A 97,986-nucleotide genomic window follows, 5' to 3' on the forward strand; every position below is an offset into this window, starting at 1 on the left:
TTAAAATTTGTTTTTTCATAATAATCAATTTTTTTTAAAGGTTATAAAATTTAAAGGTTATAAAGCTGAAAAATAAAGATACACATTTTAAAATGATTGCGCGCTTTGTAAGATTATTTTCCTTTTGACAGCAAGACAATTCTCGTGCCAATTTTTTAGATTTTAAAAGTTTACTGCTAAAGTTTTTTCAGAAGTAAAAGGTTTCCATAAATACTTAGTAACTTTGCGGCATGCAAATCGAGAAAAAAGACATAAGAGCCTTATCAAAAGATCAGTTACGAGATTTTTTTGTCGCAAATAATGACAAAGCTTTTCGTGGAAATCAAGTCTATGAATGGTTGTGGAGCAAAGGAGCGCACAGTTTTGAGGATATGACGAATGTTGCCAAAACAACACGTTCTATGCTTGAAGAAAATTTTGTTATCAATCATATTAAGGTTGATACGATGCAGCGAAGCAGTGACGGAACAGTAAAAAATGCCGTTCGTCTTCATGATGGTTTGGTTGTAGAATCTGTTTTGATTCCGACCGACACTCGAACAACTGCTTGTGTTTCAAGCCAAGTAGGCTGTAGTTTAGATTGTAATTTTTGCGCTACTTCACGCTTAAAAAGAATGCGAAATCTAGAGCCAGGCGAAATTTATGACCAGATTTTGGCAATAGATAAAGAAAGCCGTTTATATCATAATCATCCGCTTTCGAATATTGTTTTTATGGGAATGGGCGAACCTTTAATGAATTACAATAATGTCATCAAAGCGATAGATATGGTAACGTCATCTGAAGGCTTAGGAATGTCGCCAAAACGTATTATGGTATCGACTTCTGGAATCCCAAAAATGATCAAAAAAATGGCTGATGATGAGGTGAAATTCAAATTAGCTGTTTCACTGCATTCAGCAATCGACGATATCAGAGCTCGAATTATGCCTTTCAGCAAGAATTTTCCCTTAGCAGATTTACGTGAGGCATTAGAATATTGGTATAAAAAAACCAAAAGTAAAATTTCTTATGAATATGTAGTTTGGAAAGGAATTAATGACGATAAAGCTTCGATTGATGCATTAGTGAAATTTTGTAAATATGTGCCTTGCAAAGTCAATTTAATCGAATACAACCCAATTGATGATGGAGAGTTTCAGCAAGCTTCAGAAGAATCAATAATGGCTTACATTAAAGCGCTGGAAAATATTGGAATAGTGGTGAAAGTACGCCGAAGCCGAGGAAAAGATATTGATGCAGCCTGTGGTCAATTAGCCAATAAAGAAGCAGAAATGTAATATAATATTTCGTAGAAATATGTTATCATGAGAAAAAAAATATTCAAAATGAGGATAATGTTCCATCGCAAAATTGATAGCATTATGATAAACAAAAAAGCATTAAAAACGAGAGCCTTCTTGTTTTTAATGCTTTTTTTTTGGGCAAAAAGGATGATTCTATTTTTTCAAATCGATTTCTTCCGTTACTCCATCTTTTGTAATCTTAGCAAGCGTATCACAATCTCCGTTGCCATAATCAATAACTGCTGTTGCTCCATTTTTAGTAATTGAAACAACTCCTTTAACAGCAAATGACTTTTTGCAGGAAGCTTTAAATTCTAAAGGTGTTGTGATTTCAGCTGAAAAAGTATCTCCATTCGGGAAAGTTGTTGTACCGCTTCCTGTTACCACAAAAATATTGTCTTCCCAGTTAAACCACGTGTCATAACCAGCAGTCATTTCTTTAACTAAAGAACCTTTTCTGCTGTATACTTTTCCATCATCAAAAGTAATAGTCAAATCAATAGCTGCAGTCAAAACGGGATGCGCTGTCGCTAATAAATCTGTTGTTTTTACAGTTCGCACTATGCTTTTGCTTCCTTGAAGTTTTTTGCCATTGTGATAAAATCCGTCAAAGGTATAGCTAATAGTCTGGGTCGAAGCTGAAAAATCATTAGAGAAAGAAATCACCATTTTTCCTTTTACTGAATTTCCGTTTTCTAATGTACATCCTTCAACGCCAAAATCGACTGTTCTTGTCCAGGTATTATTCGTTAAAACTGTTGTAATAGTAGCACAGCTCGGAAGAAAGTTTTTTACAGGTCCGCTTGGTTTTGCAGCTATGTTTTGCTGTGCGTTAAATTGATCTTCGGCAATGTTTGTTACATCATCTATCGAGGCATCTATAGTAGAATTTGTAATAATTTCATCGTTTGAAATTTTTGCTGATGAACCGTCATTTGTTTTTTCATCAGAATTACAGCTGATAAAAAAAGATAAAGCGACTAATGTTCCAATAAATAAAAATTTTGTTTTCATAATAAATTAAGTTTTACGTGATTTTAATTAATGAATTCAAATTAGGCTTTAACTAGATTGTGTTTTCGGTGTGGTTTTTTAGATTAGTGTATAAAATATTCATATACTAACATAAAATACACAACGTATTTTTATTTAAAATAGTATATTTGAAATCGAAATGAATATTACTTCTCAAATAAAACAGCCCATCTTTAACGAGATGGAACTTTTTGAAACAAAGTTCCATGAATCGATGACTTCAAAGGTTGCATTGCTGAACCGTATAACCTATTACATCGTAAATCGTAAAGGAAAACAAATGCGTCCGATGTTTGTTTTTCTGACTGCAAAAATGGTTTCTGGCGGTATTGTAAACGAGAGAACCTATCGTGGCGCTTCAGTTATTGAATTAATTCATACTGCAACTTTAGTACACGATGATGTAGTAGATGACAGTAATCGCCGTCGTGGCTTTTTCTCCATAAATGCACTTTGGAAAAATAAGATTGCCGTTTTAGTTGGTGATTATTTGCTTTCAAAAGGATTATTGCTTTCTATTGATAATGGCGATTTCGATTTATTAAGAATTATTTCAGTTGCCGTTCGTGAAATGAGCGAAGGAGAATTACTTCAAATAGAAAAAGCCCGCAGACTTGATATTACAGAAGATGTTTATTACGAAATTATCCGAAAGAAAACAGCAACACTTATTGCCGCTTGTTGTGCGCTCGGTGCAAAATCTGTAATTGAAGATGATGTTCAGGTAGAAAACATGCGAAAGTTTGGTGAGTTGATCGGAATGGCTTTTCAAATCAAAGACGATTTATTTGATTACAGCGAAGAAGCCATCGGAAAACCAACGGGAATAGATATTAAAGAGCAAAAAATGACTTTGCCTTTAATTCACGTTTTAAATACTTGTACCCCGCAGGAAAAAAAGTGGCTGATAAACTCCATCAAAAACCACAACAAAGACAAAAAACGTGTCAAAGAAGTGATTGCCTTTGTAAAAAACAACAATGGTTTGGCTTACGCCGAAAACAAAATGGTGCAATTCCAGCAGGAAGCACTTTCTCTGCTTCAAAACTTCGAAGATTCTGAGTATAAAGAGGCGCTGACTTTGATGGTAAACTACGTCATCGAAAGAAAAAAATAATTAGAAAATTTATTAATTAGATAATTGATTTACTTTGTTGTGAATCAATTGTTTGTTTCTGTGCGAATGGAATTTTGGATTTTTTTTATTGAAAATTTTCCTATCTCATGCAACCATTTCAAATCGACAATCGTCTATGCTAATAGAAGTCTGTTTCTAAAACCAAAAACCAAAAGCGTATAAATGAAAATTATTCATTTACATCAAGAAGAAACCAAAATCATAAAGTTGGCTGTCGAAAATAATCGTCAGGCACAACAGCAGATTTACAGTAAGTTTTCTTCAAAAATGTTGAGTGTATGTCGACAATATATAAAAGACATTCAATTGGCAGAAGATGTAATGATTACGGCATTTATGAAAGTGTTTACGAATTTAAAAAACTTCGAACACAAAGGAAGTTTTGAAGGCTGGATCCGCCGAATTATGGTTAACGAATGCATTTCTTATTTAAGAGTTCAGAAAAAAGTAAAATTTGCCGAAGATGAGTTTTTTGTTGAAGAAAGCTTTAATGAAATCGATAGCCAGTTTACAGTTGAACAAATTCAATTTTTGATAGACGCTTTGCCAGATGGCTATAAAATGGTTTTCAATTTATACGCTATTGAAGGCTACAAACACAATGAAATTGCCAAGATGTTAGGAATTAATGAAGGAACATCAAAATCGCAATTATCGCACGCTAGAAAAATGCTGCAAACACAAATTACTATTTTAAAAAAACAAGATAATGGAACCGAATAATTTTGAAAAGGATTTCCGTGAAAAACTAAACGAGCGCAAAATTGAACCAAGCAACAAAGCCTGGGACAGATTAGATGCTATGTTGAGTGTTGCTGAAGAAAAAAAACAACCTAAAACGAAAAACAGAAAATGGTTGTATATCGCAGCCAGTTTTATAGGGTTTTTGTTGGTTGGAACTTTCTTTTTGAATCAAAATAAAAATGCAGTTGAAATTCCAAAAACTGTAGTTGTTGAAAAAGAAGTTGAAAAAGAATCAGTTGCAAAAACTACTCTAAAAAATGTTGATTCAATAAAAACGGAAAATGTAATTGCTGAAAGAAATTTAGAAGACACTTTAACGAAACAACAAAAAATAAATAATCAAATTTCAAATAAAACCAGTAAAAATGAATCAAAACAAATAGCGGAGTCTTCAATCATCATCAAAAACAATCAAGAAAAACAATCAATCAATAATCAAACTTCAGTCGCAGAAAATCCTAAAAAAGAAACTGTTGATCAGTTGTTAGAATCTGCAGAAAAAACAGTTGTGGCTGAAAGTTCGGAAAAGCCAAAATCAAAAATTAAAATCAATGCCAACGATCTTCTTAATCAAGTCGACGGCGAATTAGAACTTTCGTTCAGAGAAAAAGTAATTACAAAAGTCAATAAAAATTACCAAACGGTAAAAGTGGCCTTGTCAAACAGAAATAAACAAGAATAAGTTATTAAACATCAATTACAATATCAATTGCGATCCAATATAATCTTATATAATAAAAGCAGATAATTTACAATTCACAATTTATAATTCATAATCAAAAATCATCAATCAAAAATCAATCAATCATGAAAAATTTTACCATTTACCTCGTAATTCTAGTATTCTTATTTGTCAGTAAAGTGCTTGGACAAGAGAGTTTTGAATCTAAAGCAAGAAAAATTGCCAATAAAATAGAGAAAATTACAAAAGAAGAAAAAGCAACTCTAAAAGAAGAAGTTGAAGCTGTAAATGTTCAATTATCTGAAGGAAAAATAACTCAGGAACAAGCAGATAAACGCAAAAAAGAATTGGCAGAAGCAAGAGCCGTAATCATCGAAGAAAAAGTGACTTTGGCTCAAAATGAACTTAATGATTTAGTGCAGCAAAAAGTCGACGGAAAAATCAAAGAACAAGATTCAATAAATAAACATACACTGGTTATTCACTGGAATGACAGAGATTGGGAAAAGCGCCATAAAGATTCTATTCGCGGCGAAAGAAGAACTACATCGCAATTTGTTTTTGCAATGGGTTTAAATAATACAATGGTCGATGGCAAACTTCAGGATTCGAATTATAGTTTTATGGGTTCACATTTTTACGAATGGGGTTTTACCTATAACTCTAGATTAATGAAAAACGATAATTTATTGCATGCAAAATACGGACTTTCATTGATGTATAATAATATCCGCCCGACAGATAACAGAAGTTTTGCTGTAGATGGCGATCAGACTAATTTACAGGCAAATGCTATAAATCTTGAGGAATCTCGTTTTAGAAACGTTTACTTAGTAGCACCGGTTCATTTAGAATTTGATTTTTCTAAACCTAAAGAAAGCAACGGAAAAACCTATTTTAGAACGCATAAAAGTTTCCGTTTTGGAGTTGGAAGTTATGCAGGAATCAATGTAAAATCAAAACAAATTTTGAAATTTGATGACAATGATTATAAAAGCACACAAAAAACAAAAGGCGACTTTAATACCAATAACTTCATTTATGGATTAAGTTCTTATATCGGATATAAAGAATTGAGTTTGTATTTAAAGTACGATTTGAACCCTTTATTTCAAGATAATTTAATCAAAGAAAATAATATATCATTAGGATTACGCTTAGATTTGAATTAAGTATATTAAGTTTAGTTAGTGAAAAAAGTGCTTCGAAAGAGGCACTTTTTTTATTTGAAATCGACAAATTTCAAGATGGATTTGTGTACTTTTACAGGCTTTCAACTTAAAAAAATATTTACGTTTTGATTTCACAAAGTACAATTGATTCTGTTTTTGAAACTGCTCGAGTAGAGGAGGTTATTGGTGATTTTGTCAACTTAAAACGTGCCGGAAGTAACTTTAAAGGCTTGAGTCCGTTCTCAGATGAGCGTTCTCCGTCGTTCATGGTGTCGCCTGCCAAAGGAATTTGGAAAGACTTTAGTACAGGAAAAGGAGGGAATTCGGTTAAATTTCTGATGGAACATTCACAATTTACCTATCCGGAAGCTATTCGATATTTGGCTAGAAAATACAATATTGAAATTGAAGAAACAGAACAGACGGATGCTGAAAAAGCCATGACGGATGTTCGCGAAAGCATGTACTTGGTTTCGGAGTTTGCAAAAGATTATTTTCATAAAACACTTTTAAATTCAGAAGAAGGAAAGGCAATTGGACTTTCCTATTTTAAAGAAAGAGGTTTTACAAACGAAACCATCAAAAAGTTTAGTTTAGGATATTCTCCGGAAACTTGGGATGCTTTGACTAAAGAAGCTTTGGGCAAAGGATACAAACTTGAATTTCTAGAAAGTACCGGTTTGACAATTGCCAGAGAAGATCGTCCTTTTGACCGTTTTAAAGGACGTGTAATGTTTCCTATAGAAAGTATGTCCGGACGTGTTTTAGGTTTTGGAGGGCGTATTTTAACGAATGATAAAAAAGCGGCGAAATACTTAAACTCGCCAGAAAGTGATATTTACCATAAAAGTAAAGTGCTTTATGGAATTTTTCAGGCAAAACAAGCAATTGCCAAACAAAACAATTGCTATTTGGTTGAAGGTTATACCGATGTAATTCAGTTTAATCAGGCGGGAATTGAAAATGTCGTGGCTTCTTCAGGAACTGCTTTAACGCCAGATCAGATTCGATTAATTAATCGTCTGACCAGAAACATTACCGTACTTTTTGATGGCGACGCTGCAGGACTACGTGCTTCTATACGCGGAATCGATTTGATTCTGGAAGAAGGAATGAATGTGAGAGTTTGCAGTTTTCCTGACGGGGAAGATCCGGACAGTTTTGCCAGAAAAAATTCGCACGACGATTTAGTAGCCTATTTAGAAGAAAATAGTAAAGATTTTATACAGTTCAAAGCTTCAATTTTAATGAATGAAGCTAAAAACGATCCTATAAAAAAGGCCGACCTGATCAGAGATATGGTAACGAGTATTTCTAAAATACCAGATCGTATTCAACGAGAAGTGTATATTCAGGAATGTGCCAGAATTATGGATATTTCGGAGCAGGTTTTGGTAAGTACATTGGCGCAATTGATTCAAAAAGATATTGCCGAAGCTAACAAAAAGCAAAAACAGGAACAAAAACCTTTTGAGGTTGTCAGAAACCAAAATTCAAAAAATGCTGGTTTTTCAGGAGGAGATCCAGAAGATCCAAGAATGGGACCTCCTGATGATTATCCAGGAGAACTGGGATATCCAGGACAGCAAACTGAAAAAGTAGATATTTTATATCGTTTAGAACGAAAAGTAATTGAGATTTTATTGCTTTACGGAGATAAAACAGAAGAATTTGAAGATGTTCTTTTGAAAAGCAATGAAGAAGGCGAAATCGAAATGATTACGGAAAAGAAAGAATACAAAGTTTTTCAGCGAATTTATTTGAGTTTGCAGGAAGATGAGGTAGAGCTTTCTAATAATTTATTCCGAGATATTTTTACCGACTTAACTTCGTTTTATCTTCAAAATGAAAAATTCAGTTTAGAGCAGTATTTAATGCGTCTACAGCCAGATTTTGCTCAAGAGGTAACGGATATTTTGATGGAAGATGAAAAAGTAACACTTCACAATTGGGAAGGGCAGAATATTTTTGCAAAAGACAAACAGGCGAGTATCGCACAATATGTTACGGAAACCATTATGTCTATGCGCTGGTTTTTGGTTGATCGAATTATCGAAGAATTAAAAAGCTCCATACAACCTGATAATTCAGATAATACGGAGCTTTTGTCTATGGTAGTCGACTACTCAAAACTAGTTAATTCGTTCTCAAAAAAACTCGGAAGAGTAATGTCAAGATACCATTAAATAATTTCTAAAGTCTTTGCCTTATTTACTAAGTCAACTAAATTAGTAACATTCAATTTAGTCAATAATCTTAATTTGTAAGTACTGATCGTTTTTTCGTTCAGGTTTAAGATTTTAGAGATTTCATTGTTTTTCTTACCATCGCTTAAATAGCGTAAAACTTCGATCTCGCGATTTGAAAGTTTTCTGTACAAACGTTCGCTTTTGCTTTGTTTAGCAATTAGAGCCATGTTTTTACGAACAGTTTCGTTGATGATAATTTTTCCTTCATGTACTTTAATAATAGAAAGACCTAATGTTTCAAGTTTTTCTGTTTTGTGCACATACCCAGAAACTCCTGCTTTAATTGCATTTGGAGCATACATTTGTTCAGCGAGGTCACTAAAAATTACAATTTTTGTTTTTGGGAAGTTCTTCAGGATCGATTTAACTTCGAAGATGCTCGAAAGACCTTCTAACTCTAGATCTAGAATTAGGATGTCGATCTCCTTCGTCTGAAGAATATCTCTAACCATTGAAAAATTGCCTACGTTGGCAACAATTGAAATTTGATCGTGGTCTTTGAAATAAGACTTAACGCCAAAGTGAGTCACAGGATGATTGTCTGCAAGACATACTTTAATCATAATTTTTACCTTTTTAGAATTATTATCATGTTTTTGGAACGGTAAAATTAATAAATAAATTCTGTAATTAATAGCTGACAAATGTTAAAAATTTCTACTTTAACGTTTTTGGTATTAAACAAACGGGTATTGCATCCATTTTATGCTTGTTGCTGGTGTTTAAACGTTTATAAATTTCAAAGACAGATTTTTCTCTCCCATTAAAGTCAACCGCCGTCTTTCCTGACGCCGCCGCTTCCATCGCCCATTCAAGCTCATCATAACTTGCTCCTAATTGATCTTCATCGGTTCTATTGTCACCAAATAATCCATCTGTTGGAGCAGCTGTTAAAATTGATTGTGGAATTGTTAAAAATTCTCCTAAAGCATAAACATCAGATTTCATTAAATCAGCGATCGGACTTAAATCGACGCCGCCATCTCCATATTTAGTATAAAATCCTACACCAAAATCTTCGACCTTGTTTCCTGTTCCGGCAACTAAAAGACCATGAATTCCGGCTAAATAATATAAAGATGTCATTCGAATACGAGCGCGCGTGTTTGCTAAAGAAAGGCTCACCTTTGCTTCGTCATCAGATTTTGGTACAGATGCCTTAAATGCTTCGAAAACCGCTGTTAAATCAGTTTCTACATTCGAAACGTTCGGAAAACGTTTTTTTAATTGCTCAATATGTTCTCTTCCTCTTGAAACTTGACTTTCTGCTTGATGAATAGGCATTTCAACACATAAAACTTTTAAGCCGGTCTGTGCGCATAGTGTTGAAGTTACTGCAGAGTCAACTCCACCAGAAATTCCGATTACAAAACCATTTACTTTTGCATTGTTAGCATAATTTTTTAGCCACTCTACAATGTGGGTATTTACTTTTTCTGTTTGAATAGTACTTTTTTTAGCCATAATAGTTCAAGTTTTAAGATACAGGGATGTATATTTGCACAAATATTTTTAAGTATGTGTATTTTTTAAATTTATGCAACACAAATCTAATTAAAATAAAATGAAAATATATCGCTTTGCAGTGGTTCTGTGCTTGTTTTTTTTGTCTTGTGATCAAAAAAGCAAAGTAGAAAAAGAAGTGGAAGAAATTCCGGTTGATATTAAAGTAGAACGTTTTGATAAAGTGTTTTTTGAGACCAAACCAGAAGATTTGGCGAAAGTAAAAAGACAGTATCCTTTCTTTTTTCCGGCTGGCAATGATGACTCTGTTTGGCTAAAGAAAATGCAGGAACCAATTTGGAGAGAAGTATATGAAGAAGTGCAGAAAAAATATTCCAATATTGAGCCTGTTCGCCAAGAATTTAATTCGCTTTTTCAGCATGTAAAATATTATTTTCCTAAAACAAAAACGCCAAAAGTAATTACGGTAATTGGAGAAATGGATTACAATGCCAAAGCAATTTATGCAGACAGTCTGGTAATTGTTGCATTGGAATTGTATTTAGGAAAAGAGCATAAGTTTTATGAGTTTCCAACTTACTTAAAGCAAAATTTTGAAGAAAAACAGATTATGCCAGATGTCGTATCTAGTTTTGCTTACAGAAATATTCCTGCTTTTCCAGACAGAAATTTAGTTTCTCAAATGATTTTTGAAGGAAAACAATTGTATGCAAAAGATTTATTGCTGCCAGAATATACAGATGCTGAAAAAATAGGCTATACGCCAGAACAAATAAAATGGTGTGAAGAAAATGAAGCTTATATGTGGCGTTATTTTATCGAAAAACAAATGCTGTACAGCGATGATCCGAAATTGACAACACGATTTATGACACCGGCACCTTTTTCTAAATTTTATTTAGAAATTGATAACGATTCGCCAGGACGCATAGGAGCTTGGATTGGCTGGCAGATTGTTCGTTCTTATATGAAAAATAACAATGTTGCATTGTCAGAATTATTAAAAGTGAATGCAAAAGAAATTTTTGAAAAGTCAAAATATAAACCTAAGAAATAATGTCAGATACAATAAACTCAGAAATTAGATTCAATATAGAATTAGATGAAAACCGTGTTCCAGAAAAATTAACGTGGAGCGCTCAAGATGGCGGAGTGCAGGCAGAAGAAGCAAAAGCAATTATGCTGTCTATTTGGGACAGTAAAGCTAAAGAAACAATGCGTATTGATTTATGGACGAAAGATATGCCGGTTGATGAAATGAAAATTTTCTTTCACCAGACTTTAGTAGCAATGTCTGATACTTTTAAACGCGCAACAGACGACGAAAAAATGTCAGACACAATGAAAGATTTCTGTGATTATTTTGCAGAAAAACTAGAATTGACGAAATAAAATTTCCTTAAATTTCAATAAATAAAAATCCCAAATTCCAATTTTAAAACTCGGAATTTGGGATTTTTATTTACTATAAATTTGTTTTCTTAAAACTGACTATTATTTTTAAAAACCTCCTGATTTACTTCGTCAATGTAAGCTAAAAGCTCTTCTTTTCCAGTCGATTCTGTAGATGAGGTCACAAAATAATGGGGCATTTCTTCCCAGTTATTTGCAAACATTTGTTTTTTGTATGCTGCAACGTGAGAATCAACTTTTACTTTGCTGATTTTATCTGCTTTCGTAAAAATAATACAAAACGGAATTTCGCTTTCTCCCATGTATGACATAAATTCAATATCAATATTTTGAGCTTCGTGGCGAATATCAATTAAAACAAAAGCGCAAACTAATTGTTCTCTGGTTTCAAAATAATCAGTAATAAATTGCTGAAAAACTGATTTTGTTTTTTTGGATACTTTGGCGTAACCGTAACCCGGCAAATCGACTAGAAACCAATTGTTGTTAATCTTAAAATGATTAATTAATTGTGTTTTTCCTGGTCTTCCTGAAGTTTTTGCTAAATTTTTATGATTGGTAAGCATATTGATCAAAGATGACTTACCTACGTTTGATCTTCCGATAAAGGCATATTCTGGCAAAAATTCCTGAGGGCATTTTGCAACTTCAGAATTGCTGACAATAAATTCGGCGGTTGTAATTTTCATGTTTTTGGGTTTTTAAAACCTCCTAAAGTCGAGAGATAGATGCTATAAATTCTTTTTAACGAGCCATTCTTCAAGAATATTATTAAATTCCTGAGGATGTTCCATCATAGCAGCGTGTCCACATTTGTCTATCCAATACAAAGTTGAATTAGGCAATAATTTATCAAATTCTTCGGCAACATTTGGTGGTGTTACAGCATCGTTTTTACCCCAAATAATACAGGTTTCCACTGTCATTTTTGGTAAATCTTTTGCCATATTATGACGAATTGCACTTTTTGCAATCGTTAATGTTTTAATCAATTTTATGCGGTCATTAACTGTTGCGTAAACTTCATCAATAAGTTCTGGAGTAGCAATAGCAGGATCGTAAAATACATCTTCAGCTTTCTTTCTGATGTATTCGTAATCACCTCTCTTTGGATAACTGTCGCCCATCGCACTTTCATAAAGACCAGAACTTCCTGTAATTACAAGTCCAGCTACTTTTTCTGGATATAATTTAGTGTGATAAAGTGCAATATGTCCTCCAAGGGAGTTGCCTAATAAAATAACCTGATCAAAACCTTTAAAAGTTATAAAGTCTTTAACGTACTTGGCAAAGCTTTTCACGTTAGTTTTTAAAATACTTTGAGTATAGATTGGCAAATCTGGGATTACAACTTTGTATCCTTTTGTTGGGAAATATTCCGCTACAGCATCAAAGTTACTTAGGCCTCCCATTAAGCCATGTAAAATAACGATAGGAGTTCCTTCTCCAGCTTCATAATAGCTGTATTTGCCTTCTTTTTTGTAGTGTTTGTCCATTTAATTTAATGCCAATTTCAATTTGGACAAATATAGGGTTTAATAAATAAAAATGAATTTTTGCTGCCATTTTTTAACTAGATAATTTCAGTAGAATATATAAGTGTCTAACAATCAGATTTTAGGCGTGTTTTTGGTAGTTTTCCTAAATGTTAAGAAACTGACATAATAGTTACTTTTTTAAGAAAATCAGTGCGTATTTTTTTTGAATGATTACTGTTATTGGGAATTCACTAATGATTAGCTAAGGTATTGATTGTCCATAAATTAAGCGTAGTGGTAGAAAAGTGGTTAAACTTATTAACAAAGTGGTATTTTGTGGTAAAATGTGGTATTTTTTTTTATATTTTTGTCCTATAACATATTAATTGATTTTTCTTGAACACAATTGTCGGAACATATGAGTGTAAAGTCGATGCTAAAGGAAGGCTAATGATGCCTGCACCTTTAAAAAAGCAATTGGCTTCTTCTCTTCAAAACGGATTCGTTTTGAAGCGCTCTGTTTTTCAGCCGTGTTTAGAATTATATCCGATGGAAGAGTGGGACTTGATGATGCAAAAAATCAACAAGCTTAATCGTTTTGTGAAAAAGAACAATGATTTCATCAGAAGATTTACTGCTGGTGTTAAAGTGGTAGAGATTGATGCATTAGGAAGGTTGTTGGTCCCAAAAGATTTGGTAGCCTTTTCAAGTATTTCTAAAGATGTTGTTTTCTCATCTGCGGTTAATATTGTGGAAATTTGGGATAAAGATTTATATGAAAAATCAATAAGCGGCGAAGATATGGATTTTGCAGATTTAGCCGAAGAAGTAATGGGAAATATTAATGACGACGACAATGGAATATCATAATCCGGTTTTGCTTCATCCTACAGTTGATGGTTTAAATATTAAGCCTGATGGAATATATGTAGACGTGACGTTTGGAGGCGGTGGGCATTCAAAAGAAATTTTGAGAAGATTAGGGCCAAACGGAAAATTATTTGCTTTTGATCAAGACGAAGATGCACTTGCAAATGCATTGCCAGATGAAAGGTTTACTTTGATAAATGAGAATTTCAGATTTATAAAAAGGTTCTTGCGTTTTCATGGTGTAAAAAGTGTTGACGGAATTTTAGCTGATTTGGGAGTTTCATCACATCAGTTTGATGTTCCGGAAAGAGGTTTCTCTACCAGATTCGATGCCGAACTGGATATGCGGATGAGTCAGAAAAATGATTTGAATGCTTATCGAGTGGTTAACGAATATGAAGAACAGGATTTACGTCGTGTTTTTTTTGATTATGGAGAGTTGAAGAATGCGCCAGTTCTTGCAAGAACAATTGTAGAGGCTAGAGAATATCAGCCAATTAAAACTACAGATGAATTGAAAGAAGTTTTAGCAAAATATTTACCTGAAAGAGTTCGAAATAAAATATTGGCTCAAATTTATCAGGCGATTCGAATCGAGGTAAATCAAGAAATGGATGTTTTGAAGGAATTTATTGAGCAATCACTAGAAATTCTAAATCCGGGTGGAAGATTTTCTGTAATCTCATATCATTCTTTAGAAGACAGATTGGTAAAAAGATTTATTAAGAATGGAATGTTTGAAGGAGAACCAGAACGTGATTTCTTCGGAAATTTTTCAGTTCCTTTTAAAACAATCGGAAAATTGATTGTTCCTGATGATGCAGAGATCAAAATCAACAATCGAGCAAGAAGTGCAAAATTGAGAATTGCAGAGAAGATATAATATATAAGGTATAAAAAAATGAAAGGTGGAGTATTTGGCATATTAAAAGCAAGGTTTCTTATAAATGATGACGCTGTAAAAAATTGGCGATTCATTGTTTTTATCATTTTGCTTGCCATAATAATGATTGCCAATACACAGCGATACGAACAAAAGGTTTTTGAAATTGCAAAACTGAACAATGAAGTAAAAGAATTGCGATCTGAATTTGTAGACCGACGTTCAGAACTAATGAAGTTAAAAATGGAATCAACGATATCGGATAAAATGTTAGAAAAACAGATTTTTCCATCGACAGTTCCTCCAGTAAAAATAGAAGTTAAAAAAGAAGAAGAAAAAAGTTTCTTTAAAAGAATATGGCAGTAGACGATAAACATATATCCTACAGAATTTACCTCGTAGCAGTTTTCATCTTCGTGATGGCAATTGCTATTGTTGTTAAATTAACCAATATTCAATGGGTTGAAGGAGATTATTATAGAAAACTCGCCAAACAGCGTACAGTTAGAAATTTTGTGATTCCGGCAAATAAAGGAAATATTTATTCGGCTGATGGAAGTTTACTGGCAACATCAATTCCCAATTATGAAATTAGATTTGATGCAAAAGCGCCAAAAACAGAAACTTTCGAGAAATTCGTAAAAGCATTATCAGATTCATTGGCAACTGTTTTAAATAGACCAGGAGGTTATTATGAACAGGAATTAAGAAAGGCCAGAGCCAATAAAAACCGCTATTATTTAATTGCCCGTAATTTGAGCTATACAGAATATGTAAAAATTAAAGGTTTTCCATTATTCAATTTAGGTGCTTTTAAAGGCGGGATTATAATTGAACAAGAAACCGTTAGAAAACACCCGATAGGAAAAATTGCTGAAAGAACAATCGGTTACGATCGAATTGATCCTGCAACAGGAGTTGAAGTAGGAAAAGGAATCGAGTGGGCTTTTAAAAGTTATTTAAACGGAAAAGACGGTAAGATTTTAAAGCAAAAAATAGCAAAAGGACAATGGAAGCCAATTCGTGACGTCAACGAAGTTGATCCTCAAGATGGCTATGATGTTATTTCGACAATCGATGTTTTTATTCAAGATATAGCACATCATGCTTTATTGAAACAATTAGAAGATTATGGAGCAGATCATGGTTGTGTGGTAGTAATGGAAACAGAAACGGGGCATGTAAAAGCGATTTCGAATTTAGGAAGAGCAGAAGACGGGTCGTATTATGAAACAACAAATTACGCAATTGCTGAATCTCACGAGCCAGGATCGACTTTTAAATTGGTCGATTTAATGGCAATCTTAGATGATAAAGTAGCAGATACAAGTACGGTTTATGATAGTCATGGCGGAGAAATTAGATATTACGGAAGAGCTGTTCGTGATTCGCATAAAGGCGGTTATGGAAAAGTTTCATTAGCACGCGGATTTGAGCTTTCATCAAATACGGTAATGGTTCAGGCAGTTTACGAAAATTACAAAAGTAACCCCTCTAAGTTTGTAAATCATATTAATGCGTACGGATTAAATAAGACATTAGGATTGCATTTTAAAGGAGAAGGTAAGCCATATATTCCACAGCCTGGAGACAAACATTGGTCAGGAACTACGCTTCCATGGATGGCTTTTGGATATAATGTTTCGGTTACGCCAATGCAGACTTTAACCTTATATAATGCAGTTGCAAATAATGGTGTAATGGTAAAACCACAGTTTGTTTCAGAAATTAAAGAATGGAATAAAACGATTAAAAAATTCGATACAGAAGTAATTAATCCGAGGATTTGTTCTCCTGAGACATTAAAAAAAGTAAAAGCGGTTTTGCAAAATGTGGTAAAAAAAGGAACAGGTTCTAAGTTATATTCTAAAGATTTTTCGATGGCAGGAAAAACAGGAACAGCTATGGTGAATTATGGTAAAGCTGGAAGAGAAGGAATGTATTATGCTTCTTCTTTTGCAGGATATTTTCCAGCTGATCACCCTAAATATTCTTGTATTGTAGTGGTTCATAAGCCAAATACAGCTAATAATAATTATTATGGAGCAGACGTTGCAGGACCGGTTTTTAAAAGAATTGCTCAAAAGATTTTTACAGACGCGCCTTCAACAAATAAAATTAAAAAATTAGATTCTCGAGTGCCAAAACAAGATTCTAGTTATGATAAATATTATGCTGTTGAAGCCAATAAAAAATCAAATCAGGTTCCGGATTTAAAGGGAATGCCAGGAATGGATGCTATTGCACTACTAGAAAACTTAGGTTTAAAAGTAAAGGTCAATGGAGTGGGAAAAGTAAAAAAACAGTCTTTGCAAGCTGGACAAAGTATTAGTAAAAACACAACTATAGTATTAGAATTATCGTGAAAATACTGAAAGACATATTATATAAAGTAGCTATTGAATCTGTAACAGGTTCGACAGAAATCGATATACATAAAATTGATTTTGATTCAAGAAAAATTGAGACAAATGATGTTTTTGTAGCCATCCGCGGATCCCTTTCTGATGGACATGATTATATCGAAAAAGCAATTCAGCTTGGTGCAATTGCAATAATCTGTGATACGCTTCCAGAAAATATTGAAAAAGGAATTACCTATATAAAAGTAAAAGATACAAATACAGCTCTTGCTTTTATGGCTGCTAATTATTTCGGAAATCCATCTGAAAAATTAAAGCTTGTTGGTGTTACTGGGACAAACGGAAAAACAACAATAGCGTCATTATTATTTCAATTGTTTCAAAAAGCAGGATTTAAAGTCGGTTTATTATCAACTGTAAAAATAATGGTTGATGAAACAGAATATAAAGCCACACATACCACACCAGATTCGATTACAATAAATCATTATTTAAATGAAATGATTGAAGCTGGCGTAACACATTGTTTTATGGAAGTGAGTTCACACGGAATTCATCAAAAAAGGACTGAAGCTTTGCATTTTGTGGGCGGCATTTTTACAAATCTTTCGCACGATCATCTAGATTATCATCCAACTTTTGCAGAATATAGGGATGTAAAAAAATCGTTTTTTGATTCATTGCCAAAAACAGCTTTTGCTTTATCAAACATCGATGATAAAAATGGGACTGTAATGCTTCAAAATACGGTTGCACGAAAGTTTACATATGCTCTAAAATCATATGCTGATTTTAAAGCAACGATTTTAGAGAGCCAATTATCAGGATTATTATTAAAAGTAAATGACAATGAAGTTTGGGTAAAACTTATTGGAACTTTTAATGCTTATAATGTTTTAGCGATTTACGGAACGGCTATAGAGCTAGGAATGGATAGTCTTGAAGCGTTGCGCTTGTTGTCTGATTTAGAGAGTGTTTCGGGTCGTTTTCAATATATTGTTTCAGAAGGAAATATTACAGCAATCGTTGATTATGCACATACGCCGGACGCTTTAGATAATGTTTTAAAAACGATAGACGATATCCGTACTAAAAACGAACAATTGATTTCAGTCGTAGGTTGTGGCGGAAATAGAGATAAAACGAAAAGACCAATTATGGCGAAAATTGCTTCAGATCTTAGTGATAAAGCAATCTTAACGTCAGACAATCCTAGAAATGAAGATCCGGAAGTGATTTTAGATGAAATGGAGAAAGGAGTAGAAGCTCATAATTATAAAAAAATATTAAGAATTACAGACAGAAAGCAAGCTATAAAAACAGCTTGTCAATTGGCGCAGCCAAATGATATTATTTTAATTGCTGGTAAAGGACATGAAACGTATCAGGAAATAAATGGAGTTCGTCATCATTTTGATGATATGGAAACTGTGAAAGAAATTTTAATTCAATTAAACAAATAATCGTTAATCGGGCTTCTGTAAGGAACAAACTAACACAAATAAACCAAGATATATGCTATACTATTTATTTGAATATTTAGACAAAACATTAGATATACCGGGAACTGGAGTTTTTCAGTATATCACTTTTAGATCGGCATTAGCTTTCATGCTTTCATTGCTTTTGTCAACGATTTACGGAAAACGTATTATTAATTTTTTGCGTAAGCAGCAAGTTGGCGAAACAGTTCGTGAGTTAGGTTTGGCAGGTCAAAATGAAAAAGCAGGAACTCCAACAATGGGAGGACTTATTATCATTTTTGCTACGCTTTTGCCTGTTTTGTTATTTGCTCGTCTGCATAATATTTATATCGTATTGCTTATTGTTACTACACTTTGGATGGGAACAATTGGTTTTGTTGATGATTATATTAAAATATTCAAAAAAGATAAAGCAGGACTTAAAGGAATTTTTAAAGTTATTGGTCAAGTTGGTCTAGGGATTATAGTAGGAGCCGTTCTTTATTTTAATCCTGCAGTTACGGTAAGAACCGATACTGGAAGAACCGATGTTTTTAAAACAGCAACAGCTACGACAACAGTAGTTTTGCCGGCACCAGTTGAAGAGAAATCTACAGCAACCACAATTCCTTTTGTTAAAAACAACGAATTTGATTATGCTGAAATTTTATCTTTTTTAGGTGATGGATACGAAAAATGGGCTTGGTTAATTTTTATTCCGGTTGTTATTTTTATCATCACAGCAGTTTCTAACGGAGCTAATTTGACCGATGGAATTGACGGACTCGCTGCAGGAACCTCGGCAATATCGGTGCTCGCGCTCGGAATATTTACGTTTGTTTCAGGGAATATCATTTTCTCAAATTATCTAAACATCATGTACATACCCAATTCGGGCGAAATGACTGTTTTTATATCTGCTTTTGTTGGAGCGCTAATCGGATTTCTTTGGTACAATTCCTATCCCGCATCGGTTTTTATGGGAGATACAGGAAGTTTGACTATCGGTGGAATTATAGCAGTTTTGGCAATTGCAGTTCGTAAAGAAATACTGATCGTTTTGTTCTGCGGAATTTTCTTGGCAGAAAGTGCTTCGGTAATTATACAGGTAGCTTATTTTAAATATACAAAAAGACGTTTTGGAGAAGGAAGAAGAATTTTCTTGATGTCACCACTTCATCATCATTATCAAAAGAAAGGATATCACGAAAGTAAAATTGTAACCAGATTTTGGATTGTTGCAATCATGTTAGCCATATTATCAATTGTTACATTAAAATTAAGATAGATGAGGCTAGTAGTATTAGGAGGAGGAGAAAGCGGCGTTGGTACCGCAATTTTAGGAAAGAAACAAGGATACGATGTTTTTGTATCTGATTTTGGTAAAATAAAAGAAAGCTATAAAGAAGTTCTTATCATTAATAAAATTGCTTGGGAAGAAGAACAGCATACAGAAGACCTGATTTTAAATGCCGACGTGGTAATGAAAAGTCCCGGAATTCCAGATAAATCTCCCATAGTAAAAAAGTTAATTGACACTGGTGTAAAAGTAATTTCTGAAATAGAGTTTGCAGCGCCTTTTACAGAAGCAATGACAGTTGGAATTACTGGAAGCAACGGTAAAACAACAACAACAATGCTGACCTATCATTTACTGAAATCGGCAGGGTTGAATGTAGGACTGGGAGGAAACATAGGAAAAAGCTTTGCCTGGCAGGTAGCCGAAAATAAATATGATGCATACGTTCTTGAATTAAGCAGTTTTCAGCTAGACGGAATTATAGAGTACAGGCCAGATATTGCCATTATTACGAATATTAGTCCAGATCATTTAGACCGATATGAGTATAAATATCAAAAGTATATCGAAGCAAAGTTTCGAATTACAATGAATCAGACTGAAAGCGATTATCTTATTTACGATGCAGATGATGAGACGATTGCAGAATGGTTAAAGAACAACACAACAAAAGCAAAATTAATTCCTTTTTCATTGTCTAAAAAATTCGATGAAGGGGCTTCTATAAATAACAACAAAATGGAAATAAAGATCAACCAAGAAGAGTTTACAATGGAAACAGAATACATTGCGTTAGAAGGAAAACATAATATGAAAAACGCAATGGCAGCAAGCTCTGTAGCAAAATTGATGCAAATTAGAAATGCAACAATACGCGAAAGTTTATCAAATTTTCAAGGTGTTGAACACCGTTTAGAAAAAGTTTTAAAAATTCAGAATGTACAGTACATCAACGATTCAAAAGCAACAAATGTAAACGCTACATTCTTTGCTTTAGACAGTATGAATGTGCCTACAGTTTGGATTGTTGGAGGAGTTGATAAAGGAAATGATTACAACGAATTGATGTCATTAGTTCGAGAAAAAGTAAAAGCAATTATCTGTTTAGGAATAGACAATCATAAAATTATTGAAGCTTTTGGCAATGTAGTTGACATAATGGTTGAGGTAAACAATATGAGCGATGCTGTAAAAACAGCACAAAGATTAACAGAAAAAGGAGATGCCGTTTTATTATCTCCAGCTTGCGCAAGTTTTGACTTATTTGAAAACTACGAAGATCGTGGAAAACAATTCAAGCAAGCGGTTCATAACTTGTAGAAGAAAAGTTTAAAGTTTCAAGTTTCACGTTAGGAGGAACTTGAAACCTGAAACTTGAAACAAAAAAATAAAACCTGAAACTAAAGATTATGAAAGAGCTAGTAAATAAACTAAAAGGAGATAGAGTAATATGGTCATTCGTGGCTTTATTAGCGCTGTTTTCGTTTATGCCTGTTTTTAGCGCAAGTAGTAATTTGGCATACATTGGTCACGGAACCGGAAACACTTTGGGTTATTTAGTAAAACACTTGGCTCACATTTGCATTGGTTTCTTGATTATTTATTGGGTACACAAAGTTCCATATCATTATTTTAGAGCAATTTCAAAAATTGCATTGCCTATTGTTTGGTTTTTATTGCTTTATACATTGCTGAAGGGAACTGTAATTGCAGGAGCAAATGCGAGTCGCTGGATTCAGGTGCCGTTTATCGGAATCACATTTCAGACTTCGACTTTGGCTTCTATTGTTTTGTTCATATTTGTGGCGCGTTATTTGTCTAAAACCAAAGAAGAAAATGAACCTTTTCAAGCTTCATTAATTCAGCTTTGGCTTCCGGTTTTTATCACACTAGCGCTTATTTTACCAGCGAACTTTTCAACAACAGCGTTGATTTTTTCAATGGTAATTATGCTGACATTTATTGGTAAATATCCATTAAAATATATTGGTTTTATTATTGGTTCAGGAATCGCAATGCTGGCATTCTTTTTATTAGTTGCCAAAGCTTTTCCAGATTCGAGATTCTTTAGCAGGGTAGGAACATGGGGAAGCCGTATAGAAAATTTCACCACAGATAAACCTGATGAAGATGATTATCAAATTGAAAAAGCAAAAATTGCAATTGCATCTGGAAGATTAGGGGGTTTAGGACCAGGAAAAAGTGTTCAGAAAAACTTTTTGCCACAATCTTCCTCTGATTTTATTTATGCAATTATAGTTGAAGAATACGGTTTAGTTGGAGGAGTTTCGATATTGCTTTTGTATTTGTTATTGCTTTTCCGGTTTGTAATCGCATCGCATAAAGCAAATACGCTATTTGGAAAATTAGTCGTCGTCGGGCTCGGGTTTCCGATGATATTTCAGGCGATGATCAATATGGCGGTAGCAGTCGAATTATTGCCGGTAACAGGACAAACACTGCCGCTGATAAGTAGTGGAGGTAGTTCGATCTGGATGACTTGTTTCTCTCTCGGAATTATCATAAGTGTAACCAAAAAAGAAGAAGAAGTTGCTGAAGAAAGAGAAGAAAAAGAAAGGCGAAAAGAAGCACTTCAAAGATTAATTGATAAAGAATTAGCAGAAGAAGATTTACCTGCTAATGAAATATATGAAGAAGAAGGAATGATGTATTCAATCGAGGATAATTCTAGAAATCCGATGAATGCAGTATTAAATAAATAAAATAAAAGAGCAGTTTTTAAAAACGCTATAACTTTTAAAAATATGACAAATTATAAATTCATACTAAGCGGTGGCGGAACAGGAGGGCATATTTATCCTGCGATTGCCATTGCTAATGAATTAAAGTTACAATTTCCTGATGCTGATTTTCTTTTTGTAGGCGCCCAAGATAAAATGGAAATGCAAAAAGTGCCTCAGGCAGGTTACGAAATAAAAGGACTTTGGATTGCAGGTCTGCAGCGTAAGTTAACATTGCAAAATTTGATGTTTCCTTTAAAATTGGCAACAAGTTTGCTTGAATCAAGAAGAATCATAAGACAATTTAAGCCAAATGTAGTTATCGGAACTGGTGGCTTTGCCAGCGGACCTTTATTGCAGGCAGCGGGATTATTTGGAATTCCAACTGTAATTCAAGAACAGAATTCGTTTCCTGGAATTACGAATAAGTTACTGAGCAAAAAAGCAAATGCAATTTGTGTGGCTTATGGCAATTTAGAGCGATTTTTTCCTAAAGAAAAAATAGTGGTTACCGGAAATCCGGTTCGCCAGGATTTAATTGATATTGACAGCAAACGCGATGAAGCAATTGCTTTTTACGGATTAGATCCGAATAAAAAAACATTATTGGTTTTAGGAGGCAGTTTAGGTGCTAGAAGAATCAATCAATTAATAGAAAAAGAATTGCATAATTTTCTTTCGCAGGACGTTCAGATAATCTGGCAATGTGGGAAATTATATTTTGAGGATTATAAAAAACATGCTCAGCAAAACGTCAGAGTGGTTGATTTTATTGAAAGAATGGATTTTGTTTACGCAGCTGCAGATGTAATTATATCACGTGCTGGTGCCTCATCGGTTTCGGAATTGTGTATTGTTGGAAAACCAGTAATTTTTATTCCGTCGCCAAATGTAGCTGAAGATCACCAGACAAAAAATGCGCAGGCGATTGTAGATGCAAAAGGTGCTATTTTATTAAAAGAATCAGAATTGGAGAGTCAGTTTAGTATCGTTTTCGAAGCTTTGCTGAAAGATGATGGAAAGCAAAAACAGCTTAGTGCTAACATTAAAAAACTGGCAATGCCAAATGCGACTAAAGTTATTGTAGAAGAGATTAAAAAGTTGTTATAATGTAACTTTTAAAGAAAATTATACAACATCAAGAAAATAGATGAATGCTATTTTAGGCATTTTTGATATGTTAAAACTGTACAAATACAAAGGCTTAATTGTTAGTTTATTACAAAATAAATAAGCGAAAAAGTTAAAGGATTAAAAAACAATTAAAAAATAAAAAGTCATTAAGTTAAAGGCTTATAATCTAAAACTTAGTGCTTAAAGCAAAAAATAAAATGAATTTAAATCAAATACAAAACGTTTATTTTATTGGCATTGGAGGCATCGGAATGAGTGCTCTGGCCCGTTATTTTAAAAATATAGGGAAACAGGTTTCAGGTTACGATAAAACGCCGTCTATGCTAACGAATGAATTGATTGAAAGCGGTATAGATATTCATTTTGAAGATAATATAAGTTTAATTCCGTCTAATTACTATTCAGAGAATACGTTAGTAATTATAACTCCTGCAGTGCCTAAAACACACTCTGAGTGGAATTATTTTTTAGAAAGAGAATATCAGGTTAAAAAACGTGCTGAAGTTTTAGGGATTATCACTAAAGACACTTTTAGTTTTGCTGTTGCAGGAACGCACGGAAAAACAACAACCTCAAGTATTTTAGGTCATATTTTATATGAAAGCGGTGCAGATGTTACTGCATTTGTAGGCGGAATTGTAGAAAACTATAATTCTAACTTAATTGGAAGTGGAAAAACGGTAACCGTAGTGGAAGCTGATGAATTTGATCGCTCGTTTTTGCATTTGCATCCAAATATTGCCTGTATCACGTCTATGGATGCCGATCATTTGGATATTTACGGAACAAGTGAAGCAATTGAAGCTTCTTTTGTAGAATTTGCCTCAAAAGTAGAAGATAAAAATAATCTGTTTATAACAAAAGAATTGCCTCTGGAAGGTGTACAATGTGCTATAAATGAAGATGCTGTATATAAGGCATTCAATGTTCGAATTGAAAATGGAAGTTATGTTTTTGATGTGCAGACGCCAACAGAAATTATGAAAGATTTGCATTTTGGATTGCCTGGCAAACACAATTTAATGAATGGATTAATGGCTATTGCGATGGCGAAAACTTTCGGCACCCCGACCATGTCTATTGCAAAAGCCATTGCTTCATTCAGCGGAATCAGAAGACGTTTTTCATATCAGATTAAATCAGATAAGTTAGTTTATATAGATGATTATGCACATCATCCGACGGAGATAAATGCAGTACATCAGGCAGTTAGAGAATTGTATCCAGGAAAAAAAGTATTAGCGGTTTTTCAGCCTCATTTATTTAGCAGGACAAGAGATTTCGCTGATGGATTTGCAGAAAGTTTATCTCAATTTGATGAAGTATTGCTAATGGATATTTATCCAGCACGAGAATTGCCGATGGAAGGGATCACATCAGAATGGCTGTTGGGAAAAATGACAAATTCGAACAAAAAAATTGTTGCAAAAGAAGATTTATTAGTGGCGATCAAAGCCAGTGATGCGCCAATAATTGTAACAATAGGAGCTGGTGACGTTGGCGAAATGGTTCCATCAATCAAAAAAATGCTAAATGAAAATATTTAACTGGACAAATATTCGATTAGTGCTCATTTTTGGGCTTGTACTTTTTTTGTATTCGTTTGCGCAACACCGAAACGGAGATAGAAAATTAAAAAAATCTATGGTTGTTTTTGTAGGAGAAAATACGCTTTTTGTGAAGCCCGAAACGGTTAATAAATTGTTGATAGAAAATAAAAGAGACGCTTCCAGTATCCGAAAAGATGAGTTAGATTTGAAAAAGATAGAAAAATCCCTTGATACGCAAGACATGATTGAAAAGTCAGACGTTTTTGTAAGTATTGATGGAGTTCTAAAAGCGAGAGTAAAACAGAAGACACCAATAGCGAGAGTTTATGATGGTGATCGCTCTTTTTATATTGACTATGAAGGTAATAAAATGCCATTGTCAGATAATTTTACTGCTCGAGTTCCTCTTGTTTCGGGGTCAATAAATGAAAAAAATAACGAAGATTTAGCTGCTCTATTTCGCACAATTTACGACGATGCGTTTTTGAAAAAAAACATCATTGCGATTCAAATTATGCCTAATGGCAGCCTAAAAATGTTTAATAGAAATTATAATTACTTCATCGATTTTGGCAGAACGATGAATGTTGATAAGAAATTTAATAACTATAAAGCTTTTTTTCAAAAAGCAGTTTTAGATAGTTCGTTATACAAATACAATAAAATTGACCTTAGGTTTACGGAACAAGTAGTTTGCACAAAATAATAGAAAATGGAAAAAGATAACATTGCAGTAGGTCTAGATATTGGAACAACCAAAATAGTTGCCATGATAGGCAAGAAAAATGAGTATGGTAAACTGGAAATTTTGGGTATTGGAAAATCCAAAAGTTTGGGTGTGGCGAGAGGCGTTGTAAACAACATTACGCAAACAATTCAATCGATTCAACAAGCGATCCTTGAAGCAGAAAATAATTCCGGTTATAAAATTAAAGATGTTGTTGTAGGTATTGCAGGACAGCACATCAGAAGTATACAGCATACAGATTACATCAGCCGAAGCAATCCGGAAGAAGTAATTGGCGAAAAAGATATTCAGCTTTTGATTGACCAGGTTAATAAACTAGCCATGTTGCCAGGAGAAGAAATTATTCACGTTTTGCCACAAGAGTTTAAAATTGACGGGCAGTCTGAAATTAAAGAGCCTATCGGAATGTACGGCGGAAGATTAGAGTCTAGTTTTCACGTAGTAGTGGGGCAGGCTTCTTCGATCAGAAATGTTGGAAGATGTATTCAGAGTTCAGGAATCGAATTGTCAGGATTGACATTAGAACCTTTAGCGTCTGCAGATGCCGTTTTAAGTCAAGAAGAAAAAGAAGCAGGTGTAGCCCTAATTGATATTGGTGGAGGAACAACTGATTTGGCCATTTTTAAAGATGGAATCATTCGTCATACAGCAGTTATTCCTTTTGGAGGAAATGTAATTACAGATGATATCAAGGAAGGCTGTTCGATTATCGAAAAACAAGCAGAGCTTTTAAAAATAAAATTCGGATCAGCTTGGCCAGGAGAAAATAAGGACAACGAAATTGTTTCTATTCCAGGTTTGAGAGGCAGAGAGCCAAAAGAAATTTCGCTTAAAAACTTATCTAAAATTATTCATGCCCGTGTGGTAGAAATTATAGAGCAGGTTTTTGCAGAAATCAAAGCTTACGGTCACGAAGATCCCCGCAAAAAATTAATTGCAGGAATTGTTCTTACTGGCGGAGGTGCTCAACTGAAACATATTAAGCAATTAGTAGAGTACATTACAGGTATGGATACCAGAATTGGATATCCAAATGAACATTTAGCAGGAAACTCTAGCGAAGAAATCTCTAGTCCGTTATTTGCAACAGCAGTTGGTTTAGTAATGAACAGCATCGAAAATAGTACGCAAAGTGCTATTAGAATGGAAGTTGTAAATGAACAGCCGAAAGTGGTTTATAGAAATGTGCCGCCACCTGTGCAACAGCAATACGAAGTAGAAGAAAACTACGTTGAAAGAGTAGAAACTATTGACGAGCCAAGAGATGTTAGAAATAATATGGCTCAAGAAGAATCTACAGAAACAAAAATCAGGAGATCATTTTTTGATAGATATGTCGATAAAATCAAAGATTTTTTAGACAACGCAGAATAAAGTAATAAAGAGAAAAGGATTACTTTTTTGGCCCCAAGTCAGGAAGTAAAAAATGTATTAAATAAGAATTTCAAAAACCAAAAAGATGATGAGCAACTCAGAATTTGGAAGTATTTCATTTGATTTACCAAAAAACCAATCAAATGTAATAAAAGTAATAGGTGTAGGTGGAGGTGGTAGTAATGCTATCAACCATATGTTTAAGCAAGGTATTAAAGGCGTAGATTTTATCGTTTGTAATACTGACTCACAGGCACTTCAAAATAGTTCAGTACCTAACAAAATTCAGTTAGGAGTTAATTTAACAGAAGGTCTTGGAGCAGGAGCAAATCCTGATGTAGGACAACAGTCTGCTATTGAGAGCATCGCTGATATCGAAAAAATGTTAGACCGTGGTACTAAGATGGTATTTATTACCGCTGGTATGGGTGGTGGAACAGGTACTGGTGCAGCTCCAGTAATAGCACAATTAGCAAAAGAAAGAGAAATCTTGACTGTTGGTATTGTGACTATTCCTTTTCAGTTTGAAGGGAAAGTTCGTCAAGAGCAGGCACTTTTAGGAATTGAGAAATTGCGCAAGCAAGTAGATTCGCTAATTGTAATTAATAATAATAAATTAAGAGAAGTATACGGAAATCTTGGTTTCAAAGCAGGATTCTCAAAAGCGGATGAAGTTTTAGCAACTGCCTCTAGAGGTATTGCTGAAGTAATTACGCATCACTATACTCAAAATATCGATTTACGTGACGCTAAAACTGTTCTTTCGAATAGTGGAACAGCGATCATGGGATCTTCTGTTGCATCGGGCGAAAATAGAGCAAAAGATGCTATTATTTCAGCATTGGATTCTCCGTTGTTAAACGATAACAAAATTACAGGAGCCAAAAACGTATTGTTGCTTATCGTTTCTGGATCAAACGAAATTACTTTGGATGAGATTGGAGAAATCAACGATCACATTCAGGCAGAAGCAGGTTACAATGCTAATATTATCATGGGAGTTGGTGAAGACGAAACTCTTGGAGAAGCTATTGCCGTAACTATCATTGCTACTGGTTTTGATGTTGAACAACAAAATGAAATCGTAAATACTGAACCTAAAAAAATAATTCATACGTTAGAAGATGAGCAAAGAAGTGTTCATAATTTGACGAATAAATCGCTCGCGTCTTTTGATTTAAATCCTGAAACACCTACTGCGAAATCAGAAGAGAAAATTGTTTTTGATTTAATGGAAGAGACATTTGCTGATACGGTTGCTCCCGTAGTGCCAACACCTGTTGCTCCAGTTGCAGTTGCTCCATCTATAAATCAGGAAGAATTGGTTGTAATGTCTGAGTTTATCAAAAATCTTGATGTTACTTTTGAAATCGTTTCGCCAATTACAGATATCGATTTTACAATTTCAGCTCCAGAAGTTCCAGCATTTCAAGAAGCTAAACCTGTTCAGAGAACTTTTGAAAGAGAAGAGCAAACAACGTTCTCATTTGATTTGCCTCTTTTTAGATCAGAGCCAGAAGTAAAGAAAGAGCCAGTTGTTGAAGACAATAAAATTTTATTCGAATTGACAAATGAAACTCGTAATATCAAAGTAAATGATCCAGTACAATTTGTACCGGTAACGGAACTTTCTGATAAAGGAGTTATCAAATATTCTTTAGAAGAGTATATGGAAGTTGAGAATGAATTAGTGACTTCAAAACCAGTTGAAAAAGTAGAAGATGTAGTTCCTGCAGAACTAAATATCACTATGAAACCAAGAGTTGACTTTGCAAGTGAAGCGGATTATTCGACTACTGCAAATGTTTCTCCAATGGAACTGACAATCGAAGAAACTTTACGCTTAAGAGCTGAAGAAAGAAGAAAGAAACTAAAAGAGTTTAATTATAAATTCCATAATAATGTTTCTAGAATTGACGAGCTTGAAAAAGAGCCAGCTTACAAAAGATTAGGTATCGATTTGTCTAATTCACAGTCAAATAATACTAATTCTAGAATCTCAGTTGGAACAGACAGTAACAACGATTTGCAATTGCGTTCAAACAATTCATTTTTGCATGACAATGTAGATTAATTTTACAATCATAATAAATAATATAGCCCGAAAATTGGATTTAATTTTCGGGTTATTTTTTTTATCTTCGCACAGAATTTAAAATTTGACTTCTTTAATAGACTTTTAAAGTTAATCTTGTGGTCAGTTCGAGTCAAGTCGAGAAAATTTTTCAATCCTAATATCAATTTATAAGCATCAGCTTATTCAAATAAAATTAAAAAATGAGTTTACAAACACTAATCATGGACGAGATTAAAACCGCCATGAGAGCAAAAGATACAGTAGCATTAGAAGCATTAAGAGCAATTAAATCTGAAATGTTATTAGCTGCAACAGCTTCGGGTTCTAAAGAAGAATTAACAGAAGATGATGAAGTAAAATTACTTCAGAGATTGGTTAAAACTCGTAAAGAAAGTGCTAGAATTTTTACAGAACAAAACCGTCCAGATTTAGCCGAACCAGAATTGGCTCAAGTTGCCGTAATCGAAAAATTCTTGCCAGCTCAATTAAGTGAAGAAGAAGTAGAAGCGGTAGTAGCAAAAATCATTGCTGAAACTGGAGCTTCAGGAATTGCTTCAATGGGAAAAGTTATGGGATTAGCATCTGCACAATTAGGCGGAACTGCTGAAGGAAAAACTATTTCTGCAATCGTAAAGAAATTATTGGTTTAAAAATGTTTAGATTTTAGAGTTCAGATTTTAGATTGAATCTGAATTCTAAAATCATAAATCTACAATAAAAAAAATGACCGCGTAGTTCAACTGGATAGAATATCAGATTTCGGCTCTGAGGGTTGGGGGTTCGAACCCCTCCGCGGTCACTTTAAATTTTAAAAGCCTGAGAATTTATGTTCTCAGGCTTTTTTTGTGGTTCGAAAATTTTCAACATTTTCTTCTATCTTTGAAACCGCCTATGTTTACTGATATTTTAACTCGAACTCATCATGGAGCTGTTATTTTTAGAATTCTATTTCAGGTTCTAATGTTAAGATTTAGCTCCATAACTAGTGCTCAAATCAGTTGTAGTAGATGTTAGCGGTTATTTATTTTTTAGGGATTTCCAATTTTTCAATCTTAATTTTTAGTTCTTGAATTTTTTCAATTTCTTCAAACTGTTTTAACTCCAATGACCCATTTGTAAATCTATCTATCGCTTTTGTAACGAATTCTCTTTTTTCAAAAACAAGATGTACATAAGATTGCGTTTGCTTAATCTTACTCTGCTTATGATGCCACTGAAAATTACTAAATCTTATCTTCACAATATTATTCCACAATTTTATAAATGGAATTGAAAGTTTTTCTTTAGAAGAAATTGTTCATACTCTTCTATAAAATCGGTGTAGTCATTAAAATCTCCATTATCCCATTCGCTTTTAATGTAAGCTATCAATTCGTCATGCCTATTTTCTGAAATCCATTTATCTCTAATGTATTTGTCGACATTAAAAATACTTACGTCAACTGGAAGATTATTCTTCAATCTCCAATCATGATATTTCATTGATTCCTTTATGAATGTTGTTCTGCTCATAGTGTGGATAATGTGGATAAATAACCACTAACGTTCTGATTCTACAGCGGGCTTGGGATTAAATTAAGCCCATTCTTCGGATTTGCCAAATCTTCCAAATCCAACACCATATTTAAATTAAGCCAAATTCCCAAATTGCTTTTAGCGTGTGTTACAAGCAGTACGTATTATAAGTTATCGATGTAACATTCAAAAAATGGTTTTTCGCGGTTAATTGTTTGAAGTTTTTCCATGTTTTGTTGAAAATTCAAAAGAGATTTGTGAGGAACAATCTCATTTTCTTTTGACAAATAACATCCGCTGATAATATTCTTTATTTCACTAAAATTAAAGCCTTCAGGCAAATCAAAAAACTGCCAATTCCATCTTGTTCCGAAACTTAACTTTCTGCCATCTTCAAATTCAGCTACAAAAACTGTCCAACTCATTGCCGTCTCGCCTTCAACTTTTTTGTAAACTTCTAATGGCATTTCAAATCTACTTTTGGTAACATTTGTTATATCATATATATTTATGCAGTTTCCTTTTGTTACAAAATTTTTTACGATTTCTCTATATCCAAATTCTTTTGATTTATTAGAGAAGATACTTTTATTAGATTGTTCTTCTTTAAATCTTCTGATTGCTAAGTCTAAAGTTTTTTCGGAATTTCTAAAAATCACACACGGTAAAAAAGTTCCATCAGTTAATGTAACAGAAGCTCTAAAACCTAAGCCAAAGTTGCTATCTGGGACCGGTTCTACATTATGTTTTAAAAAGTGAATAATTTCTGTTTCAATTAATGGTTTCATCGGTGGTAGTTTGCTTTTAACGTTCTGGAACTACAGCGGATTTGGCATAAATTAGAGCCATTCTTCGGATTTGCCCAATCATTCCAAATACAAGACGAACTTTCTTTTAAGCCTATTGCCCAAATTGCTTGTAGCTGTGTTGGCACAATTTTCAATTTCTATAAGGTATTTCACTTTGGTTTAATTTTTCAATTTCTACATTGTACTTATTACACAACATTTTAAGAGATAAACTACATAATTCTTTTTCAGAGTTTGGCCCCATCGTTACTTCATTAATACAATCATTGAGATTATCAATTTTAATTTTTTTATAAGGTCTAAAATAATTTCCTTTGTTTAAAAAATTAATTTCGCTTTTTTCATCAAATAAAAGTAATCTCCATTCATCTTCTTCAATAAAACTTTTATCTTTTATTAAACTACAGAAAAATATTGTTCTATCAATAAAATATTGTCCCGCAATACTTACGGCTTTATCATATTCACTAAGTTCAATTTCTTCTGATGTTTTAAATATTCCTTGAGAGTCAGCAATTCCAATAAACATAAAAATTGATTGTGTTAATATATGATTAACTATTTCCCTTTGTTTTTCAACTTCATAAATGCATTTATAGACTTTTAGTTTATTTTCTTCAAAAAAATTATTAGAAAATCCGATATTAACTCCAACACCATTATCTGTATAACCTCTCCACTGGCTTAATAAATCATTATTTGTTGTCATTGAAAGTATATATGGAGAATCTTTTTCTTTAATAAAATCTATTGCTTTTTCTAAAGCTTCTATAAAGTATTTTGTCGGCTTTAAAACTGAAAATCCACCTTTATATATTTCTAATTGCTCAATTACAAACCTAAGTCCGAGCTCGAATTCATTTTTGTCATTCAAAAAGTACATATTACTCAACCAAATTTCTGAATTATCCAATATTCCGATTAATCCGTTTAGATTTGTATAATGAAATAGTTTATTAGGTAATTTACCTTCTAAAAATTCATTCAATTCTTCTTCAATTTGGTTGCTTTTTTTGCTCATTTTAATATGTTATTTTCTACGTCATTTCGTAAAATTATGATTAACGTTCTCGCACTACAAGCAGTTTGGGGCTAAATTAAGCGCATTCTTCGGATTTGCCAAATCTTTTTTAAAAACAAAACTATTTTTCAATTAATCCTATTGCTCAAATCCGTTGTAGCTGTTATAAGCTTTTTTATTTTCTCTTTCGCCAGTTCTCTAATGTCACTACAGTTTTAGTTATTGGATTGAAGTGTTTTATTTCAAATGTTTTTTGGTCTACATAATAATTTAATTCTTTATTTCCAACTTCTACTCTAATCCAATAAAAACTTTTTCCAGTATCGTATGGAGATTCTAAAACAGTAGTTGAAGTCCAATGTAGATTTTCAGGCATCTTTATGAGTAATTGCGTAATCTTTTCTCGTTTTTCATTGTCGGCATTACAAATCTGACAAATTTCAAAACTTGGATTTCCAGTAGGAAAAAAAACTTCATTGAGTAGAGGTTTATTCTTTTCAAGCGCTTCAACTCTTTTTTGAGTCCAAACATAATAAATGAAATGCTTTCTAGATTTGTCTTCTTCAAGATTATATTTATACGTTTTAAGAGCGGAGGTTTTGTCTCCTATGCTTTCATAATAATTTCCTAGGGCATAATAGTTACCATTCCAATTACCAATACTGTCGATAAATGATTTAGCAGTTTTAAAGTCTTTTAACTTAACATAGTTTGCAGCATAAGCGATAGCCGCATCTCCAGTTTTATCACCTTTAATATTTAGTTCGCTGAGTGATTCTTTGTATTTGCCAATATTATAAAACAACTCTGCTTTAAAGCTATGTAAACTGCGGTCAATATTAGGTTTAATTTGTGATATATATTTATCTTTTTCGTTTTTATTTACGAGTAATAAACTGTCTATTTTCGCGAGAACTTTGTCTGGATTTTTTCAGATTCAGCATATAGTTTATTTAAAAAATTCTCGAAATTTGTAAATGCTTCCGAAATTTTTTCGTCTTCTTGATGTATTTTTTCGTGCTCCTTGTCAAAAGATAAATCTGGTTTATCGTTCTTACAAGAAATAAGAAGTAAAAAAATTAAAAATGTTATTTTTTGCAGTGCTTTCATAAAATGGCTAGGACTGTAGGGTGTGAGGTACTAAATTTTGTCGATTCTTCGGATTTGGCAAATTATTCAAAAAAAAAATTCCTAAATCCGTTGTAGCTATTACATGCCGTTTTTTTTCTCAATAAGTGGTGGCGGTGGAGGTGGAAGTACATATTTTGCACTTTTCAATTTCAGTTCTTTTTCTGTTTTAGTGAGTTTTAATTTCTGTTTGAATTTATAAATCCACCTTGCTAAACTATCAAGTTCTTTAGGAGCATTGTGGCTATGAACAGAAATTGACTTTTTTATTGAATCTTTATCTATAAATACGGCATAAGTAATGCCGTCACTATAATCTTCAAAATATTCATCTTTGAGTTTTCTAAGTTTCAATTCTGAAATAAGTTTTATTAAGCTTTGTTCATCACTTGCGTTAATTTTGGCAGAATAGTTTGTTTTGCCTTTCGGTATTTTTAAACTATCAAATACTTCGCTTGCCGACCAATGCTGTCTCAAATATAGACTGTCTTTCGGCTGATAAACTAGCGTAAAGCTTGAACCAAAAGTATCATTATAACTGTACTCGAAATACTTAATTGGATTTTTCTCTTCTTTTTTCCTGATACAAGAAAGTGAAATCAAAAGGAAAAGAAATAATATTCTATTAGTTCTATTTTTCATAGTCTGTTTTAAAATGGCATATAAAGTTCTGGAACTACAGCGGATTTGGCATAAATTAGAGCCACTCTTCGGATTTGCCAAATCATTCAAAATGCAAAATTATTTTTCCATAAATACTATTGCTCAAATTCGTTGTAGTAGCTGTTAGCGGTTCGGTTTTTTCTCAAGTTGTTCATTTAGACAATTCTTTAATAGTCTTTCTAAATCGTCAAAATCATATTTTAAAGTATTGGAAGTTATAGACAAAGGAGTTCCGTACATTTTTTCATTTGCAAGCATTAGTTTACGGCGAATTGATCCAACTCTATCAAGATATTTCTCTGTATTATTCGTAAAAATCAATAAAAATTTTGTCGACATTATTTGTTCAGTTTTAATTTCTGTAATGTCTATCCAATTTATTAAACCAACACTTGATGCGTTTGTATTATCAGTAATTCCATTTTCGTCGACTGTTAAGCCAATTCTATTGTCAAACAATTTTATAATTCCATAAATACCTGCTAGACCAAACAATAAAATACTTGCGATACCTGAAATTCTTATAAATTCTGTGCTTCGCATTATCGGTGAAATAAATTTTTCAGGATTAATTACAAAAAGCGTTCCTAACATCACAAAAACCAATGCCCCAAGTAATAAAAAAAATATTTTAGTCTTGCTTAATGGAATTTCAATTTTATTCATTTTAACACTATTATTTTCAGTTCTTTTTTTGGTCTAGTTTCGTTGTAAGCTGACCGCTAACTTGTCTATACTCTGACAAGGGTCAGGGTTTATTTATTATCAAATATATAATAATAAACTTATAAATAATCAAAAGAACTTTTAATTCGTTGAATGCTTCTCGTGCTGACATGGGTATAAAATTCATTGGACTTACTGCTTTATTGAATCAGCACAAACACGATTAATCAATAGTAATATTAACGTTGAATCAAAAGATTAAACATCATTTAAAATTTTCAAATCTTCCATTAAATGGTTCGAATTCTGTACCGCCAAGGTCACTAAAAAAATAAAAAGCCTGAGAACATAAATTCTCAGGCTTTTTTTATTAAAACAAAAACTAATATAGTTCCAATATTCCATTCTTCTAAGTAACTTTTTCATATCTCATTTCATTCAAATAACTGCTTCAAACTAGATTATAATAAAGATTTTATCTCAGTTTTTTCGTATAAAAACAATCAACATACAGTCCATTTTTCTCTTATATCTATAATTTTCTCTTCTTTAATGACAGAATTTTATTGATAAACTATATTTTTGTGAGAAACCACTATGTATGATTTCTTCCAAATTGTTAAAAATATACTTTTTGCTTTTTTTGTCATTAAGTGTGTTAGGTCAAAATAAAACCAAAGACCTGACTAAACTTACGTATAACGAGCTGCATGATTTGTATTTTGACAATGAAAATAATCCTAAAAAGCAGATTTTATACACGAATGCCTACATGGCAAAGGCAATTCAGGAAAACAGCCGTATTCGAAAAGCTAAGGCTAATTACCAAATCGCATTATTATATTATGCTTCTGATAAAGATAAAGCCATTCAATATTTAGATAGCGTTATCAAATACTCTGAAAATACTGGCGATAAGTTTTTTCCAGCGGCAGCTTATTGTGAAAAAGCTGATTTTCTTAAAAGACAATTGAAGTTGGAAGAAGCGATGAATAATTACAAACTCGCAGAAAAAATAGCACTTCAAACGAATATAGATTATTATTATGTAGTTAGAGATTATATAGGAACTACTAAATCTGAGGATTTGGGCGAGTATAAAGAAGCATTAGCTATCTATAAGGAATGTTATAATTATTATATAACAAAAAATTATAGAAAGCAGTATGCAAATGATTTTCAGATTACAATTTTTGGAATTGCAGACTGTTATAAATCACTACAGAATACAGATTCTACAACATATTATAATAAATTAGGTTTTCAGGAATCAAAAATTACAAAGGATGGCTACATGCATTATCTTTTTATATTAAATGAAGGCGCAAATCAAGTTTTAAAAAAAAATTATAAAGCAGCATTAGACAGTGTTCATAAAGCGCTGCCTAAAATGATAGAAAATAAGGATTTAGGCAATACTTTAGCATCTTATTTTTATTTGGGAAAAGCGTACGACGGTTTAGGGCAAAAGGAAAACGCAGTTAAAAACTTCTTGAAGGTAGATTCTATTTATGCTGAAACAAAAGAGATCACGACAGAATTTATTGATGGTTACCCATATTTGATCAGTCATTACAAAAATATTGGAGATAAAGAAAATCAGCTGAAATATATTTCAAAATATATGGTTATCGATAGTATTCTGCAAAAAAAATATAGAAACCTAAACAAAATAGTGCATACTGAGTATGATATTCCTCGTCTGATTTCTGAAAAAGAAAGCCTGATTACATCATTAAAAAAAGACAATGCAAAATCTTATTTGGGAATTGGAGCCTTGATATTAATAATACTTACTGTTTCTACATTTGGGTTTTATCAATTTGAACTTAAAAAAAAATACCGTACCCGATTTGAAAGAATAATGCAGCGGTCTGCCATTAGAAATAATGAAGAACATAATTTCGAAAAAGCAAAAACAATTAAACCAGCTATTTTAAAAAGTGAAGATATTGGTATTGCTGAAGAATTGATTCAGGAGATTTTAGGGAAATTAGATGGTTTTGAAAGAGAAAAAGGCTTTTTAAAATCAGATCTTACTATACAATCCTTATCAAATCTATTTGAAACCAACAGCAAATATTTATCTAAAATTGTAAATGCCTATAGATGCAAAACTTTCATACAATACATAAACGATTTGCGAATTGATAATGCTGTCGAAAATTTAAAAGCAGAATCGAAACTAAGAAAATATACTATTCAAGCACTAGCTTTAGAGTTTGGTTTTAATAGTGCAGAGTCTTTTTCGGCTGCTTTTTATAAAAAACTCGGTATAAAACCTGCTTATTTTATTAAACAGTTAGAAGATTCGTTTAAAATTAACTAATTGAAAATCAATTAATTAAAAATAATTCAATGCCGAAATTCCTGAATTCCGATAAACATAAGCCATAGTTATGCACTTATTTTGGCCTTCAATACATTCAACATTTTATATTTGTAACACCTAAATCAAAAAACATGAAAACAGAAAAGCTTAAAAAAGAAAACAAAAAATTTGACATTGACAAAAAGGAAGTAGCGAAACTGAAAAACCAAACTTTACAACCAGAAGTTCCAGAAGAAGGTTTAGAAACTCCTGAAGATACAAATAAAGATACCGCAGGTTCGTCAAGAAAATGCGGTGGTGATAATGAATAGTATAAAAAACGTATGATTAAATTACGGTTTTTGTTTTTTTTAGCAGCGGTTTTATTAGTAGGCTGTAAGGCTAAGAAAGATTTAAATACTATTACTTCTAAGGGAGTTGCTCTTAAAACAGAGCTTACTCCTTTAGAATTAAAAAATTGGTATTTAAAAGACAATATTGCAGATGGAATTCCTGGAATTTCATTAGATAAATGGTACAAGCAAAATAAGAAGAAAGCAAAAAATACAATTGTTGTTGCTATAATAGATACACCAATTGATACAAAACATGAAGATTTAAAGGGAAAACTCTGGATCAATTCTAAAGAAATTCCAAATAATGACATTGACGACGATCAAAATGGTTATGTAGATGATGTTAACGGCTGGAGTTTTATCGGAACTAAAAAAGGAGATTATGCGGTCTGGAATCATTATGAATATGTTAGAATAGTAAAAGAATGGGGGCCAGTTTTTAAGGGCAAAACCGAAAGCGAAATTGGCATCAAAGAGCTGGCGAATTATAAAGAATACCTGCGAGCCTCAAAAAGATTAGAGGAAAAGGAAAAATATTATAAAAATTGGCGCAGATCTGCAGTTCATAGTATTGAGGTATTTCCTTTGGTAAAAGATACTTTAAAGCATTTTTTTCCTAAAGAAGATTATACGTTTGCACAGTTAGACAGCTTGTATAAAAAGTATAAAATTAATGACAAAACCTATAAGCAGCGGCGAAATAGCAATGATCTTGATTTAGGTGCTTTGATCGATTATAGGATGGTAAATCTAGAGGTTAATGAGATAACTCTGGAGGATATTGTGAATAAGCGAATGGAACTGGATTCTATAGTATTAAGAAGCTTAAACGCTGATTATAATGAAAGATTGCAGATTGGCGATAATCCGAATATGCTGGAAAAGGGTTACGGCAATAATAATATAGGCAGTTATAAAATAGGTGAACTGCCGGTTCAAGATCATTGTACAAAAATGGCTGGAATTATAGGCGCAGATCGTGAAAATACCATTGGTGTAAAAGGAATTTTGCAAAATGTAAAAATTATGCCCTTAAACGTTTCACAGTCTGGAGAGGAGAATGATAAAGATATCGTGATGGCAATTCGGTATGCGGTAGATAATGGTGCTAGAGTGATAAATATGTCATTGGGCAAAGAATTTTCACTGCATAAAGATTGGATGTTTGACGCTCTTAAATATGCTGAAGAACACAATGTTTTGGTGGTACACAGTGCTGGAAATTTTTCTTTAGATGTAGATCTAAATCAAGAATATCCAAGTGATGTAGCTTTTGATGGAACGCCAGAAGTTTGTCATAATTTTATAAATGTAGGGTCGACAACTTATAAGTTAAATGAATATTTTGTTTCAGACTTTTCAGATTATGGCAAAGAGAATGTAGATTTATTTGCGCCGGGCGCAGAGGTATATACAACCACTGCAGGCAATGGTTACGAAGCCGATTCAGGAACATCTATGTCTGCAGCAGTAGTTTCAGGAACCGCCGCGCTGATTTGGTCTTATTATCCGAATTTGACGGCGAGCGAAGTAAAAAAAATAATAATAGATTCTGGAACTGCTTATAATCTAGAAGTGATTGTTCCGGAAACGAAAGATAAAAAGATTGCATTTTCAGAATTATCTAAATCGGGTAAGGTTTTAAATGTATACAATGCCATGATATTGGCTGAAAAAGTAAGTAAAAATAAAAAATGACAGCGATGTCTAAGATCTTGCCTTTTACGGAATATGTAGTCAGAACACCGTTGTTGCCCATGTCTTTTTACCTGAATTTAATCGAAAATTATTCAGCTGAAAAAGCAAAGGAGCTTTATCAAAATTCTTTAATCAGAGAAGCCATTAACTTGGCTTCTCCAGATTTGAAGAAAGAATTGGATAAATGGGTTAAAAACGATTCTGATTTATCAGATGAAAAAGAAAAGAAGCTAGAAATTACGCTCTTAAAATATATTGCCAGAACATCCTCTAGATGTACGCCTTTCGGACTGTTTGCTGGCTGTTCTTTGGGGGGAACAGCTGCGGAAACAAAAATTACTCTAGAGGGTTCTGACAAATATAAACGCGTCACACAATTTGATATGCAATTTTGGGTGGCTTTACTACAGGAAATTGCCAATAAAAAAGAGGCAAAATCGCATTTAAAATACTATCCTAATAACAGTATTTATAAAATTGGAGATTTCTACCGCTATGTCGAGTACAAGTATGTGGAAACCAAAAGAGAACATAGCATTACTGCCTTGCGAAAATCTGATGTATTGGCGAAATTGCTTCTAAAAGCCAAATCCGGCTTGACAATAAACCAAATGGTTTTGCTCCTTGCAGATAACGAAAATGAAAAAATAGAGGCTTATCAATTTATTCTAAAACTTATCGATTTTCAATTTTTAGTAAGCGAATTAGATGCTTCTATTACTGGAGATCAGGATTGGAAAAGAGTTTTGACTGTTCTGCATAAAATTCCAGGCTTAGAAAAAGAATGTCAGTTTTTAGAAAATGTTCAAAAGCAGCTTTCTGGTTTAGATGAGACCCTTATTCCTTCTGAAGAAAAATACGAGGAAATCAAAAATGAAATCAGAAAAATTGGAATTCCATTTGATGAAAAATACCTTTTTCAAACGGATTTAAATACATCCGCTTCTGTAAATACATTGAGCGCAAATGTTTCTAAAAAAGTAATTCAGGCGCTTTATTTCTTAAACGGAATACAGCCTAAAAACACGTTTAAAAATCAAGAAAATTTCAAGAAAGCTTTTATTGAAAGATACGAATCCAGAACGATGCCGTTGACTACTGTTTTAGATACGGAAATCGGGATTGGATATCTTCAAAATCAGGAGATGAACGACAGTCATGACATTCTTGAGTTTCTTTCACTTAAATCTAAAAAGACAAAAACTCAAAACCAGACTTGGACCTCGTACGATTTTGTTTTGCAGAAAAAACTTGTCGACTGTATGCTAAAACAAGAGAAGGTAATTTCATTATCTGAAAAAGATTTTACCCATTTTAATGCTGATTTAAAAGATGTTCCGGCAACATTTTCGGTAATGATTGAAGTTTTTGGAGAAGATGAAATTGTACTAGAATCTTCGGGAGATGTAAGTGCAGCCAAATTATTAGGAAGATTTTGCACCGGCAATCAAGACATTCATAATTTGACCAGAGAAATTATCCAGAAGGAAGAGGAATATTATTCTGATAAAATAATGGCTGAAATCGCTCATATTCCAGAATCAAGAACGGGAAACATATTGCGCCGTCCGGTTTTACGAAAACACGAAATCAGTTATTTGGCAAAATCTGGGGCGGACGAAAACTACAATATAGATTTGAATGATTTATCGATTGCTGTTGAAAATGATACCGTAATCTTGCATTCAAAAAAGCATAATAAAGTGGTAATTCCGTGCCTTTCAAACGCACATAATTTTTCAAAAGGTTCATTGCCTATTTATCATTTTTTATGCGACTTGCAATCGCAGCATATAAAACCTATTTATTCTTTTGACTGGGGAGTTTTAAAAAGTCATTATGATTTTTTTCCGAGAGTATTGTACCGCGATATCATTTTATCAAAAGCCAAATGGATCGTAAAAAGAGAAGAAATAAAAGATTTTTTTAAAATGAATGACAAACAGCTTAGTGAAGCATTTTCAATTTGGAAATCGAATCGAAATATACCGCAATATGTAAACTGGGTAAATGGTGACAATACGCTTTTATTTGATTTTGAAACTAAAATTGGAGTAGAATTGTTTTTAAAATCAGTTCAGAACAGAGAAAAAATTACGCTGGAAGAATTTCTATTTACAAAAAAATCAGTTGTACAAAATCAAGAAGACAATGACTTTTGCAATCAGTTCATATTATCATTTTACAAAGAATAAAAGCATCATGCAAAGAGATTTTAGTTTAGGAAGCCAATGGCTGTATTATAAAATTTATACCGGTGTAAAAACAGCCGATACTATTTTATTAGAAAAACTAGAACCTATTATTGCTCATTTAGAACAAAAGAAAAAAATCCAGAAATGGTTTTTTATACGATATCATGACCCTAAGGAGCATATCCGACTTCGGTTTTTGGTAGACGATACTGATAATCTAGCCATAATTATAAATTCATTTCAGTCGGTTTTTAAAGAATTGATGACTGAAAATCTGGTTTGGAAAATACAAACCGACACCTACCAGCGCGAAATAGAACGATACGGAAAAGAAACAATGTATGCATCTGAATTTCTTTTCTGGAAAGACAGCAAAATGATTTTACAATATTTAAGCATTAAAGACTCTTTTTCAGAAAAAGAAATGCCACTTTTTTTTAGCTTTCTGGCTGTTGATTCTTTTTTAAATTCCTTTAAGCTTTCTAGTTTAGAAAAGCTTTCGCTGATGAGTGAATTGCAAGTTGCTTACAAAAAAGAGTTTGAAGTAGATAAAGTTCAGAAAAAGCAGCTGGATCTAAAATACAGATCTTTAGCTCCTCAAATAAAGCAGTTTTTAGAAGGTTCGATTCAAAATGATTTTTCAGAAATGTACGAGGTTGTCAATCAAAAAGCAGATAAAATCAGGAAAACAGCTTTAGAAATTAGAACTAAAATAGAAATTCCATTAAATGATTTTCTGGCAAGCCATGTTCACATGATGATCAACCGCCAGTATACATCTAAGCAACGCATCTACGAACTCGTCATTTACGATCATCTGTACAGGTATTATAAAACGTTAAGTTATACCCAACAAGACTAATTTATTTTAGCTAAAACCTTTTTTAATTTCTATTTTAGCCATGTAGAGACCATTTTATGCTCTATTTCTAAAACGAAATTAATCTATGTTTTTACCTCTTTTTCTTGGAGCTTTATTGGTTGCAGTTGTTCTGATTATTGTTTTCAGAATAATCGAACCCGCTTATTTATGGATGTTTAATAAACCATTGTATTTGTTTTGGTATCCTATTTTACAGCGTTTAGAGCCATTAGAACAAACTATTCTACGAAGAGAATTTCAGTTTTATGAAACCCTTTCAGAAAAAAAGCAAGGCTATTTCGAGCATCGCGTAAACAGTTTTATTAGGCGTTATAATTTCTCCGGAAAAGATATTGAAGTTACCCAGGAAATGAAACTGATTATTGCCGGAACCTATGTCATGCTGACTTTCGGAATGCGAAACTACCTTCTCGAATCATTTGAAAACATTATTATTTATCCGAGTTCTTATTACTCCGTTATCAATAAGGATTATCACAAAGGCGAATACAATCCGAGACTGAAAGCGATCGTTTTTTCTTGGGAAGATTTTATAAGCGGTCATCAGACAAAAGACAACATCAATCTAGGATTACACGAATTTACGCATGTACTTCATTTTAATTCCAGAAAAAGTTCTGACCCAAATGCGATTATTTTCTTTGATGAATTTACCGAAATCGAAAAATATTTTGACGATGAAAAGCTGAAAACACAATTGCAGCAAAAAGAATATTTTAGAGAATACGCATACACCAATAAGTTTGAATTTTTAGCCGTGATTTTAGAAAACTTTTTCGAAACTCCAGAAGTGTTTAAAAAAGAATATCCAGAATTATTCGATCGCGTAAGAACCATGATAAATTATCAAAATATGATTTAATTTGCAATGCTAAAATAAGTTTAGAAATATGATAACAAAAGGCTTCAAAACGACATTTCTTTTTATTGTATCTGTCATTATGCTTTTATCTGCGTGCAATTCTAAAGATAAGAATACTGACCGCCAGATTTATCAGGCCATCCACAACAAAGACACCGCAATTTTATCGATCTGGATCAATAAAGAGCGTTTTCATGGCCAGTATGAAATTCGATATTATAAAACAGGCAAAGATTCTGGAGACGTTCGAGGCAGTGTTTTGAATGATAGTTTGCTCCGCGGCGATTTTCATTATCATAGTTACGGTGGCGGAATGAAGCGTGTGCCTATCGCTTTGCTTCGAAAACAAAATAAGCTTTTTTTAGGCACCGGCGTAATAGGCACTATTTTCAATCTTCCGTGCTACGTTCCGGAAGTTCCTATCGATTACAGTAACCCAGATTTTGTTTTTGAACCTGTAGCATCATCCAAAAAATAAATCATTTTCAAGAAACCGAATACGTTTTACTCTCAGTCGTCTTTTATTCTTCAAATACTTTTTCAGTATCAACCGGATTATTTTCCTGATAGAGTTTTTGACCAATTTTTCCTTGATCGCCTAAAGCACGTCCTTTTATCAGCCAGGCAATTCCGAAAGCAAAAAGAGCAATTGCCTCAAAAACTAAAGTTGAGTAGGAAAACAGTTTTAATTGATCTGCAACCGGAACAAGAATGACAGAAACTAAAATCGAATAACCGCAAGCGCGATAAATATTGTTTTCGTTTAAAATGCTTTTAGGCGCTCTGGTTTCGTTTTCCTGACCAATGGTAAAAACATTAATCGCCAACAAAGCCAAAATCAAAAATAAAATGGCCGCAAAACCATAATGAAGCCAGCCAAGCCATTTTTCTGTTAACGGAATAATAGTGTATATTTTTTGTAAAAAATCTTCAGGATTTGTTGGAATCAGTGCCACGCAAATTGCCATAATTCCGGCAATATTGGTCAGTAAATTATCGTTTTTCCAGATTGATTTGTTTTTATGTCCTTTATAGCAAATTAGAAACAGTCCCACGGCGCATAAAGTTCCTGTGAAAATCTCCCTTAAATTAGTATAATAGTAATGACTTATAGAAGGCTGAATCTGGGTGTGGAAAAAAGAAATGAAGGAAAGTCCAACCAAAAGTATCGGCAGACTGATGCCTAAATACCCAATCGCACGCCTAATTCGTCTGTAGGTAAAAATGTCATCACTTTCAATTTTAATCTCCGTGTTGTTTATTTTCATAACCTATTTTTGATTGTTGAAAGATAAAGTTACGAGAATATTCTGTAAGTATTTGAATTGTAAAAATTAAGAGGTTTGTTTTTGTCATTTCTAGGAATAACGATTTGGCTTGTTCACTTATTCGTTACAATGAAAAGATTAAGAGAGACTAAGAAAATTAAGTACAAATCTGCAGGCTATTATTTCCTAGAAAATAAATTCTCTACAACCCAAGCCGGACCAATCATTAAAAACTGAAGATCTTTTAAGAAAGAAGGTTTTTTGCCTTCAATATTATGTCCGTAAAATTGTCCGATCCAGGCGATTACAAACACACCAATCGAAAAAATCCACAAAGGCACAACTTGTCCGATGTAATAATTTGCAACCAGGCAAAGTGCAGATAAAACAGCAATTTTAATTGCCATAGAAATCGATAATCTGATGTAGAAAATAAGTACAAAAATTAAAACAAAAACAGCCCAGTTTTCAATAATTGGCGCATTCAGTTTTAAAGTATTGGCAATAATACCACTCGGAATACTCATTAATAATCCCACAATAGAAAAGTAAATTGCAGGCACACAAATATAATGTATTGCTTTGTTTGTTGGGTTTTGATGACTTACAGCATATTCTGCAAACCATTGGTCTAATGTTCTCATTTTTTTGGTTTTAAGTTAGTGAAGTAAATCTAATGAAATTTCTTTTAGTTTGATTAAGCAATAAAAAAATGCGCAAAGTCTTTTTAATTCTTTTGCGCATTTTTTTATAAAACATTAAAAAATATTATTAGTATCCGTAACTAATATCAATTTTTTAAATCGGCTTTTGTCGTAATCGATTCGGCTTGCCTTTACGGCTATCGGAAAATGAATTTCGGCACTCGAAACCATATTCAGTTTGTTCTGATTGCTTATTGTAAAATCAAGTTTACCGCTCGCCACTTCGTTTAGACTGGCTACTAAATTGCTGTCTAAAGTAAAATCAGTCTCAATGTCGACAATCAGATTTTTTGCAAATACAGTTCCGGTGATAAGCAGAATATAATTTCGGTTTGCATTTTTGAGAAGCGACGGATTTGGATGCAGAAAATCAGCGCCATACATAAAATCTTCCAGATTGCCTATTGCATATTCTTTGGTAATCGAATTGTCATAACTGATCGTTACCTTTTTTCCTGTTTTAATTTTCGTTGACAATTCAAATGTTCCGAGACCGAGAGTTTTCAGGATTTCCTCTAAAAGTGTGATCCCGATATTAAATCCGTACTCATCTGTTTTATTAGAGTTTACGCTTAATGCCGGATTTTCAATTTCGGTTAAAACAACATTGCTTTTAAACGCGTGTTCGATATGCGCGTAATAAAGCTGTGCGTCGTCAAATGGTTTTTTTAGCCATAACTGCAGTGGTTTATGGTTTCTGATAGGTCCGTCAATTATGTCGTAACCTTGTTCGCTTAAAAAAGTTGTAAGTTTCATTTTGGGGTCTTTTAAAGTTATCTTACTTGTTTGTACTCTAATTTAATGAATTTGAAAATTCAAACTGTTTTGTACAAAAATACGTATAGAATTTGAAGAAATTCTAAATATTATAAAAGCTTTAAGACTTGTAAATCAAAATGTTACTTTTGGTTGTATGCAAAAACGCTATCCCACAATTCATCAATGGTAATAAGCGCCTGATTTAGCGGAATAACTTCCCATTTTCCATTGGTTTCTATTCCGAGGCCAATATTTTTTAGTTTCTGCAAAGCATCTTTTACATCAAAATCAAGATCGGTATTTAGTTTAGTTGAAAACCAAGATTCAATTTGATCGTCGAGCTCAACGGCGGTTAAAGGTTTTTCGCTTTTGTATAAAAAAGTATAGGCTAAAATAGTTTCCTTCAGTACTTCTTCTTCAGAAGAATTTAGCAAAGAATAAAAAGCACCGCTGTTGTTTCCGAGATTCTTAAAATAAAGACTGTCCGAAAGTATTTTAGAATATTTGATTTTCTTGTTTACGAAATTGTTGTACTGACGAAACAAATACAGCGACAAAATTCCGAGTGCAATTAAACCCTGATTCAGCGAAGTTTTACTGTTTAATAAATCAATGGTTTCGCCAGATTGGTATGCGTCGTACATGCTGATCAAAGCCGGAATTACTTTTGTACTCAATAATGAAACTCCACCAAAAATTCCAGGAACCCACAAAAGCAGTTTGTCTGTAGTAGACATTCTCGGAATTGCATTTGGAAAAATCGTTTCGAGATCATTTTTAGGAACACGTTTAAAGATTTTTAAAACTACAGATCCGGGTTCAATGGGCATTTTTCCTAATTTAACTTTCTTTTCTTTTAGAAAATGAGTGTCGTTGTAATGCAGATAAATCATAACGCGATCGTAATATTCTATCTGTACTTTTTTCTTCCAAAAGAAATATTTAGTTACTTTTTCTGTCGATGTATGGTGTCCGCGAACATACATTTCATAATCTTTAAAAGCGTTAAAATCGATCGAAAGATTTAGCCCAATCAAATCTGATTCTTTAAAAGCAATATTTAAAGTTTCCTGATCAATACGAGTATAATTTCCCTGTTCTAAAACCGTCAGCAGCGTTTCTTTAAAAACCGTAAAATCACTTTTGTCAATAAATCCTTTTCGCTCTTTTGTACTCAAATCCGGATCGAACAAAGCATAATGCTGTTTTAGATTTCGGTTCAGGTTAAAAGCTTCATAATGAAAATAATGTTCGATAATATCAAACAATTTTTTAAAATCATCGACTTTTTGCTGGTCTTCGGCGAAAGCGTTAATTTGTTGTTCGAGTAAGAATTCCTTGTTGAAGGGAATATAATGTTCTCGTGTCATATTTGTAGGTTCTGAGGATTTGTGCTATTGAGGCTCAAATATACAAAGGATTTTTCTTTAAAGGTTCAAAGGTTGAGAGGTTCATAGGAACAAAGGTTTTTATAACCTGAAACCTGAAACCTGAAACTTGAAACTTGAAACCTGAAACTTGAAACTTGAAACTTGAAACCTGAAATTTAAACCTAAACTCTTCACAATAAAAACCATAAAGCAGCTTGAGCCATTTCTATTAGCCTACCTTACAAAAAAACAAATGGCGATAGAAGACAAGGTTCGGGAAGTTGAAGCGTTATTTGACCGCCTTGAAATTGAAATTAATGTTTTCAAATCTAATACACATTTGTTTTGCAATGTGGGTTGTGGCAAATGCTGTTCGACACCCAATATCGATGCATCGCCTTTAGAATTTTTGCCTTGGGCGTTTCATTTGTTTTTGAATGGAAAAGCCGAAGAAACTTTAGAAGAATTAACAAAAGTTTCGACTAAAAATTGCTTTTTGTACCGTCCGCTTTCGGTTTTAGAACATCATAAAGGGAATTGCAGTAATTACAAGTATCGTGGCTTAATCTGCCGTTTGTTTGGTTATGGTGCAACCACAGACAAATTCGGGAAACTGCGATTGGCGACCTGCAAAATTATAAAAGAAGAACAGCAGGAAAATTTTACAACAGCCGAAGAAGTGATGAATAACGGAATACACGTGCCAATTTTTACCGATTATTATATGCAATTGGCTCAAATTGATCTTAGAATGGGAAGGACTTTGCTCCCAATAAATCAAGCATTAAAAATAGCGATTGAAGAAGTCCTGCATTATTATGCTTACAGACCATTTCCGGGCGGATTAGAAAATATTGCTTAAATTAATTCAGTTCTGATTTTTTTAATTTAATTACTCTCTCAAAATATTGAATCAGGTTTTTTCTTTCGACTGAAAATTGCGCGGATTCATTTTCTGTGCTTAAATATAAATCGGCGATACACTCTGCATCCATTCTGCTGTTTAGGTAATGCTGTTCGGCAAATTTTATAAGATTGTCGAAGAAAAGTTCGCGCATTCTTCCTTTTTCGAGCGTTTCTTCGTTGCCTTCTTTGATTCTTTCCATTTCAGATTCTGGCAAATCTATCGTGAGGTAAGTGTAGTCTACGGGAACCTGAGAAAGCATTTCTTTCGGGACTTTTCCAGTGCCGTAACAGTAGGCGCAGGGGGCTGGAGTCCATTTTAGGAGTTTGTTTAAGCGTCTTATGTCGTCCCAGTCAACAAATGTTTTTCCGAGACATCTGGGGCATTCTACTTCTGATTTTCTGAATAGAAATTTAAAAAAGCTCATTTTGTAATATTTTAACGATTTGTGGCATGCTAATATAATTATTTATGTAAGAAAAATTAGTTTGGTGCCAATTTTTTTTTGGAAGAAAAGATTTACGCTTGCTAAAGATTTAGCATAAAACATTGCACACAAGTATTTGCAGTGCTTTATGATGCTATTTTATGGAGTGAGACCAGCAAAATAGCCTAAAAATAAAAAAGAGATTTAAATCGTTACCGATTATAAATCTCTTTTTATGCCCCAAAAAATTAATAATACCATTCAAGATTTCTACCTACAGAAAAACCATGATTATATGTTCTTATTAATAGCAAGTATAGTACTTATTTGGGATGTGGCGCCGCGTATTTATACGTGTTTTTGTTATTTGTAAATTATTATAATAGTGGAAGTTTAATTAATTAAAAATAGAAAACTAATAACACCGCAAATAATTCCGCAATAAAACCAAAATTGCAAATTTGCTTTTATTCTTTCGTTACTTTTCTCAATGTTCATTAAATAGATAGTTTGTTTTTCTAACAATTCTCTATCACTAAATTCTTTTACAGATGTAGATGTCAATGATTTTGTTTGATTCAAAAATTCTTTTTCTTTTTCGGTTGTTGAATACATAATTGATATTAATTAAATTTTAAATCTTTTTTCTCATTAGATAATGATAAACATTTTGACCGCCTACAGTTAAAATATTTGCCGTAACAAAATCATATCCATTTGCAGACATAAAATTTAATGCATCTATCATAGAATTAAATATTAAACCTTCTCCATTTTCATCTTTTAAAAGTGTTGTATCCGTATTACTTGAAAATAGCTTTGTTCTTTGTCCAATATCTATTGCAATTGTAAGTTTTGAAGACAACATTTTTGAAGTTCCAACAATCTGTAAATATTGTACATCTAAGTCTTTAATTGGAATTTCATTTATAGTTTGTCCAAAAGATGACAGGCTGAACATTAATACGAGGGCTAATAATATCTTTTTCATTTCTTTTAATTAAATATTTGATAAATTCATCAGTTTCTAAATTTGGAAGTTTATTTTTTAATTATTTCCCAAATTGGAACAGTAGCTGCATTATATAAATTTACTTTACACCTAAAAGTATGTTCAATTTCTTTGATGTAGTCGAGATTTCCTTGAGAATAAATTCCTATATATACACTAAATAATTTGCTTCCCGATTTTTGTCCAAAATTGGAGGCTTTATTAATTGCATCAATTATATGAGTGTCATATTCACCGAAATTAAATCCAAATGTTATCAATGATCCCTCGATTTTACATAGTTCTTCATAGCAGAATGACAAATACTTATTGTGCATAATATGATTAAGCTTCTCTTTTGCACTACCTGCTGTTACAAAGATTGGATACTCTTTGTTTGCCATACGCTCGTGAATTTTTTGAAGTAAATAATTTTGAGTATCATATTCTTCTTTTACAATATCAATACCTGTATCAAATATTGGTAATGCACCATGTAAGTAAAAAACATTTTGTTTTTCTTTATATTTTCCCCATCTTAACTCAGAAAATTGTGGATTTCCCCCTTGTATTGTTTCTTCCTGATTTTCCAGATCTCTACCGAATCCATCGATAGCAATTTTTGAAGCATTTCTCATTAAAACCCAATACGGTAGTAAGTCATAATTTGTAGAAAAAACTTTTCCTTCATTTGCAAGGAAGTCATTCAGGTAATTATAACAGCATTCACTTTTTTCTTGGGGAACTACAAATACATGTTCAGGATGAAGTGCTTTTACTGCTTCAATTAAACTGTTTTTTAGTGTAGTACTGGCTTCTTCAATTTTTTTGACAAGCTGATCATCAGTACTAAAAACTTTAGCTATTTCTGCAAAGTTATCCAATTGTTGCATTATCAATTCAAAGTTCTTAGTATTAATAATAGAAAAGAGTTTGATTAGAAGATCGTTTTTGGAGTCATCAATGAAAGTACTTAATGCATTATAAGAAAATATTTTTGGATCATAAGCCATACTAAATCCATTTCCAAACAGAAGATGTTTGGTGCGTTTTTTTTCTTTTAGAGATTTAACAACTTCATCAAAAGATTGTAATTCATTAATTTTCATATAATAATGTTTTATAAAGAAATCAAATATAAATATTCGCAAAATCCGATATTTACGGAAATCCATAATACACTAAAATATTTATTTCCAAACAAGTATACACTAATTAAACCCCAAACCACCAAGTACAAATACCCGTTTTTACAAAACCTCCAAAAACAAAAAGCCCAACCAAAAAAGTTGAGCTTCTAAAATTATCTAATTATCTAATTGACAAATTACCTAATGATCAAATTATCCAACAAAATCTGATATTTCCTTCCAACCGGAATCGTTTCTCCGTTTGACATCGAAAGCGATTTAAAAGTTGTTGCTGTAATTTCGCGGGTGTTTACAATGTAGGAGCGGTGTACTTGCACAAAATCGGTGCAGTCGATTTCGTCGCTTATGCTGGCGAGCGAGCCGTAAATAATGGCAGGCGATTTTAGTTTTTTGCTGTACAATTTCATGTAATTACCCAGGCTTTCGATATAAATAATATCATGAAGCGGCATATCGGTCATTTGTCCGTTTGTGCGGTACGAAAGCACTTTTGCATTGGTATTATTTTCTTTTTTCAGGCTGTTTCCAGAAAAATAGGTTTTGGCTTTTTCGATTGCTTTGGCAAATTTTTCGGGCGAAATGGGTTTCAGCAAATAATCAATCGCATCGTTTTGGTACGCCGAAAGTGCAAAATCAGAATAAGCCGTGGTAACAATCGTAAGCGGTCGGTTGGGCTGTAATTCCATTAATTCAACACCCGAAATTACGGGCATATTAATGTCTAGAAAAATAATATCATATTGGTTGGCGTTCAGCATTTTTATGGCTTCCATACCATTAAACGCGCTCCCGGAATGTTCCAGTTCGTCAAATTTTGAGATGTGCGAAGCAAGCGCTTTGTGCGCCGGCGACTCATCGTCGATTATAAGACAGCGGTAGGTAAGTGCCATATGCTTAATTTTACAACAAAGCTGTTTTTTTCTTTTTTACAGCTCAAATCATGTTTTAAACCGTAAACCTCTAAACGTCTTTTTAGGTTTTCGATTCCAATTCCCGTACTCGAAAGCCTTGATCCTGAATCCAAATAATTGTTTTTTAAAGTAAAGGTCAAATTTCGGCATTTTACTTTTAAGTCCAATACAATAAATGGTTCGGCAGTTTCGGCAGAAAATTTAACTGCATTTTCTACTAAAGGCAAAAAGAACAAAGGCGGAATTTCGATTTCATCAAAAGCACCTTCAAAGTTTTGGGTAACCTCTAATCGTTCATTTCTAAAACTGTAATATTCAATGTATTTTTTTACGAAAGCAATTTCTTCTTCAACCAAAACATAATCTTTTTTGGTTGCTTCAATCTGGTAGCGCAGCATGTCTGAAAGATTCAGGATTCGGTCTGGCACTTTATCCGGTTCCGCCAAAGCTTCTCCATATAAATTATTCATCGCATTCAATAAAAAATGCGGATTCAGCTGCTGTTTCAAAAAAGAAAGTTCTGACTTGAAATTCATGATATCCTTATCCGTATCGGTAATCTTTTTAGTGATGACAATATGAATAAAATAGAAAAACATTCCGTTGATAATCAGCGATAATATCTGCAAGGTTTTTAAATTTCCTAAACCAACATGCGGGAAGAACCAATTCATGAAAAAGTAAAAAGAAGTCCAATAAAGAGCAAAGAGCACAAAAAATAACTTAAGCTTTTTTTTGAACAGAAAAGGTTTGATTATAAAAAGATTGAAGATTGTAATCCAGATAATACAAGGCAAATAACCAACCGCAATTTTATGAAGCAGATAAGGCCAGTCGTGGCCGTCTAATCGTATTTCGTCGTACACACAAGCCAAAATTATGACAATTATGAATGTATGTACGATGAGGTTTCTCAGTAAAAAGTTCTGATAAATTTTAAGAATCTTCATAACGGCAAAAATACTATAATAGTATAGTTTATAAACATTTATGAAGTATAAATTATACAAACGCCATTCGTATAAATGATACGCCATTTGTATAAAAAGGTTATTATAATAAGGACTTCGCCGTTACATTTGCCTCAAGTTTCCAAAACAATTTTTAATTTTTAAACCAGTTTATGAGAGCAAAAATCATTTGTGTTTTAGTTGTTTGCGCGTCTTTAAAAACAATGGCTCAGGAAAAAGAAGTGCCAATGAAAACCTTGGGCAAAGCAATTGTAGACAAATTCCCTACAACGCGAACGCTGGATGTGCAGTACGAACAACTGGGACCAACAAATTACGATTCTGATCTCTTTGGAAATAATTTTGAAAAAGGCCGAATTGAAAGCCACAACCGCTTTAAAGCCGCTTTTAATTTGCCGTTTTATGCCTCAAAATCAAAACGATTTGTGTTAACAGCTTCACTTCGTTATAAATACGAGAGTTATAGTTTTGGATCTATTTACAATTACAATACAACGCAGACATATACCAGAAACACAGAAGATATTCATTATTGGGCGGGAGCTGTAAGCGCAACGTATGTGTCGTCACTTTTTAAAAAACCGGTTATTTACAACGCCACAGCAACTGTTGACGGAAACGAAGATAATTTGCAGCGCTTAAAAGGATTTGTATCTGCCGTTATAGTGCTGAAACGAACGCCCAGCACAACCATTACGATTGGTGCTTTAGCTATGCTCGATCCTTCGTCGATTATTCCGGTCACGCCGCTTTTTACTTTGAATCATAAATTTAAGGATTCAAAATGGGACATGGATTTTATTATGCCACAGCGCCTTTTGTTTAGGAGAGAATTATTAGAAAACGGAAGAATTTCCTTGGGAACCGAATTGAATTCTGAAAGTTTTTACTTAAATTTAAATACCTCAAACTTAAATGGCGTTTATGAGCTAAATCAACTGGAATTAAAATCCGGTATTACCTACGAATATTGCTTTACGCCAAAAATAATTGCATTTGTAAAAGGTGGTGTCAATAATGTGTTAAGTACACGCATTACCGAAAAAGGAGAGCGTACCAGCCGCTACGTTTACGATCATAAAGAAGATGCACAAGGTTATTTTAGAGTAGGAATATCATATAATCTTTTTCAGCGAAAATAATTCAGGAACTTAAAAAAATAAATAACTATGGTTGTTGAGGTTTTTAAAACAAACGTTCAGAAAGAATCAGATAAAAATTATGTAATAGCTGTTATTCAAATGCAGTTTCCCGATTATAAAATTAATTTTGATCTGGAAGACTGCGATAAAATACTGCGTGTAGAAGGTGTTGAACCTCAATATGATGATATTATTGATTATGTACATTGTCTGGGATATACCTGTACTCGGCTGGAATAAATGATTTTAGATTTTAGAGTATAGAATATGAAGAAGAGGTAGAATCAAGAAATTATTTTTTTATTTCTATCTCTTTAAAATAGGTATAAATACGCAGCTTTATATTTTAATTTATATCTAGTTTTGTATGATAATTTCTTCAAAAATTAAAATTAATAAAATGACAAGTTTCATCCTTTCGGTTTTCGTTTTTCTTTTAGAACAGTTGAGCTAGAAAACTGCTGTACTATTTTGTTAGAACTTTTTCAATACGGAAAGAGCAGTTCTCTTTTTGGGCATTATTTTCTACATTTGTGCTCTTATGAAAAAAGCTTTCCAACTCTTCGACTTTACTCAAAAAGTTAATTATAAAAATGAAATTCTCGCCGGTTTAACGGTCGCTATGACGATGATTCCTGAATCGTTGTCGTTTGCTATTTTGGCTGGATTTCCGCCTTTGGTAGGTTTATATGCTGCTTTTATTGCAGGTTTGGTTACAGCAATTTTTGGAGGAAGACCCGGAATGATTTCTGGCGGAGCGGGAGCAACGGTTATTGTTTTAATCGCACTGATGAAGTCGCACGGAATCGAATATGTTTTTGCTGCCGTCGCACTCGGAGGTGTTGTGCAAATCTGTATCGGACTTTTTAAACTCGGAAAATTTATTCGGCTAGTGCCACAGCCCGTTATGTTTGGTTTTGTAAATGGTCTTGCCGTTGTCATTTTTATGTCGCAGTTAGAGCAGTTTAAAACTATTGTAAACGGTCAAGTTTCTTGGCTTCAGGGAACTCCTTTACATATTATGCTGGGTTTGGTTGCGCTGACAGTGGCGATTGTTTTAATTTTTCCGAAGATTACAAAAACGGTTCCGGCTTCTTTAGTGGCTATAATGGTAGTTTTTGCGCTTGTTATTATCTTTAATATCGAAACCAAAACGGTCGAAGATATTGCTTCCGTTCAAGGCGGATTTCCTCCGTTTCATATTCCGAATATTCCAATTTCTTTTGATACTTTTAAAATTATATTTCCGTATTCGGTAATTGTCGCAGCTGTAGGTTTGACAGAAGGTTTGCTGACGCTGAATTTAGTTGACGAAATAACCGGAACCAGAGGAAATACCAACAGAGAATGTATCGCGCAGGGAAGCTCGAATATTTTAAATGGTTTTTTCTACGGAATGGGTGGCTGTCCTATGATTGCACAAACTTTAGTAAATCTTGGAGCTGGTTCGCGCGCACGTCTTTCGGGAATAATTGCATCTTTGACTATTTTATTAATTATACTTTTTGGCGCGCCTGTAATTGGAAAACTGCCAATGGCAGCTTTAGTTGGTGTGATGATGATGGTTGCCATTACTACTTTTGAATGGGCAAGTTTCAGGATCATCAATAAAATGCCAAAACACGATATTTTTGTTGGAATTTTAGTCGCACTGATTACGATTGTTCTGCATAATCTGGCTTTAGCGGTTTTGATTGGGGTAATAATCTCGGCTCTGGTTTTTGCCTGGGAAAGTGCTAAAAGAATCCGAGCCAGAAACTTTATTGATGAAGCAGGAGTGAAGCATTATGAGATTTACGGACCTTTATTTTTTGGTTCAGTTGCTAATTTTATGGAAAAGTTTGACGTTCAAAACGATCCTAATCATATTATAATAGATTTTAAAGAAAGTAAAGTTTCTGATATGTCTGCGATTGAAGCTTTGAATAATCTGACCAACAAATACAAGAAGGAAAATAAAATAGTAGCATTACAGCATTTAAGCGAAGACTGCAGACAGTTACTTAAAAATGCTGAAGCCGTTATTAATGTCAATGTGATCGAAGATCCTACTTATAAAGTGGTTTCTTAAATAATGAGTTAATTATCAAATTGACACATTCTCTAATTAGTTTGATTTTCGTAACTTTGCTAAATGAAACTCACAGAAACCCTCGAAGATTTTTACACGATAAAAGTAAACGGAATGCCCGAGAATCTTAGAAAAGAAATCGGACATTTTAATGTTTTTAAATTGGATGATTTTGTTGGAAGTATCTGCAAGCCATTTCCTTATACTCGAAAGGACTTTTATAAAATAAGTTTGATCATTGGTAAAAATAAAGTGCACTATGCAGATAAAGTCGTTGCTTTTGAGGATCAGGCATTGTTTTTTGCAAATCCACAAATTCCGTATAATTGGGAACAGTTAGATGAGAATCAAACTGGATTTTTCTGCATTTTTACCGATGCTTTTTTTAGTCAGTTTGGAAATTTAAAAGAATATCCTTTGTTTCAGCCCGGCGGAAATCCGATTGTTCCGATTTCAGCGGAACTAGCCGAATCTTTAAAAACAGTTTATTTAAAAATGTTTGATGAAATCAATTCAGATTACGCTTTTAAATATGATGTACTTCGAAATCTTGTTTTCGAAATTATTCATCTCGCCCTCAAAACACAAACTGTAACTACTTCATTATACAGTAAATCGAATGCTACAATTCGAATTTCGTCTTTATTTTTAGAATTATTAGAACGTCAGTTTCCAATTGAGTCGATTTCGCAGCAAATTAATTTTCGCTCGCCTTCAGAATTTGCAAACCAGTTAAATGTACATGTAAATCATTTGAATAAAGCATTAAAAGAAACCACAGGAAAAACCACTTCGCAGATTATTTCGGAAAGAATTGTTCAGGAAGCGATGATTCTTCTAAAACAGACCAATTGGAATATTAATGAAATTGCATGGTGTTTAGGCTTTGAAGAATTGTCCCATTTTATCAATTTCTTTAAGAAAAACGCTCACGTTTCGCCTAAAAACTACCGTGTGGCCGAAATTGTTTGATTTTTGCAGCTTCTTGCTTGATTGCTTTAATTTTTAAGAAGCACTTCGCCTCTACCTTTGTCCTGTAATTAAACATAAAAATTTAAAATCATGGGAAATAACAAAGTTTGGTTTATCACAGGTGCTTCAAAAGGACTTGGTTTAGAATTAGCAAAAAAATTATTGGCAGAAGGTTATAAAGTCGCAGCTACATCTAGAAGTGAAGAAGCTTTAATAAAAGTATTAGGAAGTGCATCTGAAAATTTTCTTCCTTTAGAAATGGATTTGGTTGATGAAAAAAGCGTCAAAAATGCAATCGAAATAACGGTAAGCCATTTTAAGACAATCGATGTTTTAGTGAACAATGCAGGTTACGGTTTATTAGGTGCGTTAGAAGAGTTAACGGATGCCGAAGCCAGAAAAAACTACGAAGTAAATGTTTTCGGATTATTGAATGTGATCAGAAATACAATGCCGTACATGCGCGCCAACAAATCAGGATATATTTTTAATATTTCTTCTGTTGGAGGTTATTATGGAGAATTTCCAGGCTGGGGAATTTACTGTTCGACAAAATTTGCAGTTGCGGGTTTAACAGAATCGTTAGCCGCAGAAGTAAAAGAATTTGGAGTTCATGCTACGATCGTTTACCCAGGTTATTTCAGAACCGATTTCTTAAAAGACAGTTCGTTACTATTGCCTCAAAATCCGATTGCAGCGTATAAAGAAGTAAGACAATCTGAAAGTGCGCATAAAGAAGATATTAATGAAAATCAGCCAGGTGATCCTGAAAAATTAGCGAATGCTTTAATCAAAATGAGCCACGAAGAAAATCCACCACTGCATTTATTCTTAGGTGAAGATGCTTATAATATGGCAAATCAGAAAATTGCAAGTGTTCAAAAGCAATTAGAAGAATGGAAATCGGTTTCTGTTTCGACTGGGTTTTAATAAGTCAATTAGAAAATTTGATAATTGTTGCTTTAAAATTTGAATAGACTCCAGCTTTAGCTAGAGAAATCAATTAGATTAAAAGAAAAAGGCTTTAGCCAAACTTTATAGTTCGGCTAAAGCCTTTTTTGTATATTCAATGAGCTAACTCCAGCTAAAGCTGTGGGGTCTATTCAATTCGATAATTTTTAATTTTAAAAATTATCGAATTGACGAAGCATCGCTTTTACATCGCTCAATTTTCCATCAACTTCCTCAATCTGCAATCCTAAAATATGAGCAATTAGAGGATAAACCGATACGTTTTGAAAAGTTTTAATTTTTTTATCTACTTTAAAAGCTGGACCTTTTGCGTAAAAAATAGCGTGCATATCTTTTTCTTTGTTGTCATAGCCGTGCGTACCGCCTTTTATATTTTGATCGATTTTGGAAACTAAACTATATCCTTTTTTAGCTTCTATAACAAAATCATGTACACGCGGATTAGTACCGTAATGCAGTCTTTTCGGAACTTCATTAGATTTCCAAAATTTAATGTGTGGCACTTTCTTTAACGCAATTGCAATAGAATCTTGATAACCAGCTTTTGCCTGAAGACTCATAATCGGATTGATTACTGCTTTATATCCAAGCCATTCTGGTTTTAAGTAATCTAAAACTGCTACTTTTTTATCATTGCTGATATCGGCCATTCCGTGATCTGAAACAATAATTAAATTGATTTGTTTTCCGATGGCTAATTGATCTAATTTTCGAGATAATTCTCCCATAATCGAATCCATTTTAATGACCATTTTTTTGTTTTCCGGAGAAAGCGGGCCAAAACTATGCCCGGTATGATCAGGTTCATCAAAATACAAAGTGATTAAATGCGGACGTTCTTTTTCAGGAAGCTGCAGCCATTTCATAACGGTATCGATTCTTGTTTCGAACGGAATTTTATCATCATACTTTTTATAATAAAAAGGCCTTTTTTGATCTGTATCTGATCCCGGCCAGAAGAAAGAAGCTGTTTTTACACCTTGTTGCTCCGCAACATTCCATATCGGATTGCCACCAAAAAAACGAGAATCATTTTTCGCATTTGTTGATAATGAAAACGATTCATTTAAGGCCGGATCGAAAAAAACATTATTTATAATTCCGTGGTGATCAGGGTAAAGTCCCGTTACAATAGAATAATGATTTGGAAAAGTTTTACTCGGATAAGAAGGGCGCATTGATTTGGCATGAACACCTTCTTTTGCTATTTTATGCAGATTTTGAAGTTTAAAATGTTTCGCATAATCCCAGCAAAAGCCATCCATAGAAACCAAAACGACATAAGAGTTCTTGTCAGACTGAGCATGTAAAAGAGTTGTAAGAAGGAAGAATGTAAAAGATAAAAGGTGAGCAGTATATTTTCTCATTTTGCAATTTTAATAGAATTGCAAAGGTACTGATAAAGGCTTTTTTAATGAAAAAGAGAATGTTAAACTAAAGAGAAGTTTACACGAATATTAGGGTGTAAGAAAAAATATCATCACGAATTCAGGAATTTATTTTTATTTATAATGAAATACAATTCGTGAATTTGTGGCGAAAACAAATAAAAAAAACGCCAAATAGAATTCTCTATTTGGCGTTTTAAATTTTAAGAAGTTAGAACGATTACATCATTCCTGGCATACCGCCACCCATTGGCATTCCGCCAGCGCTTTCTTCTTTAATATCAATTAGTGCACACTCAGTAGTTAAGATCATTCCAGCAACTGAAGCTGCGTTTTCTAGAGCAACACGGGTTACTTTTTTAGGATCAATAATACCTGCTTTAAGCATGTCTACATATTCGTCAGTTTTTGCATTGTATCCAAAATCACCAGAGCCTTCACCAACTTTTGCTACAACTACAGAACCTTCAAGACCTGCATTTTCAACAATTGTTCTTAACGGAGACTCAACAGCGCGAGATACAATCTGAATTCCAGTTGCTTCGTCAGCGTTATCAGCTTTAAGATCTGCTAAAGCAGCTTTAGCTCTTAATAAAGCTACACCGCCACCAGCAACAATTCCTTCTTCAACAGCTGCACGAGTTGCGTGTAAAGCATCGTCAACTCTGTCTTTTTTCTCTTTCATTTCAACTTCAGAAGCTGCACCAACATAAAGAACGGCAACTCCGCCAGCTAATTTAGCCAAACGCTCTTGCAATTTTTCTTTATCATAATCAGATGTAGTAGTTTCCATCTGACCTTTAATTTGGTTTACTCTGTTTTTGATGATATCAGCTTCACCAGCTCCACTTACAATTGTAGTGTTGTCTTTATCGATAGAAACTCTTTTTGCAGTTCCTAACATTTCGATAGTTGTATTTTCAAGAGTATATCCTCTTTCTTCAGAAATTACAGTTCCACCAGTTAAGATTGCGATATCTTCTAACATTGCTTTTCTTCTGTCTCCAAAACCTGGTGCTTTTACAGCAGCGATTTTAAGAGCTCCACGAAGTTTGTTTACTACTAATGTAGATAAAGCTTCTCCGTCAACATCTTCAGCAATAATTAATAATGGTTTTCCTGATTGAGCAACTGGCTCTAAAACAGGTAGTAATTCTTTTAAAGAAGATACTTTTTTATCGTATAATAAGATGTATGGAGAGTCTAATTCAACTTCCATTTTCTCTGGGTTTGTTACGAAGTAAGGAGAAAGATATCCTCTGTCAAACTGCATACCTTCAACAACATCCACGAAAGTGTCAGTTCCTTTAGCTTCTTCAACAGTAATAACACCTTCTTTTCCAACTTTAGCAAAAGCAGTAGCGATTAATTCACCAATTACTTCGTCATTATTTGCAGAGATAGAAGCAATTTGTTTGATTTTATCAGAATCACTTCCAACTACTTTAGCTTGTTTTGCAAGATCAGCAACGATAGCTTCAACCGCTTTATCGATACCACGTTTCAAATCCATTGGATTTGCTCCTGCAGCAACGTTTTTTAAACCTTCTTTTACGATTGCCTGAGCTAAAACTGTAGCAGTTGTAGTTCCGTCTCCTGCTAAGTCATTAGTTTTAGAAGCAACTTCTTTAACCATTTGCGCGCCCATGTTTTCTAATGGGTCTTTTAATTCGATTTCTTTTGCAACAGAAACACCATCTTTAGTAACCGTTGGTCCACCAAATGATTTTCCGATAATTACGTTACGACCTTTTGGTCCAAGAGTTACTTTTACAGCATTTGCTAATGCATCAACACCACGTTTTAATCCGTCACGTGCTTCAATATCAAATTTTATATCTTTTGCCATTTTTTTAATTTTTGTTTAAAGTTTAATTTGTTTCAAGTTATTTTAGTCTTAGTTCTTAGTACTAAAATCTTAATACATATTTTTAGATTATCGCTAAAATATCATCTTCACGCATGATCAAATAATCAGTTCCTTCCAGTTTTAATTCTGTACCGGCATATTTACCATAAAGAACAGTATCGCCAACTTTTACGGTCATAGTATGATCTTTAGATCCGTTTCCTACTGCTACTACAGTTCCTTTTTGTGGTTTTTCTTTGGCAGTATCTGGAATAAAAATCCCTGAGGCAGTTTTGGTTTCAGCTGCAACAGGCTCAATAAGTACGCGATCTGAAAGCGGTTTAATGTTTAAAGCCATGATTTTATAATGTTATAAGTTATACGTTTTTTATGTTCTATTGGATTTCAGAAATTGTGCCATGCTTGTAAAACTGACATTATTTCTTAAAAAAAATGCCAGCTTTGACAGGCTGGCATTTTATATTTATATCAAAATTATTATTTTGCTGCAGGAGTTGCCGGAGCAGGAGTTTGTTGAACTGGAGCAACTGGTGCGTTGTTCGCAGGAGCTTCAGTTTTTTCAATAATTTTAGAATCAGTATCGCTTAATGATCCTGAAAAGCTTAAGCTTGAAAGCAAAATTAAAGCAATCAAAATAGTAGCTAATGTCCAAGTACTTTTATCTAAAAAGTCAGTTGTTTTTTGCACTCCGCCTAACATTTGAGTTCCGCTGATAGTAGACGATAATCCGCCTCCTTTAGGGTTTTGAACCATGATTACTACGATCAATAGAAAACAAACTATTGTGATTAAAACTAAAAAAATTGAAAATGTGCTCATTGCTTAATTGTTATTGTTATTTTGTTGTAAAATCTTTATATCCGAAATACGGTCTGCAAAGAAACTAATTTTTTCTGGATATTTCAAAATTAATATTTCATATGCTTGTATCGCTTTTGTATATTTTTTTTGTTCCAGATATACTCTGGCCAAAGTCTCTGTCATTAAGTAAGAATTATCTTCTTTATTGATATCGAATTGTACTGCAGGCGTTATTGCAGTTTGTTTTATTGGAGAGATTTTTGGGTTTGTTTCAATAAATTTATCGATTATCTCGGCTTTCTTCTTTTTCTCTTCATCCACTATTTTAGTTTCAACTTTTGCCTCAACTTTTGTTTCGGTTACTTTTTGAACTATTTTTTCTGATTCTATTTCTTTTGGAGCTTCTTTACTGCGGTCAATAGGTTCAGTTCTTGATAATTGAAGCCATTCCTGAAAAGAATGTTTTTCATTAGCAGAAAAATCTAGAGGCTTTCCTATTTCTAAATTTTCTTCTGCTTTTTTTATTGTTTCTTGAACTTCAGTTGGTTTTGGTTCTTCAATATCTTTTGCCTCTTCAATTGGATTTGTTTCTTCAGCTGTTTTTGCTTCTTCAAAAACCACTGTTGAAGCTTCTTTTATAGAGGTAAAAATCGATTCTTTAATTGGATCAACTCTTATGTACGGACTGTCTTCATCAACAATTTCTTCAAAGAAAGTTGGAGTTGGTTCTTTAATAATAGGAGCTTCAATAACTGGAGCTGTCTCACCAATTGGAGTTTCTTCTTCAATTGGCTTTTCCTCTATAATCGAACTCTCTACTATAATAGGAGTAGCTTCCTTAATGGAAGTCAGGATTGACTGCTCAATCGCTGGATCAATTGGTTTTTCTTCAATTTTTGTGGGTGCCTCAAAAGTTACTGTTGTGGCTTCCTTAATAGAATCTAAAATGGATTGCTCAATCGGATCAATTCGAACTTCAGTCACTTTTTTGATTTCTTCAGGCGATATAATTTGGCTGTCAAAAACTTTTATTTCTAAAAGATCCCTCAGTTTGCGATCATAATATTCGCCTTGAATAGTGGTAAAAGTTTCAGAAGTAATAAAATCAAATAAAATTGAACGATCTGTTGTATATGCCGCCGCAACTTTTAAAGCATAATTATACTTAAAGCTATTTTGATTGTAAAGTCCTTTTAATCGCAATGCGCGTGCACTTTGAAAATATGGAAATTCATTCAGAACACTTCCTAACGCTTCTGCCTGCTTTTCTGTAATTGCATCAGGTTTATTTATTAGGTATGTATAATCGGTTACATTCATTATTTATTGTTTAATCGCGGTTTTGTTATTCGTATAATCGGAAATTTGTTTAAGTGTTACCTATTGATTAAACGATTGAAAATTTAACCCAAATTACCATTTTGCCAATGATTCATTAAAAATATCCTGTGTAATTCTTTCAAAGATAGTTTGAATAGCGGTATTCAAAACGGCTCCCGTTGGAAGATCAGTTCCTTCAAAATCATTGTAAAATTCAAATGTTTTGTCGAAATCGTCTGCTTCTTTCTTTTTATTAGTAAATGTCACATGTACTCGAATTGTCAAACGGTTTTGTGCAGCCTGTTGATTAGCAGTTGCTGTCATCGGACTAATTCTATAATCTACGATTTCTCCTTCGTAAACCAAATCACCAGCTTCGCTCACTAAGTTTAGATTGGTTTGATTCTGGATTAAATCCTGCAGAGCTAATGTGAATTGCCTGTCTATTCCTGGTTCAATCAAATCAGCATTATTCTGAAAAAAGTTAACCTGAAAAGTTTTTCCAGTAATTTGCCCTGTTCCTGTAAAATTGTAAACGGAACAACCACTGAAAGTTGTAGCGATTAACAGAATTAAAATATATTTTAAGTGTTTCATTTTTATTTTAAGAATTGCTTCGCCAGTTCGCTGGCTCTTGGTCAAAGATATTCATTTTCGTTTAAAACATTTTGCAGCTAAGCGTCTTTATAGCAAAACTACAAATCAAATTGTTTTATTTTTCTGTACAAAGTTCGCTCAGAAATTCCTAACTCATCTGCAGCAGCTTTCCGTTTTCCTTTGTTTTTTTCTAATGATTTTTTGATCATTTCGATTTCCTTTTGTTCTAAACGTAAAATCTCTTCTTCTTCAATCGTTTCAGCAAAAAGATAATTGTCGTCCTGTATCTGATAATTTTCTTCTCTGGTGGCTGGTGTCATAACAGCAGTTCTTGGTTCTTCTTCAAAATCAATTTCACTGTCATTTTCTTGGGAGCCGTATATTTTTTGAATTAAATTCGGATTGATATCTTGGACTTTAGAAGTGCCGTTTTTCATTAATTCTAAAGTAAGTTTCTTTAAATCATTCAAATCGCTTTTCATATCAAAAAGCACTTTGTATAAAATATCTCTTTCAGTACTAAAATCGTCTTTTTTCTTATCACTGATTACAGATGGCAAATTGCTTCCTTCAACAGGCAAGTAAGATCTTAAAGTTGCTAATGTAATGTCGCGATTGGTTTCTAAAACTGAAATTTGTTCTGCTACATTTCGAAGCTGACGAATGTTTCCGTTCCATCTAAATTTTTGCAAAAGCTGTACTGCATCGTCGTCCAACTTTAATGGAGGCATTTTGTATTTATGAGCAAAGTCAGCCACAAATTTTCTGAACAATAAATGAATGTCTTCATTTCTTTCGCGCAAAGGCGGCAAAGTAATTTCGACAGTGCTTAAACGATAGTATAAATCCTCACGGAATTTCCCTTTTTCAATAGCATTAAATAAGTTTACGTTTGTAGCAGCTACAATTCTAACATTGGTTTTTTGAACCTGAGAAGAACCCACTTTTATGAATTCACCGTTTTCCAAAACACGAAGCAGTCTTACCTGCGTTGTTAATGGTAGTTCACCTACTTCATCCAGAAATATAGTTCCACCATCGGCTACTTCAAAATAACCTTCACGTGTACTTGTTGCACCTGTAAAAGCTCCTTTTTCGTGTCCGAAAAGTTCACTATCTATAGTTCCTTCTGGAATGGCTCCACAGTTTACTGCAATGTATTTTCCGTGCTTTCTATGTGAAAGTGAATGAATTATTCTTGGAATATTTTCTTTACCAACACCACTTTCCCCGGTCACCATTACTGAAATATCAGTAGGAGCAACCTGAATGGCTTTTTCAATGGCGCGATTTAATTTCGGATCATTACCAATAATCTCAAATCGTTGTTTTATTGCTTGAACTGTTTCCATGTATTTTGTTTCAAGTTTTTATTTGTTTCAGGTTTCAAGTTTCTCATTGAAACTGAAATTTAACTTTTAACCTTGTGCTTATATTTTGTTTTAGGTTTCAAGCTTCAAGTTACGCAAAGAACCTGAAACTTGAAACCTGAAACTAACTTTTTAATTCATTTCACTTAATCCAACCGCTTCACCTTTAAGAGTTCCGCTTGTGCAGCTTGTGATTTTTACGTTTACAAAATCTCCAATTTTATAATTCTCCTTAGGGAAAACAACTGTAATGCTTTGAGAATTTCTTCCTGAAAATTCTTCGGTTGATTTTTTAGAAACTTTTTCTACCAAAACTTCCACAACCTGACCAACAAATTCCTCACTTCTAAACCAGGCATGTTTTTGCTGTAAATCGACAATTTCCTGTAATCTTCTGGCTTTTGTTTCTTCTTCAACATCATCTTTCATTTTTCTTCCTGCCAAAGTTCCTGGGCGTTCAGAATACGAATACATATAACCGAAATTATATTTTACATATTCCATTAAACTCATGGTGTCTTGATGATCTTGTTCGGTTTCTGTTGGGAAACCTGCAATCATATCTTGAGAAATCGAAGCATTCGGAACAATAGCTCTGATCTTGTCAATTAAAGCCATATATTCTTCACGAGTGTGCAGACGATTCATTTCTTTTAAAATTCTATTGCTTCCAGATTGAACAGGCAAGTGAATATGCTTGCAGATATTTGGATATTTCGCAATAACATGCAAAATGCTTTCGTGCATATCCTGCGGATTAGAAGTCGAAAATCGAATACGCATTTTAGGAAAACCAACAGCAACCATTTCAAGCAATTGATCAAAATCGACTGCAGTTGCTTTTTGCATTTCGGAGGCATTTACAAAATCTTTTTTCAAACCGCCCCCGTACCAAAGGTAACTATCAACGTTTTGTCCTAAAAGTGTAATTTCCTTAAAACCTTTATTCCACAAATCCTGAATTTCAGCCATAATACTTTGAGGTTCACGGCTGCGCTCGCGTCCGCGCGTAAAAGGTACAACGCAGAAAGTACACATATTATCGCATCCGCGAGTGATCGAAACAAGAGCTGTAATTCCGTTACTCATTAAACGAACTGGCGAAATATCTCCGTAAGTTTCTTCTTTTGATAAAATTACATTAATAGCGTCTCGGCCTTCTTCAACCTCTGCTAATAAATTTGGAAGATCTTTATAGGCATCAGGACCAACAACAAGATCGACTATTTTTTCTTCTTCTAAGAATTGACTTTTTAAACGCTCGGCCATACAGCCCAAAACGCCTACTTTCATTTTAGGATTAATACGTTTTACTGCATTATATTTTTCTAAACGTTTACGAATAGTTTGCTCGGCTTTATCTCGAATAGAACAGGTATTTACCAAAACCAAATCAGCTTCTTCTAAAATCGAAGTTGTATTGTATCCTCCGTCAGACAAAATGGAAGCTACGACTTCACTGTCCGAAAAATTCATCGCACAGCCGTAACTTTCTATAAAGAGTTTTTTAGTATTCTCAGGTTTATTTTCTAAAACAAGACTTTCTCCTTGTTTACTTTCTTCAATAATCTTTTCCATTGTAAAATTTCAAAGTGCAAAGATAACGCAAATGCGGTCAATCTGACAAGATGGCAGAGAAAGAATTAACAATGTTTTCATAAATGTTGATAGGATAGGACTATAAATTTGATAAATCAGAATATTAAGATTTAACTTTTAAAAATAACAACACTCAAAAATGATTTTAATATTTTATAATAAAGTAGGTTATATAAAAACCAATAAAAGTTTTTTCTCGTAATTGATGATCAATTATGTATGAAATTATTTTGCCCTTAATCATTATTATAGGTTTTTTTTGTAATTGAAGTATTTATGGATAAATACTGTAAGTATAATTTTAGGTTTATTTTAAGATATTAATAAGGTAAATGTGCTATTAAACCATTAAAAATTATACCTATATATATAATACATCAGATAATAGATAAATCTGCAATTTTTGGAAACATAATACTAAAATACTTCAAAAATGAGATAGCAAGGTTGATATTTAAAAAAAATAGATACTTTTGTTGCAGAAAAATAGAGCAATGGCAAAGAATTTAGTAATAGTGGAATCACCTGCAAAGGCGAAAACGATAGAGAAATTTCTAGGAAGCGATTTTCAGGTGGAGTCAAGTTATGGTCACATAGCCGACTTACCATCAAAGGAAATAGGAGTAGATGTAGAGAATGGTTTTAAACCTAAATATGAAGTTTCTCCAGACAAAAAAGCCTTAGTAAGCAAACTAAAAACACTATCTAAGAATGCCGAAATGGTTTGGTTAGCAAGCGATGAGGACCGCGAGGGAGAAGCTATTTCCTGGCACTTGGCGGAAGAACTAAAACTAGATATTAAAAAAACCAAAAGAATAGTTTTTCACGAAATTACCAAATCTGCGATTCTTAAAGCAATCGACAATCCAAGAGAAATTGATTATAATCTGGTAAACGCACAACAAGCACGTCGTGTTTTAGATCGTTTAGTAGGTTACGAATTATCTCCGGTTTTATGGAGAAAAATTAAAGGTGGTTTGTCTGCAGGCCGTGTACAATCTGTTTCTGTTCGTTTAATTGTTGAAAGAGAACGTGAAATTCAGAACTTTAGCGCAGTTGCAAGTTATTCAATCGTAGCAGAATTTGTAAATGAAGCAGGGAAAGTTTTCAAAGCAAAATTGCCAAAAAACTTCAATACTAAAAAAGAAGCCGAAGATTTCTTAAAGAAAAATATCGGATCACAATATAAGGTAGCCGATTTAGAGACTAAACCTACCAAAAAATCACCAACAGCACCTTTTACAACTTCTACGCTGCAACAGGAAGCAGCGAGAAAATTATATTTGCCAGTTGGAATCACAATGCAGTTAGCACAGCGTTTATATGAAGCCGGACTTATTACCTATATGAGAACGGATAGTGTGAATCTTTCTAAAGATGCTATGGATGCTGCAGAAGCTGAAATTATAAAATCATACGGGAAAGAATTTTCGAAGCCAAGAACTTTTGCTAACAAAAGCAAAGGAGCACAGGAGGCACACGAGGCAATTCGTCCTACTGATATGTCACGTCATTCAGTAAATATTGACCGTGATCAGGCTCGTTTATACGATTTGATCTGGAAAAGAACTTTGGCATCTCAAATGAGTGATGCACAATTAGAAAGAACGAATGTAAAAATTGAAGCGAACAATCATAGCGAAATTTTTACAGCTTCTGGAGAGGTTTTGCTTTTTGAGGGTTTCTTAAAAGTATATTTAGAAGGTCACGATGATGATGAAGAAGAACAAGAAGGAATGTTGCCAGCATTAAAAGTGAATGAAAAATTAGCTAATAATTATATCACGGCAACGGAAAGATATTCTAGACCGCCGGCTCGTTATACAGAGGCTTCTTTAGTAAAGAAATTGGAAGAATTAGGAATTGGCCGTCCATCTACGTATGCGCCAACTATTTCGACTATCATCAACAGAAATTATGTTGAAAAAGGAACTTTAGAAGGTCAGGAACGTAATTATACGCAGCTTACATTGCAAGACAGCAAAGTAGGGGAGAAACTGCTTAAGGAAAATACAGGTTCAGATAAAGGGAAATTAGTTCCAACAGATATCGGAACTATCGTTACAGATTTCCTAGTTAAAAACTTCGGTAATATATTAGATTATAATTTTACTGCGAAAGTAGAACAGGATTTTGATGAAATTGCCGAAGGAAATATTGACTGGGCAGTTATGATGCAGGAGTTTTACAATAAATTTCATCCAAATGTAAAAGAGGTTGAAGCTAATGCAGAACGTGAGAGCGGTGAAAGAATTCTAGGAAAAGATGCTGACGGGCGACAAGTTTCTGTTCGTTTAGGAAAATTTGGACCAATGGCTCAAATTGGAGAAGCAGATGATGAAGATAAAAAATTTGCCAGCTTAATGTCTGATCAGAATATCGGAAATATTACTCTGGAGGATGCATTGAATCTGTTTTTGCTTCCAAAAAGCTTAGGTGATTATAAAGGAGAAGAAGTAGAAGTAAGCAATGGTCGTTACGGTCCTTATGTTCGTCACGGAAGTGTTTTTATTTCATTGCCTCGAGGAGAAGATCCTTTAGGAGTTTCTAAAGAAAGAGCTCAGGAATTAATTGACGAAAAAGCACTTGCTGATGCGCCAATTGCTGTTTATAAAGGAGAATCTGTTCAAAAAGGTGTTGGACGTTTTGGTCCTTTCATTAAATGGAATGGTCTTTTTGTGAACGTTAGCAAAAAATACAATTTTGATGATTTATCACAGTCTGATGTTGAAGAATTAATTGAGGATAAATTACAAAAAAATATAGATAAAGTTCTTCATAATTGGGAAGAAGAAGGAATTTTGGTTGAAAAAGCACGTTGGGGCCGTTCTGTTATTACAAAAGGAAAAATCAAAATTGAATTAAGCAAAGATGTTGATGCAACAAAATTGACATTAGCTGAAGTTCAGGAAATGATTGCAAAAAAGACGCCGGCTAAAAAAACACCAGCAAAAAAAGCAACAACAACTAAGAAAGCTGCAGTTAAAAAACCAGCTGCTAAAAAGAAATAAAAAATGGAATTTGATTTTCTAGAACCAGTTAACGACGGAATTGTAAAATTCATTAGTTCGTTGTCTTCACAAGAATTGGGCAGTAAAGTAGTTTTGCATACCCAAGATCAATTTCCGGATATAAGCAAAGTAAATATTGCTATTATTGGTGTTTTAGAAGATCGACGAAACATAAATATGGTAAATGAAGTTAACCTAACTGCAGTTCGTAAAAAGCTTTATGGCATGTTTCCAGGTAATTGGGACGCTTCAATTGCAGATTTAGGAGATATATTGGCGGGAGATTCTGTAGACGATACTTATTTTGCACTTAAGAAGGTTGCATCTTCTTTGATTAAGAACAAAGTAATTCCTATAGTCCTAGGGGGTTCTCAGGATTTGACTTACGCATTATACCGTGCTTATGACGATTTAGAGCAGATGGTAAATATGGTTTCGGTTGATAATCGATTCGATTTTGGTAAGGAGAATGAAACGGTTTCCGCTAATTCTTATTTAACGAAAATCATTATAGATGAGCCTAATAACCTGTTTAACTATTGTAATATAGGTTATCAAACCTATTACAATTCGCAGGAAGAAATAGATTTAATTGAAAAATTGTTTTTTGATGCGTATCGTTTAGGTGAGGTTTCAAACAAAATAGCGCTGGCAGAACCTGTTTTTAGAGATGCTGACTTGGTTAGTATTGATTTAAATTCGGTAAAGTCTTCAGATTCAGGAAATACGATTTCTTTTGAGCCAAATGGTTTTAACGGAAAAGAGATTTGTTCATTGGCAAGATATGCAGGAATTAGTGATAAAGTTTCTTCTTTTGGAGTATTTAATCACAATAGTACAATGGCAGAAGCTGCTATTATTGCACAGATAGTTTGGTACTTTATTGAGGGATATCATTATCGTTCAAAAGAGTATCCTTTTGGAAGCCGAACAAATTATTTAAAATATATTGTACCTCTAGAAGATGAGGAACTTATATTTTACAAAAGCGACAAAACTGATCGCTGGTGGATCGAAATTCCGTTCGAATCTAATGGTCATAATAAATTGAAAAGAAATACGTTATTACCGTGTTCATATGACGAATATTTGTGCGCTTGTAACCAAGAATTGCCAGAAAGATGGTGGAAAGCACAACGAAAAAATGCACTATAAGAAAAATTACGAAAGGAATTCTTAGTTTTTTAAAATTTTAAAAATTTTGTTAAGAAAAATTAGTAAGAAAATAAATATAAAATATAAAATTTAACGTTTTACGTCGATTTTTTAGGTTAGTTTATCGATAAAATATTTTTTTTTTATTTTATTTAACATTATTTTTGAACGGTCAAATAAAATTCGCAACTAGTATTGTTTTTTAGATAAATAATAAATACGTTTACGGACTTATAATAATGAATAGATAATCCCAAATTTATATGAAGAAGTTTATTGCATTTGCAGCAATGTTAACACTGGTAATTGGCTGTGGTAAATCAGGTGACAAAGGTGAGTTAGTTGGTGTTACAGGAGGGAAATGGCATCCTGAAAAACCATACGGAATGACTTTGGTTCCAGGTGGATCTTTTATTATGGGTAAATCAGATGCTGATTTAGCTAATGTGGAAGATGCTCCAACTAAGACAGTAACGGTTCGTTCATTTTATATGGATGAAACTGAGATCACTAATAGTGAGTATCGTCAGTTTGTGGAGTGGGTAAAAGACTCTACAATGAGAGTTCGTTTGGCCATTTTAGCTGATGAAACTGGACAGAAATCTACAGGTGACGCTAAAGGTAAAAAAGGAGGAAGTATCTCTGATTATGCTTTTAACGATTCTGAGCCAGATAAAATGACGGCTTATGATAAGTACATGTACGATAACTACTATAGTGTAGGAACAAAAGACGATCCTTATGCTGGTAGAAAGTTAAATAAAAAAGTTAAGTTAATTAAAGATACAAAAGCTTACCCAGATGAGTATTATACTGAGGTAATGGATTCTATGTATTTGCCAATTGAAGAATCATATAATGGTTTGAGAACAATTGATGTAAATAAATTGAAATTCCGTTATTCGTGGATGGATATTCAGGCTGCTGCAAAAGCTAAAGTTGGAAAAAGAAAAGATTTCGTTAAAACTGAACAAGTTAGTGTTTACCCAGATACAACAGTTTGGATTAAAGATTTCGCTTACTCATATAATGAGCCAATGCACAATGATTATTTCTGGCACAAAGCTTATGGAGATTATCCTGTTGTTGGTGTAACTTGGAAACAAGCTAAAGCATTTTGTGCTTGGAGAACTTTAAATAAAAACAGTTACATTAAGTCTAAGAAAAAAGGACGTGATTTAGTAAATGCTTTCAGATTGCCAACAGAGGCAGAATGGGAGTACGCTGCTAGAGGAGGTCTGGAATCTGCTACTTATCCTTGGGGTGGTCCTTACACTAAAAGTGATAGAGGTTGTTTCTTAGCAAATTTCAAACCAAGCAGAGGAGATTATGCTGCTGATGAAGCTTTATATACTGTTGAAGCTAAATCTTACGAAGTAAACGGATACGGATTGTATAATATGGCAGGAAACGTTTCAGAGTGGACAGATTCAGCTTACAATCCAAATGCATACGAATATGTTTCTACAATGAACCCTAACGTAATTGATGGAAACAACCAAAGAAAAGTGGTTCGTGGAGGATCTTGGAAAGATGTTGCTTACTTCCTACAGGTAAGTACTCGTGACCACGAATATGCTGATTCAGCTAGAAGTTATATTGGTTTCAGAACTGTACAAGATTACATGGGAACTCAAGTAACTGGAGGCAAAACAAAAAAGTAAATTAATTAAATATCAATAACCAACAAATCTATTTTAAAACCTAAAAAAAAAGTATTATGGCATTATTAAGTAAAAAAGCAATGAATTTCGCTTATGGTATGGGAGCGGCAGTAGTAATCGTTGGAGCATTATTCAAAATTACTCACTTTGAATTGGGACCATTAACAGGAACAGTTATGCTTTCAGTAGGTTTATTAACTGAAGCGTTAATCTTTGCACTTTCTGCTTTCGAACCAGTAGATGATGAGTTAGATTGGACTCTTGTTTACCCAGAACTAGCTAACGGTCAAGCTAGAAAAAAAGAAGATAAAGCTGAAACTCCATCTGATGCCCAAGGATTGTTGTCTCAAAAATTAGACATTATGTTAAAAGAAGCTAAAATTGACGGTGAATTAATGTCAAGCTTAGGAAATTCTATCAAAAATTTCGAAGGAGCTGCAAAAGCAATTTCTCCAACAGTAGATTCTATCGCAGGACAAAAGAAATATGCTGAAGAAATGTCTATGGCAGCTGCACAAATGGAATCATTAAACAGTTTATACAAAGTTCAATTAGAAAGTGCTTCAAGAAATGCACAAGCAAACAGTGAAATCGCTGAAAATGCTTCTAAATTGAAAGAACAAATGCAATCAATGACTGCAAACATTGCTTCTTTAAACAGTGTTTACGGTGGTATGCTTTCTGCAATGAGTAACAAAGGATAATTAGTTTTTGACTATATATTAAAATTATTAATAAGAACTAATTAGAAAAAAATGGCAGGAGGAAAATTAACCCCTAGACAGAAGATGATTAACCTGATGTATCTGGTTTTCATCGCAATGTTAGCAATGAACATGTCCAAAGAAGTTTTATCTGCTTTTGGATTAATGAATGAAAAATTTGAAAGCGCTAATACATCTTCAGAACAGTCAAATGCTGGTTTGTTGACGTCTTTAGATCAAAAAGCTGCTGAAGCAAAAGGAGAATTCGCAATTGCTGCAGTTACAGCTCATAAAGTTGAGACAACTTCAAAAGAATTTTATGCATACATCGGATCTTTGAAAGGTGATGTTTTAAAAGGATTTGAAACTGATAAAGAAACAGGAAAATTACCTTATGAGTCTATGGACAAAGGTGATAATATCGACAACTGGTTTACTGGTGAAGGATATACTGCTAAAGGAAAAGAGATTATTACTAAGATCGAAAAGTACAAGGCAGATATGAAAGCTGCTTTAGCAGATAAAAAATACGCTGCTATCCTTGCAGAAATTGAAAAGAAATTTGATGTTTCTGATGTTAAAAACAAAGAAGGTTTAAAAGATAAGTATTTAGCTTACCACTTTAAAGGTTTCCCTGCAGTTGCTTCATTAGCTAAACTTTCAGCTTGGCAAAATGACGTTCAAAAAGCAGAGTCTGATGTTTATAGTGCTGCTTTAGGAAAGGCTGCAGTTGCGGCTGCTTCTTACAGCAATTACCAAGCAATCGTTGTTTTAGATAAAAACGCTTATTTCCAAGGAGAAAAAGTTACAGGTAAGGTAGTTTTAGGTCGTTATGACGAAAATACTAAACCAACTTCTTTCCAAGGTCCAGGACAAATTGTTAACGGACAAGCTGTTATCTCTTTAACTGCTGGTGGTGTAGGAGAACAAGATATCAATGGACAATTTACATTCTTAGAGGATGGAAAAAATATTCCTTTGAAATTTAAAGGTACTTATGTTGTTGTTCCAAAACCAAATTCAGCTACTATTTCTGCTGATAAAATGAATGTTGTTTATAGAGGTGTTGTTAACCCAATCTCTGTGTCATTTGCTGGTGTTGATGCAAACAAAATTGCTGCAAGTGCTCCAGGATTAGTTTCTGCTGGTAAACCAGGGAAATATAACATGAGCCCAGGTTCAGGTACTGAAGCTACAATTTCTGTTACTGGTACATTGCCAAACGGAGATAAAGTTACAGATAAGAAAACGTTCAGAATTAAAGGTATTCCTGGTCCAACAGGTACAATTAGAGGAGAAATGGGTGTTGTTAAGGGACCTAAATCTAACTTAGAGATTGCTACTATTGGTGCTAAATTACTTGATTTTGATTTCGAAGTTGGTTTAGATGTTGTTGGATTTAATTTAAAAATTGCTGGACAGCCTACAGTTGTTGTTACTGGTAATAAATTAAGTGCACAATGTAAATCAGTTCTTGCTAAAGCAGGTAGAGGAGATCAAGTTACTATTTCTGAAATTAAAACAAAACTTGTTGGAGCTGGTAGTTATTTATTGCCAAGAACTGCTCCGGTAATTTACGAAATACAATAATTTAAGTAGTTAAAAACTACGTTCAATATCTTATAATGATATCATGATGAAAGTAAGAAATTTTTTAATAGCTATTGTTTCTATCGCTGGAGGTTTTGCTTCTAATGCGCAATCGAATCTGCTTAATGCAAAAACACCGGCACAGATAGGACTTAAGACTCCTGCACAACTTATCTCAGACAATGATAAGCCATTGGCTTACGGGTACGTAGATGATAGAGATGTCTTGATGGGAAAAACAACTTGGGAGATTATTGATTTGAATGAAAAAATCAACTTCCCTCTTTATTTTCCAGTTGATACAGCTAATATTGGTTCTGACAGACGTTCACTTTATGACGTATTGACGAAAGCCATCAAAAGTGGTAAAGTAACTGAAATATATACTGACAGTTATTTCAATACTAAAAAATCTATGAAAGACATCGAAGGATCATTATCTCGTATTGATACAACTGATGCTGGTAGAGAGCTTATCAACCAATATCCAGATGACTACAAAACTCACGTTGTGAAGAAAAAAGTGGTTACTGGTACTGGAAAAAAGAAAGTTGTTACTTATGTTGATGAAACTGTTGGTGCAACAAGAACAGTGCCTTCTGAGTATATCTTAAAGCAAGATTTAACTGCACAAGATGTTACTCAATATAAAATTAAAGGATACTGGTATTTTGACAAACGTCAAAGTGAATTGAAGTATCGTTTGCTTGGTATCTGCCCTGTGACGCCAGACGTTTACACAATGAATAGTGATGAGAAGGATTATATCGAATTATTCTGGGTTTTCTTCCCGAATGCAAGAGGGCCGCTTCACGAAGCAAAAGCTTTTAACGATAATAATTCAGCATTGCCAATCTCATTTGATCAGATCTTAAATTCAAGAAGATTTAATGCAGTAATCTATAAAGAAGAAAACTTGTATGGAGATCGTGAGATCAAAGAATACATGAAAGATAATGCACAAAATCAATTGTTAGAATCTGAAAGAGTAAAAGAGAAGATTCGTAACTTCGAGCAAGATATGTGGAACTACTAAGTACTATATACATTATAACAAAAACTCTCGCTACAAATGTAGCGGGAGTTTTTTTTTGGAGTCCTATTTAGAAAGCCTAAATATCAGTTAAATTTTGAATACTTTTCGTTGTATTTATTTGTAAGAAAAAAAATACAATAAATGTAATTATTTTACGTTTGTATTTTATAATATTTACGAGGATGAAAGTGAGAATTTTTTTAACAGGTATTTTTTTGATAGCTATCAGTTTTGCGTCTAACGCGCAATCAAATTTGCTTAATGCAAAAACAGCTGATCAAATTGGAAAGAAGACTGCCGCGCAGCAGATTTCTGATAACGACAAGCCACTGGCTTACGGTTATGTAGACGATCGAGATGTATTAATGGGAAAAACAACTTGGGAAATTATTGATTTGAATGAAAAGATCAATTTTCCTTTATATTTTCCTGTTGATACAGCTAATATTGGCAAAGATAGGCGATCACTTTATGATGTCTTGACTAGAGCTATTAAAAACGGAAAGATAACAGAAGTTTATGCAGACAGTTATTTCAATACTAAAAAATCGATGAAAGACATCGAAGGATCCTTATCTCGTATTGATACCACAGATGCCGGCAGAGAATTGATTAATCAATATCCTGATGATTATAAAACTCATGTTGTCAAGAAAAAAGTAGTAACAGGTACTGGAAAAAAGAAATCTGTGCATTATGTTGATCAAACAGTAGGACCAACAAGAACAATTCCTGCTGAGTATATTTTGAAGCAAGATATTACTGCAGCTGATGTTTCTCAATATAAAATTAAGGGATATTGGTATTTTGATAAAAGACAAAGTGAGTTGAAATATCGTCTTCTTGGTATTTGCCCAGTAACTCCTGATGTTTATACGATGAACAGCGACGAAAAGGATTATATAGAATTATTTTGGGTGTTTTTTCCGAATGCCCGCGAAGTACTAAACGAAGCGAAAGCTTTTAACGATAAGAATTCTGCACTCCCAATTTCATTTGATCAAATCTTAAACTCTAGACGTTTTAACGCAGTTATCTACAAAGAAGAAAATATGTACGGCGATCGTGAAATCAAAGATTATATTAAAGATGATGCACAAAATCAATTGCTAGAAGCTGAAAGATTGAAAGAGAAGATTCGAAACTTTGAACAAGATATGTGGACCTACTAAAGAGCTTCATAATAGAATACCAAAAACTCTTACTACCTTTGCAGTAAGAGTTTTTTATTTTACTTAATTTATAAAAATGATTGATTATCTCATTATCGGATCTGGATTAGCTGGAATTTCTTTTGCTGAAGTTGCTCTTAAAAACAATAAAACTATTTTAGTGCTTGATGATAACTCTCAAAATTCTTCGAGAGTTGCCGGAGGTTTATATAATCCTGTTATTTTAAAGCGTTTTAGTGAAGTTTGGAAAGCGGAAGAACAATTGGTCTTGATGAATGATTTTTACGATCATATTGAAGCTAAACTTCAGACAAAGTTTAATTTTAAGCTTCCTATTCTAAGAAAATTTTTCTCTATTGAAGAGCAAAATAATTGGTTTGCAGCTTCGGACAAAAAGAATTTGGCACCTTTTTTATCTACCAAATTAATTACTAAAAAATACAATAGTATTGATTCTCCTTATGATTATGGTGAAGTTTTGCATACGGGTTATGTCGATACAGCTTTATTGCTGGATACTTATAAACAGTATTTAAAGGAAAAGAATTTATTAATAGAGGGTTTTTTTGATAGCCTTTATATTGAGTTTTTTGATTATGGAATTCAATACAAAAACATTCAAGCCCGTCACATTATTTTCGCAGAAGGATTTGGACTTCATAGAAATCCGTTTTTTAATTATTTGCCATTAGATGGTACAAAAGGAGAATTGTTTATTATAAAAGCTCCACAATTAAATCTTGATGTTATTGTAAATACCAGCGTTTTTATATTGCCATTAGGCAATGATTTATTTAAAGTTGGTGCAACCTACAATTGGCAGGATAAAACAGATACGCCAACTGAAGAAGGAAAACAAGAACTTCTAGATCGTATTAAAGAAATTATTACCTGCGATTTTGAAATCGTAAAACACTTTGGCGGTGTTCGTCCTACAGTTAAAGACAGAAGACCTCTTATAGGCACACACCATGAACGAAAATCACTTCATATACTAAACGGCTTAGGAACAAGAGGCGTTATGCTGGGTTCAGCAATGGCAAAGGCCTTATTTGAAAGTATTGAGAATGATATTCCGCTGGATCGTGAAATTGATATTCAGCGATTTCATAAAAAATATTTAAAAACTCTTATTTTCGACCGGCCTTAGGATCATAAGAAACAAACATATTGATATAGATGTTTCTGGAAAGTCGTAAAACGAATGGAAACAAAACAATCAAAGTAATTATAATTGATAGAAATGATTCTTCGATTGTAGTTTTAAAAAAGACAAACGAAACAATAAATGCTGCGATTCCGACCGCGACATTTAGTCCGTAACTCACATACATAGCGCCATAAAAAAACGAAGGTTCGATTTGATATTTTAAACCGCAATGACTGCAATTTTCATTCATTTTGAGAACTTTAGTCAAATGAAGCGGATTTTTGTCCGAATACATGCTCTCATTTTGACATTTTGGACAACTTCCTGTTAAAATACTATTTAGTTTGGATCCTTTTTTTAACATTTGCAAAAAATTTAAACAAAGGTACATTTTTTAAACCTTTACTGCTCGTAACAATAGTCACAAATTATGCTTAATATACACAATCTTTCTGTTTCTTTTGGAGGAACTTATTTATTTGAAGAAGTTACTTTTCGTTTGGGTGCCGGAGACCGTGTAGGTCTTGTTGGTAAAAACGGAGCTGGTAAATCTACCATGCTTAAAATGTTAGCAAGAGATTTTGCTCCTGATTCTGGAGTTATTTCTCAGGAGAAAGATATCCGGATGGGATTTTTACGTCAGGATATTGATTTTGAACGCGGAAGAACTGTATTAGAAGAAGCTTATGAAGCCTTTACTGAAATTAAAGTTGTAGAAAAAAAGCTAGAAGAAATCAATCATCAATTGGTTACAAGAACCGATTATGAAAGTGAAGAATACGGACAGATTATCGAAGACTTATCTGATTACACGCACCGTTTTGAACTTTTAGGAGGTTACAATTATGTGGGTGATACAGAAAAAATTCTTTTAGGTCTTGGTTTTAAGAGAGAAGTTTTTAATAACCAAACTGAAACATTTTCAGGAGGTTGGAGAATGCGTATTGAATTGGCTAAATTATTATTGCAATCTAATGATGTATTGCTTCTGGATGAGCCAACGAATCACCTTGATATCGAGAGTATCATTTGGCTGGAGAGTTTTCTAAGAAATTATCCTGGAGTTGTAGTGATTGTATCGCACGATAAGATGTTTTTAGATAATGTTACGAATCGTACAATCGAAATTTCTTTAGGAAAAGCATACGATTTTAACAAGCCATATTCTCAATATTTAGAATTACGTCATGAAATTCGCGAAAAACAATTGGCGACTCAGAAAAATCAGGCGAAGAAAATTGAGGAAACAGAAAAATTAATCGAGAAATTCCGTGCAAAAGCTTCAAAAGCTTCAATGGCGCAATCCTTGATAAAAAAATTAGATAAAGTAGAACGAATTGAAGTTGATGAAGACGACAATTCTGTAATGAATATTTCTTTTCCAGTTTCGAAAGAACCAGGAAGAGTGGTGGTAGAAGCTGAGCATGTTACAAAAGCATATGGAGATAAAGTTATTCTAAAAGATATCGATTTATTGGTAGAACGCGGCAGTAAAATTGCATTTGTTGGCCAGAACGGCCAAGGAAAATCAACTTTTATTAAAGCTATTGTAAATGAATTTGAATACCAAGGAAATATCAAATTAGGACATAATGTACAGTTAGGATATTTTGCGCAAAACCAGGCAGAATATCTTGACGGCGAAATTACCTTGCTGCAAACCATGGAAGACGCAGCGATGGATACGAACCGTTCTAAAGTTCGTGATATGCTGGGTTCATTTTTGTTTCGTGGAGATGATGTAGAGAAGAAAGTAAAAGTACTTTCAGGAGGTGAGCGTAACCGTTTAGCACTTTGTAAGCTATTGTTACAGCCAATAAACGTTTTATTGATGGATGAGCCTACCAACCACTTAGATATTAAATCTAAGAACGTTTTAAAGGCCGCTCTTCAAAAATTTGGCGGAACTTTGCTATTGGTTTCGCACGATAGAGATTTCCTTCAAGGAATGTCTAATATCGTTTACGAATTTAAAGATCAAAAAATTAAAGAATATTTGGGCGACATCAACTATTTCTTAGAACAGCGCAATCTTGAAAACATGCGCGAAGTAGAGAAAAAAGATGTGGCAAAAGCGGCAGCGCCAAAAGAAACCAATAAAGCTTCGTACGAAGATCAGAAAAAAGGAAAGGCATTGCAAAACAAACTAAGCAAAGTCGAAAGCCAGATCAAACAATTAGAAAAAGACATTCAGCACGATGATAAATTGTTAGCTTCTAATTATGACAAACATATCGAAGACGCATCTTTTTTTACAGCTTACAACAAAAAGAAAAATGATCTTGATCAATTACTTTTAGATTGGGAAATTGTTCAGGAAGAAATTGATAATTTCAATGCTTAATTAGTTTTTGTTTCAGGTTTCAAGTTTTACGTTACAATTGAAACCTGAAACTTGAAACTTGAAACCTGAAACTTGAAACTTGAAACTTGAAACTTGAAACCTGAAACCTGAAACCTAAAACTACTTTATAATCCCAATAGATTTAGAATGCATAATCGCTTCACTGCTGTCTTTAAAATAGCAGACAGAAACGTTAAGCGATTCTAAATTCTTCATGATTGTTTTTACTTCTGTTTTTTGTGATTTGCCTGTTTGCCTGATATAAACTGCGATTACCGTTACCGGAAATATTTTGCAGATACGTTCGTACAAAACCGGATCGTGCTGCGAATCATCTCCTAGTAAAACATATTTAAGATTTGGGTAAAACTCCAAAACATGTTTTATTTTATCAAATTTATGATCGTGATTACCGCGTCCGCTCATTAAAAAGTCGGTTAGTCCTCTTTTAATATCTTTCAATAAAATAACCGCTCTGGGCAGTTTATGTATTTTGGTGAATTTTACAATAAATCGGTACAAATTCCATTCGCTGCTAGAAACATAAAAAAAAGCATTTTCTTCCTCTTTATTGTTTCGTCCAGCTGAACTTAAAGCTTGATAATGAGGCACGACATCTTTAAAAATTTTCCTGTCATTTACATTTTTAAAAAGTAAAATATACATTTTTTTGAAGACATTGCGAGTATGAGAAATCAGGAAAGTATCATCAATATCAGATATGATTCCTAAGTTTCCTTTATGCGGTCTGATAAAACTTCCTTTTGAAGTTATGATTTGTGAGTCGTATTTTAAACTTACTTCATACTCCATCCATCCAAAGCTCATTTCTTTTTCAAGCGGAATGCAAAACTTAAAATAACCGTCGTCTAGCGTTTTTGTGTGAATTTCAACATCGCCTAATTTAAGGTATATATCAAAATTTTTGATTGTTTTGATTCTAAATTGATTGATTATCGAACGTGCATTTTTTAGGTTTTTCTTCTGAAAATCATAATCATATGTTCTTTTAAAAACATGCCCCATTACAATTAATTCTTCTTCATTGGCATAACCTCGATATAATTGTAGTATTGGTTTCATTAATTACGTATATTTATATAACATGTAAATTAATTATTTTAATTGGTTTTAAAAATAAAATTTTGAAAAAGAATATCATATTTGTTGTTAACCCTATTTCCGGAGATCTTGATAAATCAGATTTAATCGAGGCTGTCGAAGAGTTTGCAACTACAAATCATTTTGATTTGGAAGTTTACGAGACTAAAGGAAAAAGTGATATAAAAGAAATACAATCACTTTATAATCAACATCAACCAGAGCGAATTATAGTTGCTGGCGGGGACGGAACGATAAAAATGGTTGCAGAAGCGGTAGAACAATTCGATGTAATCATCGGAATTTTGCCGGCTGGTTCAGCAAACGGATTGTCTGTCGATCTTAATTTGCCTACGACAATTGAAGAAAATCTTAAAATTGCCTTTTCGAACAAATGTATCGAAATGGATATGATTTGCATCAACGGTAAAAAAAGTATCCATTTAAGTGATATTGGCTTAAATGCTAATTTGGTAAAAAATTATGAAGAAAGTGATACGCGTGGTTTTTGGGGTTATGCGTTACAAGCTTTTACTACACTAAATCAATCTGAAGAACCTTTTGTCGCAACAATTTCGGCTAATAACGAAACCGTCGAACATACGGCAAGAATGATCGTAATTGCCAATTCTCAAAAATACGGAACTGGCGTAGTTATCAACCCAAATGGTGTAATGAACGACGGAAAGTTTGAATTGATCATTTTAAAAAACCTGGATTTATTGTTGATCGGAAAAATTATTACAGGTAATATGCCAATTGATTCTGACGACGTTGTTATTATTTCGACAGATAAAGCAAACATTAAAACAGATTATCCGGTAAATTTTCAAATTGACGGAGAATATTGCGGCGCACAAAGTAATTTAGATATTTATATTTTGCATAAGCAAATGAAAATTGCAATTCCTTAAAATTAAACTTGTGAAAGTTATTATTTAAAAGGATTTCGTTCCTGCCATTCTGTTTTAGGTTCCAGATAATTGAAAAAGCGAGAAATATTGTGATTGATAAGAGCGTTGCTATGCGTAATTAAACCGTACATTTTTACAGGTTTTGCACCAACAGAACTTTTAATTTCTAAAGCAGTTCTTGCGAAAACAATTTCTCTGAAACCTTGATTGATAGAGTACGCAATCATGTCGTATAACATGTTTAAATAAAGCATTTTATCGCGTTGAATACTTTCGTCATAACCAAGAAAATAAGTGTCCATTACAGATCCATTTTTTATGAGTGTATTAAAGCCAATTAGTTTTTCATCTAAAAAATAACCATAAAGCAAAAAGTCGTCTTTCATGATTTCTTTAAAAAAACTAAAATGATTTCTGGCTAGAAAAAAAGTATTAAATGGTGCATTTTTAGCAACATGAAAATAGAGTTCGTAAATCACATCTTCATACTGCCTGATATCAGACAATGACATTTTTTGTTTTTTGATTCCTTCAGATTTCTTGCGGGCGCGTTTGTATTGGTCTCGATATTTTTTTGATAATGCATTAATATAATCTTGCTCTGTTTTCCAGTTTTCATTGATTTCAAAAATCATATTAGGCTGGGTAGAGAATGTATAATTGTTTTTAAACTCAGCTTGCAAGGGTTCAATTTCTTTTGCTGTAAAATCTTTTATACTTGTTATATGAACTTTTTTTCCAGAAGCTTTCAAATCTTTTTTAAGCTGATTAATAGCTTTATGAAGTGTCTTAATTGCTTTTGGCTCTTTTACACTTTTATCAAAAGCAAAAGCATTTTGACCCGTAAGCATATTATTGCCTACAAATAAAACATGTGAAGCAAAATTCTTAAAGGCAAAATTGCGGACAGAAGTTTTTAGGCACTGATCTCGTTCTCCAAAAGATTCTAATTTTTCTGCAAATAAAAATTGAGTTAAGACAATTCCGATAAGTTTTTCTTCTTCAAAGATTCCAATAAAATGACAGATCATGTTTACTGGACACGAATTTTCAAGTACTTCGAGGTATTCTTTAGTTAAAAAGATGTTTTTTGGAGTCAGCGAATTCCATTCTAAAGGCAATGATGATGCGCTATTGTATATTTCGAAAGAATAAGTTGTAGTCAAAGGTGTGAGCTAATTTCGTCAAAATTAGGTAATATTTATAATAACTCCGTTAGATTAAGTTATTATTAAGAAAACCCGCTTGAATTTAGTTTTCAAACGGGTTTCATTTTTTATAATTTATGCAAATCCACAGATGATGCCTCCCATTAAGGTTAGGGTTACAATCCAGAATCCGGCATGAATCAATATATATTTCCAAGATTTTCTTTCGAACAGTCCGTTAATTCCAATTACTGGAAAAGCAAAAAATAAACCTGACATAAAACCATGAAGTGCTCCATGCTTAAAAGTACGATATGCTTGTCCGTAATCAGCCATAAATGCCGCAAATGATGGTTTGGCACTGTCTATTAATGGTGGTCCGCCAACCATTCCGACTGCTCCAGACTGATGAATTGTTAATGACATTAAAGTCATTGTAATCATTAAAGAAAAAATATACGTTAACCCGAAGATTTTCAGCATATTTCCTGTCCTAAGTTGTTCTTGAGTCAGATTGTTCTCTTTCATCCAGATCGTTCCAAAGACTTTGGGATTGTACCAAATGAAACCCACTACCAATGTGACAATACCTGCAAGCAGCAATGCAATAAAGTTAATTTCCATAATATGAGGTTTTTAGAATTAGTTGGTCAAATTTAAACAAAAATTATCAAATTCAATTTTTTAATGAAAGTAGTATAAAGTATGTTAATTATTTATTTATCAACAGTTTATCGACATAAGGTGCATTATAGCACTGAAATACGTAATTTTGCCAATGAATAACAAAACCCAAATCTGTTATGAAAATCTTAGCCACGTTATTTTTAGCGATTGTTTGTACTTTTCAAACTTTCGCAGATACTGTTTCTGATAAAGAGAAAGATGCTCTTGTAAAATTATACTATGCGACAAATGGTGCAAAGTGGAAGAAAAAGTGGGATTTATCTCTTTCTGTATCTACATGGTACGGAGTAAAGACTGAAAATAATAAAGTTATAGCGATCGATCTGTCGGATAATAATTTAGAAGGAAACTTGCCTGACGAACTTGCTGACTTAGTAAATTTAGTCGAAATTGATTTGCATAAAAATAAACTGAAAGGAGAATTGCCTGTAAATATTGGCAAACTGAAACAGTTGGAGGTTCTTTCGTTGTTTGATAATGAAATCCAAGGGCAATTGCCAAGTTCGATTTATAAGATTACAACTTTAAAAATCTTGTTATTGAACAACAATAAGTTATCAGGTAATTTAAGTAATGAAATTAAGAATTGCAGTTCTTTAGAAAACTTAAGTTTATTTGATAATAATTTTGAAGGCATGATTCCGAATGAACTTGAAAAATTACATCATTTATCAGAAATGAATCTTTCTTATAATAAATTTACAGGAACAGTTTCGAAAAATTTAGCTTTGTTAGACCCTTTAAATATGACAATGTTTGATGAAAATGGAAATCCGTTTTTATTAGAAATTAATGTAGAAAAAGAAACCACAATTGTTACAGAAAATTAATCGTCCTTATGAATGAGTTTTACAATCGTTAAAAAAGTTGATTAAATATATTTAGTTAATTGTTTAAAACCCGTAACGTAATCCGTTACGGGTTTTTTACTTCTAATATTTTGATATTTAGATGAGAATGAGAATAATTCAGCCAAAAAAAAGATTTCCTAAAAATATAATTTATGCTAACTTTGTGCCATATTGATAATTTAATATCGGTTTTTGTAACAACTTACTTTTTTTTCATAACTTTAATATGGAATTCAACATAGCTGAAGCAGTGCAAGAATAATTAACCTTTTTAATAATAAAAATTATGATAATACAATATCAAGGTGAACAATACGGAAAAGCGACAACGTTTACATTAAGAATCATAGGGAATAACCTCTCTAAAAGCAGTTCTAATTATCAAATAGATTTGCTGGTAGGCGATAAGCAGCTGCCGACTTTTACAACTTCAATTCACCAAAGTTTATCTAATTGCTTAAAAGAAATCTATTTATTCAGAAAACATAACGGAATAAAATTCAATGCTTCTTCTGAAAAAGTCTCGTTGCCTTTAGTACCGTATGATCAAGTTTTATACAATTATAATAAATATGCTTTGTTTATGGCTTAATTGCTTATAAAACATAGAAATATAAAAAAAGACCGTTCTCTTTGAATGGTCTTTTTTTATGTCATAACTAATATAAAAAAAAGCTCCAGATTTCTCTGAAGCTTTTTTGCATTTTGTTTAAATTTTATTACTTCAAACGAATCATTTTAGTTTGTGTATTAAAAGAAACTTCAATAGAATCTTTATATCTCTTTTTAACAATTAATCCGTTTAGAGGATCGTTGACCTTAAGCTTACAAACTTTTGAATCTATCTTCAGCAAAACTAATTCTTCATTTTTAGAACCAATGTATCCGTAATAAGTTAGGGCAGGCCAGTGAAGGTTTGGATCTGATTTTGGCGCAGTTGGTGTAACAGCTTTTTTTACAGGCTTATAATAACTGTGAGAAGCGATTTTTCTAGGAACTGCAACAGCAGTTTGAAATTCTTTATTTAAAAACGGATCTCGGTTTATTTTTTCTAGTTTAAAAGTGTCTTTATTAATTTGATTTATAGTTGTATTGCCATGCTGATTCTCTTTTTCAAGAATCATTTCACTGCTAGAAAATTGACGATTGATTGCCCTATACCCAACAGTTCCCCAAAGCCCAAGAACGACTATAATTAAAATTATATTTATTTTCTTTTTAGCCATATTTAATTAACCGTAAACTTAAATCCTGCACTGTTTGTACCAATATTTCCTGCTTCATCAACAGCTCTAACCCTCCAATAATATACACCTGTTGCTGAAAAAGATTGTTGTAAAGTTGCAGTATTACTGTTTTGAGTCTGTATAATTGTATTGAAATCAGCATCGCTGGCAAATTCTACAATATAAGAAATTGGTGATTTTGCATTTCCAGTATCTGTTGCAATGCTCCAAGTATAAGCAACACTCGTATTGGCAGTTTGCGTTGAATTATCTGCTGGCGAAGTGTTTTTTGGCTGATTTGGAGGTGTTGTATCAATATTAAATTTACGTGCTGAATACTGCTTTGTTTCACTGTCAGTGTTTTTGGCTTTTAGTCTCCATTCATAATTCCCATCTGCTAAACCAGTCAAATCAAGGGTTACTGTCGTAGTTGTCAAATCAGTTTTAGAATATACTTCTTGGCTGGTTGCTGTATTTACAACTTTAACACTATAGCTTGTTGCATTTTTTAATGCTTGCCAATTTAAGGTAACAGCAATAAAATTCAAAAATTTTTCATTATCAGGACTTGACAAAATAACTTGCTGATTGGTTAAATCATTTGGGATTGAGGTCGAAAAATTCGAAGGAAATGAGTAAACAGATTCATAGGCATAATTTTCTCCTCTTACTCTCCAAACATATTTTCCCGAACTCAAAGGCAATGTAATGCTAGTTTTTGTAGTTAAGGAATCTAATATTAAAACCTGATCTGATTCGTATACCTGAATGCGGTATTTATCGGCACCCTTCAAAGTGTTCCATTTAAAACTTGCTACATTACTCTCAATAACAGCATTGTTTATTGGAGAAATAATTTGAACAGTATCGTCGCTGATGTCTTCTTCAAGAATGTCTTCGCAAGAATAGGTAAGGATTGCTAAGGCAATTAGTATAAGTTTATTTATTGTTTTCATAGTTTTGGAAAATCATTTTTAAATGTAAAACTTCAGATTTGTTGTTCTTTTTTGTAGTGTAAAAATTCATGCTTACTATTCTTGACAGATTAAATTTCTTTTCGAAATTATAAGCCAGATTCAAAAGCTGATTGCTGTTTCCTGTAACATCCAGCTGGTTTGTAATAATATGATAGTCATCTTCAGGAAAGTCATGTATAGGTTTTAAGTCGCTTATTGAAACTTCAGGAGAATTTTCAGAAGCAAAACTTACGATTCCTTGCTGTACCATTTCTTTGGTAACTCCTTCTTTTCCGATAATCTTGTCCAGATAAGTGATGTCTTTTGTTAAGCCATCGGTATTTTTGGCCTTTTTATTAATGTCATTTGCTTTTTTTGATAATGTTCTGTATTCCATAACAACATCAAATAAAGTATGAAAGGATCTTTTATATGCTGTAATCGACAGTATACAAAAGAGCACTATCAATGCAAAAAACTTTTGTTTATATGAATAATTTTCAAACATTTTTCAGGGTTATTTTTATTTCAAATATTGATTTATTTTTCTTGTCCTTTTTTAAACTGATAATTTCAAAACGCTGAACCCAGTCCATTTTTTTTAAGCCTTCAAGCCAATTATTAAACGATGATTCCTGAAATGTCTCACCTTTGATTATGATAATTTTGCTCTCAAAAAAAGCTTTTTTATTTTCTTTATACTCTTCTTTTAATGGAATAATATTTAACTCATTTAAAGAAATATTTGCCGGAACAGTCTTTATAAGTTCATAGCCGTAATACGAAAGAAATTTGGATGATAAAACGCCTGACTCTTTTAGAATGTTTAATTTTTTTTCTTTCTGCGCTTCTAAATCTAATATGAGCTGATAAGACTGATTTGAATATACGGTCTGCAGATTGAGTTCTGAATTTTTTGTGCCATAATATTGAATCATAAAATAGCTGGCCATTAATGAAATAAGAAAACCAATCAAAATAGCAGCACCTAAAAATTCGAAAGATTTTTTATAAATTAATTCTTCACTGCTTAAAGTTGGATTGATGGTTTTTGAAACCTCTTTTGGCTTTATAAAAAAGTGAATAATAGCTCCATATAAAGGTAAAAAAGTACTTGAAACATTTTCTTCTCCAATTTTGTACTCTGTTTTTTTAGTTTCATTTTGCTTTGCAAAACTTAAAATTTTATCATTTTCAAATTCTAAACGCAGATCATTAGAAAATAAGATTTGTTTTTTCAGCACATTATTCAACAACGCTGCCAAAAACGAACCGATATAAACATCGACAATTTGGAAACCGTTTTTTTGAAATTTTGATATAATTTCTTCAACAATATTTTTTCTGCAAAAACTGATGAAATTCGATTTTAATCCTTTTAAATCGGTATAGTAAATGGCGTTGTAATCGATGTTCTTTTGCCAGTTTACATCAGCTTCGTTTTCAAAATTAATTTCTTTATTTAAAACTCCTTTTCCTTCAATCACAATCAAAAGTGGCGTCTTTTTATCGGCTGTTTTGCTCAGTTCTTCAAAGCTTTCAAAACTTTGTTTTGATACAATAGAAATCTTGTTTGCTTTCTTTTTTATAGTAAGCAAGTTATATATTTCATAATCTTCTTTTTTGATTACTCCAACGACATTTATGTCATTCAGTTTTATGAATTTAGATAAAGTAGCTAACATTAATAAATAACGGTTGGTTTAATAAAAATATGAAGCTTCGAATCGCTTTTTCCTTTCTTTCTGCTGCTGAAAAACCATTTTATAATTGGAATTCTAGAGATTAGCGGTGTGCCAGTTCCTGAATTTTCTTTCTTTAATTCATCTAAACCGCCAAGTAAAATCATTTCACCATTTTTTACTCTTACTAAAGATTCAAATTTTTGAGTTGCTTTTCCTGGAGGTGCATCTTCACCAACTCTGGCCAAGAAAGAACTTTTTTCTACAGCAATTGTTAAGGTTACATTCTCATCTGTAGATACATATGGTTTAATAGAAACACTCAAATTAGCATCAGTAGATTTCCAAGTTCCTGAATTCAAGATGTCATTACCAATATTGCTGTTTATCAATCTATTGTTTTGTTCAAAATAATAACTGGTTTCTCCAATAGATAATTTGGCTTCGTGTCCGCTTATTGTGGCAATTTTAGGAGTAGATTCTATTTTTAAAACAGAGTTGTTTTCAAGAAGTTTTAAATTAAGATAAAATGATTCTGTTACTTTTCCGAGTTTAAAAAGGCCAAAACCATTAAAAGCATCTATCAAGCTGTTTACAGAAGACCCGTTTAAACTTACATCAGCATTTGGAAATAAAACGCCTCCGGTTTTGACAGAATTTATTTTGTCTAAACCAGCTTTCATGCCGGTTTGAATATCATACGATTTGTTATACTGAACAATGATAACCTCAATTTGTACCATTGGCACTACCTTGTCAATTTGCTTTATGTAGATTTTTAATTCTTCAAGAATAGAACGTGAACCCGAAACAATTAATCCGTTCAATTCTACGAACTCTTTTATTTCTAACTTTTCAGAAAACACTTTAGGCAATGTAGAAATAATAGATTCAATAGATCTGTTTTCGAGCTGAATTAATTCAGTTACTCTCAAACCTTCTGTGGCTTCTTCTCCAATTAAATATAAGTTGCCTTGCTTCTTAAAAGTATATTTTTTTCCTTTAAAGATGTGTGCTAAAAGTTCATCAAATGTAATATTGTCGGCAGAAAGAGTTGTTTTCTCGTTTTCAGGCTTGTTGTATAAAAAGTAATTAATGTGAAGTTTTTCAGCTGCTTCTGTCAATAAATCAGATGCGTCAGCGATATAAGCATTCACTTGTAAAAAGCCTTGTTTATTAATATTTACTTCATAAAAACCTGGAACTCCCAGGCTTACTTTTGGCTGTTTTGCTTTTGTAGTTGTACTTTGTATGCTGGCATTTGCAGCCGTGCTTTTTTGTATGAAATATAAACCATTATCGTCTTTAGTTGCTGCTAAATCATTTGATTTTGACATCATTTCAATTACCTGATCAAACGGTCGATTTAAAATGTAAGATGAAACTCTAATGTTTTTTACATCCTGCGCTAAGATTAGATTCTTGCCAGATTTATCAATAATGGCTTTTACAACGGCTGATAAAGTATCATTTTCCAATCTTACAGATAAAAAATCATTTTGCGGATTATAGCTTACATCAATAACCTTAGGCTGTTTTTTTTCTATAACAGCAATAATTTTTCTTTTTTTGAAGATGATAATGTTGTTCATAAACGAAACTTCAAGATCATATTTTTGAACAAGATGTATAAAAACATCTTTTACAGTTACATCAAAAAAGTTATTAGCAACAGGCTGATTCATATCAATATCAACATCTACATTTAGTTGATGTTCTTCTGCAATTGACGAAATAAAATCATGAAGCGTAAGTCCAGAAACATCAATTTTAATAGTTTCATTTAGCCCTTTTTTTTGTATCGACAATTCGTCAAATTTTCTACTTAATTCAGTAATATCCTGTTGCGCCACAATGATATTAGTGAAAAATAACGCAACTAGTACGCAAACAACTTGTTTAAGCATTTGTTTATATGTTTATTAAAATTGAATATATTTCTTCTAGAGATGTTTCTCCTTTGGCTAAAATCTCAAATGCTTTTTCTGGCAATGATTTATAATTTTTGTCATTACTGTATAATTTTGTAATTGTATTATTTTTAATTGCTTCTGTAATCACATTGTCAATATTTAAAATTTCATAGATAGCTGTTCTGCCTTTGTATCCGGTATGAAAACATTTATTACAGCCAACAGGTTTGTTGTAAGAAGTTATTTCATAAGGGAATTTAAAATTCAGCGGAAAATCTTTTGGATTACAATTGGTTTCTTTTTTGCAGTTATCACAAAGTTTTCGAACTAATCGCTGTGCAACAGACAGATTAAGAGTTTCTGCAATTAAATAAGAAGGAACTCCCATATCTATCAGCCTTGAAATCGTACCAATTGCCGAATTTGTATGTATCGTGGACAGCACCAAATGCCCAGTCAATGAAGCACGAATTGCCATTAAAGCAGTTTCAGAATCACGAATTTCTCCAAGCATAATTACATCAGGATCCTGACGTAAAAATGATTTTAAGGCAGATGAAAAAGTTAATCCAATATCTTCTTTTAGCTGTACCTGATTAATACCTTTTAAAGTATATTCTATCGGGTCTTCGACCGTAACAATGTTTCGTCTGCTATCGTTTAAAAGTCTTAAAGTGGCGTATAGGGTAGTGGTTTTTCCAGAACCCGTTGGACCGCTTATTAAGATAATGCCATTAGGTTTTTTAACCGCTTCTAAATAACTTTCCAGTTCTTCTTTTTGCAGGCCTAAAGTATTCAAATCTATATTAGAAGCATCCTGGCCTAAAAGACGCATCACTATTTTTTCTCCAAATAAAGTGGGCAGAATAGAAACCCTGATATCAAAAGATTCATTGGTAATTCTACCGTCTTGTGGCAATCTTTTCTCGGTAATATTTAGTTTTGCTTTAATCTTTACCTTATTCACTAATTCAAGATAATTTTCGCGCTCAATTTTGTAGCGCTCAATTAACTGACCGTCAATTCTAAATCGAATGCGGGATGAATCTTCATAAACCTCAAAATGAATATCACTGCATTTTAATGATTTTGCTTCTGTTAATAAATTTTCCAGAAAATCACCTTTGTCTACATTCAATGATTTGTTTGAGCTTAAGGCTCTTTCTTTTCTATAATAAATAGATAATGCTTTTTCTATTTCAGAAGCATCTACGGGATGAAAAACAATATTTTTTCCTAGAAAAAGTTCAAGTTCATCTTTTGCGTCTTCATTATTATTCGAATCATCAACATATAATTCCAGAGTGTTTTCGAAAAAAGATTTTGGTAATATTCGATATTGATTTGCAAGATCATTAGTGACCATGTGCTGTACTTCAGAAACGATTACGATATCTTGTGTCATTATAGTAAAGTGATTTTTTGAAAAAACAAATAATGGTCTTTCAGTAGCATAATGAATAAAAACAAAGATGAAAATCCAGCCAGTGGAACCGTTTCTTCTTTAATAAATTTCTTTAATCCAAATTGAAGAAGAATGGCAAATATCATGGATAAAATAAAAAACAAAATGTAATTCTTTAATAGAAACAAAGGCGTAATCGCTGCATAAAATAGCAAGTCACCCAATCCAAAATAATGCTGGAAAGGATTTAGAAATTTTTTAGATTTCAGACTCATGTATGTTGTTAAAATGCTTAATGTAATTAGAAAAAAACTCAGGTTAAAAGCTATAATTTTAACCCAATCATAGTTTTTTATCGAGATTATTAAGATGGATAAACTGAAAATTAATATTGGCAATACAATATGAATTTTGCGGTATTTCCAGTCCTGAATAAAAATTACGATCAAACATAGCAACAAAATTGCTGGGGCTATTTTCAATTTATTCTTTTGTTACTTCTGTTAATATTTTTTTACTGTCGATCTCCCATGTATTAAAACTGCCGTCACTGTCTAAATCAGATGTGGCTGTTGCTCTAGCTGAAAAAGAATCGTTTGAAGCTTCTAAAATTTCGATTTTGTAAACTGCCTGACCTCCTTCATCAACTGTTTTTTCTTGTTCAAAACCAATTTCTTCTAAACTGCCAGAGTATTTCGAATGTCTATAGAAATAACTTTTTTCAAGTCCATACACTTGATTAAGCATCGCTTGCGCTTCAATAGCTTTTGCTTGACCAATTACTGAAGTTTGATTTGGCAAAACCATCAAAAGCAATATGCCGATGATGCATAAAACGATTAAGATTTCTGTCAAAGAGTACGCTTTAACTTTAAGCTTTTGGTTTAATTTGTGGTATTTTTCAATCTTATTTAACATGTATGTGATTTTTTTCTTTGTTATTGATATTCATGCTATTTGTTTATAATCTTACTTAAATCGAACATTGGGGCATACATAGACACCATAATAACCCCGACAATTGCGCCAATCACAATGATAATCATGGGTTCTAAAATGACACCAATCATCTTGGTCTGGTGACTAATTTCTTCGTTGTATTGCTCCGTTAATCTTTCAAACATTGTTTCCAGCTGATTGACCTGCTCTGCAACTTCTACCATTGAAACCATCTTGTTTTCGAATACACTGTGTTTCTTTAAACTTTCGTGCAGAGAAGCTCCTCTTGTAATGTCTTCCTTTATCTGATGAATAGCAATTTCGATCGGATAAAAACTAATCATTTTTGCAGTTAGTGATAATGAATTTATTAAAGTTGTTCGAGACGTGATCAATAAATTCATCGCTTGACAAAAACGAGAGATGTATATTTTTCGAATTAAATTTCCAAAATATGGGATTTTTAAAATCATTTTTGTCGTAAACGATCTGTAGCTATCCTTTTCTTTTAAAAGCATATGAATGGCTATTAAACCCATTATTACTCCAATTACGACAGAAAAAATTAATCCAGAATGATTTGATATTTTCAGGATAATCTGTGTGCTTTTTGGCAATTCACTTCCAAATTGTTTAAAGACCGAGCTAAACATCGGAACTACTTTGTTCAGCATAAAATAAAGAACCAAAATCGTTACCAGCATAACAATCGTTGGATAAGTCATAACTGATATAATTTGCCTTTTCATCTGAATTTTTCGGTTGAAGTACTTTTGCAATTCACCTAAAACCTCTTCTAATTTTCTGGTTTCTTCACCAATTTGAATACTGTAATATTCATACGCTGAAAATTGATTGCTTTCTCGCATCGATTCGTAAATACTTCTTCCTTCGACTACTTTTTCCTTAATTTGAAGAATCAATTCTTTCTCGAATTTATTAGCAGATTGATTGCTCAGAATTTCCAGCGCTTTTTTAAAATCAACACCCGATCTTAAAAGCATGCCAAGCTCTCTATAAAAAATTTCCTTTTTTTTATCAGAAAGTTTTTTAGAGAACTGAAAAGAACCGGTTTCAATTTTGAAATCCTGTTTTTCTGCTTTTGGGGCTTTATATGTGGTTAAATCAAAACTCATTATTTTTTTATCGTTTGCAATAATTCATTAGGATAAACTCTTTTGTAAAATCGTAAATCCAGCTCTTTTTCATTTGATTCGATGCTTAATTTCAATTTCTGAAATACAAACTGCTGTGATTTGCTTTTTACCGTATCAATCAATATTCTATTTAATTTGATTTGGAACGTATCGACAAAAGTTTCGCTGGTTCTCAAAATATAATCTTCTGAAAACTGATAAGAAACGCTTTCGCCACTGTATCCATTAAAATTAATTTCACTTTCTAAAACCGTCATTTTTTCTTTCTCAAAAATATCTTTGTTTATACTGTATGTCAATCTGTTTAAATCATTTACCAATTGATTTTGATTTTTAAAATCCAACATTCTTCCTGTAATAATCGAAAAAATAACAAACAAGACACCCATAATAATAGCCGTTATAGCCATACCTACTACTGCCTCGATTATTGAGAAAGCGGGTACTGATTTTGAGCTATTTTGGATTTTGAACATAAAAACTTTTTTGAAATTTAAATTGCGAACTGTCTTTATATTGTATTGATATTTTTTTTAAATCATCATTAATTGTTTCTTCTTCTATCAGCAGATTTTCGTTGTCACTTTCAGTATTTAGCGAGTCACTTTTTATTTGCTGTAAATAAAAAAGTTCATTGACTTTATTTTGAGTGCTGTAAAATTTAGCAGATGTTTTTGGCGTGTAAACCGATGCAAAGATCATTACTGCAAAATACAGACAAATCGAAATTATTGTTAAAGCAATAACCGATTCTAATATAGAATTGGCTGGGACTTTATAATACCTTTTTGATAACACCATAAGTTGTTTTTTGAGTGTTAAACAATGGAATCGAAACGTAATAATCTGGACGTTTTAAGACGTTAATTTCAATATTTTGGATCAAATTTTCATAGTTAGATGCTTCAGTTTTAAGAAAGAAGCGATTGGTGTAAACAGAACCATAAACATCACTTTTAAGCATTAATTTTCCAGAGCAGTACAGATCGCCAAAAACCAATCCATCTTCATCTATTTCTATTGAATTCTTATCAATAAGGTTATCTGTATTTCCAAATAAAACAACAGCACCAGTTATCCTACATTCTTTTTTTATTTTAATTTTTGATTCCTCTGAACTTTCATTATAAATGCAAATTACAGACGGATAATCTAAAATTACTTTTTCTTCAAGTTCAATTCCCTTTGTAGCAAATACTTGTACAGTTCCTTTAAAACCGGTTTCAAAAGTTATTTTCGGCGCTATTAAAATAACATCTTCAAGCACTGTACTTTTTTTTATGCGAATCGAATCTTCAGATCTTAAAATAAAGTTTCCTTTAAAAATTACATTAGCTAAATTTGATCCTACCTGAATCTCTTTTGTGCTGTTAAAAAAGGAATTATAATATAAAGAATCTTGAGGTTTCTCGACATTAGAAAGTTTTGCTTTTTCTGATTTCAATCCCTGAAACATTTTTTTGAATTCAGGATTGATTTCAGGTAAATGCTTTTCTGAAATTGTAATTTTTCCTTCTGCTGAAAGTTTACTTAGATCATTGTTGATGTAGGAAGTTTCAATAAAAGTACTCGGCAATTGATTATTTCCAACCAATTTTACTGTTCCCGAATAGAATAGTGGTTTTGAAAAATCAGTTAAATAAACAGCATTTTTATCAAGATGATGTGCTCCGGCAAAATGTACCGAAGACACCGTGTCATTTGAAATATAGGATTGCGCCAACACAAGTGTAAGTAATCCATAGGATTTTGTTTCATAACTGCCTTCAATGCCTGAATCTTCATCCTTTTCAATTTCTTCAGAAACCATTTTGTTACCCAAAGCAAAGTTTAAAACCGATTGATTTTGAATATAAAGTTCTTCCTGAAGATTATAGTATAAATTAAGCTGATTGTACAAATTTGAAAAATAAAGCAGTGCTCCACAAATAATAGATACAATCAAACAAATGTAAATGGCATATAACAAACTGTGCGCCTTAACCATTACTGTTGAGTTTTATCCTTCTTTTTAAAAAGATTTTTAAAGAACGCTTCAATTTTTGAATCTTTTTTAGGCTCATTTTTAGCTTGTTGTTTTGCTCGTTCTTTGGCTTCCTTTTTTGCTGTCTTATTTGCTTTTTTAGTTGTTGATTCTTTCTCCTTTTCTACCTTGGCCTTTTCTTTGGCTGCAGTTTTTTCTTCTTTTGTTTTTGCTTTATATGCAGCAAGTTTAGCGGCGTCAGATGTTGCGTCTAATTCTTTTTGCATTTCTTGAGCATTTTGTAATCTAATGCTGTCGTGCTTGATTCTGTATTTTTCAGATTTGGTAAAAGTTTCTTTTTTCTTAACAATTACGCCTCTTTTGTAAGTAAGTATTTCTTTGGTCTCGTTATTGGTCCATTTTCCAGTTTTAAGATCGGAACTGAATTTTCCGTTTTCAATTAATTGACCGCTTTCATTATATCTAAAATACTTTCCAGATCGTAAACCATTGCTGTAAGATAGAGTAGTAGCGATAACACCGTTTTGGTGCCAGGTTTTCCACTTGCCGACACGCAAACCATTTTTAAATTGCCCTTGTTCTGCCAATTGGTTGCTGTGAAACATTTTAGTAAACTTGTCATCAAGCAAATCTCCTGCGATACCTCCTTGCGCTTCATGAATAAGACCGCCTTTAAACCAGTAATATGTTTTTGTAGTTTTAGGCGTTATTTTTTTGTCAGTTATGTAAAATTCATATCTGAACTCTTTATCAGAAATTCGTTTGATCGCATAAGGATCACCAAACGAAACTAATGCGAGCGCAAAAAAGGCTAAAATATAACGTGGTATTATAAATGTTTTCAATGGACAGTTTTAATTTTAAATGTGAACAATATACTTTTTACTAATACCGCAGTTCTTTATTTCTGGCAGTACTCTTTACACCTAAGTTATTTTGCTGAACAAAAGTATTTTATATTTATTTAATTTGTTTACGGCTTTCCTCATTTTGGTTTTTTTTCATGAAAATTTATTTCTGATAATTTCTCATCATAGCTAAATAAATTTCAGCAAAGAAAATAACACAATGCAAAAAGAATATAATAGGGTATAGAATATGATGTAGCGGAATTTTATAAACAGCAGAAAGATATTTTTTTGTTTTCATAGAAAAATAATTTGTACGTTTGATAGGACTAATTTTTTATTAAATGGAGTAGGGAATTCTTACTTCTTAATTTATTTCTTTTGAATATTGATTAACGGAATGTAGATTAAAAAACTTCATTTAATTAACTTTTAAATGTCAAAAAGTGCCTGAAAATGTATTTTTAAAGGTTTTAATATTGCTTGAAAGTTCTTTTGTTTATTGGGTTTAATGATGTTT

At 32.9% G+C, this 97,986-nt stretch carries 94 protein-coding genes and 1 tRNA gene (1 of these 95 cut by a window edge); 48 read left to right on the forward strand and 47 right to left on the reverse strand.

Translation table 11 applies throughout. The features are described 5' to 3' along the window. Positions 1–19 carry the start of a hypothetical protein gene (locus IR010_RS18805; protein ID WP_029273271.1) on the reverse strand. 347 nt of this gene lie to the left of the window's left edge, so 19 of the gene's 366 nt are visible here — the first part of the coding sequence; the start codon lies at positions 17–19; its stop codon lies off the left edge, out of view. Between the two features lie 211 nt (positions 20–230). Between IR010_RS18805 and rlmN the strand changes: the two genes are divergently transcribed. After that, positions 231–1,280 (forward strand): 23S rRNA (adenine(2503)-C(2))-methyltransferase RlmN, encoded by a 1,050-nt coding sequence (gene rlmN, locus IR010_RS18810; protein ID WP_029273272.1) that lies wholly within the window; start codon positions 231–233, stop codon positions 1,278–1,280. A gap of 159 nt (positions 1,281–1,439) precedes the next feature. On the opposite strand, the gene IR010_RS18815 is transcribed toward rlmN, so the two are convergent. Next, positions 1,440–2,300 carry a hypothetical protein gene (locus IR010_RS18815; protein WP_194605922.1) on the reverse strand — a complete coding sequence of 287 codons (861 nt, stop codon included), beginning with the start codon at positions 2,298–2,300 and terminating at the stop codon, positions 1,440–1,442. Positions 2,301–2,460: 160 nt separating this feature from the next. Here IR010_RS18815 and IR010_RS18820 point away from each other — a divergent pair, with 160 nt between their 5' ends. From IR010_RS18820 to dnaG, 5 genes are all read left to right on the forward strand, one after another. After that, positions 2,461–3,438 carry a polyprenyl synthetase family protein gene (locus tag IR010_RS18820; protein ID WP_194570496.1) on the forward strand — a complete coding sequence of 326 codons (978 nt, stop codon included), beginning with the start codon at positions 2,461–2,463 and terminating at the stop codon, positions 3,436–3,438. A gap of 183 nt (positions 3,439–3,621) precedes the next feature. Beyond that, the gene (locus tag IR010_RS18825; protein ID WP_029273277.1) at positions 3,622–4,182 is read left to right on the forward strand and encodes an RNA polymerase sigma factor; all 561 of its coding nucleotides are present in this window, start codon (positions 3,622–3,624) and stop codon (positions 4,180–4,182) included. After that, the gene (locus IR010_RS18830) at positions 4,169–4,885 is read left to right on the forward strand and encodes a hypothetical protein (RefSeq protein ID WP_194605924.1); all 717 of its coding nucleotides are present in this window, start codon (positions 4,169–4,171) and stop codon (positions 4,883–4,885) included. The genes IR010_RS18825 and IR010_RS18830 overlap by 14 nt, the downstream gene beginning before the upstream one ends. Before the next feature lie 125 nt (positions 4,886–5,010). Continuing rightward, positions 5,011–6,057, forward strand: a complete 1,047-nt coding sequence (locus tag IR010_RS18835; RefSeq protein WP_194605926.1) for a hypothetical protein — start codon at positions 5,011–5,013, stop codon at positions 6,055–6,057. A 125-nt stretch (positions 6,058–6,182) separates the two neighbouring features. Next, entirely contained in the window at positions 6,183–8,243 is a 2,061-nt protein-coding gene (dnaG, locus tag IR010_RS18840; protein WP_194570493.1) for a DNA primase, read from the forward strand. On the opposite strand, the gene IR010_RS18845 is transcribed toward dnaG, so the two are convergent. Beyond that, positions 8,240–8,869 carry a response regulator transcription factor gene (locus IR010_RS18845; RefSeq protein ID WP_026730588.1) on the reverse strand — a complete coding sequence of 210 codons (630 nt, stop codon included), beginning with the start codon at positions 8,867–8,869 and terminating at the stop codon, positions 8,240–8,242. The two genes, dnaG and IR010_RS18845, sit on opposite strands and share 4 nt — an antisense overlap. Before the next feature lie 94 nt (positions 8,870–8,963). Further along, the gene (gene nadE, locus IR010_RS18850; RefSeq protein WP_194570492.1) at positions 8,964–9,770 is read right to left on the reverse strand and encodes an NAD(+) synthase; all 807 of its coding nucleotides are present in this window, start codon (positions 9,768–9,770) and stop codon (positions 8,964–8,966) included. Positions 9,771–9,870: 100 nt separating this feature from the next. On the opposite strand from nadE, the gene gldB reads away from it, so the two are divergent. Further along, positions 9,871–10,827 carry a gliding motility lipoprotein GldB gene (gldB, locus tag IR010_RS18855; protein WP_029273282.1) on the forward strand — a complete coding sequence of 319 codons (957 nt, stop codon included), beginning with the start codon at positions 9,871–9,873 and terminating at the stop codon, positions 10,825–10,827. Then, on the forward strand, positions 10,827–11,162 hold the full coding sequence (gene gldC, locus IR010_RS18860) for a gliding motility protein GldC (protein WP_029273283.1): 336 nt from the start codon (positions 10,827–10,829) through the stop codon (positions 11,160–11,162). Before gldB ends, gldC begins: the two co-directional genes overlap by 1 nt. Before the next feature lie 89 nt (positions 11,163–11,251). Here the strand turns inward: gldC and yihA are convergent, their stop codons facing one another. Continuing rightward, positions 11,252–11,872 carry a ribosome biogenesis GTP-binding protein YihA/YsxC gene (yihA, locus tag IR010_RS18865; protein WP_029273284.1) on the reverse strand — a complete coding sequence of 207 codons (621 nt, stop codon included), beginning with the start codon at positions 11,870–11,872 and terminating at the stop codon, positions 11,252–11,254. 42 nt (positions 11,873–11,914) lie between these two features. Further along, the gene (locus IR010_RS18870) at positions 11,915–12,679 is read right to left on the reverse strand and encodes an alpha/beta fold hydrolase (RefSeq protein ID WP_029273285.1); all 765 of its coding nucleotides are present in this window, start codon (positions 12,677–12,679) and stop codon (positions 11,915–11,917) included. Positions 12,680–13,057: 378 nt separating this feature from the next. On the opposite strand from IR010_RS18870, the gene IR010_RS18875 reads away from it, so the two are divergent. The 15 genes from IR010_RS18875 to IR010_RS18945 all read left to right on the forward strand — a co-directional run bounded on the left by IR010_RS18875 (position 13,058) and on the right by IR010_RS18945 (position 29,963). Next, positions 13,058–13,531, forward strand: a complete 474-nt coding sequence (locus tag IR010_RS18875; protein ID WP_029273286.1) for a division/cell wall cluster transcriptional repressor MraZ — start codon at positions 13,058–13,060, stop codon at positions 13,529–13,531. Next, positions 13,506–14,414: a 16S rRNA (cytosine(1402)-N(4))-methyltransferase RsmH gene (rsmH, locus tag IR010_RS18880; RefSeq protein WP_194605928.1), complete on the forward strand. Its 909-nt coding sequence runs from the start codon at positions 13,506–13,508 to the stop codon at positions 14,412–14,414. Before IR010_RS18875 ends, rsmH begins: the two co-directional genes overlap by 26 nt. An 18-nt stretch (positions 14,415–14,432) precedes the next feature. Further along, positions 14,433–14,780, forward strand: coding sequence for an FtsL-like putative cell division protein (locus IR010_RS18885; protein ID WP_029273288.1), 348 nt, complete (start codon positions 14,433–14,435; stop codon positions 14,778–14,780). Then, complete coding sequence (locus tag IR010_RS18890; RefSeq protein ID WP_194605930.1) at positions 14,771–16,780, forward strand: penicillin-binding protein; 2,010 nt, start codon at positions 14,771–14,773, stop codon at positions 16,778–16,780. The genes IR010_RS18885 and IR010_RS18890 overlap by 10 nt, the downstream gene beginning before the upstream one ends. Next, on the forward strand, positions 16,777–18,240 hold the full coding sequence (locus IR010_RS18895) for a UDP-N-acetylmuramoyl-L-alanyl-D-glutamate--2,6-diaminopimelate ligase (RefSeq protein ID WP_029273290.1): 1,464 nt from the start codon (positions 16,777–16,779) through the stop codon (positions 18,238–18,240). The genes IR010_RS18890 and IR010_RS18895 overlap by 4 nt, the downstream gene beginning before the upstream one ends. A gap of 52 nt (positions 18,241–18,292) precedes the next feature. Continuing rightward, a complete protein-coding gene (gene mraY, locus IR010_RS18900; RefSeq protein WP_194570488.1) occupies positions 18,293–19,528 on the forward strand; it encodes a phospho-N-acetylmuramoyl-pentapeptide-transferase in 1,236 nt (411 codons plus the stop codon). Next, positions 19,529–20,860: a UDP-N-acetylmuramoyl-L-alanine--D-glutamate ligase gene (murD, locus tag IR010_RS18905; protein ID WP_029273292.1), complete on the forward strand. Its 1,332-nt coding sequence runs from the start codon at positions 19,529–19,531 to the stop codon at positions 20,858–20,860. Positions 20,861–20,949: 89 nt separating this feature from the next. Further along, a complete protein-coding gene (locus IR010_RS18910; RefSeq protein ID WP_029273293.1) occupies positions 20,950–22,263 on the forward strand; it encodes an FtsW/RodA/SpoVE family cell cycle protein in 1,314 nt (437 codons plus the stop codon). Positions 22,264–22,305: 42 nt separating this feature from the next. After that, the gene (gene murG, locus IR010_RS18915; RefSeq protein WP_029273294.1) at positions 22,306–23,391 is read left to right on the forward strand and encodes an undecaprenyldiphospho-muramoylpentapeptide beta-N-acetylglucosaminyltransferase; all 1,086 of its coding nucleotides are present in this window, start codon (positions 22,306–22,308) and stop codon (positions 23,389–23,391) included. A 221-nt stretch (positions 23,392–23,612) separates the two neighbouring features. Then, positions 23,613–24,962 carry a UDP-N-acetylmuramate--L-alanine ligase gene (gene murC / locus IR010_RS18920; RefSeq protein WP_194570487.1) on the forward strand — a complete coding sequence of 450 codons (1,350 nt, stop codon included), beginning with the start codon at positions 23,613–23,615 and terminating at the stop codon, positions 24,960–24,962. Continuing rightward, complete coding sequence (locus IR010_RS18925; RefSeq protein ID WP_194605931.1) at positions 24,949–25,671, forward strand: cell division protein FtsQ/DivIB; 723 nt, start codon at positions 24,949–24,951, stop codon at positions 25,669–25,671. The genes murC and IR010_RS18925 overlap by 14 nt, the downstream gene beginning before the upstream one ends. Before the next feature lie 6 nt (positions 25,672–25,677). Next, positions 25,678–27,087, forward strand: a complete 1,410-nt coding sequence (gene ftsA / locus IR010_RS18930; RefSeq protein ID WP_194605933.1) for a cell division protein FtsA — start codon at positions 25,678–25,680, stop codon at positions 27,085–27,087. 85 nt (positions 27,088–27,172) lie between these two features. After that, a complete protein-coding gene (ftsZ, locus tag IR010_RS18935) occupies positions 27,173–29,161 on the forward strand; it encodes a cell division protein FtsZ (protein ID WP_194605935.1) in 1,989 nt (662 codons plus the stop codon). A gap of 203 nt (positions 29,162–29,364) precedes the next feature. Further along, positions 29,365–29,814 (forward strand): GatB/YqeY domain-containing protein, encoded by a 450-nt coding sequence (locus tag IR010_RS18940; RefSeq protein ID WP_074659845.1) that lies wholly within the window; start codon positions 29,365–29,367, stop codon positions 29,812–29,814. A gap of 75 nt (positions 29,815–29,889) precedes the next feature. Next, positions 29,890–29,963, forward strand: a tRNA-Arg gene (locus IR010_RS18945). 458 nt (positions 29,964–30,421) lie between these two features. Here the strand turns inward: IR010_RS18945 and IR010_RS18950 are convergent. From IR010_RS18950 to IR010_RS18975, 6 genes are all read right to left on the reverse strand, one after another. Next, positions 30,422–30,676, reverse strand: a complete 255-nt coding sequence (locus tag IR010_RS18950; RefSeq protein WP_194605937.1) for a hypothetical protein — start codon at positions 30,674–30,676, stop codon at positions 30,422–30,424. Positions 30,677–30,843: 167 nt separating this feature from the next. Beyond that, entirely contained in the window at positions 30,844–31,467 is a 624-nt protein-coding gene (locus IR010_RS18955) for a hypothetical protein (RefSeq protein ID WP_194605939.1), read from the reverse strand. A gap of 151 nt (positions 31,468–31,618) precedes the next feature. Next, the gene (locus IR010_RS18960) at positions 31,619–32,476 is read right to left on the reverse strand and encodes a DUF2971 domain-containing protein (RefSeq protein ID WP_194605941.1); all 858 of its coding nucleotides are present in this window, start codon (positions 32,474–32,476) and stop codon (positions 31,619–31,621) included. Positions 32,477–32,684: 208 nt separating this feature from the next. Further along, positions 32,685–33,314 carry a hypothetical protein gene (locus IR010_RS18965; protein WP_194605943.1) on the reverse strand — a complete coding sequence of 210 codons (630 nt, stop codon included), beginning with the start codon at positions 33,312–33,314 and terminating at the stop codon, positions 32,685–32,687. A 404-nt stretch (positions 33,315–33,718) separates the two neighbouring features. Further along, the gene (locus IR010_RS18970) at positions 33,719–34,279 is read right to left on the reverse strand and encodes a hypothetical protein (protein ID WP_194605944.1); all 561 of its coding nucleotides are present in this window, start codon (positions 34,277–34,279) and stop codon (positions 33,719–33,721) included. A gap of 144 nt (positions 34,280–34,423) precedes the next feature. After that, on the reverse strand, positions 34,424–34,966 hold the full coding sequence (locus tag IR010_RS18975) for an STM3941 family protein (protein WP_194605946.1): 543 nt from the start codon (positions 34,964–34,966) through the stop codon (positions 34,424–34,426). A gap of 634 nt (positions 34,967–35,600) precedes the next feature. Between IR010_RS18975 and IR010_RS18980 the strand changes: the two genes are divergently transcribed. From IR010_RS18980 to IR010_RS19010, 7 genes are all read left to right on the forward strand, one after another. After that, positions 35,601–37,295, forward strand: a complete 1,695-nt coding sequence (locus tag IR010_RS18980) for a helix-turn-helix domain-containing protein (protein WP_194605948.1) — start codon at positions 35,601–35,603, stop codon at positions 37,293–37,295. 134 nt (positions 37,296–37,429) lie between these two features. Further along, positions 37,430–37,609, forward strand: a complete 180-nt coding sequence (locus IR010_RS18985; protein ID WP_194570482.1) for a hypothetical protein — start codon at positions 37,430–37,432, stop codon at positions 37,607–37,609. 12 nt (positions 37,610–37,621) lie between these two features. Beyond that, entirely contained in the window at positions 37,622–39,331 is a 1,710-nt protein-coding gene (locus IR010_RS18990; RefSeq protein ID WP_194605950.1) for a S8 family serine peptidase, read from the forward strand. A 5-nt stretch (positions 39,332–39,336) separates the two neighbouring features. Next, positions 39,337–41,526: a lantibiotic dehydratase family protein gene (locus IR010_RS18995; protein ID WP_194605952.1), complete on the forward strand. Its 2,190-nt coding sequence runs from the start codon at positions 39,337–39,339 to the stop codon at positions 41,524–41,526. Beyond that, a complete protein-coding gene (locus IR010_RS19000) occupies positions 41,483–42,388 on the forward strand; it encodes a thiopeptide-type bacteriocin biosynthesis protein (RefSeq protein ID WP_194605954.1) in 906 nt (301 codons plus the stop codon). The genes IR010_RS18995 and IR010_RS19000 overlap by 44 nt, the downstream gene beginning before the upstream one ends. A gap of 85 nt (positions 42,389–42,473) precedes the next feature. Continuing rightward, a complete protein-coding gene (locus tag IR010_RS19005) occupies positions 42,474–43,271 on the forward strand; it encodes a zinc-dependent peptidase (protein WP_194605956.1) in 798 nt (265 codons plus the stop codon). A gap of 28 nt (positions 43,272–43,299) precedes the next feature. Beyond that, positions 43,300–43,749, forward strand: a complete 450-nt coding sequence (locus tag IR010_RS19010) for a hypothetical protein (RefSeq protein ID WP_194570477.1) — start codon at positions 43,300–43,302, stop codon at positions 43,747–43,749. 43 nt (positions 43,750–43,792) lie between these two features. On the opposite strand, the gene IR010_RS19015 is transcribed toward IR010_RS19010, so the two are convergent. The 4 genes from IR010_RS19015 to IR010_RS19030 all read right to left on the reverse strand — a co-directional run bounded on the left by IR010_RS19015 (position 43,793) and on the right by IR010_RS19030 (position 47,372). Beyond that, positions 43,793–44,539, reverse strand: a complete 747-nt coding sequence (locus IR010_RS19015) for a hypothetical protein (RefSeq protein WP_157495108.1) — start codon at positions 44,537–44,539, stop codon at positions 43,793–43,795. A 179-nt stretch (positions 44,540–44,718) separates the two neighbouring features. Further along, complete coding sequence (locus IR010_RS19020) at positions 44,719–45,183, reverse strand: DUF962 domain-containing protein (protein WP_029273311.1); 465 nt, start codon at positions 45,181–45,183, stop codon at positions 44,719–44,721. A gap of 114 nt (positions 45,184–45,297) precedes the next feature. Then, a complete protein-coding gene (locus IR010_RS19025; protein ID WP_194605958.1) occupies positions 45,298–45,999 on the reverse strand; it encodes a hypothetical protein in 702 nt (233 codons plus the stop codon). Between the two features lie 143 nt (positions 46,000–46,142). Next, entirely contained in the window at positions 46,143–47,372 is a 1,230-nt protein-coding gene (locus IR010_RS19030; protein ID WP_194570474.1) for a TMEM143 family protein, read from the reverse strand. Positions 47,373–47,625: 253 nt separating this feature from the next. Between IR010_RS19030 and IR010_RS19035 the strand changes: the two genes are divergently transcribed. Continuing rightward, complete coding sequence (locus tag IR010_RS19035) at positions 47,626–48,234, forward strand: YkgJ family cysteine cluster protein (protein ID WP_194605960.1); 609 nt, start codon at positions 47,626–47,628, stop codon at positions 48,232–48,234. Between the two features lies 1 nt (position 48,235). Here the strand turns inward: IR010_RS19035 and IR010_RS19040 are convergent, their stop codons facing one another. From IR010_RS19040 to IR010_RS19065, 6 genes are all read right to left on the reverse strand, one after another. Further along, positions 48,236–48,703 (reverse strand): hypothetical protein, encoded by a 468-nt coding sequence (locus tag IR010_RS19040; RefSeq protein ID WP_029273315.1) that lies wholly within the window; start codon positions 48,701–48,703, stop codon positions 48,236–48,238. A 393-nt stretch (positions 48,704–49,096) separates the two neighbouring features. Continuing rightward, positions 49,097–49,318: a hypothetical protein gene (locus IR010_RS19045; protein WP_194605962.1), complete on the reverse strand. Its 222-nt coding sequence runs from the start codon at positions 49,316–49,318 to the stop codon at positions 49,097–49,099. A 19-nt stretch (positions 49,319–49,337) separates the two neighbouring features. Beyond that, positions 49,338–49,694, reverse strand: a complete 357-nt coding sequence (locus IR010_RS19050) for a hypothetical protein (RefSeq protein ID WP_194605964.1) — start codon at positions 49,692–49,694, stop codon at positions 49,338–49,340. Between the two features lie 50 nt (positions 49,695–49,744). Beyond that, positions 49,745–50,803 (reverse strand): DUF4917 family protein, encoded by a 1,059-nt coding sequence (locus IR010_RS19055; RefSeq protein WP_194605966.1) that lies wholly within the window; start codon positions 50,801–50,803, stop codon positions 49,745–49,747. Positions 50,804–51,021: 218 nt separating this feature from the next. Further along, a complete protein-coding gene (locus tag IR010_RS19060) occupies positions 51,022–51,735 on the reverse strand; it encodes a LytR/AlgR family response regulator transcription factor (protein ID WP_194605968.1) in 714 nt (237 codons plus the stop codon). Then, the gene (locus IR010_RS19065; protein WP_228515201.1) at positions 51,708–52,793 is read right to left on the reverse strand and encodes a sensor histidine kinase; all 1,086 of its coding nucleotides are present in this window, start codon (positions 52,791–52,793) and stop codon (positions 51,708–51,710) included. The genes IR010_RS19060 and IR010_RS19065 overlap by 28 nt, the downstream gene beginning before the upstream one ends. 86 nt (positions 52,794–52,879) lie before the next feature. Between IR010_RS19065 and IR010_RS19070 the strand changes: the two genes are divergently transcribed. From IR010_RS19070 to IR010_RS19090, 5 genes are all read left to right on the forward strand, one after another. Next, positions 52,880–53,869 carry a DUF6268 family outer membrane beta-barrel protein gene (locus IR010_RS19070; RefSeq protein WP_194605970.1) on the forward strand — a complete coding sequence of 330 codons (990 nt, stop codon included), beginning with the start codon at positions 52,880–52,882 and terminating at the stop codon, positions 53,867–53,869. A 27-nt stretch (positions 53,870–53,896) separates the two neighbouring features. Then, on the forward strand, positions 53,897–54,109 hold the full coding sequence (locus IR010_RS19075; RefSeq protein ID WP_029273322.1) for a hypothetical protein: 213 nt from the start codon (positions 53,897–53,899) through the stop codon (positions 54,107–54,109). Between the two features lie 301 nt (positions 54,110–54,410). Then, positions 54,411–55,940 carry a SulP family inorganic anion transporter gene (locus IR010_RS19080; protein WP_194605972.1) on the forward strand — a complete coding sequence of 510 codons (1,530 nt, stop codon included), beginning with the start codon at positions 54,411–54,413 and terminating at the stop codon, positions 55,938–55,940. A gap of 63 nt (positions 55,941–56,003) precedes the next feature. Further along, a complete protein-coding gene (locus tag IR010_RS19085; protein ID WP_194605974.1) occupies positions 56,004–56,912 on the forward strand; it encodes a helix-turn-helix domain-containing protein in 909 nt (302 codons plus the stop codon). A 90-nt stretch (positions 56,913–57,002) separates the two neighbouring features. Beyond that, on the forward strand, positions 57,003–57,842 hold the full coding sequence (locus IR010_RS19090) for an oxidoreductase (protein WP_194605976.1): 840 nt from the start codon (positions 57,003–57,005) through the stop codon (positions 57,840–57,842). A gap of 194 nt (positions 57,843–58,036) precedes the next feature. Here the strand turns inward: IR010_RS19090 and IR010_RS19095 are convergent, their stop codons facing one another. The 8 genes from IR010_RS19095 to miaB form a co-directional block, all read right to left on the reverse strand. Continuing rightward, entirely contained in the window at positions 58,037–59,251 is a 1,215-nt protein-coding gene (locus tag IR010_RS19095; protein WP_194605978.1) for an ectonucleotide pyrophosphatase/phosphodiesterase, read from the reverse strand. Between the two features lie 241 nt (positions 59,252–59,492). Next, positions 59,493–61,121 (reverse strand): chaperonin GroEL, encoded by a 1,629-nt coding sequence (groL, locus tag IR010_RS19100; protein ID WP_029273328.1) that lies wholly within the window; start codon positions 61,119–61,121, stop codon positions 59,493–59,495. An 82-nt stretch (positions 61,122–61,203) separates the two neighbouring features. Then, complete coding sequence (gene groES / locus IR010_RS19105; protein ID WP_012023920.1) at positions 61,204–61,479, reverse strand: co-chaperone GroES; 276 nt, start codon at positions 61,477–61,479, stop codon at positions 61,204–61,206. Positions 61,480–61,619: 140 nt separating this feature from the next. After that, a complete protein-coding gene (gene secG / locus IR010_RS19110; protein WP_029273329.1) occupies positions 61,620–61,961 on the reverse strand; it encodes a preprotein translocase subunit SecG in 342 nt (113 codons plus the stop codon). A 3-nt stretch (positions 61,962–61,964) separates the two neighbouring features. Next, entirely contained in the window at positions 61,965–63,263 is a 1,299-nt protein-coding gene (locus tag IR010_RS19115; RefSeq protein ID WP_194605981.1) for a tetratricopeptide repeat protein, read from the reverse strand. 93 nt (positions 63,264–63,356) lie between these two features. After that, the gene (locus IR010_RS19120; RefSeq protein WP_029273331.1) at positions 63,357–63,860 is read right to left on the reverse strand and encodes an LptE family protein; all 504 of its coding nucleotides are present in this window, start codon (positions 63,858–63,860) and stop codon (positions 63,357–63,359) included. Between the two features lie 98 nt (positions 63,861–63,958). Next, the gene (locus tag IR010_RS19125) at positions 63,959–65,212 is read right to left on the reverse strand and encodes a sigma-54 interaction domain-containing protein (RefSeq protein ID WP_194605983.1); all 1,254 of its coding nucleotides are present in this window, start codon (positions 65,210–65,212) and stop codon (positions 63,959–63,961) included. A gap of 150 nt (positions 65,213–65,362) precedes the next feature. Continuing rightward, complete coding sequence (gene miaB, locus IR010_RS19130; RefSeq protein WP_194570463.1) at positions 65,363–66,808, reverse strand: tRNA (N6-isopentenyl adenosine(37)-C2)-methylthiotransferase MiaB; 1,446 nt, start codon at positions 66,806–66,808, stop codon at positions 65,363–65,365. Between the two features lie 515 nt (positions 66,809–67,323). Here miaB and topA point away from each other — a divergent pair. The 8 genes from topA to IR010_RS19170 all read left to right on the forward strand — a co-directional run bounded on the left by topA (position 67,324) and on the right by IR010_RS19170 (position 78,311). Then, positions 67,324–69,840: a type I DNA topoisomerase gene (gene topA, locus IR010_RS19135; protein ID WP_194570462.1), complete on the forward strand. Its 2,517-nt coding sequence runs from the start codon at positions 67,324–67,326 to the stop codon at positions 69,838–69,840. 3 nt (positions 69,841–69,843) lie between these two features. Next, positions 69,844–70,995: a formimidoylglutamase gene (locus IR010_RS19140; RefSeq protein ID WP_194570461.1), complete on the forward strand. Its 1,152-nt coding sequence runs from the start codon at positions 69,844–69,846 to the stop codon at positions 70,993–70,995. Between the two features lie 263 nt (positions 70,996–71,258). Continuing rightward, the gene (gene gldK / locus IR010_RS19145) at positions 71,259–72,659 is read left to right on the forward strand and encodes a gliding motility lipoprotein GldK (RefSeq protein ID WP_029273336.1); all 1,401 of its coding nucleotides are present in this window, start codon (positions 71,259–71,261) and stop codon (positions 72,657–72,659) included. Positions 72,660–72,715: 56 nt separating this feature from the next. Further along, on the forward strand, positions 72,716–73,363 hold the full coding sequence (gldL, locus tag IR010_RS19150) for a gliding motility protein GldL (protein ID WP_029273337.1): 648 nt from the start codon (positions 72,716–72,718) through the stop codon (positions 73,361–73,363). Between the two features lie 51 nt (positions 73,364–73,414). Next, complete coding sequence (gene gldM / locus IR010_RS19155) at positions 73,415–74,953, forward strand: gliding motility protein GldM (protein ID WP_029273338.1); 1,539 nt, start codon at positions 73,415–73,417, stop codon at positions 74,951–74,953. A 46-nt stretch (positions 74,954–74,999) separates the two neighbouring features. After that, the gene (gene gldN, locus IR010_RS19160) at positions 75,000–75,989 is read left to right on the forward strand and encodes a gliding motility protein GldN (RefSeq protein WP_029273339.1); all 990 of its coding nucleotides are present in this window, start codon (positions 75,000–75,002) and stop codon (positions 75,987–75,989) included. A 182-nt stretch (positions 75,990–76,171) separates the two neighbouring features. Beyond that, on the forward strand, positions 76,172–77,161 hold the full coding sequence (gene gldN, locus IR010_RS19165; RefSeq protein ID WP_194605984.1) for a gliding motility protein GldN: 990 nt from the start codon (positions 76,172–76,174) through the stop codon (positions 77,159–77,161). A 76-nt stretch (positions 77,162–77,237) separates the two neighbouring features. Then, positions 77,238–78,311, forward strand: a complete 1,074-nt coding sequence (locus IR010_RS19170; RefSeq protein ID WP_194605985.1) for an NAD(P)/FAD-dependent oxidoreductase — start codon at positions 77,238–77,240, stop codon at positions 78,309–78,311. Here the strand turns inward: IR010_RS19170 and IR010_RS19175 are convergent. Further along, complete coding sequence (locus tag IR010_RS19175; RefSeq protein ID WP_029273342.1) at positions 78,292–78,675, reverse strand: DUF983 domain-containing protein; 384 nt, start codon at positions 78,673–78,675, stop codon at positions 78,292–78,294. The two genes, IR010_RS19170 and IR010_RS19175, sit on opposite strands and share 20 nt — an antisense overlap. A gap of 66 nt (positions 78,676–78,741) precedes the next feature. Between IR010_RS19175 and IR010_RS19180 the strand changes: the two genes are divergently transcribed. Beyond that, a complete protein-coding gene (locus IR010_RS19180; protein ID WP_194570458.1) occupies positions 78,742–80,655 on the forward strand; it encodes an ABC-F family ATP-binding cassette domain-containing protein in 1,914 nt (637 codons plus the stop codon). A 120-nt stretch (positions 80,656–80,775) separates the two neighbouring features. On the opposite strand, the gene IR010_RS19185 is transcribed toward IR010_RS19180, so the two are convergent. Next, positions 80,776–81,738 (reverse strand): App1 family protein, encoded by a 963-nt coding sequence (locus IR010_RS19185; RefSeq protein ID WP_029273344.1) that lies wholly within the window; start codon positions 81,736–81,738, stop codon positions 80,776–80,778. 62 nt (positions 81,739–81,800) lie between these two features. Between IR010_RS19185 and IR010_RS19190 the strand changes: the two genes are divergently transcribed. Beyond that, on the forward strand, positions 81,801–82,670 hold the full coding sequence (locus IR010_RS19190) for a diacylglycerol/lipid kinase family protein (protein ID WP_194570457.1): 870 nt from the start codon (positions 81,801–81,803) through the stop codon (positions 82,668–82,670). 20 nt (positions 82,671–82,690) lie between these two features. Here IR010_RS19190 and IR010_RS19195 read toward each other — a convergent pair whose 3' ends face one another. After that, positions 82,691–83,836 carry a GNAT family N-acetyltransferase gene (locus tag IR010_RS19195; RefSeq protein ID WP_029273346.1) on the reverse strand — a complete coding sequence of 382 codons (1,146 nt, stop codon included), beginning with the start codon at positions 83,834–83,836 and terminating at the stop codon, positions 82,691–82,693. A gap of 117 nt (positions 83,837–83,953) precedes the next feature. Then, the gene (locus IR010_RS19200) at positions 83,954–84,442 is read right to left on the reverse strand and encodes a DUF1761 domain-containing protein (RefSeq protein WP_029273347.1); all 489 of its coding nucleotides are present in this window, start codon (positions 84,440–84,442) and stop codon (positions 83,954–83,956) included. 179 nt (positions 84,443–84,621) lie between these two features. On the opposite strand from IR010_RS19200, the gene IR010_RS19205 reads away from it, so the two are divergent. After that, positions 84,622–85,335 (forward strand): Two component regulator three Y domain protein, encoded by a 714-nt coding sequence (locus IR010_RS19205; protein WP_194605987.1) that lies wholly within the window; start codon positions 84,622–84,624, stop codon positions 85,333–85,335. Positions 85,336–85,642: 307 nt separating this feature from the next. Beyond that, positions 85,643–85,948 carry a hypothetical protein gene (locus IR010_RS19210; protein WP_194570455.1) on the forward strand — a complete coding sequence of 102 codons (306 nt, stop codon included), beginning with the start codon at positions 85,643–85,645 and terminating at the stop codon, positions 85,946–85,948. Between the two features lie 127 nt (positions 85,949–86,075). Here the strand turns inward: IR010_RS19210 and IR010_RS19215 are convergent, their stop codons facing one another. The 13 genes from IR010_RS19215 to IR010_RS19275 all read right to left on the reverse strand — a co-directional run bounded on the left by IR010_RS19215 (position 86,076) and on the right by IR010_RS19275 (position 97,463). Next, a complete protein-coding gene (locus tag IR010_RS19215) occupies positions 86,076–86,582 on the reverse strand; it encodes a hypothetical protein (RefSeq protein WP_194605989.1) in 507 nt (168 codons plus the stop codon). Between the two features lie 2 nt (positions 86,583–86,584). Next, positions 86,585–87,538 (reverse strand): hypothetical protein, encoded by a 954-nt coding sequence (locus IR010_RS19220; protein ID WP_194605991.1) that lies wholly within the window; start codon positions 87,536–87,538, stop codon positions 86,585–86,587. Next, on the reverse strand, positions 87,522–87,935 hold the full coding sequence (locus IR010_RS19225) for a hypothetical protein (RefSeq protein WP_194570452.1): 414 nt from the start codon (positions 87,933–87,935) through the stop codon (positions 87,522–87,524). The genes IR010_RS19220 and IR010_RS19225 overlap by 17 nt, the downstream gene beginning before the upstream one ends. A gap of 103 nt (positions 87,936–88,038) precedes the next feature. Continuing rightward, positions 88,039–89,223, reverse strand: a complete 1,185-nt coding sequence (locus tag IR010_RS19230) for a hypothetical protein (protein WP_194605992.1) — start codon at positions 89,221–89,223, stop codon at positions 88,039–88,041. Next, complete coding sequence (locus tag IR010_RS19235) at positions 89,223–91,127, reverse strand: type II secretion system protein GspD (protein WP_194605994.1); 1,905 nt, start codon at positions 91,125–91,127, stop codon at positions 89,223–89,225. The genes IR010_RS19230 and IR010_RS19235 overlap by 1 nt, the downstream gene beginning before the upstream one ends. A gap of 4 nt (positions 91,128–91,131) precedes the next feature. Next, positions 91,132–92,538: a GspE/PulE family protein gene (locus IR010_RS19240; RefSeq protein WP_029273355.1), complete on the reverse strand. Its 1,407-nt coding sequence runs from the start codon at positions 92,536–92,538 to the stop codon at positions 91,132–91,134. After that, positions 92,538–93,020 carry a prepilin peptidase gene (locus IR010_RS20275; RefSeq protein WP_082447187.1) on the reverse strand — a complete coding sequence of 161 codons (483 nt, stop codon included), beginning with the start codon at positions 93,018–93,020 and terminating at the stop codon, positions 92,538–92,540. The genes IR010_RS19240 and IR010_RS20275 overlap by 1 nt, the downstream gene beginning before the upstream one ends. A 1-nt stretch (position 93,021) precedes the next feature. After that, complete coding sequence (locus IR010_RS19250; protein WP_029273357.1) at positions 93,022–93,456, reverse strand: type IV pilin protein; 435 nt, start codon at positions 93,454–93,456, stop codon at positions 93,022–93,024. Between the two features lie 35 nt (positions 93,457–93,491). Then, positions 93,492–94,613 carry a type II secretion system F family protein gene (locus IR010_RS19255; RefSeq protein ID WP_029273358.1) on the reverse strand — a complete coding sequence of 374 codons (1,122 nt, stop codon included), beginning with the start codon at positions 94,611–94,613 and terminating at the stop codon, positions 93,492–93,494. Then, a complete protein-coding gene (locus tag IR010_RS19260) occupies positions 94,613–95,110 on the reverse strand; it encodes a type II secretion system protein J (RefSeq protein WP_029273359.1) in 498 nt (165 codons plus the stop codon). Before IR010_RS19260 ends, IR010_RS19255 begins: the two co-directional genes overlap by 1 nt. Beyond that, entirely contained in the window at positions 95,091–95,435 is a 345-nt protein-coding gene (locus IR010_RS19265) for a hypothetical protein (protein ID WP_029273360.1), read from the reverse strand. The genes IR010_RS19260 and IR010_RS19265 overlap by 20 nt, the downstream gene beginning before the upstream one ends. Next, on the reverse strand, positions 95,410–96,621 hold the full coding sequence (locus tag IR010_RS19270) for a hypothetical protein (protein WP_194605996.1): 1,212 nt from the start codon (positions 96,619–96,621) through the stop codon (positions 95,410–95,412). Before IR010_RS19270 ends, IR010_RS19265 begins: the two co-directional genes overlap by 26 nt. Next, positions 96,621–97,463, reverse strand: a complete 843-nt coding sequence (locus IR010_RS19275; RefSeq protein ID WP_194605997.1) for a toxin-antitoxin system YwqK family antitoxin — start codon at positions 97,461–97,463, stop codon at positions 96,621–96,623. Before IR010_RS19275 ends, IR010_RS19270 begins: the two co-directional genes overlap by 1 nt. Between the last annotated feature and the right edge of the window lie 523 nt (positions 97,464–97,986).

Origin of the sequence: Flavobacterium sp. MR2016-29, assembly GCF_015350695.1 — a bacterium.
In the GTDB taxonomy this organism is placed as follows: domain Bacteria; phylum Bacteroidota; class Bacteroidia; order Flavobacteriales; family Flavobacteriaceae; genus Flavobacterium.

Coding starts and splice junctions, on each gene's coding strand:
- ftsA (WP_194605933.1), top strand. CDS start 25,678: ATGGAAAAAGATAACATTGCAGTAGGTCTAGATATTGGAACAACCAAA.
- IR010_RS19120 (WP_029273331.1), bottom strand. CDS start 63,860: ATGAAACACTTAAAATATATTTTAATTCTGTTAATCGCTACAACTTTC.
- gldB (WP_029273282.1), top strand. CDS start 9,871: ATGAAAATATATCGCTTTGCAGTGGTTCTGTGCTTGTTTTTTTTGTCT.
- IR010_RS19125 (WP_194605983.1), bottom strand. CDS start 65,212: ATGGAAACAGTTCAAGCAATAAAACAACGATTTGAGATTATTGGTAAT.
- IR010_RS18820 (WP_194570496.1), top strand. CDS start 2,461: ATGAATATTACTTCTCAAATAAAACAGCCCATCTTTAACGAGATGGAA.
- IR010_RS19260 (WP_029273359.1), bottom strand. CDS start 95,110: ATGTTCAAAATCCAAAATAGCTCAAAATCAGTACCCGCTTTCTCAATA.
- IR010_RS19085 (WP_194605974.1), top strand. CDS start 56,004: ATGAAACTCACAGAAACCCTCGAAGATTTTTACACGATAAAAGTAAAC.
- IR010_RS19270 (WP_194605996.1), bottom strand. CDS start 96,621: ATGGTTAAGGCGCACAGTTTGTTATATGCCATTTACATTTGTTTGATT.
- IR010_RS19115 (WP_194605981.1), bottom strand. CDS start 63,263: ATGAATGTAACCGATTATACATACCTAATAAATAAACCTGATGCAATT.
- IR010_RS19030 (WP_194570474.1), bottom strand. CDS start 47,372: ATGACACGAGAACATTATATTCCCTTCAACAAGGAATTCTTACTCGAA.
- IR010_RS19240 (WP_029273355.1), bottom strand. CDS start 92,538: ATGACACAAGATATCGTAATCGTTTCTGAAGTACAGCACATGGTCACT.
- IR010_RS18910 (WP_029273293.1), top strand. CDS start 20,950: ATGAAAGAGCTAGTAAATAAACTAAAAGGAGATAGAGTAATATGGTCA.
- IR010_RS19065 (WP_228515201.1), bottom strand. CDS start 52,793: ATGGCGTATCATTTATACGAATGGCGTTTGTATAATTTATACTTCATA.
- IR010_RS19040 (WP_029273315.1), bottom strand. CDS start 48,703: ATGAGCTTTTTTAAATTTCTATTCAGAAAATCAGAAGTAGAATGCCCC.
- rlmN (WP_029273272.1), top strand. CDS start 231: ATGCAAATCGAGAAAAAAGACATAAGAGCCTTATCAAAAGATCAGTTA.
- IR010_RS19220 (WP_194605991.1), bottom strand. CDS start 87,538: ATGAAAACAATAAATAAACTTATACTAATTGCCTTAGCAATCCTTACC.
- IR010_RS19055 (WP_194605966.1), bottom strand. CDS start 50,803: ATGAAAATTAATGAATTACAATCTTTTGATGAAGTTGTTAAATCTCTA.
- groL (WP_029273328.1), bottom strand. CDS start 61,121: ATGGCAAAAGATATAAAATTTGATATTGAAGCACGTGACGGATTAAAA.
- IR010_RS18990 (WP_194605950.1), top strand. CDS start 37,622: ATGATTAAATTACGGTTTTTGTTTTTTTTAGCAGCGGTTTTATTAGTA.
- mraY (WP_194570488.1), top strand. CDS start 18,293: ATGCTATACTATTTATTTGAATATTTAGACAAAACATTAGATATACCG.
- groES (WP_012023920.1), bottom strand. CDS start 61,479: ATGGCTTTAAACATTAAACCGCTTTCAGATCGCGTACTTATTGAGCCT.
- IR010_RS19010 (WP_194570477.1), top strand. CDS start 43,300: ATGATAACAAAAGGCTTCAAAACGACATTTCTTTTTATTGTATCTGTC.
- IR010_RS19170 (WP_194605985.1), top strand. CDS start 77,238: ATGATTGATTATCTCATTATCGGATCTGGATTAGCTGGAATTTCTTTT.
- IR010_RS18845 (WP_026730588.1), bottom strand. CDS start 8,869: ATGATTAAAGTATGTCTTGCAGACAATCATCCTGTGACTCACTTTGGC.
- IR010_RS18830 (WP_194605924.1), top strand. CDS start 4,169: ATGGAACCGAATAATTTTGAAAAGGATTTCCGTGAAAAACTAAACGAG.
- IR010_RS19200 (WP_029273347.1), bottom strand. CDS start 84,442: ATGGAAATTAACTTTATTGCATTGCTGCTTGCAGGTATTGTCACATTG.
- miaB (WP_194570463.1), bottom strand. CDS start 66,808: ATGGAAAAGATTATTGAAGAAAGTAAACAAGGAGAAAGTCTTGTTTTA.
- gldL (WP_029273337.1), top strand. CDS start 72,716: ATGGCATTATTAAGTAAAAAAGCAATGAATTTCGCTTATGGTATGGGA.
- IR010_RS18940 (WP_074659845.1), top strand. CDS start 29,365: ATGAGTTTACAAACACTAATCATGGACGAGATTAAAACCGCCATGAGA.
- IR010_RS19180 (WP_194570458.1), top strand. CDS start 78,742: ATGCTTAATATACACAATCTTTCTGTTTCTTTTGGAGGAACTTATTTA.
- IR010_RS19175 (WP_029273342.1), bottom strand. CDS start 78,675: ATGTTAAAAAAAGGATCCAAACTAAATAGTATTTTAACAGGAAGTTGT.
- gldC (WP_029273283.1), top strand. CDS start 10,827: ATGTCAGATACAATAAACTCAGAAATTAGATTCAATATAGAATTAGAT.
- IR010_RS18815 (WP_194605922.1), bottom strand. CDS start 2,300: ATGAAAACAAAATTTTTATTTATTGGAACATTAGTCGCTTTATCTTTT.
- IR010_RS18950 (WP_194605937.1), bottom strand. CDS start 30,676: ATGAGCAGAACAACATTCATAAAGGAATCAATGAAATATCATGATTGG.
- IR010_RS18885 (WP_029273288.1), top strand. CDS start 14,433: ATGAAAGGTGGAGTATTTGGCATATTAAAAGCAAGGTTTCTTATAAAT.
- IR010_RS19045 (WP_194605962.1), bottom strand. CDS start 49,318: ATGTATTCAACAACCGAAAAAGAAAAAGAATTTTTGAATCAAACAAAA.
- IR010_RS19185 (WP_029273344.1), bottom strand. CDS start 81,738: ATGAAACCAATACTACAATTATATCGAGGTTATGCCAATGAAGAAGAA.
- IR010_RS19005 (WP_194605956.1), top strand. CDS start 42,474: ATGTTTTTACCTCTTTTTCTTGGAGCTTTATTGGTTGCAGTTGTTCTG.
- IR010_RS18985 (WP_194570482.1), top strand. CDS start 37,430: ATGAAAACAGAAAAGCTTAAAAAAGAAAACAAAAAATTTGACATTGAC.
- IR010_RS19235 (WP_194605994.1), bottom strand. CDS start 91,127: ATGCTTAAACAAGTTGTTTGCGTACTAGTTGCGTTATTTTTCACTAAT.
- IR010_RS19140 (WP_194570461.1), top strand. CDS start 69,844: ATGGAATTTGATTTTCTAGAACCAGTTAACGACGGAATTGTAAAATTC.
- IR010_RS18890 (WP_194605930.1), top strand. CDS start 14,771: ATGGCAGTAGACGATAAACATATATCCTACAGAATTTACCTCGTAGCA.
- IR010_RS19205 (WP_194605987.1), top strand. CDS start 84,622: ATGAAAATCTTAGCCACGTTATTTTTAGCGATTGTTTGTACTTTTCAA.
- IR010_RS19070 (WP_194605970.1), top strand. CDS start 52,880: ATGAGAGCAAAAATCATTTGTGTTTTAGTTGTTTGCGCGTCTTTAAAA.
- IR010_RS18870 (WP_029273285.1), bottom strand. CDS start 12,679: ATGGACAAACACTACAAAAAAGAAGGCAAATACAGCTATTATGAAGCT.
- yihA (WP_029273284.1), bottom strand. CDS start 11,872: ATGAAAATTACAACCGCCGAATTTATTGTCAGCAATTCTGAAGTTGCA.
- IR010_RS18825 (WP_029273277.1), top strand. CDS start 3,622: ATGAAAATTATTCATTTACATCAAGAAGAAACCAAAATCATAAAGTTG.
- IR010_RS19090 (WP_194605976.1), top strand. CDS start 57,003: ATGGGAAATAACAAAGTTTGGTTTATCACAGGTGCTTCAAAAGGACTT.
- IR010_RS18995 (WP_194605952.1), top strand. CDS start 39,337: ATGTCTAAGATCTTGCCTTTTACGGAATATGTAGTCAGAACACCGTTG.
- IR010_RS19230 (WP_194605992.1), bottom strand. CDS start 89,223: ATGTTAGCTACTTTATCTAAATTCATAAAACTGAATGACATAAATGTC.
- rsmH (WP_194605928.1), top strand. CDS start 13,506: ATGACGACGACAATGGAATATCATAATCCGGTTTTGCTTCATCCTACA.
- IR010_RS18835 (WP_194605926.1), top strand. CDS start 5,011: ATGAAAAATTTTACCATTTACCTCGTAATTCTAGTATTCTTATTTGTC.
- gldM (WP_029273338.1), top strand. CDS start 73,415: ATGGCAGGAGGAAAATTAACCCCTAGACAGAAGATGATTAACCTGATG.
- gldN (WP_029273339.1), top strand. CDS start 75,000: ATGAAAGTAAGAAATTTTTTAATAGCTATTGTTTCTATCGCTGGAGGT.
- IR010_RS19210 (WP_194570455.1), top strand. CDS start 85,643: ATGATAATACAATATCAAGGTGAACAATACGGAAAAGCGACAACGTTT.
- IR010_RS18970 (WP_194605944.1), bottom strand. CDS start 34,279: ATGAAAAATAGAACTAATAGAATATTATTTCTTTTCCTTTTGATTTCA.
- IR010_RS19035 (WP_194605960.1), top strand. CDS start 47,626: ATGGCGATAGAAGACAAGGTTCGGGAAGTTGAAGCGTTATTTGACCGC.
- secG (WP_029273329.1), bottom strand. CDS start 61,961: ATGAGCACATTTTCAATTTTTTTAGTTTTAATCACAATAGTTTGTTTT.
- ftsZ (WP_194605935.1), top strand. CDS start 27,173: ATGATGAGCAACTCAGAATTTGGAAGTATTTCATTTGATTTACCAAAA.
- IR010_RS19020 (WP_029273311.1), bottom strand. CDS start 45,183: ATGAGAACATTAGACCAATGGTTTGCAGAATATGCTGTAAGTCATCAA.
- IR010_RS19215 (WP_194605989.1), bottom strand. CDS start 86,582: ATGGCTAAAAAGAAAATAAATATAATTTTAATTATAGTCGTTCTTGGG.
- nadE (WP_194570492.1), bottom strand. CDS start 9,770: ATGGCTAAAAAAAGTACTATTCAAACAGAAAAAGTAAATACCCACATT.
- IR010_RS18975 (WP_194605946.1), bottom strand. CDS start 34,966: ATGAATAAAATTGAAATTCCATTAAGCAAGACTAAAATATTTTTTTTA.
- IR010_RS19095 (WP_194605978.1), bottom strand. CDS start 59,251: ATGAGAAAATATACTGCTCACCTTTTATCTTTTACATTCTTCCTTCTT.
- topA (WP_194570462.1), top strand. CDS start 67,324: ATGGCAAAGAATTTAGTAATAGTGGAATCACCTGCAAAGGCGAAAACG.
- IR010_RS19060 (WP_194605968.1), bottom strand. CDS start 51,735: ATGGCACTTACCTACCGCTGTCTTATAATCGACGATGAGTCGCCGGCG.
- IR010_RS19015 (WP_157495108.1), bottom strand. CDS start 44,539: ATGAAAATAAACAACACGGAGATTAAAATTGAAAGTGATGACATTTTT.
- IR010_RS18955 (WP_194605939.1), bottom strand. CDS start 31,467: ATGAAACCATTAATTGAAACAGAAATTATTCACTTTTTAAAACATAAT.
- IR010_RS19250 (WP_029273357.1), bottom strand. CDS start 93,456: ATGTTAAATAAGATTGAAAAATACCACAAATTAAACCAAAAGCTTAAA.
- gldN (WP_194605984.1), top strand. CDS start 76,172: ATGAAAGTGAGAATTTTTTTAACAGGTATTTTTTTGATAGCTATCAGT.
- IR010_RS19025 (WP_194605958.1), bottom strand. CDS start 45,999: ATGAAACTTACAACTTTTTTAAGCGAACAAGGTTACGACATAATTGAC.
- IR010_RS18925 (WP_194605931.1), top strand. CDS start 24,949: ATGAAAATATTTAACTGGACAAATATTCGATTAGTGCTCATTTTTGGG.
- IR010_RS19225 (WP_194570452.1), bottom strand. CDS start 87,935: ATGGAATACAGAACATTATCAAAAAAAGCAAATGACATTAATAAAAAG.
- murC (WP_194570487.1), top strand. CDS start 23,613: ATGAATTTAAATCAAATACAAAACGTTTATTTTATTGGCATTGGAGGC.
- IR010_RS19080 (WP_194605972.1), top strand. CDS start 54,411: ATGAAAAAAGCTTTCCAACTCTTCGACTTTACTCAAAAAGTTAATTAT.
- IR010_RS19075 (WP_029273322.1), top strand. CDS start 53,897: ATGGTTGTTGAGGTTTTTAAAACAAACGTTCAGAAAGAATCAGATAAA.
- IR010_RS19000 (WP_194605954.1), top strand. CDS start 41,483: ATGACTTTTGCAATCAGTTCATATTATCATTTTACAAAGAATAAAAGC.
- murG (WP_029273294.1), top strand. CDS start 22,306: ATGACAAATTATAAATTCATACTAAGCGGTGGCGGAACAGGAGGGCAT.
- IR010_RS19255 (WP_029273358.1), bottom strand. CDS start 94,613: ATGAGTTTTGATTTAACCACATATAAAGCCCCAAAAGCAGAAAAACAG.
- IR010_RS19050 (WP_194605964.1), bottom strand. CDS start 49,694: ATGAAAAAGATATTATTAGCCCTCGTATTAATGTTCAGCCTGTCATCT.
- IR010_RS19265 (WP_029273360.1), bottom strand. CDS start 95,435: ATGGTGTTATCAAAAAGGTATTATAAAGTCCCAGCCAATTCTATATTA.
- gldK (WP_029273336.1), top strand. CDS start 71,259: ATGAAGAAGTTTATTGCATTTGCAGCAATGTTAACACTGGTAATTGGC.
- murD (WP_029273292.1), top strand. CDS start 19,529: ATGAGGCTAGTAGTATTAGGAGGAGGAGAAAGCGGCGTTGGTACCGCA.